Here is a 115,343-nt window from a genome sequence, read left to right as displayed (position 1 = left end):
GCCAGCGCTCCATCATTGACGCGATGGACATTACCGGCGGTAAAGGGATTATGCTCGGTACCGGCAACTTCCTGGCGCGAGCCTATCAAGGGGCGCCGATCGCCATCACCGTTGAAGGCGCGAATATCCTTACCCGCAGCATGATGATCTTCGGCCAGGGAGCGATTCGTTGCCATCCGTACGTGCTGGATGAAATGGCTGCAGCGCAGAATAACGACGTTGATGCTTTCGATAAACTGTTGTTTAAGCACATTGGCCACGTGGGAAGCAACAAAGTACGCAGTTTCTGGCTGGGCCTGACTCGCGGCCTCACCAGCAGCTCGCCGACCCGCGATGCCACTCGTCGCTACTATCAGCATATGAATCGCCTGAGCGCCAACCTGGCCCTGCTGTCAGACGTCTCGATGGCGGTACTGGGCGGAAGCCTGAAGCGTCGCGAGCGGATTTCAGCTCGACTTGGCGATGTGCTGAGCCAGCTCTATCTGGCTTCGGCAGTACTGAAACGCTATGACGATGAAGGACGTAACGAAGCAGATTTACCGCTGGTTCACTGGGGCGTGCAGGATGCTTTGTATCAGGCTGAACAGGCGATTGACGATCTGCTGGCCAACTTCCCGAATCGGCTGGTCGCAGGAGCGCTTCGCGTGGCTATCTTCCCGACCGGACGTCACTATCTGGCGCCTTCAGACAAACTGGATCATAAGGTAGCGAAAATCCTGCAGATCCCGAGCGCCACTCGTTCACGCATTGGCCGTGGTCAATATCTGACGCCAGGCGAACATAACCCGGTCGGCCTGCTGGAAGAGGCGCTGCTTGATGTCATGGCTGCAGACCCTATCCACCAGCGCATCTGTAAAGAACTGGGAAAAAACCTGTCGTTTACTCGTCTTGATGAACTGGCCAGTAACGCGCTGGCAAAAGGGTTAATTAATCAGGACGAGGCGGATATCCTGGTCCGAGCGGAAACCAGCCGCCTGCGCAGTATTAACGTCGACGATTTCGCTGCGGATGAACTGGCGACCCGCCCGGTAAAGCTGCCGGAGAAAGTCCGTAAAATTGAAGCGGCTTAAAAACAAACAATAACCATATCACGACCGAGGCGGGGAATTCCCCGCCTCTCTTTTTTCCGGCAATTTGTCGTAAGGCATTTCCAGGCCGGTCATTTCTTTTACAAAATATTCCGCGAACCATACGTCGGCTGATATGGTGTTAAAGTAACTATAATTACTTTTATCACGCAGGAGTTCACCACTGTGTCCGGATTAAAAATTACCCTTTTACAACAACCGCTGGTGTGGATGGACGGTCCCGCCAACCTGCGCCATTTCGATCGTCAACTGGAAGGGATTACCGGACGTGACCTCATTGTTTTGCCCGAAATGTTCACAACAGGTTTCGCTATGGAGGCCGCCAAAAAATCGCTATCCCAGCAGGAGGTTGTCGCCTGGATGGCAGCCAAAGCCGCGCAGACCAGCGCACTGATTGCCGGTAGCGCGGCGTTGCAAACGGAACGCGGGCCCGTAAACCGTTTTTTGCTGGTAGAGCCTGACGGCAAAACGCATTTTTATGATAAACGACATCTGTTTCGTATGGCGGATGAACACCATCATTACGAGGCGGGTAAAGAGCGGGTGATTTTTGAATGGCGCGGCTGGAAAATTCTGCCGCTGGTGTGCTATGACCTGCGCTTCCCGGTTTGGTCACGCAACCATAACGACTACGATTTAGCGCTCTATGTTGCCAACTGGCCCGCGCCACGCTCAACGCACTGGCAGTCGCTACTGGTGGCCAGGGCTATCGAAAATCAGGCCTATGTAGCCGGATGCAATCGCGTCGGTACCGACGGCAATGGCCATCACTACAGGGGCGACAGCCGGATAATAACGCCGCAGGGCGAGATCATCGCCACCGCTGAACCACATCAGGCCACTCGCCTTGACGCAGAGCTTTCATTGACGGCGCTGAACGAGTATCGCGAGAAGTTTCCAGCCTGGCAGGATGCCGACCCCTTCACGCTCAATTAAAGCCCGCATATCAGGGAGCCTACGCTCCCTTTCTTTATGCCTTAAATCACCGCGATAACGCGCCCCTGAGACCCCAGAGAAAACTCAAGCTGCTCAGAGCAAAAGCGTTAATGCGGCGACGAAAAGAGGGAAGAGTAATGATTCAGCAGGCTAAAACGACGAAAGCCTGAATCATTGCTGATTCAGGCTTTCTGAATAGTGGCGGAACGGACGGGACTCGAACCCGCGACCCCCTGCGTGACAGGCAGGTATTCTAACCGACTGAACTACCGCTCCACTTACTGTTCCGTTGGGAACGAGGCGAATATTACGGTTTCCCCTCTACTCCGTCAACGGTTTTTCTTCATTTTTGAATCGCTTGCTGCAAAAATCGCCCATCAGACTATTTTTAGTGCATCTCATGGCAACTCAGGCACGCCAGAGGCAGCTTCCACCTTTCTTTTGTACCAAATCAAGGCGTGACTCATGGTTCATCAGCTCTTCGTCAGAGGCATAAATCACGCGTAATTTGCTTGCGGCACGAACAACGCGCTGTATTCCCATTTCTCCGGCCTGCTGCTGCCCTTCACCTTCCATTGAGAAGGCCATCGTAGTCTGGCCACCGGTCATCATCAGATAAACGTCGGCCAGAATCTGGGCATCAAGCAACGCCCCGTGCAGCGTTCGCTTACTGTTGTCTATTTCATAACGCGAGCAAAGCGCATCAAGACTGTTACGTTTGCCCGGGAACATTTTACGCGCCAGGGCCAGGCTATCGGTCACCTTACAAAAGGTATCGGTCTTCGGAATTCCGCGATTCAGCTTGGCAAATTCGTAATCCATAAAGCCGATATCGAACGATGCGTTATGGATGACCAGCTCCGCACCGCGGATATAGTCGAGAAACTCATCGACAACATCGCCAAATACGGGCTTATCCATCAGGAATTCGTCCGCAATACCGTGGACGCCAAAAGCTTCAGGATCCACCAGCCGGTCCGGCTTTAAGTAGACGTGGAAGTTATTCCCGGTCAGGCGGCGGTTGATCACTTCTACCGCACCGATTTCGATTATCTTGTGCCCTTCGTAGTGCGCGCCAATCTGATTCATACCGGTGGTTTCGGTATCAAGAACGATCTGTCGCGTAATTGCAGTGCTCATAGCGGTCATTTATGTCAGACTTACCGTTTTACGTATCGATTTCAATTACAGGAAGTCTACCAGAGATGCTCAAACAGGTAGAAATTTTCACCGATGGTTCTTGCCTTGGTAATCCAGGCCCAGGCGGTTACGGTGCAATTTTACGCTATCGCGGGAAAGAAAAAACCTTTAGCGAAGGCTTTACCCTTACGACGAACAACCGTATGGAGATGATGGCGGCGATCGTCGCCCTTGAGGCGCTGAAAGAGCATTGTGAAGTGATCCTCAGCACCGACAGCCAGTATGTTCGTCAGGGAATTACGCAGTGGATCCACAACTGGAAAAAACGCGGCTGGAAAACGGCGGACAAAAAACCGGTGAAAAATGTCGATCTCTGGCAGCGGCTTGACGCCGCGCTGGGTCAACACAAAATCAAGTGGGAATGGGTCAAAGGCCATGCCGGACACCCGGAAAACGAACGCTGCGATGAACTGGCGCGCGCGGCAGCCTCAAACCCAACCCGGGACGATACCGGTTATCAGGCAGAAAGCTAATTCTGCTCTTTGCGCCACTGACGCGTGGCGCCAACCGCCTGCGGTATACGTTTTTTTGCTTTACCAGACTTCATTGGATTCAGCGTCAGGGGGATAGTGCGCTTACGAGCAATAATCAGCTGCAGGCATCCCAAAGCAGGTAGATGCGTACTGAGCATTTTACCTCCGTGACGAGACCAGGGCAGTACCTGATAACCCCCATAGTGCATAACCTCAAAATTAAGCAATGCCAGCCAGTCAAGCTGGCGCGTTAAGGTAAACATGCGGCTGTTATACGGGGGCTTATTGCGTAACACCGGTACCAGCTTACGTAACCCCATCAGACTCACGGGGTTAAAACTGGTTAAAATTATCCAGCCATCATCAATCAGCACACGATCGGCTTCCCGCAGTAGTCGATGCGGATCGCTACACCACGGTAAAGTATGTGCCAGCAGGCAGGCATCTACCGATTTTTCGGCAAAAGGTAAATGCAGCGGATCTGCCTTCACCTGTACTGGATTCCCCTGTAACGAGACGTTCACCTGATGGGAAATCGCACAGGACTCGGTATTGATTTCCGCGCTCAGATTGCCAATCTTAAGTAAATGAAAGCCATATAATTTAGCCAGCCACGGTTTCATCTGCCGTTCCAGCGTCTCACGGTAGTATTCGCCCCACGGCATGCTGGACCAGTGCTCTGGCGCTGTAACTGTATGAGGTATCCTTGCCGGCTTCATCGCAACCTTCCGCTACGCTTTAGAGGTAATTTATGAATCTTATCAGTATTCCCGCATTTCAGGACAACTACATCTGGGTTCTTAGTGAAGATAGCGGACGCTGTCTGATAGTCGACCCGGGGGAGGCTGCTCCGGTACTGGCCGCAATAGCAGAAAATCACTGGCAGCCAGAAGCTATCTTTTTGACGCATCATCACCATGACCACGTTGGCGGCGTAAAAGAACTCTGTGCAAAATTTCCAACTCTTGTGGTTTACGGACCGGCAGAAACCCAGGATAAGGGCGCAACCCATATCGTAAGGGACGGAGAAACCCTTTCCGTTTTGGGGCGCGAATTTTCTATTTTTGCCACTCCAGGTCACACTTTAGGACATATCTGTTTCTACAGCGAACCTTATCTATTTTGTGGCGATACAATGTTTTCCGGCGGCTGCGGCAGACTATTCGAAGGTACTGCAGACCAAATGTATCAATCATTTAAGAAAATTAACGCCCTTCCTGATGAAACATTAATATGTTGCGCACATGAGTACACTTTAGCAAACATGAAGTTTGCAATGAGCATCCTACCGCATGATAGGGATATAAATGATTACTATCGCAAAGTTAATGAGTTACGCGCAAAAAAACAAAAAACACTCCCCGTAATTCTGAAAAATGAACGGCGTATAAATTTATTTTTACGTACAGATGATGATGATTTAATTGAAGAAATAAACAAAGAAACAAATTTGCAACACTCTGCTCAGCGATTTGCCTGGTTAAGGTCAAAGAAAGACGACTTCTGATATTTAATTCTTGTCTTCAGACGACTTCACCGTTATCCTTGCTCGTCTTTTAAGCAACTATTGACACACACATGAAGGCACGAGCGATTTTACTCGCCTCTGTCCTGCTGGTGGGGTGCCAGGCGTCTAAGAACGATGGCACCGTACAGCAGCACGCACAGAGCCTTTCTGCAGCGAGTCAAGGGGAAGCAAGTAAGTTCGCAAGTCGAGCGCGCTGGTTAGATGATGGAACCTTCTACGCGCAAGACCAGGATCTGTGGACTTCGATAGGCGACGAGCTAAAGATGGGAATTCCGGAAAACGTCCGGATTCGCGAACAAAAACAGAAGTACTTAAGAAATAAGAGCTATCTCCACGATGTAACTTTACGGGCAGAGCCGTATATGTACTGGATAGCCGGGCAAGTTAAGAAACGTAACATGCCTATGGAGCTGGTATTACTACCCATAGTGGAGAGCGCTTTTGACCCGCACGCAACGTCTGGCGCCAATGCCGCAGGCATCTGGCAGATCATTCCGAGCACAGGGCGCAATTATGGTTTGAAGCAGACCCGCAGTTACGACGCGCGTCGTGATATCGTTGCCTCAACGACGGCAGCGTTAAACATGATGCAGCGTCTGAACAAAATGTTTGACGGCGACTGGTTGTTAACCGTCGCAGCGTACAACAGCGGTGAAGGCCGGGTAATGAAGGCTATTAAAGCGAACAAATCGAGTGGTAAACCCACAGATTTCTGGTCGCTGTCATTACCACAGGAAACCAAAGTATACGTTCCGAAAATGCTGGCTCTGAGCGATATTCTCAAGAACAGCAAGCGTTATGGCGTGAAGCTGCCAACAGCAGACGAAAGCCGTGCTCTGGCGCGTGTACGCCTAGACAGTCCAGTTGAGATTTCACAGCTAGCCGATATGGCAGGAATGCCTGTAAGCAAGCTGAAGACTTTCAATGCGGGCGTTAAGGGGTCGACTCTGGGTGCTAATGGGCCAAATTATGTCCTGGTACCGCAGAAACACGCGGCGCAGTTACGTGAGTCCCTGGCGTCCGGTGATATTGCAGCCGTACAGCCGACTCAGCTTGCGGATAACAGACCGTTGACCAGCCGCAGCTACCAGGTGCGTTCCGGTGATACTCTCTCCGGCATTGCATCGCGTCTCGGCGTATCGACGAAAGATCTGCAGCAATGGAACGGTATTCGCGGTTCTAACCTGAAAATAGGTCAGAATCTGGTGATTGGCGCAGGCTCCAGCGCTGAGCGTCTCGCAAACAATAGCGACAGCATTACCTATCGCGTGCGTAAAGGCGACTCGCTGTCGAGCATTGCGAAACGCCATGGCGTGAACATTCGTGATGTGATGCGCTGGAACAGCGATACTGGCAACCTGAAGCCTGGCGATCAGCTGACGCTTTTTGTAAAAAACAGCGACAGACCAGAATCCTGATAATTCAGCAGGCATTAAAAAGGCACCCATGTGGTGCCTTTTGTTTTATCTGTACGTTAAATTGCCTTGTGGGCCTCGAACATAATCGTATCGCTGGTGAATGAACCATCCTGTTGCAAGGCAAAATAGGACTTCACCTCCGCCGATGCGCTCTCCTGATATAAACGAATGGCTTCCGCCAGCGCTGCGGGCGTTCGCATACGTGCTATCCATGAGCCAAATTCCAGAGGCAAGCGATCGGTCAGCAGGTGGTTAACCACCAAACCGGCTTCGCTGGCCATTGCCAGCCATTCGCCGCTGGAATAATTGCGGACATGGGATGTATCGCGCAGCGCTTCAACGGTCTGCAGCCAGATATCGCGAATCGGATGACCAGGTGACATCACATCCATAATAATCATCACTCCGCCAGGCTTCAGTACCCGCTTAACTTCGCGTAATGCCTGACCGACGTCGTGCCAGTGGTGTGCGGAATAACGACTTATCACCACATCAAAGCTGGCATCAGCGAACGGCAAAGATTCGGCATAGCCCTGCTGTGTTGCAATATTAGCGAAACCTTTATCCACTGCGGCCTGCGCTACAACGTCCAGCATCTGGCTGGATAAATCATACGCCGTCACCTGTGCCACCTGCCCTGCCGCCGCGAAACTGGCGTGTCCTGCGCCGCATCCCATATCCAGCACCTGCGCCTGGGGGAAGTCAGCCAGCCTTTCGGCCAGACGCTGCAGATCGCGCCCGGAGGCATGTACGGCGCTGGTCAGGTAGGCGCTGGCCTGTGAGCCAAACTGTTTTTCGACGTTGTCATGATGAGAGCGTGTTGTCATTGCATTGTCCTTCGGTTGTTTGAGTAATAAAGGCAGCACCATGCATACGCAGGCCTGCCCCATGGCAGGCCTGACATACCTTAATTAATCAGGCTTGCCGGGACTGAATTCAACTAGTAGAGGGTTGTGGTCGGAGGCGCGCGTCACCAGCACGGAAGCGTCATGTACGCTTAACCCCCGATAGAACACAAAATCAAGCGGACGGCCAAAAGTGCGGCGACGCTTATCGTCAGAGAAGCGAACTTCGCGCAGCGACATTTCACGCGCAAAGCGATACAAAGCATTCATTCGCGGACGGCTCCAGGCGTTAAAGTCACCCGCCATAATCACCGGCCCGCTGTGATGGGCAATCTGGTCGCCAATGGGCAGCAGCTGCTTGCTGTAAACATCAACGCCAAGGCTGAAGTTAACCGCATGGATATTCACCACCATCAGCAGACGGGAATCCGGTAATGGGTAAACGGTGACTAACGCCGACTTTGCCAGCCGCAGGATAGGTTCACGTTCGCGCAGCGGGCAGCAGTAAACAGGATGCGCTGAGGCTAACGTCATCACACCGGAAGGATGCTGCGGAAGCACCAGAGCGGGAACCTGGTCAGCGGCCAGATAATTGGACGTGGCGAATTTAACTAATTCTGGCGTGGTTTGTGCTTCCTGCAGTAACACCAGATGAGCATCTTTACCGAAATTGTTAAGGACGGATTTCCATTCGGCGCGCTGCTGTTTAAAAATGTTCCACACCAGCACGCGGATTTTCTCATCCGAACTTAATGGAACCCCGGCCGGAAAAGCCGGAGTTATGCCAGCAAACGACCCCGGAGGTAAAATTCTCTCCGCTGGTTGTCCGGCGACATAGCGCATGGCATAGGTATTCTTTCGCAATTTAGGCATCAAACCTCGATAACATGAAACCAGCCCGACTACAGCTGGTTCTTCTGTTATAGGGATTTTCGTATACACTTTCAATGCAATTTGCCAGAAACCTTTATCCTTCTACGGAAAGAGTGGTAGCACAGCGCTGAGGCTTATCAAGCCGACCGCAGAGAACGACCAGTAATAGCGCGATAAGGACAATCAGCGCGCCAATCCAGGGCGTCTGGGCCAGCCCATAATGCGCTACCGTCTGTCCGCCGATGACCGAGCCTAATGCAATACCAACATTAAATGCCGCGATATTCAGCCCAGAAGCCACGTCTACCGCGTCCGGGGTATATTGTTCAGCTTTCTGAACAACGTACACCTGCAGACCCGGAACGTTACCAAAAGCAAAGACCCCCATCACCAGCACCGTCGCCAGCGCGGCATACTGGATACTGGCCGTAAACTGAAAAAGCAAAAGTAGCACAACTAGCGCGGCAAAAATCAGCTTCAGGGCGGGCACGGCTCCATGTTTATCCGCCAGCTTTCCGCCCCATACGTTACCCACCGCGACAGAAACACCGTAGCCAAGAAGAATCCAGCTGACGGCTGACGGGCTAAACCCGGCAAGATCCTGCATCATCGGCGTCAGGAAGGTAAAAGCGGTAAAAACGCCGCCATATCCCAATGCGGTGATAGCGTAGATAATCAGTAAACGCGGGTGATTTAGCACTTTAAGCTGAGCGCGCAGACCCGTACTAATGCGACCAGGAATATTATTCGGAACCAGGATAAGGCTGCTTATTAACGCCAGTACGCCAAGGATCGAGACGGCCAGGAACGTTTCACGCCAGCCAAAGTGCTGGCCGATAAAAGTACCCAATGGCACACCGGTCACCAGCGCAACGGTCAGGCCGCCAAACATAATCGCAATCGCCGAAGCCGCTTTCTCTTTAGGTACCAGGCTGGTCGCAATTGTCGAACCGATCGAAAAAAATACTCCGTGCGCCAGCCCCGTGAGTAAGCGGGCCAGGATCAGCGTTTCATAGCCCGGTGCCTGCCAGGCCAGCAGATTGCCAGCGGTAAACAGCGCCATTAACGCCAGCAACAGCTGCTTGCGCGGTATACGTCCGGTCAGAGCAGTTAACACCGGCGCGCCTATCGCTACGCCCAGGGCATATATCGAAACCAGCAGCCCGGCAGAAGGCAGAGAAATAGCAAGCTGTTCAGCAATAGTGGGTACCAGTCCCACAATGACAAATTCAGTGGTGCCAATAGCAAAGGCACCGATAGTTAAGGCAAGTAGCGCCAGCGGCATAATGTACTCCGTATCATCAGGATTAAGATGACACGTAGTATGAAGAGATGTTTTAATAACAAAAATAGCCAAAATATCAATATAATTTTGCCATAGGTGCAATAATGAGAGCCACCTCAGAAGAAATCGCCATTTTTGTCGCCGTGGTAGAGAGCGGCAGCTTTAGTCGTGCAGCTGAACAGCTTGGTCAGGCTAACTCCGCCGTTAGCCGGGCGGTGAAAAAACTGGAGTCCAAACTCGGCGTAAGCCTGCTTAACCGAACGACCCGTCAGTTAAGCCTGACCGAAGAAGGGGAGCGTTACTTCCGTCGAATGCAGGTTGTACTTCAGGAGATGGCCGCTGCTGAAAATGAGCTTCTGGAGAGCCGTACGACGCCAAGGGGATTATTACGCGTTGATGCGGCGACGCCGGTAATACTGCATTTCCTGTTGCCTTTGATAAAGCCTTTCCGGGAACGCTATCCGGAAATGAACCTTACCCTGGTCTCTTCAGAAACCTTTATCAACCTGATTGAACGTAAAGTTGACGTTGCTATCCGCGCCGGCACGCTGACCGATTCCAGCCTGCGTGCCAGACCATTGTTCAATAGCTACCGCAAAATAATCGCTTCACCAGAATATCTTGCTCGTCACGGGACGCCGCAAAGCATCGCTGAGCTAAAACACCATCAGTGCCTCGGTTTCAGCGAACCCGCGTCATTGAATACATGGCCTGTCTCCTGCTGCGATGGCCAGCTGCTGGAAATCGACAGCGAGATCTCATCAAATAGCGGAGAAACGCTCAAACAGCTATGCCTGGCCGGTAACGGTATCGCCTGTTTGTCAGACTATATGGTGGATAAGGAAATTGCTGAAGGGGAATTCGTCGAGCTGCTGGCTGACAAAAGGCTGCCGATTGAAATGCCGTTCAGCGCGGTTTACTACAGCGACAGAGCCGTAAGTACAAGGATCAGAGCCTTTATCGACTTTCTTAGCGAGCATGTAAAACAGCTCCCGAAGGAGCTGTAAGAGGGTTATAAAGTACAGAATGGATTAGATTAGTCCCAGTCTGGAGCTAACTCTTCCGGGCTAACTAACCGATCGTTGCGATCCAGAGCGGCAATCGCCTGGCGATCGTCTTTATCCAACCGTAGCGCCTGGGCTTTAAGGTTGCTTGCCAGGTTTTCACGCTTAGTCGAAGACGGTATTACTGCATAACCTTCGCCCATTGCCCACGCCAGGATAACCTGTGCCGAAGTTGCGTCGTGTTTAGCCGCAATGCGGGCAATAACCTCATCTTTTAACGCCTTACCATAAGCCAGTGTCATATAAGAGGTAATGTGGATACCGTGCTCAGATGCCCAGTCAACGACTTTACGATTCTGCAAATAAGGCGACAGCTCAATTTGGTTGGTGGCAATATTCTCTGTACCAACGGCGGAAATTGCTCTTTCCATTAGCGGAATAGTGAAATTAGAGATACCAATCTGGCGGGTCAGCCCCTGCTTTTTCGCTTCCAGCAGAGCTGTCATAAACTCTTCGACTGCAACGGCATTATTTGGTGATGGCCAGTGGATCAGCGTGAGATCGACATAATCAGTACGCAGCTTCTGCAGACTCTCTTTCAGGCTGGCAATAAGCTTATCTTTGCTTAAATTTTCAATCCAGATCTTGGTGGTGATGAACAGCTCTTCGCGCGCAACGCCGCTTTCTGCGATAGCCTGGCCGACGGCCGCTTCATTATCATAAATTTGCGCGGTATCGATAGCGCGGTAGCCCAGCTCAAGCGCCGTTTTTACCGATGCGATCACCACGTCATCTTTCAGACGGAAAGTCCCGAGACCAAATGCAGGGATTGTCATGATTTTCCTCTTTATTTATAAATATTGGTTAACGGGGATAATTATGACGGACCAAAGGAGCGAGAAAAAGATCGATAAATGCAGAGGATTTTTGCCAGAACAGCAATAATTAAATGACAGGCAAAGAAAAAGCCCTGAGCAAATGCTCAGGGCTTCTAATAAGTGGCGGAACGGACGGGACTCGAACCCGCGACCCCCTGCGTGACAGGCAGGTATTCTAACCGACTGAACTACCGCTCCACCGAATACTTCTGTAACCACCGGATTTACGCACCGGCTTACTACTTAATTTGATGCCTGGCAGTTCCCTACTCTCACATGGGGAGACCCCACACTACCATCGGCGCTACGGCGTTTCACTTCTGAGTTCGGCATGGGGTCAGGTGGGACCACCGCGCTGTTGCCGCCAGGCAAATTCTTTGTGCTCGTCCTGTGTCTTTTACGCTCATACTGCGTTGGCTGCTCTCGCGAATGTCAGTCACATACTTCAGTATGCTCCTTCCATCGCTTCGCTTGCCGCCTTGTCTCAGCGTAAAATCCTTCGGACTCTGAATCAGAGCTGAAAATCGTCTCAAATCCGCCAAAACATCTTCGGCGTTGTAAGGTTAAGCCTCACGGTTCATTAGTACCGGTTAGCTCAACGCATCGCTGCGCTTACACACCCGGCCTATCAACGTCGTCGTCTTCAACGTTCCTTCAGGACTCTCAAGGAGTCAGGGAGAACTCATCTCGGGGCAAGTTTCGTGCTTAGATGCTTTCAGCACTTATCTCTTCCGCATTTAGCTACCGGGCAATGCCATTGGCATGACAACCCGAACACCAGTGATGCGTCCACTCCGGTCCTCTCGTACTAGGAGCAGCCCCCCTCAATTCTCCAGCGCCCACGGCAGATAGGGACCGAACTGTCTCACGACGTTCTAAACCCAGCTCGCGTACCACTTTAAATGGCGAACAGCCATACCCTTGGGACCTACTTCAGCCCCAGGATGTGATGAGCCGACATCGAGGTGCCAAACACCGCCGTCGATATGAACTCTTGGGCGGTATCAGCCTGTTATCCCCGGAGTACCTTTTATCCGTTGAGCGATGGCCCTTCCATTCAGAACCACCGGATCACTATGACCTGCTTTCGCACCTGCTCGCGCCGTCACGCTCGCAGTCAAGCCAGCTTATGCCATTGCACTAACCTCCTGATGTCCGACCAGGATTAGCTGACCTTCGTGCTCCTCCGTTACGCTTTGGGAGGAGACCGCCCCAGTCAAACTACCCAACCAGACACTGTCCGCAACCCGGATTACGGGCCCACGTTAGAAACACCAGCCATTAAAGGGTGGTATTTCAAGGATGGCTCCATGCAGACTGGCGTCCACACTTCAAAGCCTCCCACCTATCCTACACATCAAGGACCAGTGTTCAGTGTCAAGCTATAGTAAAGGTTCACGGGTCTTCCGTCTTGCCGCGGGTACACTGCATCTTCACAGCGAGTTCAATTTCAACTGAGTCTCGGGTGGAGACAGCCTGGCCATCATTACGCCATTCGTGCAGGTCGGAACTTACCCGACAAGGAATTTCGCTACCTTAGGACCGTTATAGTTACGGCCGCCGTTTTACCGGGGCTTCGATCAAGAGCTTCTCCGCGCAGGATAACCCCATCAATTAACCTTCCGGCACCGGGCAGGCGTCACACCGTATACGTCCACTTTCGTGTTTGCACAGTGCTGTGTTTTTAATAAACAGTTGCAGCCAGCTGGTATCTTCGACTGAGTTCAGCTCCATGAGCAAGTCACTTCACCTACCATCAGCGTGCCTTCTCCCGAAGTTACGGCACCATTTTGCCTAGTTCCTTCACCCGAGTTCTCTCAAGCGCCTGGGTATTCTCTACCTGACCACCTGTGTCGGTTTGGGGTACGATTTGATGTTACCTGATGCTTAGAGGCTTTTCCTGGAAGCAGGGCATTTGTCACTTCAGCACCGTAGTGCCTCGTCATCACACCTCAGCGTTAATAAGGTTCCGGATTTACCTGGAGCCTCCGCCTACATGCTTAAACCGGGACAACCGTCGCCCGGCCAACATAGCCTTCTCCGTCCCCCCTTCGCAGTAACACCAAAGTACAGGAATATTAACCTGTTTCCCATCGACTACGCCTTTCGGCCTCGCCTTAGGGGTCGACTCACCCTGCCCCGATTAACGTTGGACAGGAACCCTTGGTCTTCCGGCGTGCGGGTTTTTCACCCGCATTATCGTTACTTATGTCAGCATTCGCACTTCTGATACCTCCAGCAGCCCTCACAGGCCACCTTCAACGGCTTACAGAACGCTCCCCTACCCAACAACACATCGTGTCGCTGCCGCAGCTTCGGTGCATGGTTTAGCCCCGTTACATCTTCCGCGCAGGCCGACTCGACCAGTGAGCTATTACGCTTTCTTTAAATGATGGCTGCTTCTAAGCCAACATCCTGGCTGTCTGGGCCTTCCCACATCGTTTCCCACTTAACCATGACTTTGGGACCTTAGCTGGCGGTCTGGGTTGTTTCCCTCTTCACGACGGACGTTAGCACCCGCCGTTGTGTCCCCGTGATAACATTCTTCGGTATTCGTAGTTTGCATCGGGTTGTAAGTCGGGATGACCCCCTAGCCGAAACAGTGCTCTACCCCGAAGATAGTTCACGAGGCGCTACCTAAATAGCTTCGGGGAGAACCAGCTATCTCCCGGTTTGATTGGCCTTTCACCCCCAGCCACAAGTCATCCGCTAATTTTTCAACATTAGTCGGTTCGGTCCTCCAGTTAGTGTTACCAACTTCAACCTGCCCATGGTAGATCACCGGGTTTCGGTCTCATACCCTGCAACTTAACGCCCAGTTAGACTCGGTTTCCCTGCGGCTCCCCCTATACGGTTAACCTTGCTACAGATATATAGTCGCTGACCATTATACAAAAGGACGCAGTCACCCCAACATGGAGGCTCCTACTGCTTGTACGTACACGGTTTCAGGTTCTTTTTCACTCCCCTCGCCGGGGTTCTTTTCGCTTCCCTCACGGTACTGGTTCACTATCGGTCAGTCAGGAGTATTTAGCCTTGGAGGATGGTCCCCCCATATTCAGACAGGATACCACGTGTCCCGCCCTACTCTTCGAGTTCACAGCATGTGCATTTTGGTGTACGGGACTATCACCCTGTACCGTCGGACTTTCCAGACCGTTCCACTAACACACACGCTGATTCAGACTCCGGGCTGCTCCCCGTTCGCTCGCCGCTACTGGGGGAATCTCGGTTGATTTCTTTTCCTCGGGGTACTTAGATGTTTCAGTTCCCCCGGTTCGCCTCGTTTGACTATGTATTCATCAAACGATAGTGCAACGAATTGCACTGGGTTTCCCCATTCGGACATCGCCGGCTATAACGGTTCATATCACCTTACCGACGCTTTTCGCAGATTAGCACGTCCTTCATCGCCTCTGACTGCCAGGGCATCCACCGTGTACGCTTAGTCGCTTAACCTCACAACCCGAAGATGTTTCGTGAAACACCCTCGTGTCGCGAAAATTTGAGAGACTCGAACACACATCAACAGTGTGTCGTTTCAATTTTCAGCTTGATCCAGATTTTTAAAGAGCAAAACTTCGCAGTGAACCTTTTCAGGTACACTCTGAAGTTTTCTTGTTTTTTGCAGTAAGGATGGTGGAGCTATGCGGGATCGAACCGCAGACCTCCTGCGTGCAAAGCAGGCGCTCTCCCAGCTGAGCTATAGCCCCATCGATTAAATCTCTTTTAACCTTAATTCGTTTTCGGGCGCGGCGTGGTGAAGCGAAGCATACTGAAGTATGCGAGCTTTGCCACAACAAAGCACGGAGACGAATTTGGTAGGCCTGAGTGGACTTGAACCACCGACCTCACCCTTATCAGGGGTGCGCTCTAACCACCTGAGCTACAAGCCTGCAGAGATTTTCTTACTGCTTATTTTTCATCAGACAATCTGTGTGGACACTACAAAGGCAGGTTCTTTCAGGTAAGGAGGTGATCCAACCGCAGGTTCCCCTACGGTTACCTTGTTACGACTTCACCCCAGTCATGAATCACAAAGTGGTAAGCGCCCTCCCGAAGGTTAAGCTACCTACTTCTTTTGCAACCCACTCCCATGGTGTGACGGGCGGTGTGTACAAGGCCCGGGAACGTATTCACCGTGGCATTCTGATCCACGATTACTAGCGATTCCGACTTCATGGAGTCGAGTTGCAGACTCCAATCCGGACTACGACATACTTTATGAGGTCCGCTTGCTCTCGCGAGGTCGCTTCTCTTTGTATATGCCATTGTAGCACGTGTGTAGCCCTGGTCGTAAGGGCCATGATGACTTGACGTCATCCCCACCTTCCTCCAGTTTATCACTGGCAGTCTCCTTTGAGTTCCCGGCCGGACCGCTGGCAACAAAGGATAAGGGTTGCGCTCGTTGCGGGACTTAACCCAACATTTCACAACACGAGCTGACGACAGCCATGCAGCACCTGTCTCACAGTTCCCGAAGGCACGTTCTCATCTCTGAAAACTTCTGTGGATGTCAAGACCAGGTAAGGTTCTTCGCGTTGCATCGAATTAAACCACATGCTCCACCGCTTGTGCGGGCCCCCGTCAATTCATTTGAGTTTTAACCTTGCGGCCGTACTCCCCAGGCGGTCGACTTAACGCGTTAGCTCCGGAAGCCACTCCTCAAGGGAACAACCTCCAAGTCGACATCGTTTACAGCGTGGACTACCAGGGTATCTAATCCTGTTTGCTCCCCACGCTTTCGCACCTGAGCGTCAGTCTTTGTCCAGGGGGCCGCCTTCGCCACCGGTATTCCTCCAGATCTCTACGCATTTCACCGCTACACCTGGAATTCTACCCCCCTCTACAAGACTCCAGCCTGCCAGTTTCGAATGCAGTTCCCAGGTTGAGCCCGGGGATTTCACATCCGACTTGACAGACCGCCTGCGTGCGCTTTACGCCCAGTAATTCCGATTAACGCTTGCACCCTCCGTATTACCGCGGCTGCTGGCACGGAGTTAGCCGGTGCTTCTTCTGCGGGTAACGTCAATTGCTGCGGTTATTAACCACAACACCTTCCTCCCCGCTGAAAGTACTTTACAACCCGAAGGCCTTCTTCATACACGCGGCATGGCTGCATCAGGCTTGCGCCCATTGTGCAATATTCCCCACTGCTGCCTCCCGTAGGAGTCTGGACCGTGTCTCAGTTCCAGTGTGGCTGGTCATCCTCTCAGACCAGCTAGGGATCGTCGCCTAGGTGAGCCGTTACCTCACCTACTAGCTAATCCCATCTGGGCACATCTGATGGCAAGAGGCCCGAAGGTCCCCCTCTTTGGTCTTGCGACGTTATGCGGTATTAGCTACCGTTTCCAGTAGTTATCCCCCTCCATCAGGCAGTTTCCCAGACATTACTCACCCGTCCGCCACTCGTCACCCGAGAGCAAGCTCTCTGTGCTACCGTTCGACTTGCATGTGTTAGGCCTGCCGCCAGCGTTCAATCTGAGCCATGATCAAACTCTTCAATTTAAGTTTGATGCTCACAGAATTAAACTTCGTAATGAATTACGTGTTCACTCTTTGAGACTTGGTATTCATTTTTCGTCCGAAGACGTTAAGAATCCATGTCACTTTGAGTGCCCACACAGATTGTCTGATAAATTGTTAAAGAGCAGTTGCGACGCGCTTCAGCGCTCTGTCGCGAGGTGGCGTATATTACGCTTTCCTCTTTCAGAGTCAACCCTGAATGTCAGGATTTTTTCTCTTCAACCGACCGGCTGTTTGTGTGAAGTGATTCACATCTGCCGGGTCAGTGGGAGCGCATTATAGGGAGTTATTCGGCGCTGACAAGCGGTAAAATACAATTTTATTTCAACCGCTCATCTTTTATACATAACGCTTATTTTTGCTGCTTTTTGATAGCATCCGGTAGGTCTGCCAGGCTATTAAGGACCCAATCAGCGGCATTTTCCGCTTCTGGAGTCACGGGCTTGCCGGTGCGTACTAATACTTTTGTGCCAACATCAGCAGCTAAAGCCGCCTGCATATCTTCTATTTTATCGCCCACCATATAGGAAGCAGCCATATCAATATGCAGATAGTCGCGAGCGGAGATCAGCATACCCGGATGCGGCTTACGGCAGTCACAGGTCTGGCGAAACTCTTCGACGGTTCCCTGCGGGTGGTGCGGACAATAATAGATGCCATCCAGGTCAACGCCGCGATCGGCCAGCGACCAGTCCATCCACTCGGTGAGCGTTTCAAACTGCTCTTCAGTAAACTTACCGCGAGCGATGCCTGACTGGTTGGTCACCAGCACCAGCGCATAGCCCATCTCCTTTAATTGACGCATCGCGTCAATGACGCCATCGATAAATTCAAAGTTGTCGATTTCATGGACGTAGCCGTGATCGACATTAATCGTGCCATCACGGTCAAGAAAAATTGCGGGTACTGACATTGCCACCGGTTTGCTCCTGATAAAGGCTAATGCGTGTAGTATCGCATGTTTCCGGGCGCAAGAAAGTGCTCATTATACAGAGTCAGATTGATTTAGACGTCTGGATGCCTTAACATCCATTTCATTGACAGGCTTCGCCTGGACACGGCAGAAGAAAATGCCACGGCAAACGGCTAAACGATAATAAATAACTGATGATTAAACTTTCGAATATCACCAAAGTGTTCCAGCAGGGGAACCGCAGCATACAGGCGCTAAACGATGTCAGCCTGCATGTCCCTGCCGGGCAAATTTATGGCGTCATCGGCGCTTCCGGCGCGGGTAAGAGTACGTTAATCCGCTGCGTTAACCTGCTTGAACGTCCAACCCAGGGCAGCGTACAGGTTGATGGCCAGGAACTGACAGCGCTTTCAGAGAAAGAGCTGACCCGCGCGCGCCGCCAGATCGGCATGATCTTCCAGCACTTTAACCTGCTTGCCTCGCGCACCGTGTTCGGTAATGTGGCTTTGCCTCTGGAACTCGATAATACGTCTAAAGATGAAATCAAGCGTCGGGTGACCGAACTGCTGGATCTCGTCGGCCTGGGAGATAAACACGATAGCTATCCGGCAAATCTCTCTGGCGGCCAAAAACAGCGCGTAGCCATCGCCCGTGCGCTGGCGAGCAACCCAAAGGTCCTGCTATGCGACGAAGCCACCAGCGCCCTGGACCCGGCTACCACGCGTTCGATTCTGGAATTGCTCAAGGACATCAACCGTCGTCTGGGCCTGACGATTCTGCTTATTACCCATGAAATGGATGTCGTCAAACGCATCTGTGACTGCGTTGCCGTTATCAGCAATGGTCAGTTGATTGAACAGGACACGGTGAGCGAAGTCTTCTCTCATCCCAAGACCCCGCTGGCACAGCAGTTTATTCAATCAACGCTGCACCTTGATATCCCGGATGATTATCAGGCACGTCTGAAACCTGAAGCTCTTCCCGATAGCGTACCCATGCTGCGCATGGAGTTCACCGGCCACTCGGTTGATGCGCCGCTGCTTTCTGAGACTGCCCGTCGTTTTAATGTGAATAACAACATTATTAGCGCGCAGATGGATTACGCGGGCGGCGTGAAGTTCGGCATTATGCTGACCGAGATGCACGGTTCGCAGGAAGATACCCAGGCCGCCATCGCCTGGCTACAGGAACACCATGTAAAAGTAGAGGTACTGGGATATGTCTGAACCAATGATCTGGCTGCTGGTTCGCGGCGTATGGGAAACGCTGGCCATGACGTTTGTCTCCGGCTTCTTCGGTTTTGTTCTCGGCCTGCCTGTGGGCGTACTGCTGTACGTTACCCGACCGGGGCAAATTGTCGCTAACGCCAAACTCTACCGCACGCTTTCGGCAGTGGTGAACATTTTCCGCTCGATTCCTTTTATCATCCTGCTGGTGTGGATGATCCCTTTCACTCGCGTGATTGTAGGAACCTCAATCGGCCTGCAGGCGGCCATTGTTCCGCTGACGGTCGGCGCTGCGCCATTTATCGCCCGTATGGTTGAAAACGCCCTGCTGGAGATCCCTACCGGGCTTATCGAAGCATCCCGCGCCATGGGAGCAACGCCGATGCAGATCGTCCGTAAGGTTCTGCTGCCGGAAGCGCTGCCGGGTCTGGTGAATGCGGCAACCATTACCCTTATCACGCTGGTTGGCTATTCCGCGATGGGCGGCGCCGTTGGTGCCGGCGGTCTGGGACAGATTGGCTATCAGTACGGCTATATCGGCTACAATGCAACGGTGATGAATACCGTACTGGTATTACTGGTTATTCTGGTTTATTTAATTCAATTCTCTGGCGATCGTATCGTCCGGGCTGTAACTCACAAATAACATCACACACAATACAGAATCTTACAGGAAGGAAATAACATGGCCTTTAATTTCAAAACCTTTGCGGCAGTCGGCGCGTTAATCGGTTCTCTGGCTCTGGTGGGTTGCGGTCAGGACGAGAAAGACCCTAACCATATTAAAGTCGGCGTTATCGTCGGTGCGGAACAGCAGGTAGCTGAAGTCGCGCAGAAAGTAGCAAAAGACAAATACGGCCTCGATGTTGAACTGGTCACCTTCAACGACTACGTTCTGCCGAACGAAGCGCTGAGCAAAGGCGATATCGACGTTAACGCCTTCCAGCATAAACCGTATCTCGATCAGCAGATCAAAGACCGCGGCTACAAGCTGGTTTCCGTAGGTAACTCTTTTGTTTACCCCATTGCCGGCTATTCGAAAAAAATCAAATCGCTGGACGAGCTGCAGCCGGGTTCTCAGGTCGCTATTCCTAACGATCCAACCAACCTTGGCCGCTCTCTGCTGCTGCTGCAGCAGGTTGGCCTGATCAAACTGAAAGAAGGCGTTGGTCTGCTGCCAACCTCTCTGGATATTATTGAAAACCCGAAAAACCTGAAAATTGTTGAGCTGGAAGCCCCGCAGCTGCCGCGTTCTCTGGATGATGCGCAGATCGCTCTGGCGGTTATTAATACCACCTATGCCAGCCAGATTGGCTTAACGCCTTCAAAAGATGGTATTTTTGTTGAAGGTAAAGAGTCTCCGTACGTCAACCTGATTGTCGCTCGTGAAGACAACAAAGATGCGGAAAATGTTAAGAAATTTGTTCAGGCTTACCAGAGTGACGAAGTTTACGAAGCGGCCAACAAAATCTTTAACGGCGGCGCGGTTAAAGGCTGGTAATCTTTTTTCAGCGTAATATCATTCAGGACGGGCTATATGCCCGTCTTGTCATTTATGCAAGCACCTGATTCAATAGCGCCCTGTTTTACTATTTATTGAGGAAATACTATGCGTGCTTTACCGATCTGTTTGTTAGCACTCATGTTAAGCGGTTGTTCTATGCTAAGCAGATCTCCCGTCGAACCAGTACAAAGCACCGTAACTCCGCCCGCCAAATCGGAACCGGCAAAGCCGAAAGCGACGCGCCCGGCTCCGGTAAGAATCTATACCGATGCGACTGAGTTGGTGGGTAAACCTTTCCGTGAACTGGGCGAAGTCACGGGTGAATCATGCCAGGCCTCTAATCAAGACTCTCCGCCAAATATCCCTACCGCTCGCAAGCGTATGCAGATTAACGCGGCAAAAATGAAAGCCAACGCCGTTTTGTTGCACCGCTGCGAAGTCACCAGCGGAACCCCGGGTTGCTACCGTCAGGCCGTCTGCCTTGGTTCAGCGCTTAACGTTACGGCGCAATGAGTGATTTTCAGTTTGCGCAGATAGGCGTTATTCGCTCGCCTTATAGAGAAAAATTTGCCGTTCCCCGCCAGCCAGGATTAGTAAAAAACGGCGGCGGTGAATTACATCTGCTGCCGCCTTATAACCAGGCCGATGCCGTACGCGGTCTGGAAAACTTCAGCCATCTTTGGGTGCTGTTTATTTTCCATCAAACGATGGAAGGCGGCTGGCGCCCCACCGTACGCCCTCCTCGCCTTGGCGGTAATGCGCGAATGGGCGTTTTCGCTACCCGTTCGACCTTTCGTCCCAACCCAATCGGTATGTCGCTGGTCGAGCTAAAAGGTATTCGCTGCCAGAAAGAGCATGTCGTTCTTGAACTAGGCAGTCTGGACCTTGTAGATGGCACGCCGGTGGTGGATATCAAACCCTATCTGCCATTTGCCGAAGCGCTGCCGGAAGCCAACGCAAGCTACGCTCAGCAGGCGCCACTGGCCGAAATCACGGTTAGCTTCACGCCAGAAACAGAATCCCAGCTTTTAACCCTGGAAAGGCGCTATCCACGACTTAAGCTGTTTATTCGCGAGGTTCTGGCACAGGATCCGCGGCCGGCATATCGTAAAGAAGAGGAGCCGGGGAAAACCTACGCCGTCTGGCTACTGGATTTTAACGTACGCTGGCGAGTGATTTCGTCCGGTTTTGAAGTCTTTTCTCTCGAACCACGCTAATTTTATTTTCCTCTCTTTTGGCATCTTTGCCACACTGGTAAACTAAACCACTTTTTTGTGTCAGGCTGGCTTCCAGCCTGTATCGATCGTCCAAATGGAACCGTAACAACATGCGTACTAGCCAATACCTGCTCTCCACTCTGAAGGAGACACCTGCCGACGCCGAAGTTATCAGCCATCAGCTGATGCTGCGCGCCGGGATGATCCGCAAGCTGGCCTCCGGGTTATATACCTGGCTGCCGACCGGCGTGCGCGTCCTGAAAAAAGTCGAAAACATCGTGCGTGAAGAGATGAACAACGCCGGTGCGATCGAGGTGTTAATGCCGGTAGTTCAGCCCTCTGAGCTGTGGCAAGAGAGCGGCCGTTGGGAACAGTACGGCCCGGAACTGCTGCGTATTGCTGACCGTGGCGATCGTCCGTTCGTACTTGGCCCGACCCATGAAGAAGTGATCACCGACCTGATCCGTAACGAGCTAAGCTCTTACAAACAGCTGCCGCTGAACTTCTATCAGATCCAGACCAAATTCCGTGATGAAGTACGTCCACGTTTCGGCGTGATGCGTTCCCGTGAGTTCCTGATGAAAGATGCTTACTCTTTCCATACCTCGCAGGAGTCTCTGCAGGAGACCTACGACGCAATGTACGCCGCGTACAGCAAAATCTTCAGCCGTATGGGGCTGGATTTCCGCGCGGTCCAGGCTGACACCGGTTCTATCGGCGGTAGCGCCTCCCACGAATTCCAGGTACTGGCGCAGAGCGGTGAAGACGATGTGATCTTCTCTGATTCTTCCGACTACGCGGCCAATATCGAGTTCGCCGAAGCCGTAGCACCGAAAGAGCCGCGCGCCGCAGCCACCCAGGAAATGACTCTGGTCGATACGCCGAACGCCAAAACCATCGCCGAGCTGGTTGAGCAGTTCAGTCTGCCCATTGAGAAAACCGTGAAAACCCTGCTGGTAAAAGCGGTAGAAGACAGCAAGTCTCCGCTGATTGCCCTGCTGGTTCGCGGCGATCACGAGCTGAACGAAGTCAAAGCGGAAAAACTGCCGCAGGTCGCCAGCCCGCTGACCTTCGCAACCGAAGAAGAGATTCGCGCGCTGGTGAAAGCAGGTCCCGGTTCTCTTGGCCCGGTTAATATGCCTGTTCCGGTGATTATTGACCGTACCGTTGCCGCCATGAGCGATTTCGCCGCCGGCGCAAACATCGATGGTAAACACTACTTCGGTATCAACTGGGATCGCGACGTCGCCACCCCGGAAGTCGCCGACATCCGCAACGTGGTAGCGGGCGACCCGAGCCCGGACGGTAAAGGCACGCTGCTGATTAAACGCGGTATTGAAGTAGGCCACATCTTCCAGCTGGGTACCAAATACTCAGAAGCGATGAAAGCCTCAGTCCAGGGCGAAGATGGCCGTAACCAGATCCTGACCATGGGTTGCTACGGTATCGGGGTGACTCGCGTGGTGGCGGCAGCCATTGAGCAGAACTTTGACGAGCGCGGGATCCTGTGGCCGGAAGCTATCGCGCCGTTCCAGGTTGCGATTCTGCCGATGAACATGCACAAATCCTACCGCGTGCAGGAGCTGGCCGAGAAGCTGTACGCTGAGCTGACAGCCAGGGGCATCGAAGTGCTGATGGACGATCGTAAAGAGCGTCCGGGCGTCATGTTCGCCGATATGGAGCTTATCGGTATTCCACACACTATCGTGTTAGGGGACCGTAACCTCGATAACGACGATATCGAATACAAGTATCGTCGTAGCGGTGAGAAGCAGTTGATTAAAACCGGCGATATCGTAGATTATCTGGTCACCCAAATTAAAGGTTAATACCAGCAAAGAGGCTCTGTTTTTCAGAGCCTCTTTTTTACAAGGATGGTAATCATGGCTAAAGGAATGGCGCATTACTGCCTGCTTCTTCCCGCATTAATATTGCTTTCTGCCTGCACGATGGACGTCGGCCAGACGGCATCTTCAGCCTCAGCGATTAATCAGCAGTCACAGCAATGGGCGATCAAATTTCAGCGCCAGAGCTCAGTAACCAATAAAACGCTAATTGAGATTAACGAACAAGACCTGCGTCCCGGCGATCTGCTTTTCTCTTCAAGCATTGGCATGACATCGCTGGGGATCCGTGCTTTTAGCAACTCTTCCGTTAGCCATGTCGCTATCTATATCGGTGATAACCAGGTTGCAGAAGCCACCGGTGCCGGAGTGCAGATTGTTCCTCTCCAGCAGGCCATGCAGCACAGCGATAAACTGTTTGCGCTAAGAGCGCCAGCCCTTACGCCGCAACAGGCCACAGAGATTAAAAACTTCGCTTATAAAAACAAAGACAGCCGTTACAACTATCGCGGGATCATTGAATTTATGCCTTTTATGGTGACAAAACAGCTGTGCTCACTGAATCCCTTCTCCAGAGATTTTCGCCAGCAGTGCGTTAATGGTCTGGCCAAAGCGCAGCTAAGCGATGCAGGGAGTGGGGAGAAAAAGGCGTGGTTTTGTTCTGAGTTTGTCAGCGATGCCTTTGCGAAGGCTGGACACCCGCTGACCATGGCCCAGCCGGGCTGGATTAGCCCATCTGACCTGCTGCATATGCGTGAGGGCGATATTGCAAACTTTAAGCCCGAAACACAATTGCAGTATATCGGGCATCTGAAGTTAGGAATTTATATTAAAGCAAGCCGCTTAGTAGGACTTAATTAACGGGAATTACAGTCTTCTTTTTGGTAAAACTTCCCGCTCGAATCCACCGCCAGTACTTTCACCGGCGCTCCCGAATCCGGATTCGCTTCAAGAGTGAAATGCCCTTCCACCACCAGCAGTACCGGTCGAGTATCCGTCCCGCGCGCAGCGGCATAATCACGTTCGAGCTGAGCGTTGTTAGCGACCGCTACGCGCTTGCCGGTGGCGCAGTCGGTAAAGGTCGCGGCATCTGCCATATAGAAATACATTCCGCGCATTGCCATCGGCGTAATCGGCAAACTGGCTTTGACTGACTCAAGGGTATAGTTCAGCGTTGACTCAATCGGATTCCCATTGCGATCGAGCATCTCCAGCTTGTCGCCTTTTGCCCGATAGTAAGACTTCTCGCCTTTGCTGTCGGTTAGCACCAGCTTATCGGCCGTACGCGCCCAGGTACCGTATGAAGCAAAAGAGGAAGGCTCACGGCTGACGCCCTGATAGCGTTGATTCATCACCCAGGTACCGTCTTTCTCAAGAAAGAGAGATGTTTCGATACCTTCACAGTCGGCACAAGGCAGCACGCCGCGCCAGCTCTGCTGCATCGGCTTTAGCTCTTCCATCGGCGCCGGTTGTAACGTTTCCACATCCGAGCGATGGTTACAGCCGAATAAGGCAAAAAGCGAACACGCCGCCACGACTGAAAATACGATTTTCTTCACTATAAATTCCTTATTAATCCATTCCACCGGTCCACCATGCTCTTAATGGCGAACTTTTCCCCGCAGCGCTTTAACCGAGGATTTCTGCGCCTTCGAGGCAAGCCGGCGCTCTTTGGAAGCCCGGGTTGGTCGCGTTTCCCGGCGACTCTTCTGCACTGTGGTTAATTCTTGTATTAAAGCAACCAGACGCGCAATCGCCGCTTCGCGATTCATTTCCTGGCTGCGATATTCCTGGGCCTTAATGATAACCACACCATCGGCAGAAATTAAGTGATGACTGGCCGTCAGCAAACGTTCCTTATAATGATCTGGCAGACTCGATGCTTTAATATCAAAGCGCAAATGAATAGCCGTCGATGCCTTATTGACGTGCTGACCGCCCGCGCCCTGCGCGCGTATCCCGGAAAGTGAAATCTCATCATCCGCAATCGCTACGCTGCGGCTAATCGTAATCATGCCGATGTTTGCCAGGCCGTTAAATAAATTTCCAGATTATTCTTAGCATCAGACAACCAGATACCGCCATCCTGGATGGTCGCCTGCAGCGACATAGTCCGATCGGCAAAGGCGCTGAGCTGCGCCAGCTGAGTATCATCTAAATACCATACCGTTAGCTTTGAAAACTGTGCCATTTTGCTCTGGTTCTGCTGCCACCAGATTTCAGCCGCCCGACTATTATAGGCAAACAGCGCTACCTCTTGTGCCCGCGAACAGGCTTTTTTAATTCGCCGCTCGTCCGGCAGCCCCAGCTCTATCCACAGATCAACGCCCAGATGATCGTTAAGCAGCCAGAGTTCGGCTTCATCATCGGAAGAGAGACCACGGGTAAACTGCAGACGCTCGTCGGCGTATTTAATCCACGCCAGCAGGCGCAGCATCATGCGTTCCTGGGTTTCTGACGGATGCTGAGCAAGCGTCAAACTGGCATCCAGAAACTGGTTGCGGTCCAGGTCGGCCACATTCACCGTCGCTTTATAAATCGTCGCTTTCAGCGCCATGAGTAAACTCCTGATAAAAATGGCGTTCATTGTAGCGAAACTGACGACAAAAGGCTGTCAGCAATCGAAGGATTGCCTTTCATCCTGCTGATATTGCTTAAATGACTATGGTATAGTCACCTTGCTAAACAGAGTTTATCTTCGTAGGCTTAAACTTACATCCCACGGTTAAGTCAGAACGCTGACAGGAGGGCATGTGGAAAAATATTGTGAGTTAATACGCAAGCGGTATGCGGAAATAGCCAGCGGGGACCTGGGGTATATCCCGGATGCGCTAGGTTGCGTGTTGAAAGTATTGAATGAGGTTGCGGCGGATCAAGCCCTTGCTGAGTCAGTCAGGGAAAAGGCCGCATATGCGGCGGCAAACTTACTGGTGAGCGATTATGTCAATGAATGATACTTATCAACCCATCAATTGCGATGATTATGACAACCTCGAGCTTGCCTGTCAGCACCATCTGGTCCTGGCGCTGGAGCTAAAAGATGGCGAACAGCTGCAAGCGAAGGCCAGCGATCTTATCTCGCGCAAAAATATCGAGTATCTGGTCGTGGAGCTCGCCGGTGACGTCCGCGAGCTGCGCCTCGATAAAATCGCCAGCTTCAGCCATCCGCAAATCGGTACGGTAGTCGTCAGCGAGTCCTGAAGCAAAACGGGTGGCCTAGCCACCCGTTTTCCTCCATACCATCTGCAAGCCTTCACCTTCCTGAACTTTCCCCTCCTCGGCGATCAGCAGGCCATCGGCAGCGGCGATAAGCGTTTCGCCATAAAACAGCAGCGGAGTGGTATCGCGCCGCCAGGGAGCCACGCCCAGCTCCTGCCAGATTTTCTTTAGCTTGCGGCCTCCGTGCCGACCCACGATATGCAGATTACCGCTGGCGCGAAAGCGAATCGTTACCGCTTCCTCTTCGCGCGGCCTGCGTAATGGCCCACCGGAGAGTAATTTCAGCTCACCGAGGCCGTCGGGTAAGGACAGCGGGTGAACAATGTCGTGCCACTCCAGCATCGTCTCACTCTGGCCAGGAATGAACTTCACCCAGTACAGCCGCTGCTGATAGCGACGGACGGTAAATTGACCAAGACGCAGGCAGGGAAACGCGTCCTCACGCGCTTGCGCCACTTCACGCCAGATACGCTCCGGAACCTCGCGCGAAGGCATCGGCGCGTTGAGCCCCGCCAGCCAGCGGCGCAGCAGCGCAGCCCGGCGCGGCGCGCTCATGGTCGTTAACGGTGCGATAGTTAACGAACCGTCTTCTGCCACCAGCGTTGCCAGCTCCGCGGCCAGCATTTCATCCAGCAGCTGTTCCTGCTCGCCGCACAGGCTGGCGCTGCGCGCGACGGCCTCGGCAAAGTGCGGCCAGCGAGCGCTGAGCTGCGGGACGATGCGTAGACGAAGAAAATTACGGTCGTAGGCGTCATCCTGGTTACTTTCGTCTTCAATCCAGGTGAGTTGATGGTCCATCGCCCACTGATGCAGAGAATCACGGCTTTCGTTCAGTAGCGGACGCAAGAGCTTCGTTCCGGCAAAATCAGACTCTCCGGCCATCGCCGAGAGCCCGGTTGGGCCGCTCCCCCGCTTAAGCGCCAGCAGAAAGGTTTCACACTGGTCGTCAAGATGCTGTGCGGTTACCAGTACTTCTCCGGGCGTCAGCGCAGCACGAAACGCCCGGTAGCGCGCCTGACGCGCGTGGGCCTCAATTCCCAGTCCCTCATCGGCGAGTACCACCCGTTCCACCAACAGCGGCACCTGCCACTGCTGACAGATTCGTCGGCAATGCGCGACCCAATCGTCGGCGTTAGCGCTAAGCCCATGGTGAATATGAATCGCCCGCAGCTGAATGGAAGTATCCTGTTCGCGCCAGCGGACCAGGCGATACAGGAGCACGCTCGAATCCAGCCCACCGCTGAAGGCCACCAAAAAATGGCGGTACGGTTGAAGCGTTTGCGCAATATCTGGGATCATCATCATGAGAGTACTAACTGAGGAAAGCGTGTCCGGCACGTTACCCGCCAGGACACGCTCTGACAAGCACTACTGCTGATAAATCTCCAGCGGTAGTCCGTCCGGATCGTTAAAAAAGGTAAAGCGCTTACCGGTGAACGGGTCGATACGAACGCCTTCACAGGCCACGCCGTGTGCTTCAAGATGGGCTACGGCGGCATCAACATCATCAACGCTGAACGCCAGATGGCGTAACCCGCAGGCTTCAGGACGGCTCGGACGCGCAGGAGGGAACGGGAAAGAAAACAGTTCAATGACATATTCGCCATTCAGCGCCAGATCGCCCTTCCATGAATCACGCTCTGCGCGGTAAAACTCTCCCTGCAGGGTAAACCCGAGAATGTCGCAGTAGAATGCTTTACTCTTCGCATAATCCGTCGCAATGATGGCGATATGGTGAACCCGTTTTAAACCCAGCATAGTAAAACTCCTCCAGTTGAAGCCAACAACGTTACCCGCTCAGTTCGTTATTGCACAAGCGCTTAGTCATTTTTTAAGACACGAACCCAGTAGACGCCATCTTCATCGCGCTTCGCACCGTGAATATCGGTTTCAAAACCCGGATAGTGTCGGCCAATTGAGCACAGCATCAGCAGGAAATTGAGCACCGCGCGGCTCTCCTCGGCGATCATCTCACCGGGCATCAGCAGCGGCACCCCCGGCGGGTACGGGAGGATCATATTCGCCGAAACACGCCCGACCAGATTCTCCAGCTCAATGGTTTCCACTTCGCCTTTTATCTGTCGTTGCCACGCCTGATGCGGCGTCATTTTCATCTCCGGCAGAACGTCAAAAGCGCTAAGCATCAACTGTGAAAGCTGGTGCTGGCGAATCAGGCGATGAATCCCCTGCGCCAGATCCTGAATGCGCATGTTGCGATAAAAATCCGGATCTTCAGCGTACAGATCCGGCAGCATATTTTTCACCCGCAGGTTGAGATCGTAGGAGCGTTTGAACTCGGTCAAGCCGCGCAGCAGCCCCATCGCCCGGGTTTTATCAATGCCGATACTGAAAAGAAACAGCAGGTTGTACGGCCCGGTTTTCTCTACAACAACCCCGCGTTCATCAAGGAATTTCGCCACCAGCGCAGCCGGAATGCCTTCGTTATCCATGTTGCCCTGTTCATCCATACCGGGCGTCAGAATAGTCACTTTCACCGGGTCGAGAAACATATGCTCATCATCGGCATCCTGAAAGCCGTGCCACTGTTCTCCGGGCGAAACCGGCCAGCACTGCGCTTCACCAATCTCTTCCGGCTGCCAGATATCAAAGAACCAACCGTCGGACTCTTCGCGTAAACGCTGCACCTCTTTACGAAAATCCAGCGCCCGCTCAATCGAATGCTCAATCAGGCGCCTGCCCGAATTGCCGCGCAGCATTGCGGCCGCCGTTTCAATGGAGGCGACGATCGGATAACTTGGCGAAGTCGAGGTATGCATCATAAAGGCTTCATTGAAGGTGTCTTCATCGTAGCTGCCTTTAATATGGATCAGCGAAGCCTGCGATAGTGCCGCCAGCATTTTATGCGTCGACTGCGTTTCAAAGATCACTTTTCCCGGAATGCGATCGCCGCTCATCCCACTTTTGCCCTGATAGATCGGATGAAAATGGGTATAAGGTACCCAGGCAGAATCAAAGTGGATTGACGGTACGTCTAGCGTCTCTTTGATCCAGGTGGTGTTATACAGCAGTCCATCATAGGTGGAGTTAGTGATCACCGCATGCACCGGCCACCCGGCCCCGCCCGTCGCATCAACCTTTTGCTGAATACTATCGCGGGTAAATTCGCGCCTGGGTATGCCGCCAAGGATCCCCAATGCATTGCGCGTTGGCTTTAACCACAGCGGTACTACGTCGCTCATCATCAACAAATGGGCCAGCGACTTATGGCAGTTACGATCGATAAGCAGGGTGCTGCCCGCCGGGGCGGAATACATGCCGACAATCTTATTCGACGTTGAGGTACCGTTGGTCACCATGTAGCTCTGCTCCGCGCCGAATGCGCGGGCAATATACTCTTCAGCTTCCAGATGCGGGCCGCTGTGATCGAGCAGGGATCCCAGCTCCGTCACGGAGATAGAAACGTCTGCTTTTAAGGTATTACCGCCAAAGAAATCATAAAACAGACAGCCCACCGGACTTTTTTGATAGGCCGAACCGCCCATATGCCCTGGGGTACAAAAGGTGTATTTTCCTTCCTGCACGTAGTTGAACAAGGCTTTGGTGAAAGGCGGAGTGATATTGTCGAGGTATTCGCGAGTATATTGATCAATCCGGGTGGCGATCTCTTCCGCCAGCCCTAGCGCGTATTCAAAGAACCAGAGCGTCATGCGCAGATCCTGACTGCTGACGTCCATCGTCGAATGCGCGTTGATAAACGCGTATAGCGGCAGGTATTCATTCAGGCGATTAATATCGCTGCACAGGTCAACGCTATATTCATCCCAGTCGAAAATAACTCCGCAGATCCGCGGATTATGTTCAATAAACTGTAAAAGGTCGGCGCTATTTTGCGGCCAGATGGTCTGAAAGCCTTGTCGCTGCAGGGCGGCTTCCAGTTCTTTGATCGGTTCGTCTTTATAATAGACGCCGTGGGGGCCCATGATCGCAATGATATTCACGCTTTCCTCCAGGAATTTACCTAAGGAAAGCATAATAACATCCGCCAGCGCTGAGCACTGGCGGATTTATCTATATTACAGCGCTTTCCACGCATCGCCCCAGGCAACACCCGCACCTGGCTCGTAGTAGGTCGGCGCGCTATTACACCACGCGCCTTCGGGTAACGGTTTGCACTGGTACAGCGCACCGTGGTTATTGACGATATCGCCCGCTTTCCAGGTCTGGGAGCTGCTCCAGGAAGGATAGCTAATGGTGCCGCCATCGGCTTCATCTGCTGAAGTTTTGGCTTTCACGTTCAGGGTATATGTCGCCATACTGAAGAGCGTACCATCACTCACTTTCAGGCTAATTACATACTGGGCATCCTGATCTTTTTCCGGCGCAGTAAAAGTGACTACGGCTTTATCCTGACCGCTGACAGTCTGGCCATCCTGCGATATCCAGGTATAGATCAGCTTATCGCCGTTGGCATCGGTAGAGCCCTCTGCGCTCAGAGAAACCTGAGCCCCGGCCTCAATAGCGCCAATCGGACCAGCGATACGCGCCACCGGCGCAACGTTAGTGTCCGACGCTGGCGTAGTATTGTCAGGCGTAGCCGGAGTGGTATCCTCGGGCTGACCGGTATCATCTACGATGTTGACGTTGAAGTGGCTCTGGACGCACTTCGCATAGTCGCCTTGTTTAAAGGCGGTATACGGCGTCTGGTAGCCCACCAGCTGGCAGGCGTTGGTTTTGCCGTCAGCAGTATCCGCGCTCCATCCCCAATCCTCTTCCCAGTAGATGGGTAACGCGCCCGCCCCACCTTCATCAAACTGCTTCATATTCTTACAGCCGAGAACTTCGTCGTCGGCAATCGGCACTTTCAGGTAGTTCGCAAACTCTTTGTAGTAGGCGATACGGTTCAGAGACTGCGCGTTCTCTTCCGCTCCGCCGCACTCGACGCCGCCGTTGATAATCTGAATGGTTACGCCAAAGCCTTCAACCAGACCGTTCGCTTTATCACGATCGTTTGGTACCCAGGTACCGTCGATCACGTGCAGCATGGAAGGTTTCGGCGGCTGCGGATAAACGAAGAAGAAGATGGCGCTCGCCAGGTTCATCCAGGTATCGGCAACCAGCTCAGGTTTATCCAGCAGCGGACGAACGTCGCCGTTGTACATTGCATCGGAGAACGGGCCGTAGTTGTAGTTATAGGAGAGCTGTTTCGCACCGCGACCAAAGTAGCTCAGGTAGTCGCCGTCTTTATCTTTGCCGCAGGGCCAGGTCTGCCCCTGCCAGATATCCGGGTTACATTCACCGTTGTAGCCGCCTTTCTGTCCCTCAACCCAGCCTACTTCACGCAAATATACCAGCGCCTGACGCCATTCAGGAATATCGCGCCAGCTTTCATGACCGCCGGTTTCCTGGGCAAAATGGGCAAACATGGTTGCTAAAGATTTTCGGCAGATGGCATTGCTGTCACGCCCATCGGTATAGGTACCGCAAACCGCAGGAAATTTACCTATAGCTTTCAGAAAGTTAGAGTAAGTATATTCTGGTGCGCGCAGCGGGAACAGATATTCCCAGTCCTGTTCAGACAGGATACCTTCCACTCGCTTCACGTTTGCCGGGTTGGAGGCCAGTCCCGGTTCGATTTTTTCAACTTCACTGTTAGGCAATGTTTGAATTGATGATTTCACCGATGCCATCAGCGGAAAGTCGGTTAACGCTTTTTCTTTAGCGGCCAGGTCGCTCGCCTTGATGGTGGTCGCCTCCGTAGCGGCCAGCAGCGGTGCGGCCTGTGCGGCCCCCAGGCTTAACATGATCCCTGCGGCCACGGCGCTTAACGCGATGGTTTTATGCAATGCCATAGTATTTCTCCTTTATCCTTGTTAACTGCCTGCCGGATCGCAATACCCGGCAGTTGCTGCAGTTTTAGGGGAGACCGGCATCATCGGCTAATCACTTCACCTCTTATTCGCCTCATCTAATATCAATAAACAACATATAAAAAAAGGGCCGGAAAATCCGACCCTTAGAGATGAAAAATGAGATCAATTATCAGGCGTAGCCGTAGCTCATCAGACGTTGATAGCGACGGTTCAGCAGCTCTTCCTCACCCAGAACATCGAGGTCGGCCAGATCGGCCAGCAGCTGTTCTTTCAAAGAGGCAGCCATCGCTTCCGGATTACGATGCGCGCCGCCCAGCGGCTCTGGAATAATGGAATCAATCAGCTTCAGCTCTTTCAGACGCGGGGCAACAATCCCCATCGCTTCAGCGGCCAGCGGCGCTTTGTCGGCGCTTTTCCACAGAATGGACGCACAGCCTTCCGGGGAGATTACGGAATAGGTGCTGTACTGCAGCATATTCACTTTATCCCCCACGCCGATTGCCAGCGCGCCGCCGGATCCACCTTCACCGATCACGGTGCAGATAACCGGTACGCTCAGACGCGACATTTCACGCAGGTTGCGGGCGATCGCTTCAGACTGGCCGCGCTCTTCCGCCCCGACGCCCGGATAAGCCCCCGGAGTGTCGATGAAGGTGATAATCGGCATTTTGAAGCGCTCGGCCATCTCCATCAGGCGCAGCGCCTTTCGATAGCCTTCCGGCGCCGGCATACCGAAGTTGCGGCGAATTTTCTCTTTAGTTTCACGACCTTTCTGGTGGCCGATAATCATCACCGGACGCCCGTCCAGACGCGCAATCCCGCCAACGATCGCTTTATCGTCGGCGTAGGCGCGGTCACCAGCCAGTTCGTCGAATTCGTCGAAAGCCAGGCGGACATAATCCAGGGTGTATGGGCGACGTGGATGGCGAGCCAGCTGCGCAACCTGCCATGCACCAAGATCGGCGAAGATCTTGCGCGTCAGCTCTACGCTTTTTTCACGCAGGCGATGCACTTCTTCATCGATGTTAATATCCAGTTTCTCATCCTGGCGGCTTACCGCAGTCAGAGAATCGATTTTCGCTTCCAGCTCTGCAATCGGCTGTTCAAAATCAAGGAAATTCAGACTCATAGTATTCCTGTATTAGTCAAACTCCAGTTCCACCTGCTCCGAGCCGATAAGGCCACGCAGATCGTTAAGTAAACGATCGCTCGGAGAGACGCGCCATGTTGCGCCAAAACGCAACCGCGCGCGTGCATCCGCCCTCTGATAATAGAGGTGTACTGGAATAGTTCCCGAACGGTGGGGTTCCAGAGACTGACGGAGTCGGTTTAAAAGCTGGTCATCAATTTGCCTGTCCGTCAGCGAGATAGCAAGCCCGCGAGCATATTTTTCCCGGGCTTCGTCAATGTCCATGACTTCACGAGCGGTCATTTTAAGCCCCCCGCTAAAGTCATCAAAGCTGACCTGTCCGCTGACGATAAGTATGCGGTCTTTTTCCAGCAATTGCTGGTATTTATCCAGGGCATCGGTGAATAGCATCACCTCCAGACGCCCGGAACGGTCATCCAGCGTACAGATGCCGATACGATTACCGCGCTTGGTGACCATGACCCGCGCGGCAATAACGAGCCCCGCCGCCGTGGTCACTTTACCACGATCGGTCGGATGCATGTCTTTGAGCCGTACGCCGCCAACGTAGCGTTCGATCTCTTTTAAATACTGGTTAATCGGGTGCCCGGTCAGGTACAGCCCCAGGGTCTCCCTTTCACCATCCAGCACCACCTGCTCAGGCCACGGCTGGCAGCTGGCGTAGGACTGCTCGATTTGCTCCGGCTCTTCCGCCAGCACGCCGAACATATCGGCCTGGCCGATCGCTTCGGCTTTAGCATGCTGATCGGCAGCTTTCAGCGCATCGCTAAGCGAGTTCATTAACGCCGCGCGATGCGGTCCAAGGCGGTCAAATGCCCCGGACATAATCAGTTTTTCCAGCACCCGGCGGTTGAGCTTTTTGATATCGGTACGGGCGCAGAGGTCAAATAGTTCGCGGAAATAGCCGCCCTGATTACGGGCTTCAATGATCGCTTCAATCGGACCTTCACCAACGCCTTTAATCGCGCCGATACCATAAACGATTTCGCCATCGTCGTTAACGTGGAAATGGTACAGGCCGGAGTTAATATCCGGCGGCAGGATTTTCAGCCCCATCCGCCAGCACTCATCCACCAGACCGACGACTTTCTCAGTGTTATCCATATCGGCGGTCATCACCGCCGCCATAAACTCGGCCGGATAGTGCGCCTTCAGCCACAGCGTCTGATAGGACACTAAAGCATAAGCGGCAGAGTGCGATTTGTTAAATCCATAACCAGCGAATTTCTCCACCAGGTCAAAGATTTTGATCGCCAGTTCACCGTCTACACCGCGCTTCCTCGCCCCTTCTTCAAAGGTGCCGCGCTGCTTAGCCATCTCCTCCGGCTTTTTCTTACCCATCGCACGACGCAGCATATCCGCGCCGCCGAGGGTGTAGCCGGAAAGCTCCTGGGCAATCTGCATGACCTGTTCCTGGTACAGGATGATGCCGTAAGTCGGCTCCAGTACCGGTTTCAGACATTCGTGCTGCCACTGCACGTCCGGGTAGGATATCTCTTCGCGGCCGTGCTTACGGTCAATAAAGTTATCCACCATCCCGGACTGCAGCGGGCCCGGACGGAACAGGGCCACCAGGGCTATCATATCTTCGAAGCAGTCGGGCTGCAGACGCTTGATCAGATCCTTCATACCGCGCGATTCAAGCTGGAAAACGGCAGTGGTTTCCGAACGCTGCAGCATATCGAAGCTTTTTTTATCGTCGAGCGGAATAGCGGCGATATCCAGCGGCCCTTCGCCGTTTTTCTCACGGCGGGCGTTGATCATCTCCAGCGCCCAGTTAATGATGGTGAGCGTACGCAGGCCGAGGAAGTCGAACTTCACCAGCCCGGCGTATTCAACGTCGTTTTTATCAAACTGGGTAACCGGATGCTGGCCCGCTTCATCGCAGTACAGCGGGGCAAAATCGGTAATTTTGGTTGGTGCAATCACCACCCCGCCCGCATGTTTACCGGCGTTACGGGTGACCCCTTCAAGCTTCCGCGCCATGTCGATCAGCGCTTTAACCTCTTCGTCTGCCTCATAAATTTCCGGCAGCTGCGGCTCAGCTTCAAACGCTTTCGCCAGCGTCATTCCCGGATCGGGCGGCACCAGCTTAGAAATGCGATCCACAAAACCGTACGGGTGTCCCAGTACGCGGCCCACGTCGCGAATAACCGCTTTCGCCGCCATGGTACCGAAGGTGATGATCTGCGATACCGCATCACGGCCGTACATGTCCGCCACGTGTTCTATCACCTGGTCGCGTTTCTCCATACAGAAGTCAACGTCGAAGTCGGGCATCGAGACACGTTCCGGGTTAAGGAATCGTTCAAAAAGCAGATCGAACTCAAGCGGGTCGAGGTCGGTAATTTTCAGCGCATAGGCCACCAGCGATCCGGCTCCGGAGCCGCGCCCCGGCCCTACCGGCACGCCGTTGTCCTTCGACCACTGGATAAACTCCATGACGATCAGGAAGTAGCCCGGAAAGCCCATCTGGTTAATTACCTGCAGCTCAATGTCCAGGCGTTCATCATATTCAGGGCGACGTTTAGCCCGCTCTTGCGGATCCGGGAACAGGAATTCCAGACGCTCTTCCAGACCCTCTTTAGATTTCTTAATCAGAAAATCTTCGGTGGTCATATCCCCGGTCGGGAACTGCGGCAGGAAGTACTCACCGAGGCGCACGGTTACGTTACAGCGTTTGGCAATCTCAACGCTGTTTTCCAGCGCTTCGGGAATATCAGAAAAGAGCTCGCACATCTCCTCTTCGCTGCGCATATACTGCTGCGGCGAATAGTTTCGCGGACGCTTAGGATCGTCGAGAGTAAAGCCGTCGTGGATAGCCACGCGAATTTCATGGGCATCAAAGTCGCCCGGCTCCAGGAAGCGAACGTCGTTAGTGGCCACCACCGGTAAACCGCGGCTTTCCGCCAGCTCCACCGCCGCATGCAGATAGGATTCTTCATCCTGACGGCCGGTACGAATCAGCTCGAGGAAATAGCAGTCTGGGAAATGCTGCTGGTAAAAATCAACGCACTGATCCACCAAAGCCATATTGCCGCGCAGCAGACTGCGGCCCACATCGCCCATACGCGCGCCGGAGAGCAAAATCAGCCCTTCTTTTAGCTCCACCAGCCAGTCGCGGTCAATAATCGGGCCCGCGGCGCCGTAGCCGCGCTGATAAGCTTTAGAGATCAGCAGCGTCAGATTCTGATAACCAACGTTGTTCGCAGCGAGCACCGTCAGCTGGCTCAGTTCATCGCCGAGCAGCTCGCTCTGGACGAGGAAATCAGCCCCCACGATGGGTTTAATACCGGCGCCGTGCCCCGCTCCGTAGAACTTCACCAGCCCGCAAAGGTTGGTAAAATCAGTGATCGCCAGCGCAGGCATGCCGAGCGCGGCCGCCTTTTTTACTAACGGCCCGGTTTTCGCCAGACCATCGATCATGGAATAGTCGCTGTGCACCCGCAGGTGTACGAAACGTGGTTCAGCCATTTTCAGATTCCGCGTTACTTTATTGCTTGCGTGTCACTTCAGGACGCCAGGCCCAGCGCGCGTTTCACCGGGCCAAAGCTGCGCCGGTATTGCTCGATTACGCCATGTTCCAGCAGCTTTTGCAGATGAAAAGCGGTGGGATAACCTTTATGTTGCGCAAAACCGTACTGCGGGAATTCCAGGTCCAGTGCGGCCATTTCCGCATCGCGCGTCACTTTAGCCAGAATAGACGCGGCGCTGATTTCCGCCACCCGGCTGTCGCCTTTGACGACCGCCAGCGAAGGTACGGGCAGCGACGGACAGCGGTTACCATCAATAAGAACAAACTCAGGGGAAATGCTCAACCCCGCAACGGCGCGCTGCATGGCCAGCATGGTCGCGTGCAGAATATTCAGCTCATCGATTTCGTTGGGTTCCGCGCGGCCAAGACTCCAGCACAACGCTTTTTCTTTGATCTCGTCAAATAGCGCAAGACGCCGCTTTTCGCTTAGCTTTTTCGAGTCGGCAAGGCCCAAAATCGGCTTTGCCGGGTCAAGAATGACCGCAGCGGTCACCACCGCGCCGACCAGCGGACCGCGCCCGACTTCATCGACTCCCGCCACCAGATGGGTGTGCGGATAAACAAACTCCATCATTTTGCTAACTCCAGTACTGCATCCGCCGCCTGTTCATCAGCGTTACAGCGGATCTGCTGATGCAGCGCACGGAAGGTTTCATGCATATCGTGGCTGGTTTTACCATCAGCCAGCAGCGGCTTCAGCGCCTCGGCCAGCGCCTGCGGCTGGCATTCATCCTGCAGCAGCTCTTTAACCAGCTCGCGTCCGGCCAGCAGATTCGGCAGCGACACATAGTCGGTCTTGACCAGCCTTTTCGCCAGCCAGAAGGTAAATGGCTTCATGCGATAGCCCACAACCATCGGACACTTAGCCAGCATACATTCCAGCGCGGCCGTGCCGGAAGCCAGCAGCGCAGCATCGCTGGCGATCATCGCATCGCGCGCCTGGCCGTCCAGCAGATGCACGGCAAGGTCCGGTGCCGCTTCCGCTTTGATACGTTCAAACTGCTCCCGCCGCTTCGCATTGACTAGCGGGACAACCACTTCCAGATCGGGATAATACTCCCGCAGGATTTGCGCCGTTTTCAGGAAGTCGGCGCTGAGCATCTCGACTTCTGCCCCACGGCTACCCGGCAGCAGCGCCAGGCAGTGTACGTCACGCGCTATTCCCAGACGATCGCGCGCCGCGCCTTTATCCGGATCAAGCGGCATCGCATCCGCCATCGTGTGGCCGATAAACCGGCAAGGAACGTTGAATTTGTCGTAAAACGCTTTTTCGAAAGGCAGAAATGCCAGTACCAGGTCGGTGGATCTGCCAATTTTGAAAACGCGTTTTTGCCGCCAGGCCCAAACGGACGGGCTGACGTAGTGAATGGTTTTGATGCCCTGCTTCTTAAGATTGCCTTCAAGGGTAATATTGAAATCAGGCGCATCAATACCAACGAAGACGTCTGGTTTAAGCTCGGTAAATCGCCGGGTGAGATCGGCGCGAATATGCAACAGTCGACGCAGGCGACCAAGCACTTCGACAATGCCCATCACCGCCAGCTCTTCCATCTCATACCAGGCTTCACAGCCTTCAGCCTGCATCAACGGCCCGGCGACGCCGACAAAACGAGCGTCTGGTATGCGGGCTTTGAGCGCGCGGATAAGACCAGCGCCAAGAATATCGCCGGAGGTTTCTCCGGCGACCAGGGCAATCGTCAGGGGACGCGATGCAGCCATTAACGAATCAGGCCGCGCGTGGAGCGGGCAAAGAAGTCGGTAAATGCCTGCACTTCAGGATACTGCGCCACCAGTTCAGCGATCTCAGCTTTCGCTTCGTCCAGCGTTTTACCGCTACGATACAGCAGCTTATAGGCGTTACGAATCGCCGTAATCGCCTCACGGCTGAAGCCGCGGCGTTTCAGCCCTTCGATGTTGACGCCAAACGGCGTCGCATGGTTGCCCTGAGCAATAACAAACGGCGGAACGTCCTGCGCTACGCCGGAGCAGCCGCCAACCATCACGTGGGCACCAATAATGCAGAACTGATGCACAGCGGTCATCCCGCCGATGATCACAAAATCGTCCAGCGAAACATGGCCAGCGAGCGTTGCGTTATTAGCCAGAATACAGCGGTCGCCTAACGTACAATCGTGCGCCACGTGGGCGTTGATCATCAGCAGGTTATCGCTGCCCACCTTCGTTAATCCACCGCCCTGTACTGTCCCACGATGAATGGTGACGCTTTCGCGGATGCGGTTGCGATCGCCAATTTCCACGCGAGTCGGTTCGCCAGCATATTTCAGATCCTGGTTAACTTCACCGATGGAAGCGAACTGATAGATCTCGTTGTCGCGGCCAATTTTGGTATGGCCGTTGATGACAACGTGAGATTTCAGTACGGTGCCTTCGCCGATTTCGACGTTAGCGCCAACAATACAAAACGGACCAACGTGGACGTTAGCGCCAATAACGGCGCCTTCTTCTACAATGGCGGTAGGATGAATAAAGGCGGTTTTATCAATCACGTATCAGGCCTCCCGGCTACGGGCACACATCATCGTTGCTTCGCAAACCACTTTTCCGTCTACCGTCGCTACGCCTTTGAAACGAGTCAGGCCGCGACGAGTTTTCTCAAAAGTGACTTCCATAATCATCTGATCGCCAGGCACAACCGGACGCTTGAAACGCGCTTCGTCAATGCCGGCAAAATAATACAGTTCGCCCGGCTCAAGTTTGCCAACGCTTTTGAATGCCAGAATACCGGTAGCCTGTGCCATCGCTTCCAGAATCAGTACGCCCGGGAAAATCGGCTTACCAGGGAAGTGCCCCTGGAAAAACGGCTCATTTACGGAAACATTTTTTACTGCGCGCAGAAAACGACCTTCTTCAAAATCCAGCACGCGGTCTACCAGCAGGAACGGGTAACGGTGAGGCAGAAGTTCCAGAATCTCTTCAATGTGCAGAGTATGAGTGTCAGTAGTCAAAATACTCTTCCTGTCTAAATATACTAAAAGGCAATAATAACACGGCCTGCGGCAATCCTATGAATGCAACAGGCCGAAAATTTAATGTAGCTGAATGAAGTACTAATCTTGCTGATTAACCTTGCGTTCAATAGCTTTAAGACGCTTGCTCATATCATCAATATTCAGAACCAGCGCAGCAGTCTTACGCCAGACCTTATTCGGCTGCAGCGGGATACCTGAAGAGTAAACCCCGGGCTCGGTGATAGGACGCATAACCATCCCCATCCCCGTGACGGTGACTTTATCGCAGATTTCCATATGGCCGTTGATCACGCTGGCTCCGCCAATCATGCAGTAGCGGCCGATCTTCAGGCTGCCCGCCATGATCACGCCGCCAGCAACCGCAGTGTTGTCGCCAATCACCACGTTGTGCGCAATTTGACACTGATTATCAATGATCACACCGTTACCGATAACGGTGTCGTCCAGCGCGCCGCGATCGATGGTCGTACAGGCGCCGATTTCCACGCGATCGCCGATAATCACCCGACCCAGCTGCGGGATCTTAACCCAGTTGCCGCGATCGTTCGCGTAGCCGAAGCCATCCGCGCCAATCACCGTGCTGGATTGGATCAGACAATTCTCGCCGATCTCGATGTCGTGGTAAACGGTGACGTTGGCCCACAGGCGGGAACCCGTACCTATTTTCGTATTTTTCCCAACGAAACAACCGGCGCCGATAACCACGTTATCACCGAGAATTACGCCCGATTCGATAACGGCGTTCGGGCCAATAGCTACGTGATTACCCAGCTTTGCCGTAGCGTCGATGACTGCGCTGGGCGCAACATCCTGCGCCGGCTGTGGCGTGGTATCAAGAATTTGTGCCATGCGCGCGTAGGTCAGGTAGGGATTACGCACTACCAGCGCGGCGCTATGGGCAAAAGGTAAATCATCCTGCGTCATAACAACCGCAGATGCCTGGCAAGCGGCCAGGTGTTCACGGTATTTAGGATTTACCATGAAAGTAATATCGCCCGCTTTTGCGGACTGCATGGACGCAACGCCGGTGATGACGATATCGCCATCACCGTGTAATTCTGCATCCAACTGCTGGGCTAAATCAGCCAGTCGAATTGAAGGCATTACTTATTTGACCTGTTTCAGCACATCTGCGGTGATGTCTTTTACATCGCTGCTGTTGTAGGCAACGGCGTTAGAGTCAACAACCAGATCGATGCTCTGATCTTTAGCGACGCTCTGCACGGCGCTCTGAATACGAGTCACCAGCTTACCGCGCTCTTCGTTAGAACGACGTGCACGATCCTGTTCGAAAGACTGTGCTTTCTGAGAGAAAGTCTGGCGCTGAGCCATCACGTCTTTTTCCAGTTTGGTACGGTCAGAGCCCGCTTTCATGGACTGCAGACGCTGCATTTTAGACTGCAGATCGCCTTCCATACGCTGTAGCTCGCTCGCGCGGCCTTTAAACTCGTTTTCCAGCGTGTTAGAAACGCCTGTTTTCTGGGCAACCTGTTGGAACAGGCTGTTCATGTTAACCATTGCAATTTTATCTGCCGCCTGAGCGGAAGTTACCATTGCTAAACCCAGACCTGCAGCTAATAACCACTTTTTCACAATTAACTCCTTACCATCCCATGAGTACCCAGGGGTACCGTTATTTGCGTGGCCAGGCGACAACCTCAGTTATCGCCAATAGTCAGCGCTATACTGCAACTGCACTTACATTCCATTGTAACCAACACAATTACCAGGTTTTACCGATGTTAAACTGGAACTGTTCGGCTTTGTCTCCATCGTACTTTTTAAACGGCTGAGCGTAGGAGAATACCAACGGCCCTAACGGCGACATCCACTGCACTGCGATACCCGCAGACATACGAATGTTGTTCGGATCGCTGTAGTCCGGAACACCAGCGGCTCTCGTAGACGCTGTATTCTGCCAGTTTGTATCCCACACGGTGCCCATGTCCCAGAAGAAGGACGTACGGACCGAGTTCGCATACTTATCGCTAATAAACGGCGTAGGAGTAATCAGCTCAAGGCTAGCTACCGCCATGGCATTACCGCCTACCGCATCATTAGACTTACATAGACCTGCAGAATTAGAATCGCATTCGTTATCGTAGCCATCATCACCATCATGGCGGTTGCTGGCTGGCTTATAAACAGCCTTCGGACCGATAGTATTAGACTGGAAGCCACGCACAGTGCTTGAACCACCGGCATAAAAGTTCTCATAGAACGGCATTTCTTTACTACCAATACCGTCACCATAACCCCATCTGGTTCGACCTAATACCACCCACTTATGATCGTCGTCGATAGGTACATAGGTCGCCGTATCCAGCGTCGCTTTGTAGTATTCGTTATCCGAGCCCGGAATCGTCACTTTACCGTTCAGGTTGACGCGTGAACCTTCAGTCGGGAAGAAGCCACGGTCGAGCTTGTTATACGTCCAGCCGTAGTTGAAGGTGAAGTCGTCAGCTTTGAACGAGTTTCTGTCGTTGGTATCGTCCGGATTTTGCCCCATCGAATTCAGATAACGCCACATCGCGACCTGCGGCTGCATATTGGACAAGGAGTTATGTACATAGCCCAGTCCCGTACGCAGCGAGTTGTACTCGTTAATCGGGAAGCCCAGCGTAATGTCTGTACCATAACTTTTGTTGGTATAGTCAGACAGGTCCGCATCGTTAGCATCGAAGTCGTTGTAGAACACACGACCACCGAGGCTGACGCCATCCACGGTAAAGTACGGGTTGGTCACCGACAGTTCAGTATAGGTCTGGTAATCGTTTTTGGTGCCGTTAATTCCAACAGAATAGCCGGTACCGAGCCAGTTATCCTGCTGAACGCCGGCCTGGAAACTCACGCCGCTTTCCGTACCGTAACCGACGCCGAAGTTAAAGCTACCGGTATTACGCTCTTTAACTTTATAGACCACATCAACCTGGTCCGGGCTGCCCGGAACGCGCTGGGTATCGGTATCGACCGTTTCAAAGTAGCCTAAACGGTTCAGACGATCTTTGCCCTGGTCGACCAGGTCGCTACCCAGCCAGGCGCCTTCCATCTGACGCATTTCGCGACGCAGGACGGCATCCTTCGAGGTATCGTTGCCTTCGAAGCGAATTTTACGCACGTAGTAACGGTTGCCCGCATCGACGTTGACGTGCAGCTTCACGGTTTTATCGGTATCGCTGATTTCCGGCTGCGACTGAACGCGCGGATAGGCATAGCCGTAGCGACCAAGGAGTTTCTTAATGTCATTCTCCATTTTGGTCACTTTGGTGCCGTTATACAGCTCGCCCGGCTCCACTTTGGTCAGCGATTCAATTTCCGCCGAATGCCCCGCCAGGTCGCCCGTCACCTGCACCCCAGAAAGCTTGTACTGATCGCCCTCGGTGATGTTGATGGTGATGTAGATACCTTTTTTGTCCGGCGTCAGGCTAACCTGCGTGGAGTCAATGTTGAAACGGGCATAGCCGCGATCCAGATAGTAGCTGCGCAGCGTTTCGAGATCCCCTGCCAGCTTCTGTTTCTGATATTTACGATCGCCAACCACGTTCCACCACGGCACTTCATCGCGCAGCTGGAAGGTGGAAATCAATTCATCGGTGCTGAATGCATGGTTGCCGACGATATTAATCTGCTGGATTTTCGCCGAAACGCCTTCCTGGAATACCAGTTTCAGGTCGACACGGTTACGCGGCAGCGGCGTTACGACAGCTTTGACGCTGGCGCTGTACTTACCGACGCTGTAGTAGAAATCCTCCAGCCCTTTTTCGATATCAGCAAGCGTGGTGCGATCGAGAGATTCCCCTACGCGTACGCCGGATGCCTCAAGGTTTTGCTTGAGCATGTCATCCTTCACCGACTTGTTGCCGGAGAAAGTGATGCTGGCAATCGTTGGACGCTCTTTCACCTGCACCAGCAGGGTATCACCATCGCGCAGGACGCGGACGTCCTCAAAGTTGCCGGTGGCAAACAGAGCACGGATGGTGTTACTGATATCATCATCGGTTACGGTATCGCCAGGACGCACTGGCATACTGAGGAGGGCCGCACCAACAGCGACACGCTGAAGGCCTTCGAAATGAATGTCCTTCACCACGAACCCGTCAGCACCGTATACGGTTGCGCTGCTAAACAGCAGCGACGCTATGAGCAACTTTTTCATCGCCATCGTTATTATGCGTTCTTCCTAACAAACTCTCTTACAACCGAGAGAAATCATTGAAAAGTGCAAGCCCCATTAACAGCACCAGCAGTATTGAGCCAATGCGATAACTAAAGTCTTGAACTCGCTCGGATACCGGTCCGCCTTTCAGCTTTTCAATCGCCAAAAACAGCAGATGTCCCCCGTCCAGAACGGGAAGCGGGAACAGGTTGATTATTCCGAGGTTCACGCTGATAAGCGCAAGGAACATCAGATAATAAATCAGCCCGAACTCCGCTGACATCCCAGCCCCCTGGGCGATAGAAATCGGCCCGCTGAGGTTGTTCAGTTTGACATCACCGGTTATCAATTTGCCCAGCATCCTGACCGTTAACGACATCAGCTGCCAGGTTTTATCCGTGGCTTCAGCGATGGCGGCAAACGGCCCGTACTGACGCACTGTCTTATATTCATCAGGCAGCGGGATGACCTTAGGCACGACCCCTGCAAACCCCTCAACTTTACCCCTGGTCGACTTCGTATCCGGTATCAAAGTCACCGACAAAGGACTCCCCTGCCGTTCGATGTCCAGAACTAATGACCTACCCGGATTATCGCGCACCAGATTAACAAACGTCATCCACTGCGTTAACGGTTGACCATCGACTTTAACGATCCTGTCGCCCGCTTGCAAACCCGCCTTTTGTGCCGCCGAGTCAGATTGAACTTCAGCCAGGACGGTATCAATCTGCGCAGTGCGAGGCTGAATGCCCAGCGAAGTAACCGGATCTTGTTTATCCGGCTCAAACGCCCATTGCTGCAGATCGAGGATTTTATCCTGGCGTTGATTGGTCCCGAAAGGGGCAACGGTAACTATTGTTTGCCGATCGCCGATTCTGGCCACCAGCGCCATACGCACAGCATCCCAATCAGGCGTTTCGATGCCATCTATCGCTTTAAGTTCCATTCCTTTTGCAATTTGTGCCTGGGCAGCGATGGAGTCGGGCGATATATCAGCAACGACCGGACGAACGCCGGGAACACCGATAATAAAGACCAGCCAGTAGGCAAAAATGGCGAAAAGGAAGTTGGCAATTGGCCCTGCGGCAATAACGGCAGCGCGCTGACCAACGGTTTTGTTGTTAAAAGCAAAGTGACGCATCTCCGGCGCCACGGGCTCAACGCGCTCGTCAAGCATCTTGACATACCCGCCGAGAGGGATAAGAGCGATAATAAACTCGGTTCCCTGCTTATCAAAACGGCGCCAAAGCGCTTTGCCGAAACCGATAGAAAAACGCTCAACGCGGATACCGCAGCGACGAGCAACCCAGAAATGGCCAAACTCGTGGACGGTGATCAGCACGCCCAGCGCAATAATAAATGCAGCCAAATTCCAGAGAACGCTCAGCATAAAACCTTCCGTCAAATCGTCCTGAAAACCAACAAGAGTAAACAAGCAAACACGGGTACCGCAGCCGTCAGGCTATCGATACGATCGAGGATACCGCCGTGTCCGGGAATCAGATGTCCACTATCTTTGATGCCCGCTTCTCGTTTAAACATGCTTTCGGTCAGATCGCCAAGTACAGAAGCCAGCGCAGCGATAACTGAACATACCAGCAGTACCGTCGGCGTCACATCCAGATGAGCCCACCAGCCATAGGCCCAGGAGATAACCGCAGCCGTCAACAGACCACCGAAAAAACCCTGCCAGGTTTTACCCGGCGAGACCTTCGGCGCCAGCTTATGCTTGCCGAACATTTTACCGAACATATAAGCGCCGGAGTCAGCCCCCCAGACCAAAATCATCACGTAGAGTAACCACAGCGCACCGCTATAATGGTCATCGGCGTAATGCCAGGCCCGCAGCGCCAGCATGCCCCAAAAAAATGGGACGATGGTCAGGATGCCGAATATCAGACGTAGCGTTTTTGAATTCCGCCAGAAGGCAGCAGAGGTGGGATAGGTCAGAACCAGACCAAGCGCGACTATCCACCAGCCGAATGATGCCCACAGAGACCCCTCAACCAGCGGTTGATGAACATCATAGTGGTATTCAGGCATCAGGAAGAGCATCAGCGCCAGCAGCAGACCACAAAGCACCGATAGCCAGACTCTCTGCGTGGTTGAAGTGAAACCGCTAAGTTGCCCCCACTCCCACGCGGCGAGCATACAGACAACCAGCGTAACGATGGCAAAACCCGCGGGCGGCAATAAAAAAAGAGCCGCGATAACAACGGGAATTAAAACCAATGCGGAAATCAGGCGATACTTCAGCAAAAGTGACCTCCATCAGGCATTGTTGCCGCCCGGCTCAGTGCCGCCGAAGCGACGCTCTCGATTAACAAAGGCATGGAGTGCACCTTCAAAGTCCTGTTCAGAGAAATCGGGCCAAAGAATATCTGTAAAGTAAAGTTCGGCGTAGGCAATTTGCCAAATCAAAAAGTTACTAATACGGTGCTCTCCCCCGGTCCTGATAACTAAATCAACGGGAGCCAGCTCATGCATACACACCTGCTGGCTCAGCATCTCTTCCGTGATTTCCTCGGGCTGGAGCACACCATCCTGAACCTGTTTGGCCAGATGACGAACGCCCTGAACGATATCCCAGCGGCCGCCGTAGTTTGCCGCAATATTCAGGGTCAAACCGGTGTTATTCTCAGTCAGCGCTTCCGCCTTACGAATACGCTCCTGGAGACGCGCATTAAAGCGCGTAGTTTCACCGATAATACGCAAACGCACATTATGTCTGTGCAAACTTTTTACTTCGCTATCCAGCGCCCAGACAAACAGCTCCATCAGCGCGCTGACTTCCTGCGCCGGACGATTCCAGTTTTCACTGCTGAACGCGTATAACGTTAACGCTTCAATGCCATTATTGGCCGCGAAAGAGACGGCGCGACGAACAGACTTCGCGCCGGCTTTATGGCCGAAGGCGCGAATTTTTCCTTGCCGTTTTGCCCAGCGACCGTTGCCGTCCATAATAATGGCGACATGGCGACAGCCATGTGCAGGCATTTCGCTGACAGTTTGATTAGCAGACAACATAACGCGTTTTAAGTCCATAATAAGGATTAGCTAAGCTTCTAAACACAGGCAACCAGTCAGCGCTGGATACGCATTTTTATCCGGTCCCGGAGCTACGGCCAATCGCAGAGAACAACCAAAAGCTTTACGCAAAAAAGCCGTGTCTTGCCACGGCCACCGTAATCTTTCACAACAAAATGCAACGATCGGATGGCGCAGACTATATCACTGAAGCCCAGCGCCCACAAATATCACAACGAGTATCAGAATTTGCGCCGCGCTGCCAGCAGCTGGCCTGCGTTCGCCCGAGCCATAGCGTCAATAGACAGCACTTCATCAATGCTTTGCGGCTCATTTAACGCCAGCTGATCCAGTACCGCCTGATTGATAGCCGCAATATCGGTAAAGCGAATATCACCGTTCAGAAACGCGGCTACAGAGACTTCATTTGCCGCGTTCAGCGCCGTGGTCGCCGCCTGGCCGACGTCGAAAGCCTCTATTGCCAGCTTCAGACAGGGGTAACGTCCATAATCCGGCGCGGAGAAGCTCAGGTTACTTAACTGACAAAAATCCAGCGGCTTCACCCCGGAGTTAAGACGCTTTGGCCAGCCCATGGTATGGGCTATCGGCGTACGCATATCCGGCTCACCAAGCTGCGCCAGAACGCTGCCATCCTGATAACGCACCATTGAATGAATCACCGATTGCGGATGGATCAGGACTTCCATTTGCTGCGCTGAAGCATTAAATAGCCAGCGGGCTTCGATATACTCAAGCCCCTTGTTCATCATGGTGGCTGAGTCGACAGAAATCTTGCGTCCCATTGACCAGTTTGGATGCTTACATGCCCGATCCGGAGTCATCGCCGACAATTCAGCAATCGCCGTTTCGCGGAACGGGCCACCGGAGCCGGTGAGCAGAATTGACGACACGCCGTTTTGGGTTAAATCAGCGTACCCCAGATTATGTTGAATTGTTTCCGGCATACTCTGAAAAATCGCATTATGTTCGCTATCGACCGGTAACAGGCGCGCGCCATATTTTTGCACAGCGTCCATAAACAGCCGGCCGCAGGTCACCAGCGACTCTTTATTCGCCAGCAGCACCGTTTTACCCGCGCGAATAGCTGAAAGCGTGGGAACCAGACCCGCGGCACCGACGATTGCCGCCATCACCTGATCGACGTCGTCAAGCGCGGAAACCTCAGCGGCGGCCTGCTGGCCGCTCATGACTTCAGTGCGGCTGCCCTGCTCGCGCAGTTTTATCCGCAGCAGCTCAGCGCTGTGCGCATCGTCCATTACCGCATAGCGAGGGGAGAATTCCAGACATTGTTCAACCATACGGTCGACATTTTTCCCGGCAACCAGCGCGGTGACAGAAAAGCTATCAGGATTATGGCGCACCACATCCAGCGTGCTGCAGCCGATAGAACCGGTCGAACCGAGAACGGTTAATTGCTTCATGAGGCGTCCAGAAAAATGAAGACAGGATAAAAAGCAAAACGCCGCCAGCAAACCCTTGAGCATCAATTATCGGATGACAGAGCGGAGGCGCAGAACCTTTGACATGGTGCTAAAGGCTACAAGGCCAGCCGTCTGAACGCAATCCCGAAAATTGAGCGTACGGTCTCCTGTACGGCGTTTCAGATTTTACGCAGGCCGATAGTCAGACCCGCGTGTCGGCAGAGAATCAGAACTGCATCAGTTCCGCTTCTTTATCCGCCAGCGCCGCATCAACTTTCTTGATGGCGGCATCGGTCATCTTCTGCACATCTTCCTGAGAACGGCGATCGTCGTCTTCGCTGATCTCTTTCTCTTTAAGAAGCGCTTTCACTTTGTCGTTAGCATCGCGACGAACGTTACGTACGGCAACGCGCGCCTGTTCTGCTTCACCACGGACGATTTTGGTCAGATCCTTACGACGTTCTTCGGTCAGCGGAGGCAGTGGAACGCGGATGTCGCTGCCCGCAGAACTTGGGTTCAGACCCAGGTCGGAAGCCATAATCGCTTTTTCAACGGCCGGGCTCATGGAGCGATCGAAGACGTTGATCTTCAGAGTACGGGAGTCTTCTACCGTTACGCTGGCCAGCTGACGCAGCGGAGTCGGCGTGCCGTAGTATTCCACGATAATGCCATCCAGCAGGCTGGGAGAAGCACGACCCGTGCGTATTTTGCTGATTTGGGTTTTGAACGCTTCTACGCATTTGTCCATGCGTACTTCAGCATCTTTTCTGATATCGCTAATCACGTTACGAATCCTTGAAAACTTGTCTCAGACAGACCAGACGGTCGCCCACTGCAAAAGTGAGCTAAGTATAGTCATGTTTATGCTCAGCGTCTTTCAGGCTGCGAACCAGCCGCAGCGCTCCGTCCACAGAGCATGTTGAAAACCATCGGGCCAAAAACCCGTAAAAGTAAGGCCGAATATTACCCGTATTTGACGCCGACGGGAATTACTCAGTAATTAATGTGCCTTCTTTTTCACCCATCACCACGCGACGCAGTGCGCCAGGCTTGTTCATATTGAAGACGCGAATCGGCAGTTTGTGATCGCGCGCCAGGGTAAACGCCGCCAGATCCATCACTTTCAGCTCTTTCTCCAGCACTTCGCCGTAGGTCAGCTGATCGTACATAGTGGCAGAAGGATCTTTGGCCGGATCGGCGGTGAACACACCGTCGACTTTGGTTGCTTTCAGAACCACATCGGCTTCAATTTCAATACCACGCAGGCAAGCAGCAGAATCGGTGGTAAAGAATGGGTTACCGGTACCCGCGGAAAGAATCACCACGCGGTTGTTACGCAGCAGGCTGATAGCCTCTGCCCAGCTGTAGTTATCACACACGCCGTTCAGCGGAATCGCTGACATCAGGCGGGCGTTCACATAGGCGCGATGGAGCGCATCACGCATTGCAAGGCCGTTCATGACCGTTGCCAGCATGCCCATGTGGTCGCCCACAACGCGGTTCATACCCGCTTTCGCCAGACCAGCACCACGGAACAGGTTACCACCACCAATCACTACGCCGACCTGAATACCCAGCTCAACCAGTTCCTTGATTTCCTGAGCCATGCGGTCAAGTATGCTCGCATCAATACCGAAGCCTTCTGAACCTTGCAGAGCTTCGCCACTTAACTTAAGCAGAATACGTTTGTAGACGGGTTTTGCATTGGTAGCCATGTTTCTTTCCTGAGACTGTCAACGAATGAGATGAGTTAATTCCGGCGACATTGTACGTCGCTTTTCAGCGTAGCCACTATAGCGACCAGCTGAATTTACACATTAGGCACAAAAAGAAGCCGCCCTCAGGCGGCTCCTTTTGAAAATTAAGACTGCTTGGACATCGCAGCAACTTCTGCTGCAAAGTCAGTCTCAACTTTCTCAATGCCTTCACCCACTTCAAAGCGGATGAAGCCAGTCACGTCAGCGTTGTGCTCTTTCAGCAGCTGAGCAACAGATTTGCTCGGGTCCATAACGAACGGCTGACCGGTCAGAGAAACTTCGCCGGTGAATTTCTTCATGCGGCCTTCAACCATTTTCTCTGCGATTTCTTTCGGCTTGCCAGACTGCATGGCGATGTCCAGCTGAACCTGGTACTCTTTTTCTACCACTTCAGCGGAAACGTCTTCCGGCTTAACGAATTCCGGCTTGCTTGCAGCGATGTGCATAGCCAGCTGTTTAACCAGCTCTTCGCTCGCGCCTTTAGCAGCAACCAGAACACCGATACGCGCGCCGTGCTGGTAAGAACCCAGAACTTCGCCTTCCAGGGAAGATACGCGACGGATGTTGATGTTCTCACCGATTTTAGCAACCAGCGCAACGCGCTCTTCTTCGAACTGCGCTTTCAGTACTTCAACGTCAGTGATTTTGCCAGCAACAGCGGCGTCCAGAACCTTGTTAGCAAATGCCTGGAAACCACCATCTTTAGCAACGAAGTCAGTCTGGCAGTTAACTTCCAGAATGATACCGTAGGTGCCATCGATTTTAGTGATGATCACGCCGTCAGCAGCAACGTTACCTGCTTTTTTCGCTGCTTTAATAGCACCGGATTTACGCATGTTTTCGATTGCCAGCTCAATGTCGCCGTTCGCTTCAGTCAGCGCTTTTTTGCAATCCATCATGCCTGCGCCAGTACGCTCGCGCAGCTCTTTTACCAGGGATGCGGTAATTTCAGCCATTCTTTAATCCTCGGGAGATATGATCTGCCCGGTTCCAGGAACCAGACAAATTTGAAAGTGAAAAAGGGGCCACTAAGAGGCCCCTATTTATACACGGTACTAAATAAGGGTGTGCCTTATTATTCAGCTTCTACGAAGCTTTCTTCCGCCTGAGAAGCCAGATCCTGAGAACGGCCTTCACGAACGGTAGCAGCAACAGCGCTCAGGTACAGGCTAACTGCACGGATTGCGTCGTCGTTACCCGGGATAACGAAATCAACGCCGTCCGGATCGGAGTTAGTATCAACGATAGCAAATACCGGGATACCCAGGTTGTTTGCTTCTTTGATAGCGATGTGCTCGTGGTCAGCGTCGATAACGAACAGTGCGTCCGGCAGGCCGCCCATGTCTTTGATACCGCCCAGGCTGTTTTCCAGCTTGTCCAGCTCACGAGTGCGCATCAGCGCTTCTTTCTTGGTCAGCTTCTCGAAAGTACCATCCTGGGACTGAGTTTCCAGGTCTTTCAGACGTTTGATGGACTGACGAACGGTTTTCCAGTTAGTCAGCATACCGCCCAGCCAGCGATGGTTCACGAAGAACTGGTCGCAGCTGTTAGCAGCTTCTTTTACCGCTTCGCTTGCAGCGCGCTTAGTACCAACGAAAAGGATTTTACCTTTGCGAGAAGAGATCTTGTTCAGTTCAGCCAGAGCTTCGTTGAACATCGGTACAGTTTTCTCAAGGTTGATGATGTGAACTTTGTTACGCGCGCCGAAGATGAAAGGCTTCATTTTCGGGTTCCAGTAACGGGTCTGGTGACCAAAGTGAACACCAGCCTTGAGCATGTCGCGCATGGAAACAGTTGCCATGTTTAAAACCTCTATAGATAAAAGTTGGGGTTATGCCTCCACGTATCCCATATTACCGACCCCAAAGGGCACCCCGGAATATGTGCCGATACGTGTGTGTTGTTACACAAAGTGAGATTTGTCGCTTCAGTCCATCTTGTGTATCTGAGAATGGAACAGAAGTCCGGCGCGCTTTATACCACAAAACAGGAGCGGAAACCAACTGTTGTTGACGTCGCGTGCTGTTAATGATTCTCAATTTGGCAGCAGGACGCCCGGACTGTTAACATTGTTCAGACATAATCTATTATTGTCGAAAAAATCGACACTGCTGGACACAATCCATGGCTATCTCTATCAAGACATCTGAAGACATCGAAAAAATGCGCGTAGCCGGCCGTCTGGCCGCTGAAGTGCTGGAAATGATCGCACCTTACGTTAAACCTGGCGTCAGTACCGGCGAACTGGACCGCATCTGCAACGATTATATCGTTAATGAGCAAAAAGCCGTTTCCGCCTGCCTCGGCTATCACGGTTTTCCCAAATCCGTCTGTATCTCTATTAATGAAGTGGTGTGCCACGGCATTCCGGACGATGAGAAATTGTTGAAAGATGGTGATATCGTCAACATCGACGTCACCGTCATTAAGGATGATTTCCACGGCGATACCTCAAAGATGTTTATCGTCGGCAAACCGACGATTCTCGGCGAGCGCCTGTGCCGTATCACCCAGGAAAGCCTGTATCTGGCCCTTAAAATGGTCAAGCCGGGCGTTAACCTGCGCACCATCGGCGCGGCAATCCAGAAGTTCGTTGAAGCAGAAGGTTTTTCCGTGGTGCGCGAGTACTGCGGTCACGGCATCGGCCGTGGTTTTCACGAAGAACCACAGGTTCTGCATTACGACTCTCCGGAAACCAACGTGGTGCTCAAACCGGGCATGACCTTTACCATTGAGCCGATGGTCAACGCGGGTAAGAAAGAGATCCGCACCATGAAAGACGGCTGGACGGTAAAAACTAAAGACCGGAGCTTGTCTGCGCAGTATGAGCATACTATTGTGGTGACAGACAACGGCTGCGAAATACTGACGTTACGCAAGGATGACGCTATCCCGGCGATGATCTCGCACAACGACTGATGAGAAGCCGGCGCCAGCCGGCTTTTTTATGACGGGCGTCCTTGCCCGTCACCCTTTGGGCCGCCGCAAGCGACGTTAAAAATCGCTCCCGGCGATTTTTTATGACGGGCATCCATGCACGTTACTCTTCGGGCCGCCGCAAGCGACGTTAAAAACCGCTCCCGGCGATTTTTTATGACGGGCATCCATGCCCGTTACCCTTCGGGCCGCCGCAAGCGACGTTAAAAACCGCTCCCGGCGATTTTTATGGGCGATAGTTTTTTCTTACGGTGGCGCAATGAGCAACTCTTTATCCAGTACTGTTCCCCCTGACCTGTCTGCTCAACCAGAAAATCCGGGCGATTGGCCAAAAAGCGATCTTAATTGCGCAACAATTAAAGCGCTTATCGACGTTTTTCAGCGCTGGCTGGGCGAAGCTTTTGATAACGGCATCGCTGCGGAAAAATTAATCGAAGCGCGCACCGAATTTATCGACCAGCTGCTGCAGCGGCTGTGGGTAGAGTACGGCTTCGGTTCGCTAAACGACGTCGCGTTGGTCGCCGTCGGCGGCTATGGTCGTGGCGAACTCCACCCTCTTTCTGATATCGACCTGCTGATTTTAAGCCGTAAAAAGCTGTCCGATGAACAAGCGCAAAAGGTTGGCGAACTGCTGACGCTACTGTGGGATATCAAGCTGGAGGTCGGCCACAGCGTTCGCACTCTCGAAGAGTGTCTGCTGGAGGGGCTATCGGATCTTAGCGTCGCCACCAACCTGATCGAGTCGCGCCTGCTTATTGGCGATGTCGCCCTATTCCTTGAGCTGCAAAAACATATTTTCAGCGACGGCTTCTGGCCATCGGAGAAATTTTTTGCGGCTAAAGTTGAAGAGCAAAATATACGCCATCAGCGCTATCACGGTACCAGCTATAACCTGGAACCGGACGTTAAAAGCAGCCCAGGCGGGCTGCGGGATATTCATACCCTGCAGTGGATCGCCCGCCGTCATTTTGGCGCCACCTCGCTGGATGAAATGGTTGGTTTCGGCTTCCTGACCGAAGCCGAGCGCAACGAGCTGAACGAATGCCTGCATCAACTCTGGCGCATTCGCTTTGCGCTGCATCTTGAGCTAAACCGCTACGATAATCGCCTGTTATTCGACAGGCAGTTCAGCGTCGCCCGCCGTTTGCGCTACGAAGGCGAAGGCAACCAGCCAATCGAACATATGATGAAGGATTTCTTCCGCGTCACGCGTCGGGTGAGCGAGCTGAACCAAATGCTGATTCAGCTGTTTGAAGAAGCGATCCTCGCGCTTACCGAGGATGAGAAACCGCGACCGATTGACGATGATTTTCAGCTACGCGGCACGCTTATCGATCTGCGCGATGACACGCTGTTTATCCGCGAACCACAGGCCATTCTGCGTATGTTTTATATGATGGTGCGCAACAGCAGCATCACCGGTATCTACTCCACCACGCTTCGCCACCTGCGCCATGCCCGTCGCCATCTGACGCAGCCGCTTTGCTATATTCCGGAAGCGCGGACTCTGTTCCTCAGTATGCTGCGCCACCAGGGGGCGGTAAGCCGCGGACTCCTGCCAATGCATCGCCATAGCGTTCTGTGGGCCTATATGCCGCAGTGGTCGCATATTGTCGGCCAGATGCAGTTTGACCTGTTCCACGCCTATACCGTTGATGAACACACTATCCGCGTTCTGCTTAAGCTTGAGAGTTTCGCCAAAGAAGAAACGCGCAGCCGTCATCCGCTGTGCGTTGAACTATGGCCGCGCCTGACGCATCCGGAGCTGATCCTGATCGCTGCCCTCTTCCACGACATTGCCAAAGGGCGCGGCGGCGACCATTCGATTCTCGGCGCGCAGGACATTCTCAAGTTTGCCGAACTTCATGGCCTGAATTCCCGCGAAACCCAGCTAGTCGCCTGGCTGGTACGCCATCATCTCCTGATGTCGGTCACCGCCCAGCGTCGCGATATTCAGGATCCGGAAGTGATTAAGCAGTTTGCCGAAGAAGTTCAAACGGAGAACCGTCTGCACTATCTGGTCTGTCTGACCGTCGCCGATATCTGCGCCACCAACGAAAACCTGTGGAACAGCTGGAAGCAAAGCCTGCTGCGCGAACTCTATTTCGCGACCGAAAAACAGCTGCGCCGGGGGATGCAAAATACGCCGGATATGCGCGAACGAGTGCGTCACCACCAATTGCAGGCGCTGGCGCTGCTGCGTATGGAAAACATAAATGAACAGGCGCTGCACCAAATCTGGAACCGCTGTCGCGCCAACTACTTCGTGCGCCATACGCCAAATCAGCTCGCCTGGCATGCGCGTAACCTGCTGCAGCACGATCTCAGCAAGCCAATGATTCTGCTCAGTTCCCACGCCACGCGCGGCGGCACCGAAATTTTTATCTGGAGTCCGGATCGCCCTTATCTCTTCGCTGCGGTTTGCGGCGAGCTGGATCGACGAAATCTTAGCGTTCACGATGCGCAGATCTTTACCACCCGCGACGGTATGGCGATGGATACCTTCATTGTTCTTGAGCCGGACGGCAGCCCGCTTTCCGCCGACAGGCACGAGATGATCCGCATGGGGCTGGAGCAGACCATTACCCAACGCAGCTGGCAGCCGCCGGCGCCCCGTCGTCAGGCGGCAAAGCTAAGGCACTTTTCCGTCCCGACTGAAGTTAATTTCCTGCCGACGCATACCGACCGGAAATCGTTTCTGGAGCTGATTGCTCTCGATCAGCCCGGTCTGTTAGCTCGCGTCGGACAGGTGTTTGCCGACCTCGGTATTTCGCTCCACGGAGCGCGAATTACGACAATTGGTGAGCGAGTAGAAGATTTATTTATAATCGCCACGGCAGACCGGCGTGCCCTTAATAATGAGCTACAGCAAGAAGTGCAACAACGGTTGACAGAGGCCCTCAATCCAAACGATAAAGGGTAGCGAATTTAAATGTACATACACAAAGTCATTCAAACTGCATCAAGACGGCCAGGGAGAGAGCCCCGGGAGCTTACGCTAGCAAGTGACCAGGACGAACAAGCGCAGCCAACGCAGAGGCAGCTTGAAGGATGAAGTGTATAAATGGAAAGAGAAACAATGCAGCAATTACAGAATATTATTGAGTCCGCCTTTGAGCGTCGCGCCGACATCACCCCGGCAAACGTCGATACCGTAACCCGCGAAGCGGTCAACCAGGTGATTTCTCTGCTTGATTCCGGCGCGCTGCGCGTCGCTGAAAAAGTTGATGGCCAGTGGATCACCCATCAGTGGCTGAAGAAAGCGGTTCTGCTCTCTTTCCGTATTAACGATAACCAGGTTATCGATGGTGCGGAAAGCCGCTACTTCGATAAAGTCCCAATGAAGTTCGCAGATTACGATGAAGCGCGTTTCCAGAAAGAAGGTTTCCGCGTGGTTCCGCCAGCGGCCGTTCGACAGGGTGCATTTATCGCGCGCAATACGGTTCTGATGCCGTCCTACGTAAACATCGGTGCCTACGTTGATGAAGGCACCATGGTTGATACCTGGGCCACCGTCGGTTCCTGCGCGCAGATCGGCAAAAACGTCCACCTGTCCGGCGGCGTCGGTATCGGTGGCGTTCTGGAGCCGCTGCAGGCTAACCCGACCATTATCGAAGATAACTGCTTTATCGGCGCGCGTTCGGAAGTGGTCGAAGGCGTCATCGTCGAAGAGGGTTCCGTTATCTCTATGGGCGTATACCTTGGCCAGAGCACCAAAATCTACGATCGCGAAACCGGTGAAGTGTTCTACGGCCGCGTTCCTGCCGGCTCAGTCGTGGTATCCGGCAACCTGCCGTCGAAAGATGGTAAATACAGCCTGTACTGCGCGGTCATCGTGAAGAAAGTCGACGCTAAAACCCGCGGTAAGGTCGGTATTAACGAACTTCTGCGTACCATCGACTAAGCAGTGTAGAAAGCGGGAGGAATCCCGCTTTTTTTATATATTAAGCTGGCGAAGATAGATTTTTTCGTTAATTATTCAAAGATTACGATGATATCAAAGGTACCGTTATGTACGATAATCTGAAAAGTCTTGGTATTACCAATCCTGATGAAATCGATCGCTACAGCCTGCGGCAGGAAGCCAACAACGATATTCTGAAAATCTATTTTCAGAAGGATAAAGGCGAGTTCTTCGCTAAAAGCGTTAAGTTTAAGTATCCGCGCCAGCGCAAAACCGTTGTCGCTGACGGCGTGGGCCAGGGGTATAAAGAAGTCCAGGAAATTAGCCCTAACCTACGCTATATCATCGACGAGCTGGATCAAATCTGTCAGCGCGATCGTACCGAAATCGATCTGAAACGTAAGATCCTCGACGATCTGCGTCATCTGGAAAGCGTCGTCACCAATAAGATCAGCGAGATTGAATCCGATCTGGAAAAACTGACGCGCAATAAATAAAATTTCCCACCGCTCCCGGCGGCGCTTCGCTCAGCCGGGAACGGTATCCTATCTCTGTTCATCCAGCTGTAGCGCGATATACAACAGCAGACGATCGTCAAAACTCCCCAAATCCAGCCCCGTCAGCTCAGAAATACGATTCAAGCGATATTCCAGAGTATTACGATGAATAAACAGCGCCTTAGAAGTCGCCAGCGGCTGAACGTTATGACGAAACCATGCCTGGAGGGTACGACGCAGCAGCCCGTTATTATCCATCGCTTTCAGGCGAACCAGCGGGCGCGCCAGCTCGTTGGCCTGCCAGCCGCCGCGCAGGCTATCAAGCAGCACCGGTAGCATCAAATCCTGGTAGAAATAGCTCCGGCTCTCCGGCATTCGCTGCTTGCCGACCATCATCGTCGTTCTGGCGGTACGGTAAGAACGGGCAATACTGCCAGGCCCGGTGAAGAAATTACCCAGCGCCACGCGAAAGCGCAGCTGACCGTTCTCTTTCATCCGGCTTATTAGCTGCTCAACGCGTTTGCAGTGATCTTCTGCATCCCAGCGGCCAAAGGCATTCAGCGCGGGTTTCAACACCACCATCTCGGTCAGCGAGACAATGGCCACCAGATTATTGCGGTCCGGCGTGGTCAGCGCGGTTTGCAGCTGCTGCAGCTCCGCCATCGCGCTATCGACGCCCAGCTGGCCGCTATCCACTTCAATCATCGCCACGACGCGCGGCTGGTTAAGATCGATCCCCAGACGCTGCGCCCACTCGGTCAGCGCCGGGGTATTCTCTTCCGCCTGAATCAGGTTCATGACCAGCTCTTCGCGCAGGCGGCTATCCTGGGCCAGAAGATGCATCAGCCGCGACTGTTCCAGCATCATCTCGGCAGTCATACAAACCAGTTCACCGTATTTACGTAGCGACTCCGGTTCACCGGTCAGCCCGATGACGCCAACAATCTCCCCTTCCAGACGCAGCGGCAGGTTTATCCCCTGACGCACGCCGTGCAGGTGCCTGGCCACGGCATCATCAATATCGACAACGCGCCCCTGCGAGAGCACCAGCAGCGCCCCTTCGTGCAATTCACCAATTCGCTCGCGGTCTCCGCTGCCGATAATGCGTCCGCGGGCATCCATCACGTTGATATTGGTATCAATGATGCGCATCGTACGCGCTACGATATCCTGCGCCATTTTGGTATCGAGATGCCAGCCAGCCATGTAATCCTCCCGTGAGCAGACGACCAGAATAAAAGAGTTAACAGCACGCTGCATTGTGCGTTTGCACAAAGGAGAAGGCAGAAGTATGGAGTTGTGGAAGGGGTCACAGTTCGAAAAACAGAATGCTCAGCAGAAACTAAAAGCCCCTTCCCTCCGTAAGGAGAAAAGGGGCTTAACGAACAGATAAAAATTACTGCATCAGCAGGTAGATAGAAGCATCGCCGCGCTGAATATTCAGAGCCAGAACCGAAGGCTTGGCATCAAAGATCTTGCGCAGGTCGGCAATATTTTTCACCGGCTGCTGGTTAGCGCCAACGATAATATCGCCTTTCTTCAGGCCAATCTGCGCCGCCGGAGTGCCCGCCTTCACGTTGCTCACCACGACGCCTTTATCCTGACCTTTGTTGCTCATTTCCGCACCTTCAATACCGTTGAAGATGGTGCTGGAATCGACCTGATTCTGGTTGCTCTGCTGCAGCTCGACGGTCACCGTCACCGGCTTACCGTCACGCAGCAGGCCAAGCTCGACTTTACTACCGATCGGCATAGTACCGACCTGAGCACGCAGTGCGGCAAAGCTGCTGATCGACTTGCCGTTCAGAGTCGTGATCACGTCACCGGCCTTGATGCCCGCCTTAGCGGCCGCCGAGTTCGGCATAACCTGGCTGACGAACGCGCCGCGCTGAGCATCAACTTTCATCGCTTTCGCCAGTTCGGAGTTCAGCTCGGTACCCATGATGCCCAGTTCACCGCGTTTAACCTGGCCAAACTTAACCATCTGATCGGTAAGGTTTTTCACCATGTTGCTCGGAATAGCGAAGCCGATACCAATGTTACCGCCGTCCGGCGCCAGAATCGCAGTGTTGATACCGATCAGCTCACCGTTGAGGTTAACCAGCGCACCGCCGGAGTTACCGCGGTTAATCGCCGCATCGGTCTGGATAAAGTTTTCATAATTTTCAACGTTAAGGCCGCTACGGCCCAACGCGGAAACAATCCCTGAGGTTACAGTTTCACCCAGGCCAAACGGGTTACCGATCGCTACGGTGTAATCGCCGACGCGCAAAGAGTCAGAGTCTGCCAGCTTAATCGCGCTCAGGTTTTTCGGATCCTGGATTTGAATCAGCGCAATATCGGAACGCGGGTCTTTACCGACCACTTTCGCCTCGAACTTACGCCCATCGCTCAGCTGAACTTTGATGGTTGTGGCATTGTCCACAACGTGGTTGTTGGTAACAACATAGCCTTTTGCAGCATCAATGATAACTCCGGAACCGAGGGCCATAAATTTCTGCTGCTGGCCGCCGCTACCCGGCGCGCCGCCCTGTCCACCGCCCTGACAGAACGGAGAGCTCTGGAACGGTGAACCATCCTGGCAGAACGGTGAGTTGTCGCCAAAGAACTGCTGGAAGTTACGCGGCATCCGCGGCGTATTAACGGTGGTGCTCCCCTCAACGTTAATACTTACGACCGACGGCATCACTTTTTCCAGCATCGGGGCCAGGCTCGGCATCTGCTGCGCATTTGTAGCCGAAGAAGCTGTTTCTGCCGCGCTCGCAGAGAGAGGGGACAACGCCAGACCTAAACTCAGAGCCAGGGCACTCATTGCTAACGTGGTTTTTTTCATATGTTTCAATCTCGATTTCAGATAACGAATAGTTGCTGTGTACGTCACTATCAGAGTCATTTTATAGCGCGAAGTTCCGGAATGAAGTTTTGGCAAAAGTAAAAATTTATTGTTCGTCTTTACAAAACTCCGGCTTATTCCACGGCCATTAGTCGCCGATATTCATCCCATGCATACAAGTCGGTCATACCGCTGATATAGTCCTGAATGAGACGACAGCGATAATAATATTCCATCACCGGGAATTCCGGATTATTGCGTGAAATCTTATTTACCGCCTCTACGTAGGCCAACCGATGACGAGTCGAAAGCTTCTGGAACAGACGCGAGGCAATCGGTAAACTTCTCACCCGCTCTTTTTCCACCAGCAGATTAAACTCATCCAGCGATAATTTTAGCAACGGCTGATAAATATCGAGTAAACCGCTAATAACACGATAGCCCTGTAGTTCCAGCTGTTCGACATCAGGATGGCTAAACACATGTTTTACCGCAACATTTTTATAAAGCTCAAGCAATTGACTGCAATCACTATCATCTTCAAGCAGCGCGTGATTAAAATCGCCGCTAAAAATCTTCGGCAGATTATCGATAAATCGCCGCGCCGCATACGGCACCAGTCTGTTAAGCGTATTAACCCGTAAATACATAAAAAACTGATCTTCAGTGCTGCGGCTAAGAGAATTCGCACGTGATTTCTCCCAGGCATTTTCGACAACTTGATTAAACAAGGAACCTTTTTCGTGGACGCCCCAGGCCTCATAAAGATGCTGATAAAGCTGCTCTACGCTGAAGATGCGTTTTTCCACCGCATCTTCAAGATCGGCGACACAATATGAGATGTCGTCCGCGGCTTCCATAATCCACGTTAATGGGAAACGATTGTAAGGCGCCAGATCCAGTTCTTTACGCAGCCTCGCGACATAGCCTTCTTCGGCTAAATAATAACCAGGTTTCTTCATTAAATAATTGTGGCTGGCGGGTGTCTCTCCTCGCCACCAGGCCGGACGGGTATATTTTAGAATACAGCCCACCTGCGCCCAGGTGAGGTTCATTCGCATCAGCGTATGCACTAAACGAATGCCCTGTGCGTTGCCTTCAAACCAGCATAAATCCTGGCGAACCTTACGCCGAAGCTCATTTAACTGGCTATCGCCCTCCTGCAGGCGCAGCGCCGCAACCACGCAGCGATCGTCGGTTAACGGCTGACTGGCCGCATCGCCGGGAAATAGCCGCTGGCTGAACCAATCGTTAATTGCCGCCTCGCCAAAATGGCCGAAAGGAGGATTGCCGATATCGTGCATCAGGCAGGCCATTTCAACGATGCTTTCAAACGGCCCGGTGAGCTCATCCAGCCCGTAGCTCTCCAGCAGCTTCTGCTCTTTCAGGCGACTTAACACCTCTTTAGCGATATAGCGGCCAACCTGCTGAACTTCCAGGGAGTGGGTGAGACGGGTACGCACCGCAGCGTTGCGCTCCAGCGGGAAAACCTGGGTTTTCTGCTGCAACCGGCGGATCGCCGGAGAGTTAATGATGCGCCCGCGATCGCTTTCGAAAATTCGCAGAATTTCATGCTCCGTCTCAACGCCCTGCGGCGAACGGTAGCGACGACGCCAGTTAATCTTGTTGCGAAAATCGATCTTAGCCATGATCTCCCCCGAGCGAGCAATAACGTTTCCTTCTAAGCGCATGATAGACTATGCCGCTAAAACCCACACATCGCGAGTAAATCTATGAAAATCGGCATTATTGGCGCTATGGAAGAAGAAGTTACCCTTCTGCGCGACAAAATCGACAACCGCCAGACCATTACTATCGGCGGTAGCGAAATCTACACCGGCCAGCTGCAGGGCGTTGACGTCGCTCTGTTGAAATCGGGTATTGGTAAAGTTGCCGCCGCTATGGGTGCTACCCTGCTGATGGAACACTGTAAGCCGGATGTGATTATTAACACCGGTTCTGCGGGCGGTCTTGCATCAACCCTGAAGGTCGGCGATATCGTCGTCTCCGATGAAACTCGCTACCACGATGCTGACGTTACCGCGTTTGGTTATGAATATGGTCAACTGCCGGGCTGCCCTGCCGGTTTTAAAGCTGACGAAAAGCTGATTGCCGCCGCAGAGACCTGCATCAAGGCGCTGAACCTTAATGCGGTACGCGGGCTGATCGTCAGCGGCGATGCCTTTATTAACGGGTCCATTGGCCTGGCAAAAATTCGCCACAACTTTCCCCAGGCCGTAGCCGTAGAAATGGAAGCCACGGCTATCGCGCACGTCTGCCACAACTATGGCGTGCCGTTTGTTGTCGTTCGCGCCATCTCCGATGTAGCCGATCAGCAGTCGCATCTGAGCTTCGACGAGTTTCTCGCCGTCGCCGCGAAACAATCCACCCTGATGGTGGAAAACCTGGTGCAGCACCTGGCCCGTGGCTAAGTCGATCAAAACGGCGCTTACCGCCCTGCTGCTGGTCCCGGCGTGGCTTTTCGCCGCGCCGCGGGTGATTACGCTCTCTCCCGCCAACACCGAGCTGGCGTTTGCCGCCGGTATTACGCCGGTTGGTGTCAGCAGCTATTCCGATTATCCCCCTGAAGCCGCGAAGATAGAGCAGGTCTCCAGCTGGCAGGGGATGAATCTGGAACGTATCGTCGCCCTCAAACCGGATCTGGTGCTGGCATGGCGCGGCGGTAATGCGGAACGTCAGGTGAATCAGCTAAGTTCGCTCGGCATTAAAGTTATCTGGGTCGAAACCTCGACTATTGAAGATATTATCGCGACGCTTCGCCAGCTGGCGCAGTGGAGTCCGCAGCCGGAAAAGGCGAAACTGGCGGCGCAGGATATGCACGATGAGTACCAGTCGCTAAAAGCCCGCTACGCTGCCGCGCCGAAAAAACGGGTTTTTCTTCAGTTCGGCGCTAACCCACTCTTTACTACCAGCAAAGGGTCGATTCAGGATCAGGTTCTGACCCTGTGCGGAGGAGAGAACATTTTTGCCGCCAGCCGGGTTCCCTGGCCGCAGGTCAGCCGCGAACAGGTGCTGGCAAGGCAGCCGCAGGCCATTGTTATTGCCGGCGACGCCAGTGAACTTCCCGCCGTTGAGCGCTACTGGCAGAATCAGTTAAAAATTTCGTTTATTGCGCTACATGGCGACTGGTTTGAACGCGCGAGCCCACGTATTATCCTCGCCGCAAAACAGCTCTGTACTGCGCTCGAGCAGATAAAATAATCACCCGATAATCCGGGTGCGAAGAACCTATCCTACCGGGCGCAATTATTGCAGCCACTCTGGACACGGACAGCGCGGAACAGCCGGAGCGTACGCGCAGTACGTGAGGGTTGTGAGCACTGCCCAGGGCCAGAATGGCAAATAAAATGGCCTGATGGGATAGGCTATAAGTGGGAACTGACGATGCTTGTCTATTGGCTGGATATTATTGGCACCGCCGTGTTTGCCATCTCTGGCGTCCTGCTGGCTGGAAAGCTGCGTATGGACCCTTTCGGCGTGCTGGTACTGGGCGTGGTGACCGCAGTGGGCGGCGGAACCATTCGCGATATGGCCCTTGCTAACGGCCCGGTATTTTGGGTTAAAGATCCTACCGATCTGGTGGTAGCGATGGTCACCAGCATGCTCACTATTCTGCTGGTACGCCAGCCGCGTCGGTTACCCAAATGGGTGCTGCCGGTGCTGGACGCCGTCGGTCTGGCGGTGTTTGTCGGTATCGGTGTCAACAAAGCCTTTATCGCCCATAGCGGGCCGCTGGTGGCCGTCTGTATGGGCGTCGTCACCGGCGTCGGCGGGGGGATTATCCGCGACGTGCTGGCGCGCGAAATCCCGATGATTCTGCGCACGGAAATCTACGCCACGGCCTGTATCGCTGGCGGCATCGTGCATGCGACGGCGTACTACACTTTTCAGGTTCCGTTAGAAAACGCGGCGATGATAGGTATGGTGGTCACGCTGGTCATCAGGCTGGCTGCAATCCGCTGGCACCTGAAGCTGCCAACTTTTGCGCTTGATGAGAACGGGAGTTAAAAAATCTTCCCGGCAGAGCGATATCTGCCGGGGCAGGCGTCAGACGCTGAACGAGGAGCCGCAGCCGCAGGTGCTTTTCGCATTCGGGTTAGTCACGATAAAACGCGAGCCTTCCAGACCTTCGGTATAATCGACGGAACCGCCGACCAGATACTGCAGACTCATGGGGTCAACCACCAGACCAACGCCCTGCTTCTCAATGGTCATATCGCCATCGTTAACCTGATCGTCGAAGGTGAAACCATACTGGAAACCGCTGCAGCCACCGCCGGTGATATACACGCGCAGTTTCAGGTTCGGATTGTCTTCATCTGCAATCAGGTCTTTTACTTTACTCGCTGCGGCTTCGGTAAACTCCAGCGGCAACGCTACGTCATCACTCATTTTATGCTCCCATTGATACTTCTGACCGGTTAAAGAATAACCCGACCTTTTGAGCCATTATCTAATACCCGAGTAAATCGTTCAAGTATTCTCCCCGCCGGCCGGCTGCGCCTTTGCTTCCTGTTCCGCTTTTTGTTTTGCCAGGGTACGCTGCAGAATGGTCGAGTATAAAGGCTTACCGCCGAGGAATTGTGCCAATAGTGTTGCGCCGAGACAGGTAATAATCATTGGCAAAATGAGCTGATAGTTATCGGTCATCTCCAGCACCAGCACGATACCGGTCAACGGCGCGCGCACCGAGGCGGCGAGTAGCGCCCCCATGCCGGCAATGGCAAAAGTTCCCGCATCCAGATGATACGCCGGAAACAGCGGCGTCGCCGCCATACCAAACGCCGTACCCAGTAGCGTACCCAGCGCCAGCATCGGCGCAAAAATACCGCCGGGCGCGCCGGAAGAGAAGCAGAGCAGCGTGGTGATCACCCTGGCGATAAAAATAAATAGCAGCAGGCCGACGGAAAAATTGCCCTCCGCAGCGATGGGGATCAGGTTAAACCCGCCGCCGGACGCCGCTGGCTGAATCAGCCCAAGCACACCGCAGCTGCCGCCGATTAATCCGCCAATCAACACCCACTTTTTGATATTTCCGCCGTGAATGCGCTGGAACATATCCTGGGTACGCAGCACTAAGGTATTAAACAAAGGGCCGATGCAGCCAAAAATCATCCCGAGGATCAAATACAGCCACAGCGTGTTGACCGGCGCATTGCTGAGCTTGCCGACCTCAATAACCGCTTTATCGCCGTTAAAAATGCGAAAAACGATGGTTGCCATAATCACGCCGGTAAACACGGCTTTAATGGAGATCAGGTTGTAGCGAAACTGCGGGCGCATCTCTTCAATAATAAACAGAATCCCGGCCAGCGGCGCGTTAAACGCAGCGGAGAGTCCTGCTGCGGCACCGGTCGCCAGCAGCGTATGGCGAGCTTCCGGACTGCGCATGCGGAACACATCGACCACCATACGTCCAAGGTTGCCCCCAAGCTGCACCATCGGCCCTTCGCGTCCAAGCACCATTCCCGCGCCCAGCGTCCCCATCCCACCGATAAACTTAACCGGCAGCACGCGCCACCAGCGAACGGGGCGCAGCTCTTCCAGCGCGCCTTCAATTTCCGGGATCCCGGAGCCGCCCGCTTCCGGGGCAAAACGACGTACGAGAAAATATCCCACCATTGCCAGCAAAGCGGAGAGGATAAAGGCCAGCGGCCAGACCAGAAACCAGTGGTCCGCCACCTCTACCAGCGCGCTAATACGCACGTTTTGTACCCAATTAACGCTTTTCTCAAACGCGACGCCAACCAGCCCCGCCAGCGTTCCGACGACGGCAGCCATCAATAACACCGCCAGCGGCGTTTTATCACGCTGAATCAACCGACGCACGGCATCGCTACGGCGAACGCGGACGAACTGATGTGCTGAAGAAGAGGGATTTTCTGCTTTCATGCCATTATCAATGATTAGTAATACAAATAGAAAGAAGGGCATTCTAGCCAACCGGGATGGCTCCGTCGTCAAAAAAATGCGCCGCGACCCCATTGTTTCAATTGGGCAAAACTTTCATAACCTTCCTGGAATAACTTAGAATAGTCGACAAAACATTTTTCACGAACCAGGACCCTGGCAATGAGCAAATCTGAAAATCTGTATAACGCTGCGCGTGAACTTATTCCCGGCGGCGTGAACTCCCCGGTACGCGCCTTTACCGGCGTTGGCGGTACGCCGCTGTTTATCGAGCGCGCAGACGGCGCCTACCTCTACGATGTCGATGGCAAAGCGTATATCGATTATGTTGGTTCCTGGGGCCCCATGGTGCTCGGTCACAATCATCCGGCAATCCGCAACGCGGTTATTCAAGCCGCCGAGCGCGGGCTGAGCTTTGGCGCGCCGACGGAGATGGAAGTTAAAATGGCGGCGCTGGTCACCGAACTGGTCCCGACCATGGATATGGTGCGCATGGTGAACTCCGGCACCGAAGCCACCATGAGCGCCATCCGCCTGGCGCGCGGCTTTACCGGTCGCGACAAAATTATCAAGTTTGAAGGCTGCTACCACGGCCACGCCGACTGCCTGCTGGTGAAAGCCGGTTCGGGCGCGCTGACGCTCGGCCAACCGAACTCACCGGGCGTGCCGGCGGATTTCGCCAAACACACCCTGACCTGCACCTATAACGATCTGGCATCGGTTCGCGCCGCGTTCGAACAGTACCCGCAGGATATCGCCTGCATCATCGTCGAGCCGGTGGCCGGTAATATGAACTGCATTCCGCCGCAGCCGGAGTTTCTGCCGGGCCTGCGCGCGCTGTGCGACGAATTCGGCGCGCTGCTGATTATTGATGAAGTGATGACCGGCTTCCGCGTAGCGCTGGCAGGCGCGCAGGATTACTACGGCGTAGTGCCGGATTTGACCTGCCTTGGCAAAATCATCGGCGGCGGTATGCCGGTTGGCGCCTTCGGCGGTCGCCGTGAGGTGATGGATGCCCTGGCTCCGACTGGCCCGGTTTACCAGGCAGGCACCCTCTCCGGCAACCCAATTGCGATGGCGGCAGGTTTCGCCTGCTTAACCGAAGTGGCGCAGCCGGGCGTGCATGAAACCTTAACCGACCTGACCAACCAGCTGGCACAGGGTCTGCTGGACGCCGCTCGCGATGCCGGTATTCCGCTGGTGGTCAATAATGTTGGCGGCATGTTCGGCATTTTCTTTACCGATGCGCCAACCGTAACCTGCTATCAGGATGTGGTGAAGTGCGATGTAGAGCGCTTCAAGCGCTTCTTCCATCTGATGCTGGAAGAAGGTATCTATCTGGCGCCATCGGCGTTTGAAGCGGGCTTTATGTCCATCGCCCATAGCGAAGAAGATATCGATAATACCGTCGCCGCCGCGCGTAACGCCTTCGCGAAGCTGTAACCTGATTGCCGGGGCAACCCTGCCCCGGCAATACGTATATTGTTCAAAAGCATCATTTTGCGTTGGCCCACGCATAGCAGGATGCAAACGCGATCGCTTCGAAAGATTGTCATCATCCCGCCTCGTAGAACCCAAAATCGTCGGCAGACAATGGGCAGGCAAAAGCAGATTCTCAGCGGAAACTCAGCCGCAAGGATCGCTCAGGATGACAACGCCATCTTCTCCCACCCCGCATGATGCTATCTTCAAACAGCTACTGGCGCATACCGATACCGCCAGAGACTTTATCGATATCCATCTTCCGGCAGACCTGCGCTCGCTATGCGATCTCAACACGCTACAGCTGGAATCAGGTAATTTTATTGAGGAAGACCTGCGCGCCTATTATTCCGACGTGCTGTACTCTTTGAAAATCAATAATAAGACGGGCTATATCCACGTGCTTATTGAGCATCAAAGCTCGCCGGACAAACAGATGGCGTTTCGCCTGATGCGCTATGCCGTCGCCGCCATGCAGCGCCACCTGGAAGCGGGAAATACGCATCTCCCGCTGGTCGTTCCCATTCTATTTTATCAGGGCAAAACCTCGCCCTACCCCTTCCCGATGAACTGGTACAACATGTTCGACTCGCCGGAGTGGGCAAAAATAATCTACAACCGCCCTTTTCCGCTGGTCGATATCACGGTGATCCCTGACGACGCGATTATGCAGCACCGGCGTATTGCGATCCTGGAGCTCCTGCAAAAGCATATTCGCCAGCGGGATCTCATGCTGCTGCTGGAGCAATTGGGGATTCTGCTGAACGCGGGATACACTACCGCCGAGCAGCTAAAAGTGTTATTTAGCTATATGGGGCAGCGCGGTCACACCGAAAACCCTAAGGCTTTTTTCAATGGACTGGTAAGTCATATACCGCAGGAGGAGTCAATGGAAACGCTGAACGAATGGCTGGAAAAAAACGGCAAAGAGCTTTTTATTGAATGGGGCCAGGAAAAGGCCCGACTAAAAATTGCCAACCGGATGCTGGAAAACGGCATGGAGCGATCGCTGATTATCCAGCTTACGGAAGTGACAGAAAACGAGTTAGAGCAGTTGCAGAATTCCGCAGTTAGTCCGATCTGAATCCGGGCAAAACAGCTATGACATCGCGACGCCCGCCGGGCATCGCGATGCTGAAAAGCTACCGGCTCTGCTTTCTTAACAGATAGATAAAGTACGGCGCGCCGATAAAGGTCGACAGCAATCCGGCCGGGACCTGGTACGGAAACATCATCATTCTGCCGCACCAGTCGGCGAATACCAGCAGCACCCCACCAATCAGCCCGGAGATCACCATATGCGGCATGGTCCGCCGGAACCCCATCATACGGGCAATATGCGGCGCCATCAGGCCTACAAAGCTCAGCGGTCCAATCGTTAGCGTCGCGGCCGCGGTCAGACATGCCGCCAGCAGCAGTAGCCCAATGCGTGACGGCGTCAGCGCCATCCCGACCGCCCTCGCCGCCTCGCCGCCCAGCGGTAGAATCGTCAGCCAGCGGCGACAAAGCGGGGCCAACGCCAGCAGGATCAGCATTACCACGCCGCTGCGCACCACCAGCTCCGGCGTCGCGCTATAGGTGGAGCCGGAGATCCACGTCAGGATCTGCGCCATTCGCGGATCGCCGCTGGCCTGCAGCATCATCAGCAGCATGGTAAACGCCGTGCTCAGCGCCATTCCCGCCAGCAGCATGCGATGCGGTGAGAACCCGCCGCGTCCGGCGGCAATCAGGATGATCAGCAGCGTCGCCGCGGCCCCAAGGCTGCCGGCTGGCAGCAGCCAGCCAAAGGCATTTCCCGGCACAAAGAACAGCATCACCACCACACCAAACGCCGCACCTGAGCTGATGCCGAGCACTTCCGGGCTGGCCATCGGGTTGCCGGTTAACCGTTGAATAATGCAGCCTGCCACCGCCAGCATCATACCGGCGAACAGCGCCGCCAGAATGCGCGGCCAGCGCCAGGGCATCAGTTGCTCAAGTAGCGTACCGCTGGCCCAGTGCCAACCCTGCGCATCGCGGCCGAAAGCCAGCGCAGCGACAATAGCCAGCAGCAGCATCGCCAGCCCGCCCAGCGCGAACCACAGCACATGTTGCCGTTCCGCCAGAATCTTATCGCCGCCGTGCATCACCGGCGCGCTAATACTGCGCAGACGCGGCAGCAGCCAGAGCAGCAGCGGCGCGCCAATCAGCGCGGTCACCGAACCGGTGGAGATTTCCATCCACACCCGGGCCAGCCAGAGGATAACCTGATCGGAGAGCCACAGCAGCAGCGCGCCAATCAGCGACGCCAGCAGCAGGCGCGATAACAAGCGGCGAGCGCCCAGCATCTTCGCCAGCAGCGGCGCGAACAGGCCGATAAAACCAATAATCCCCACCGCATTCACCAGCAAGGCGCTAATGACAATCGCCAGGGTCAACGCGCCCAGCCGCGCCAGCGAGAGCGCCAGCCCGAGGTTGCGCGCCACGCCGTCGTCCAGCCCCATCAGGGTCAGCGGACGCAGCAGCAGCAGCGTTAAAATGGCTCCGCCCAGCAGCTGCGGCCACAGTCGCTGCGCCACGCTCCAGTCGGTCTGGGTCAGGGTTCCGGTACTCCACAGGAACATACTTTGCAGCTGATCGTGATGGAAGATCGCCATCAGTTGATTAAGCGCCCCGCAGTACAGGCTTACCACCAGCCCAGCCAGAATCAACGTCACCGGCGAGAGGCGTTTACCCCAGGAGACGCCAAATACCAGCGCGCCGACAAGACAGGCCCCGGCCAGCGCGGCGAACTGCGACGCCAGCACGCCAGGGATCGCCCACAGCGTGGTGACCGTCATGCCTAACTGCGCTCCAGTCGCCACGCCTAGCGTCGTCGGCTCCGCCAGCGGGTTACGCAGCACCTGCTGGAACAGCACGCCCACCAGCCCCAATCCGGCGCCGACCAGCAGCGATATCGCCAGCCGCGGTAACAGACTGTAGTGGAACAGCATCTGGGCGATATTATCGATATTCGGCTGCCACAGCGCCTGCCCCCACTCGCTGCGCGGCAGCGCCACGTTGAGGTTGATAAGCGTCAGCGCAAAAGCGGCGAAAAAGAGAATCAGCAGCAATGAGGCCGCCAAAGGAGATATTCGCGATCTCACGCCGTACCTCCCTGAGCGTCGGCCAGCACGCGGGCAAAATGCATCGCCGATAGCGTCGCGCCATAGAACCACACCGCCGGCACGCGCTGAAAACGCCCCTCGCGAACAAACGGCATCGCTTGCCACAGCGGCGTCGCCATGAGCTGAGCCATCTCCCGCGCATTGCCGTGGTCGAAGCAGATCACGTCGGCGTCTTTATATGCCGCCAGTCGGTCGATGCCAACGGTGACGCTGCCCCAGAAGGTAGTTTCCCCCTGCCAGGCATTGTTGATGGTAAAGCGGTCGAGTACTTCCTGGAACAGGCTGTTTTGCGCAAAAACCAGCACGTGGCGGGTATCAAGCAGAGTAATCATCAGCAGCGGTCGATCGCCGCGGTGGGCAAAACGCGGGCGCAGGATCTCCATCAGCGCGTCAAACTCCGTCAGATGGCGCTTCGCTTCCTGCTGCCTGCCGATCAGCTCAGCCATTTCGTTAAGCGACTGCTGGGCCATCATCAGCGGACGCTTACCGTCGCTAAAAGTGAATCCTCGCCCGGGCGCAATGCGCGCCAGCTTTTCAGCCGACGGGCCGTATCCCGCCGACCAGACAAGAAATGACGGCTTCATCTGCGTCAGCAGCTCCAGATTGGGCTCGGTGCGCAGACCGACATCAATCACCGAATCAGGTAGCGCCGGTTCATTAACCCACAGCCTGTAGTTAGGAATATCGGCCACGCCGTAGGGCGTGACGCCCAGCGCCAGCAGCAGCTCTACCGGCAGCCATTCGAGAGCGACAATACGCTGCGGATCAACTTCCGCCGCCCGCACGCCGCGCGTATGCCACAGCAGCGGCGACAGCGCCATCGCGGCCAGCAGGCGCCGCCGCGTGATTAACGTGAGGTTTTCCATCAATAGACAAAACTTACCGGCGCTGCGCCAGCCGGATGCGGCAGGATCCCCATCGGGATGCCGTAAATTTGTTCCAGGGTTTCGCTGCGCATCAGCTCCGCGGGCGTTCCCTGAGCGATCATTTCACCGCCGCGCAACGCAACCAGATAGTCGCAGTAGCGGGCAGCCATATTAATATCGTGCAGGACGGCAATTACCGTCAGCCCACGCTGCTGGCTGAGGCGATGCACCAGCGCCAGCACATCCACCTGGTGGGCGATATCCAGCGCCGAGGTCGGTTCATCAAGCAGCAGGCAGCGGCTATCCTGGGCTACCAGCATGGCAATCCACGCGCGCTGGCGTTCACCGCCGGAGAGGCTGTCCACCAGCCGGTGGGCCAGCGGTTTTAGCCCGACCAGCGCAATTGCCTCTTCCACTTTCTCCCGATCCGCCGCGCCAAAACGCCCCAGCGCCCCGTGCCACGGGTAGCGGCCGATAGCCACCAGTTCGCGCACCGTCATGCCCTCTGCCGGCGGCAGCTGCTGCGGCAGGTAGGCGACTTTGCGGGCAAACGCTTTGCTGCCCCAGCTGTCGAGCGGCTGACCGTCGAGTAACACATCCCCTTCCGAGGGCGGCTGATGGCGGCCCAGCATTTTCAGCAGCGTTGATTTACCAGAGCCGTTATGGCCAATCAGGCCAGTCACTTTTCCCGCCGGGAAGGTTAATGAGAGAGGATGCAGCAGCGTACGGCCGGGCACGCGAAAGGTCACGCGGTCCAGCGAAAACGTCGTGTCGGAGTGCGGAGTGTTTTCCTGCATAACGGAACCCGGTCAGAGGCGCGGCGAACCGCGCCCGTTAAGTGGTTAGAAACGGAAAGTCGCGGTCGCCACAACCTGGCGCTCAGCGCCCCAGTAGCATGCGTATTCGCTGTAGCAGCTGGAAACGTATTCGCGATCGAACAGATTGTTGACGTTGACCCCGATCGACGATCCAGGCAGCCCAAAGCGCGCTAAATCATATTTCACGGTAGCATCCATTAACGCATAGCCTGCGACGTTGAAGGAGTCGTCTTTTTTCCCCGTCGAAGTATCGTTTTTGTAATAGCTGACCGTTGAACCAACATAGCGCGCACCGGCCCCCACCGTCAGGCCGCTAAGCGCGGTTTCGTGGAAGGTGTAATCTGCCCACAGCGAGGCCATATTGCGCGGGACTTCCGCCGGACGCTTACCGTTAAAGGTGGTGTCGTGCTGGTACTCAGCATCGGTGTAGGTATAAGAAGCCGTCACGTTGATATTGGCGTTAACCGCCGCTTTCGCCTCCAGCTCAATACCGCGAGAGCGGATCTCGCCGGTCTGGATACTGAATGAGGAATTATTAGGATCCGCCGTCAGATTTTTATCTTTAGTCAGCTGGTATACCGCAGCAGTCAGCACCACCGGCATATCCTTCGGTACGTACTTCACGCCGGCTTCATACTGCTCGCCGTGGGAAGCATCGAAGGGTTTTCCGTCCAGCGACGATCCGGAAACCGGCTCAAAAGACTGGCTATAGCTGAAGTATGGCGAGATACCGTTATCAAACAGATAGTTAATGCCGCCGCGCCAGGTGAACTGCTGATCGTGATTTTTGGCGAGAGTATTCGCAGGGCGCGTCAGGGTTGAAGCCATCGCATAATCATAGCGGCCTCCCAGCGTCATCACCCACTTATCCCACTCCATCTGATCCTGCGCATACAGGCCGGTCTGCTCCATACGGTTCAGCACTGAATAGGGGAAGTAAACGCTCACGTTTGGATTGCCATACTGCGGGTTCTGCATGTCAATCGCGGAAGCCGTCCCATAATCCGCGTTAACATCGTTGCGCATGCGCGAATAATCGACGCCGGTTAACAGGGTATGCCCTACCGCGCCGGTAGCGAAATCAGACTGCAGCTGGGTATCAACGGTAAACGTATTGAGGTTCTCATCAGAGCGAACATAGGCACGGTTGATTTTTCCCGGGGCAGAATAACCGTTGCCGTAGACCGAGCGATACAGGGTATGAACGTCGGCGTAACGCAGGTTCTGACGCACGGTAAAAGTGTCATCAAACTGATGCGAGAAGCTGTAGCCAACCATCTGCTGACGGCGGGCCATCTTGTTATTCGATTCACCCTCGTTGAAGTCAGTCGGCAGCTTATGCGCCTTGCCGTTGGCGTCGTAATACGGCACCACCGTCCCTTCACGCGGCAGCCAGCCGTAATATCCGGCATTCGGATCGCTCTGGAAATTGCTCAGGAAAGTGAAGTCCGTTTTGTCATCCGGACGCCAGCTGAAGGATGGTGCGACCGCGTAACGGGTAGACTTCGCCATTTGCTGCTGGGAGTCCTGGCTGCGGCCTAAACCGGTGAGGCGATAGGACCACACGCCGTCATCATCAATGGCATCGCTGAAATCAAATCCCGTCTGCCACAGGTTATCTGTACCCATTTTAAACTGAATTTCTTTCAGCGGTTCAGCGGTCGGACGCTTGCTGACCATACTGACGATACCGCCAGGGTTGCTGTTGCCGTACAGCACCGACGTTGGCCCGCGCATCACTTCCACACGTTCGAGGAAATAAGGGTCCATCGATACTTCGGAATAGTTGTTGCCCTGCAGCTTCATCCCATCCAGATACTGGTTGGTATTCACCGTCGTTGACGTGGTGAAACCACGAATAGTCACTACATCATAGGTGGTTGAGCTGCCGCGGGTAGAGAAGACGCCTGGCGTATAGGACAACGCTTCTTTGACCGTCGTCGGCTGCTTCATCTCCATTTCCTGGCGGGTTACCACGGAAATAGACTGCGGCGTTTTTTCGATGGGTGTATCAGTTTTTGTGGCAGTAGCCGAATGCTTCGCCGCAACGGTCGCCGCCGGTCCCCACGCGCTTTCCTGCGGTGCCGGAGCGGCGGTTACGGTGATGGTTTCTTCTTTCGGTTCAACTGCCGCCTGTGCATAAACAGACATGCCGCTAACCGCCGTGGCTACTACCGCTGCGATTTTACGCAGCGAGTGATTTGGCTGAGCAGTTTTTGGACGCGCCATGGGTATATCTCTGATAGAAGTGAATGATAACGTAAACGAGAATTATTATTATAACGGTCGACATAATAGGCGAAACGCGGAATATATGGCAAGAAATATGCCCCTGATTACGTGTCAAAGGCTGAATAAATAACCAGACGGTAATTGTGGAGTTAAACTGCTGTTAAGTTTTTTACAGATATAAATAAGCCCTCTAATACTGAGGTATTAGAGGGCTTATTTATAATCCGCAAAATCATTCAAGCCGCATCGAGGCGGCAAGAGAAGAAATCCCCAGGAACATAGATAACTATGTGACTGGGGTTTCTGAACGCAGCCAACAAAGAGGCGGCTTAAAGGATGAAGCGGAGAATTAGTTACCGCCGAACATATCCTTAATCCAGCCCGCTACGCCATCGCTCTTCTCCTGCTTCGGCGGTTGCTGCTGCTGATTCTGCTGCGGCTGCTGCTGCCCGGATTGATTGAACGGATTATTCGCCTGCTGCTGCTGAAGCTGCTGCTGTTGAATTTGCTCGCCCTGACGACACAGCGCGTCCGGCGAGGTCGTCCATACCGGAAGCGAGCGCATTCCGCCGCTGCAGACAAAGTTACCGCTGCCATCGACGCCCATATCCACCACATCTTCCGGTGCGGTCAGCACCAACGGCGTTGGCGTCTGGTTAGCCAGGTAGCGCTGATAGATCGACATCGCTCCGCTGGCGCCGTACAGCTTAGTCGGCTGGTTATTATCACGGCCCACCCAGGTAATAGTCACCTGACCGCCGTCAATGCCGGCAAACCAGGTATCAACGTTGTTGTTGGTAGTCCCGGTTTTACCCGCCAGATGCAGACCCGGATACTTCGCGCCCAGCTGACGGCCGGTACCGCGCTGTACCACCTGCTGCATGGTCCATAGCGTCATATAAGCCGCCTGGGCCGGAACCGCGCGTTCCGCCTGCGGATAGCTCTGATACAGCACCGTACCATCTTCAGCAATAACGGAACGCAGCGCTGACAGCGGCGCGCGGTTCCCTCCGCTGGCAATGGTCTGGAACGCCTGCGCCACTTCAATCGGCGTCAGGTTCAGCGCACCCAGCAGCATAGACGGAACCGCATTTAGCTGATTCTTCGGCGCGCCCAGCTTCGTCCAGGTATCGACTACCGCCGGCAGGCCCAGCGCCATTCCGAGGTTCACCGTCGGCACGTTCATTGAACGCGTCAGCGCGTCAACCAGCATCACCTTTCCGCTCTCGCTATAGCGACGATCGTCGTTCTGCGGCGACCAGGTCTGGCCGTTGGACAGGCGAATCGAAATTGGCGCATCGGCAATCCAGGTATTGAGTCGATACAGATTCGGCTGACTGAGCGCGGTCAGATAGGTCGCCGGTTTTGCCAGTGAACCAATCGAGCGGCGCGCCTGCATCGCACGGTTATAGCCGGCAAACTGCGGCTCCGCCCCGCCGACCATCGCCCGCACCTCGCCGGTAAAGCGGTCGACCACCACCATTGCGGTTTCCAGATCCGGCAGCTTACGCTGTTTCTTCAGCGCCGGAATACCCTCTATCGCCGCTTTTTCCGCCGCGTCCTGCGCGACAGAGTCGAAGGTGGTAAAGATCTTCACGCCGGAGAGATCTTTCACTTTGTCGCCCATCTTCGCCTGCAGCTCCTGGCGCACCATCTGCATAAACGCAGGCTGCGGAGAGATGACCCCGCCGCGCGGCTGTACGCCCAGCGGACGGGCGCTCAGCATGTCATACAGCTCCTGATCGATAACCTGCTGCTGCTGCAGAAGACGCAGCACGAGGTTGCGTCGCTCCAGCGCCAGCTTCGGGTTACGCCACGGGTTGTAAACCGACGCGCCTTTTACCATCCCCACCAGCAGCGCCTGTTGATCGAGGCTCAGCTCTTCTACCGGGCGACCAAAGTAATAGAGGCTCGCCAGCGGGAAGCCGCGGATCTCGTTATCGCCGCTCTGACCGAGGTACACTTCGTTCATATACAGCTCAAGGATACGATCCTTGCTGTAGCGGGCATCAACGATTAGCGCCATATAGGCTTCATTAATCTTACGCCAGTACGAACGTTCGCTGGAGAGGAACAGGTTCTTCACCAGCTGCTGGGTCAACGTACTCGCCCCCTGCACCGTCCGACCGGCGGTCAGGTTAGCCAGCACCGCGCGACCAATCGAGTAAAGGCTGATCCCGTCATGCTCGTAGAAATGACGGTCTTCGGTCGCCAGCAGCGTATCGACCAGCAGATCCGGGAAGCCGTTGCGCTTAACAAACAGACGCTGTTCGCCGTTGGCCGATTGCAGCATGGTGATCAGGCGCGGATCGAGGCGGAAGAAACCGAACTGGCGGTTGTTATCCATATTCTCGATAGTGTCCAGACGGTCGCCATCAAAGCTCAGGCGCGCGCGCACCTGCCCTTCTTTACTGTCCGGGAAATCGAACGGTCGGCGGATCATCTCGATACTGTTAGCCTGTACCGTGTATTCACCCGGGCGCGTCATCGCGCTCACCTGGCGATACTGGGTTGCATTAAGCAGGCGCACCATTTCGTTTTTGCTGATCTGCATATCCGGCTCAAGGTTGACCATCCGGCCATATACCGCGGCGGGCAGATCCCAGACTTTACCGTCAATGCGGCTGCGGATTTTCTGATCGAGGTAGACGCCGTAGGCGGCAATCAGTACCGCGCAGACGATGCCAATTTTAATCAGCAGCCACAGCCAGGTGCGTTTACGACGAGGGGGCTTACCGCCTTTGCCTTTTCCTTTCCTCGGCATCGGTCTTTCATCCTCATAGTCATCATCATCGTAATCGTCGTCGTAGTCCTCTTCCCGAACCCGACGGCGAGTTACCTTTTGTTTTGCCGGGCGTGAGGGTCTCCCCTTACGTCCGATCGGCTCGCGGTCATCTCCCGCCATGCTTTTTCTCCGCAACTTACAGGCGTAATAGCCTGATTCTCAATGTTTCCCCGCGCTGGGGAAAGAAGAAATCTCTCAAACTGGCGCTGGAAGGAGTGGATTTCCAGACGACCAGCGATAAATCGTGCGACGCGCTACTATGTCGCTCGCAAGATTGTCACTTTAAAAATTCGCTTTTAAAATCATATCATTACGCATTTCATTAACCGAACTGTTCGGAACATAGCACTTTATGTTCAGGCGATACAGGATAGCACTAAACCGCGACATTCTTAACCAGCATTTTACATGCGCCGGAGGTAACAAATGGGAATTTATTATGTTTTTTAATAACATAAAAATGTACATCTCAATCAGCCGTCACGGCTACGCGCCGCCGTCAGAAACCAAAATATTAACAACAGGGAATATTATTTTGTCCATGAGACAGAAATTTCTCAAATGAAAGAAAAAGGAATTTAAAAGACTGTAATGATAAAAACGCGAGCCGCTTAACATTTATAATCTGACAGATTTTATGATGACTGCAGAAAAATATTTGTTAAACTATCGGCCAATTAATTTTTCAGATTAATATATTATGCGCAACTTTATTATATTTCCGCTTATAGCCGTCGCCCTGCTCTCCGGCTGCCAGCAAAATCGTTCCACAACGCTAAGTCCCGCCGTTAGCGGTCAGGCCCAGCTTGAGCAGCTCGCCTCCGTTGCCGCCGGAGCGCGCTATCTGAAGAATAAATGCAACCGCAGCGATCTTCCCGCCGATGATGTCATTAACCGCGCGGTAATAAATGTAGGTAAAAAACGTGGATGGGAAAATATTGATGGAAATATGCTAAGCCAGCGCAGCACCCAGCTATATCAACAGCTCCAGCAGGATAGTACGCCGGAAGCGACAAAATGCAGTCAGTTTAATCGCCAGCTGGCGCCATTTATTGATAGTCTGCGCGGCAATAAATAGCGATTATTTTAATCGCGGTTGCGCTATTTTTATTCTCCCTGTGGACTCTCCTCAATGGTCCCGCCCGGCCAGTCATCCAGCGCCGCGAGGGTAAACGTTTTACCGTTAAAACTAAATACGGTGAGGTCCTGTTGAATCTGCTCGATAACCAGGTTCGGCAACGGCGAATCGCCCTCCTTCCATGATTGTCCGTTCAATACAATGCTGCGCTTCTCCGCCAGCGAAGCGTAGACATGCGCGCTGTAGCGCAGAGGCGGCAGCTTATCCTCATCGACCTCAATTGCCGCTTCAGCCAGAGTTTCTGGCTCGGCTTTAACCGGCTTGACGGCAGTTTTGACCGCCGGTTGATTTAGCGGTACTAGCACCGCCTGGGCTACCGGCGGCAAATTCGGCTGAGGTTTATTCCGCCACTGCTCGCCACTAAACCAGCCGAGCGCAATCAGCAGCGCGGCGTACAGCGGTACGGCCACATAGGGGATCTGTACCACTTTCCCGGAAATAGCCGGTACTTCAGGTTGAGGAAACGGCTCCTGCTGGCGAACAAGCACTGGCTTTCTCCTTAATAAAGAAAGGTAATCCCGGCCTGCGGTTTACACACCGCCGGCCGGGAGGTACAGGTCTTACTTACTGCTTACCGGCAGGCCAGCGCCCTGGGCTTCGCCCTGCGGCACTTCCAGCACCGCAACGGACCAGGCCGGCAGCGTGACGGTACCGTCGGCGGCAATCTGTACGCCGTTTGCCAGCGAGTTTTCGCCCGCCGCCTGCTGGATAGCGCTCAGCTGCAGCGTTTCACCGGCAAAGTCACTCAGCGTACGGCTTTCCGGCGCGGCGTTGATCGCCACCACCAGGCCGTCAAGGCGGCTATCCAGGCTAGCGCCCGCTTTCACCCCGTCATCGACGGTCATAATCAGCAGACCTGCCTGCTGATCTGCGCCAGTATTGCGGAAATCCACGCGCTTCATTACCGCGCTACCGTCGCCTAAGGTGAACAGCGGAGAAGATTTCCGCAGTTCGGTCAGCTCCTGATAGAACGCGGTCATCTGCTTCAGTTCAGCTTCACCCGGCGTGGCAACCATATCTTTAACGCGGGAAATCACCTCATAGTTGCTGCCGTCATCGCTGATGCGCGGCATCCCGACGTTGTAGTTGTTATCCTGCAGGGAGTAATCAACGCGGTTGAACCAGTCGCCGGAGTCGTAGGAGTCGCGGGTAAAGGATTTCGAACGCAGCAGCTCAGAGCCCTGCTGGTCAAAAGCGATACCTTGTCCCAGCATCACCGTCGCCAGCGACACCGCCTGCATGCGGACGCGGGTCGCCAGGTCGGCCTCCTGGGACGCTTTATAGCTGATCATGTCCCACAGGGTCTGGTTGTCGTGCTTCGAAACATAGTTGACGACTTCCGTCGGGTCTGCGGCATAGCCGCCAGGCGCGCCGTTATAGTCAATCTCGCTGCCTTTCTTCACCGCGCCGTCCTTGTCGATCATCACAAAGTCGGCAAGGTTACCGGCCATCCCCAGGCGGGTCAGGTCGGCCAGGTGGCGGACCTGGTCATCACTCAGGCTGGTAATTTCGTTTGCTAATACGCCTGCGCCGCTGCCGACGCCCTGGTTCTGCCGCAGCGCATCGCCGGAGTCGAACGGCCCGCCGCCGCGCACCGAATCGCGCAGACGATCGGAAAACGTCCCGATACCGGTGCCTTTCAGGTTGAGCTGCGAAGCGATTTCAAAGCGATCGCTCTGATTAGAATCCCAGCCTTCACCGAAGAAGTAGATATCCGGATTCAGGGCCTTAATGCGATCCCACGCAGAGAGAATTTGCGCCTTCGGATGGTAGCCCATCAGATCGAAGCGGAAGCCATCGATCTTATAATCGGTGGTCCACACCGCCAGCGAGTCGGCGATAAGCCTGGCGAACATCCGATGCTCCGGCGCGGAGTCGGAACAGCAGGTAGCGGATTCAACGCTGCCGGTGGTTTCATTCAAGCGCTGATAGTACCAGGGCACTATCTTATCCAGCACCGAGGTGCGGTCGGTTGGCCCGGCGGCGTTGGTGTGGTTGTACACCACGTCCATAATAACGTTCATCCCCAGATCCTGCTTGATCGTCTGAATCATGGTGCGGAACTCTTTGATACGTGTCGTTCCTTCCGGATCGGTCGCGTAGGAACCTTCCGGAACCGTATAGTGGAACGGATCGTAACCCCAGTTGTAGGAGTCGGTCTGCGCCACCAGCGTATTCAGCGCCTGAACCTGCGGGTTATCCTGGCTATCGCTCTGCTTAAGCTGATTTAACACCTCTTCCACCGTGGAACCGCTGTCGCAGTATCCGGCGAACTCGCTGCTTTTCACCGCGCTGTTTACTTCACATAAGCGGCTGAACGGTTGCTGAATATCGGCGACTTTATCGGTGAACTCGTTCACCGTCGCCAGATCGAACACCGGCAGCAGTTCAATATGCGTCACGCCTGAAGCCGAGAGCTTCTTCAGATGCTGCACCATATTGCTGTCACCGGCGGTCAGCGCAAGGTATTTACCGCGCAGTTCGGCCGGAACGGTCTGGTCCCAGGCGGAGAGATCGCGAATATGCGATTCATGAATCGTCATCTTCGCTAAATCCGCTTTCGTCTTCTGGGCATGCGGCATCGTCAGGCTATCCCAGCCGTCAGGCTTGAGCGCGCTGTCGTTGAGATCGACGACCTGGCTGTATTCCGAGTTGGTCGACAGGCTATGCGCATACGGGTCGGTGACTTCATACTGTTCCACCTTGCGCGACTGCGGATGATAAACCGTCATCGCATAGCGGTAGAATGCGCCTTTCAGATCGCTGCCGCCCTGCCAGGACCACGCGCCGGATGCGCTATCGCGGGTCATCGGATGGCTGCCTATCACTTTCTTGTCCGCGCTGTACAGCACCACATCCACCTGCTGAGCGGTCGGTGCCCAGACGCGGAAGGTGACGCCGCCGTCGATCGGCTGCGCGCCGTAATTCAGGGCTTCCGCCGCTTCGGCATAGGTGTCGTCGAGTACGCCAGCCGTCTGCACCTGAGTGGCGGAGATCAGGATCCCGTCCTCTTCGGCGGCAATGGTGACCGTTTCGCCCTGCAGCAGTTCATCAACGTTAGCGTTGTCCGGCAGCTTAAAGGCAGCATAGCTGGAAAGGTGCGGAAAGCGCATGCTGACCTGCTGGCTAACGGTGGTCGGCGTGAGCTTCAGATAGCGGTCGGTGAATTTACCTTCGCTGTCGGCCGCCACTTTACTGCTGTGGCTATAGTAGAGGCGGACGATGGGTTTATCCTGCCCGCCCGGCCACAGCAGCGTGTTTTTATCGACCCAGTGGGCTTCGGCCAGCGCCACGCCGAAAGCGGCGCGGAAAGCATCGGCGCGGGAGTCATAGACCGCGCTGTTACCGGCGATAACCGATACTGTCCTGTCGCTAAAATCGCTAAACGATACCTTCAGGTCGCTGTCGATCAGCTTATCAGTGCCGTCGCGGACAATGACGTTGATACAACCGTTTTCTTTGTTGAGTGGAACCACCCAGTACGGGCCATATTTATCGCTGCCCGTCGGCGTAGTGCTGACATCGCTCCAGTCAGCTACCGGCGAGCTCAGCGCGTCGCAGGTTTCGTTATTCCACAGATAGAGGTTTTTGCTGCTGTAGTCCGCCGCATCGCTACTGGTGATTCCGGCAATATCCACCAGATGGATAACCGCCTGGTTTGCTACCGCCGTGACCGCTTCGCCGGGCACCGCAACGTCAGGTAAACGTACAACGACATCCTGGTTATCAGGCGTGTCGGGATTTCCAGAGGAAGAAGAAGAGGATCCGTTATCGCAGCCGCTAAGCAAAACCAGCGATCCCAGAACCAGGGCATTACGGGTATATCTGAGCATTCGATAGTCCCTTTAATACCCGTCATACTTCAAGTTGCTACCTTCCTGCAACTCGAATTATTTAGGGTATATGCTGATTAATTATATGAAGTGATCTATGCACGAAATTATTCAGAGCGCCTTACAGCACCATGAAAAAAATAACAGGCATATCTTTAAAGCGTCGATAATTAGATATTCTTGCTCTCTTCGGTTCAATCATCCATTCACTCATCCTCTGGGGGCGTAGGCGGCCGGGGGAGAAAAAAGAAAAAGGGAATGACGACCGCAATAGCGAAACTCATTATGATTCGCAGCGACCTACACAGATCCCCACAATAAGCACGCTCAAAATAAAAAAAGCCCTACCAATATCGGCAGGGCAGTACCTTTTGCTGAGGGAAAATAGAATGAGCAAAGGAATGAAAATGCATAATTCCGTGATGAGATTAACAATATCAAATAAAAAAATAATTAATTACGCGCCGCATATTGTGACCTCCATCATATTATTTTTTATCTGCCAGCAGCTTGCGCAATTAACGTGGAAAATAATTCTCCCGGTAAACTTTACGGACACCGCATCGACCAATATCACTCTGACAACATCTCCAGACATTCCATCTAAAGCGGAGCTTCCGCGCTTTACCTTGTTTGGCATCGCAGAGAAAACCGCCGCGCCCGTCAGCGCCAATAACCTTCAGCAGGCCCCCATTTCAGCCCTGAAGCTACGCATTACCGGCCTGCTTGCCAGCACCGACCCATCCCGCGCTATTGCCATCATGGTAAAAGGTAATCAACAAGTTAGCCTGGGAATTGGCGATAGCACGCCGGGGGGAGAAGCTAAAATCGTCGCTATTTTCCCCGACCGTCTGATAGTCAATTATCGCGGCAGAAATGAGGCTATCCCGCTGTTTAACGATGAGCCCGGCGCCGTAAAAAATAGCGCAACGCCGCCAACCCGCCAGCTGGCGCATGAGTTACGCCGGCAACCGCAAAATATTCTTCACTACCTCAATATTTCGCCGGTCATGGACAATAACAAACTCAGCGGATATCGCCTGAATCCCGGCAAAGATCCGGCGTTATTTCGCCAGGCGGGGCTTCAGGAAAACGATCTGGCGACTGCCCTCAACGGTCTGGATTTACGCGATCAGGAACAAGCCCGGCAGGCATTAGAACAGCTTCAGGAATTAACTGAAATAACCCTTACCGTTGAACGCGACGGCCAGAAACACGATATTTATCTAGCCCTGAGGGATGAATAATTGATCATCACCACCGTTATCCGCTCATTTTCCCTGACGCTGCTGATATTCGCCACGCTGTTATTCCAACCAGCCTCGGCGGAAGAGTTCTCCGCCAGCTTCAAGGGAACCGATATTCAGGAATTTATCAATACGGTCAGTAAAAACCTGAATAAAACGGTCATTATCGATCCCAGCGTGCGCGGTACAATTACCGTGCGCAGCTACGATATGCTCAATGAAGAGCAATATTATCAATTCTTCCTCAGCGTCCTCGATGTCTACGGTTTCGCCGTAATTAATATGAATAACGGCGTGCTGAAAGTGGTGCGTTCAAAGGATGCAAAAACCGCCGCGGTGCCGGTAGCGAGCGATGCCGCGCCGGGTATCGGCGATGAAGTGGTCACCCGGGTAGTGCCGCTGACCAACGTCGCCGCCCGCGATCTGGCGCCGCTGCTGCGCCAGCTCAACGATAACGCCGGCGCGGGCAGCGTGGTGCACTATGAGCCTTCCAACGTTCTGCTGATGACCGGTCGCGCGGCGGTGATTAAACGCCTGCTGACCATTGTTGAGCGCGTCGATAACGCCGGAGACCGCAGCGTGGTGACCGTTCCGCTGTCCTGGGCCTCCGCCGCCGATGTCGTCAAGCTGGTGACCGAACTCAACAAAGACACCAGTAAATCGGCGCTGCCCGGCTCAATGGTGGCCAACGTAGTGGCCGATGAGCGCACCAACGCGGTGCTGGTCAGCGGCGAGCCCAACTCTCGCCAGCGGATCATCGCCATGATCAAGCAGCTCGACCGCCAGCAGGCAACGCAGGGCAATACCAAGGTTATCTACCTGAAATACGCCAAAGCTTCCGATCTGGTGGAGGTACTGACCGGAATCAGCAGCACGATTCAGAGCGAAAAGCAGGCCGCGAAGCCGGTGGCGGCGCTGGATAAAAATATCATTATCAAAGCCCACGGCCAGACCAACGCCCTGATTGTCACCGCTGCCCCGGACGTGATGAACGATCTTGAACGGGTAATCGAGCAGCTGGATATCCGCCGCCCGCAGGTGCTGGTGGAGGCGATCATCGCCGAAGTACAGGACGCTGACGGCCTTAACCTCGGCATCCAGTGGGCCAATAAAAACGCCGGCATGACCCAGTTCACCAATAGCGGCCTGCCGATCTCCACGGCCATCGCCGGAGCCAACCAGTACAACAAAGACGGTACCGTCAGCAGCTCGCTGGCCAGCGCCTTAAGCTCCTTTAACGGCATTGCCGCCGGGTTCTATCAGGGTAACTGGGCGATGCTTTTAACCGCTCTCTCCAGCAGCACCAAGAACGACATTTTGGCCACCCCGAGCATCGTTACTCTCGACAACATGGAAGCCACCTTTAACGTCGGCCAGGAAGTCCCGGTACTCACCGGTTCGCAAACCACCTCCGGCGATAACATCTTCAATACCGTCGAACGCAAAACCGTCGGCATCAAGCTGAAAGTAAAGCCGCAAATCAACGAAGGCGATTCGGTGCTGCTGGAGATAGAGCAAGAAGTATCGAGCGTAGCGGACGCCGCCTCCAGCACCAGTTCGGATCTCGGCGCGACCTTCAACACCCGCACGGTCAATAACGCGGTGCTGGTCGGCAGCGGCGAAACGGTGGTCGTCGGCGGCCTGCTGGATAAAAGCGTTTCCGACACCGCCGATAAAGTGCCGCTGCTCGGCGATATTCCGGTAATCGGCGCGCTATTCCGCTCCACCAGCAAAAAGGTTTCCAAACGTAATCTGATGCTGTTTATCCGCCCGACGGTGATCCGCGACCGCGACGAATACCGTCAGGCCTCATCCGGTCAGTACACCGCCTTTAACGACGCCCAGAGCAAACAGCGCGGTAAAGAGAGCAACGACGCGATGCTGAGCAACGATCTGCTGGAGATCTATCCGCGCCAGGATACCGCCGCGTTCCGCCAGGTGAGCGCCGCTATCGACGCGTTCAACCTGGGAGGGAATCTATGACGCCCGCCGCTGAACGACGCCCGCTGCTCCCCTTTAGCTACGCCCGCGCGCACAACGTGATGTTGCTGAGCAACGGCGCAAGCTGCGAGGTTTTCTGCCTCGCCGCCACCGCGCCGCAGGTGCTGCTGGAAGCCCGCCGGGTAGCCGCGATGCCGTTCAGCCTCGAAAGGCTGGAAGAAGAGGCGTTCGAAAAGCTGCTGGTGCTGAGCTATCAGCGCGACTCCGTCGAAGCCCGGCGCATGATGGCCGATATCGGCAACGAGCTGGACTTATATACCCTTGCCGAAGAGCTGCCGGACACCGACGACCTGCTGGATAGCGAAGACGACGCGCCGATTATTCGCCTGATAAACGCCATGCTCACCGAAGCGATCAAAGAAAAAGCGTCGGATATTCATATCGAAACCTATGAACGCCACCTGCAAATTCGCTTTCGCGTCGACGGCGTACTGCGCGAAATCCTGCGTCCCCAGCGTCGCCTCGCCGCGCTGCTGATCTCGCGCATTAAGGTAATGGCAAGCCTCGACATCGCCGAAAAGCGCATTCCTCAGGACGGGCGTATGGCGCTGCGCATTGGCGGACGCGCCGTCGATGTACGCGTCTCCACCCTGCCGTCGAGCTACGGCGAACGCGTGGTGCTGCGTCTGCTCGATAAAAACAGCGTTAATCTCGACCTGCTGACCCTCGGGATGTCGCCCGCCCTGCTTCAGCAGGTGGATGGGCTAATCGCCCGCCCGCACGGCATTGTGCTGGTCACCGGGCCGACCGGCTCGGGAAAAAGCACTACCCTCTACGCCGCGCTGAGCCGCCTCGACGCCCGCGAACGCAACATTATGACCATTGAGGACCCAATCGAATACGAGCTGGAGGGCATCGGTCAAACCCAGGTGAACGCCAAAGTCGATATGACCTTTGCCCGCGGGCTGCGCGCCATTTTGCGCCAGGACCCTGACGTGGTGCTGGTGGGAGAAATCCGCGACGGTGAGACGGCGCAGATCGCCGTTCAGGCCTCGCTAACCGGCCACCTGGTGCTCTCAACGCTGCATACCAACAGCGCGCTGGGCGCTATCTCGCGCCTGCAGGATATGGGCGTCGAGCCTTTTCTGCTCTCCACCTCGCTACTGGCGGTGATGTCGCAGCGGCTGGTACGCCAGCTCTGCCCGCACTGCCGCCAGCAGGAACCGGCCAATGCTGACACCGCCCGTCAAATGAATATCGCCCCCGGCACGGCGCTCTGGCAGCCCCGGGGCTGCGCCGAATGCGGCTTTACCGGCTATCGCGGACGCACCGGCATTCACGAACTGCTGCTGGTGGACGACCGCGTGCGCATGGCTATCCACCGCGGCGAAAACGAGGTGACGCTGATCCAACAGCTGGGAGCGGACTATATGACCCTGCGCCACGCCGGACGCGAGAAGGTACTGGCGGGGATCACCAGCTGGCAAGAGGTGCTGCGGGTCACCGAACAGCAGATCGCGGAGGCCTCCTGAGATGGCGCAGTTTCGCTTTCAGGCCCTCGACGAAAACGGTAAACCCCGGCGCGGCGTCCAGCAGGCGGACTCCGCCCGTCACGCGCGCCAGCTGCTGCGAGAAAAGGGCTGGCTGGCGCTGGAAATCGATCCGGCGGACAACGGCGGCGGCGGACGACGGCGCTTTACCCGCCGCACTAACGCCCGCGATCTCGCCCTCATTACCCGCCAGCTGGCGACGCTGGTCGCCGCCGCCATCCCGCTGGAAAAAGCGCTCGACGCGGTGGCCCAGCAGTGTGAGAAACCACAGCTGAAAACCCTGATTGCCGGCGTGCGCGGCAAAGTGCTGGAAGGCCATTCGCTGGCGGAAGCGATGCGCGGCTACCCGGGCTGCTTCGACGAGCTCTACTGCGCGATGGTCGCCGCCGGAGAAGCTTCCGGCCACCTCGATGGCGTACTGAACCGGCTGGCGGACTACACCGAGCAGCGCCAGCAGCTTCGCGCCCGGCTGCTGCAGGCGATGATTTACCCCATCGTGCTGACTTTTGTTGCCGTCAGCGTGATTGTGATTCTGCTCTCAACGGTAGTGCCGAAGGTCGTCGATCAGTTTATTCACCTCAAGCAGGCGCTGCCGTTTTCCACCCGTCTGCTGATGGCGATGAGCGATCTGCTGCGCGCCGCCGGCCCGTTGCTGCTGCTGACAACCCTGCTCGTCGTCCTGCTACTGCGCTACCTCCTGCGACAACCGGCAAAGCGGCTGGCCTGGCACAGGCTGCTGCTGCGCCTGCCGCTGATTGGCCGGGTCGCGCGCAGCGTTAACAGCGCCCGCTACGCCCGCACCCTGAGCATTCTCAACGCCAGCGCCGTTCCGCTGCTGCTGGCGATGCGCATCAGCGCGGAAGTATTAAGCAACGCCTGGGCGAAGCGCCAGCTGGAAGCCGCCAGCGACGCGGTACGCGAAGGCGTCAGCCTGCATCGCGCCCTTGAAATGACCCAGCTTTTCCCGCCGATGATGCGCTACATGGTCGCCAGCGGCGAGCAGAGCGGCGAGCTCAACGGCATGCTGGAGCGCGCGGCGGATAACCAGGACCGGGATCTCAGCGCGCAAATTCAGCTGGCCCTCAGCCTGTTTGAACCCCTGCTGGTGGTGGCGATGGCCGGCATGGTGCTGTTTATCGTCCTCGCCATCCTGCAACCGATACTGCAGCTCAATACCCTGATGAGTATGTAATTGTTCTAATGGAGAAAAATATGCAACGACAGCGCGGATTCACCTTACTGGAAATCATGGTGGTGATTGTTATCCTCGGCGTGCTCGCCAGCCTGGTGGTGCCCAACCTGATGGGCAACAAAGAAAAGGCCGACCGGCAAAAAGTGGTCAGCGACCTTGTGGCGCTTGAAGGGGCGCTGGACATGTACAAACTGGACAACAGCCGCTATCCCACCACCGAACAAGGGCTGCAGGCGCTGGTCAGCGCGCCATCGGCCGAGCCGCACCCGCGCAACTATCCTGAAGGCGGCTATATTCGCCGTCTGCCGCAGGATCCCTGGGGCAACGATTATCAGTTACTGAGCCCCGGCCAGCACGGACAGGTGGATATTTTCAGCCTCGGGCCGGACGGCGTGCCGGAGAGCAATGACGATATCGGCAACTGGACTCTCGGGAAGAAATAGTGCGCCAGCGCGGCTTTACGCTACTGGAGATGATGCTCATTTTGCTGCTGATGGGCGTCAGCGCGGGCATGGTGATGCTGGCTTTCCCGGCTTCGCGTGACGATAGCGCGGCGCAAACGCTGGCGCGCTTTGAGGCACAGCTGCGCTTTATCCAGCAGCGAGGGCTGCAAACCGGCCAGTTTTTTGGCGTCTCGGTACATCCCGACGGCTGGCAGTTTATGGTATTACAGGCCCGAGAAAGCAGCGATCCGCCCCCCGCCAGCAACGACTGGAACGGCTATCGCTGGCTGCCGCTGCGCGCCGGACGCGTCGCCTCCTCTGGCCAGGTTGTCGGTGACCAGCTGCGTCTTACTTTTCCGCAGGGCGAGGTCTGGACGCCTGGCAACAATCCCGATGTGCTGATTTTCCCCGGCGGCGAAATGACGCCGTTCCAGCTCAGTATCGGCGATAAGCCGGGTATCGCTTTTGATGCGCGCGGCGAAAGCCTGGCTGCAACGCAGGAGGCGCCATGAAAAAGCAGTCCGGTATGACGCTGATTGAAGTGATGGTGGCGCTGGTGGTATTCGCCCTCGCCGGGCTGGCGATAATGCAGGCCACGCTCCAGCAAACCCGCCAGCTGGGACGAATGGAGGAAAAAACCCTGGCCAGTTGGCTGGCGGATAATCAGCTGGTACAGCTTAAGCTGGAAAACCGCTGGCCCGCGCTGGGCTGGTCGGAAACCACGGTGCAGGCGGCGGGCGTCAGCTGGCATATTCGCTGGCATGGCGTGGAGACCGACCTGCCGCAGCTGCGGGCGCTGGACGTCGAAGTCCGCCATGCCAAAAGCGACAAGATGCCGGTCTCTTCGCTACGCACCTACGTGACGCAGCCATGAATCAGCGCTCGCGTGGCTTCACCCTTATCGAAATGCTGCTGGCGCTGGCGATCCTCGCGGCGCTTAGCGTCGCTGCCATAACGGTACTGCAAAACGTCATGCGCACCGATACGCTCACCCGTGATAAAAGCGAGCGCATGCAGGCGCTACAGCAAACGTTCAGCCAAATGGCGGCGGACTTTAGCCAAATCATTCCCCGCCGCAGCCGCGACAGCACGAGCCTGTTTTTTGCCGGGCGCTTCCAGCTCGGCAGCGACGACGGGGCGATCGCCTTTAGCCGTAACGGCTGGCCCAATCCTTTGGGGCTCCTGCCGCGTTCGGAAATTCAGAACGTTAGCTACCGTCTACGCGGCAACCAGCTGGAACGCCTGAGCTACGACCAGCAGGACCCACTGCCCGGCAGCCAGCCCACGGTAAACGTGGTGCTGCGCGGCGTTCATGCGTTCCGCCTGCGCTTTTACGCCAGCGGCCGCTGGCAGGACGAATGGCAGCAGCCGCAGACGCTGCCGCAGGGGCTGGAAGTGACCCTGACGCTGGAACAGATCGGCGAGATCCGTCGGCTGTTTCTGCTGACGCCGGGAGGCAGCCAATGAACACCCGCCAGCGCGGCGTCGCCCTGCTGATGGTGCTGCTGATCCTCGCTCTGATGATGGTGCTGGCGAGCGCCATGACCGAGCGCAGCGCGCGGATGTACCAGCAAACCGCCACCACCCTCGATAATCTGCAGGCCAAATGGTACGCGCTGGGGGCGGAAACTATGGCAGCGGCGCTGCTGCAACGCGATGCGCTCGACTCGCCGAACAAGACCCATCTGGCGCAGAACTGGGCCCAGCAGGGACGCCGCTTTACGGTTAATGACGGCGAGATTTACGCCACCATTAGCGATGCCCAGGCCTGCTTCAACCTCAACGCGATTAACCAGCGCAACGGCGATGAAAGCGCCGAAATGCCTTATCCCGCGCAGGTGTTTACCCGGCTGCTGGAAAATCTCGGCAGCGAGCCGCTGCGTGCTTTACAGCTGACCGCCGCCCTGCGCGACTGGGTCGACAGCGATCGCCAGCCGCTGCTGAACGGCGCGGAGGACGAAGTCTATATGGCGCAATCACCCGGCTATCTGACCGGTAATCAGCCGCTGCAGGACGTCAGCGAACTGCGCCTGCTGGCCGGGATGGACGCTGCGCTCTATCAGCGCCTGCTGCCGTTTGTCTGCGCGCTTCCGGACGATGCGCTGCAGGTGAACGTCAATACCCTACAGCCCGCTCAGGCCGCGCTGCTGGCGGCGCTGTTCCCGACAGAACTCACCGTCTCTGAAGCCCGGCAGCTAGTACAAACCCGCGCGGCTACCGGCTGGAGCAGCGTCGCCGCCTTCCTGTCGCAGCCGATATTACAAAAAACCGATACCGCCGCCGCACGCCCGGGGCTGGCGGTTCACAGCGAGCGTTTTATCGCCACGTTCAGCGTGGTGATGGGCAACGCCCGCTATCAGCAACGTAGCCTCCTGCAAAAGCAGGGGCGAACCTTCAGCGTCGTCCAGCGGCGCTACGGAATCTACTGGGTAGCCGATGAATAACCACCATACCTCTTCCGCCGCCGTGCTGATTATTCGCCTCAACTCCGACGCCGACACGGCGGTATGGCGGCTGGTCGCGCCGGGCGAGGCGGCGCAGGCCGGAGAATGGCATCCTGATGATGGCGAGCAGACGCTCAGCCTGCTGGCGCAGCGCTATCCGGCATGGGTGCTGGTGCCCGCCAGCGACTGCGCATTTCATCACGCCACTCTGCCCGCCGGAGCGCGCAGAAAACCGCAGCAGGCGCTGGCATTTTTACTCGAAGAACAGCTGGCGACGGAGGTGGAAGAGTGCCACTTTGCCCTGCTCCATCAGGAAAAAACCAACTGCGCCGTGGCGGTGGTCGGGCGGCAAAAAATGCGTGCCTGGCAGGCCTGGTGCGAGAGGCTTGGGCTCAACGTGCTGGCTCTGACGCCGGATGTTCTTGCGCTGCCGCCGAATCCCACCGGCTGGAGCGCCGTACGCTGCGGCGAGCAGTGGCTGTTTCGCTGCGCTACCTGGAACGGAATGGCGGTGGAAAGCGCATGGCTCGACGAACTGCTGGCCCACTGGCCCAACGTTGCGCCCATCGCCTGCTACTCGCCGCCGCCGGATATTGCCGCGCCGTGGCAGCCTCTCCCGGAGCAGGATCTGCTGGCGCTGGCGGCGGCCAATCCCGATGCGCGCAGAATCTGCTTACGCCAGGGCGATTTTGCCGCTAAACGCCGCCGGCAGCCGACGCCACGACGCTGGCGCCCGGCAATCGCCGGGGCGCTGGCGCTGATGCTGCTGTGGAGCGGTAATCGCCTCCACGATCATCTCATGCTGGAACAGCAGGCCGACGCCGCCGTGCAGGCCAGCCGTGACTTTTATCGCCAGTGGTTCAAAAGCGAAAAAAACATCGTCAACCCGCGCCTGCAGATGCAGCAGCATCTGCGCAAGCTGGAAAGCTCGGGGAGGCAACCGGCGCTAATCTCTCGGCTCGGCGCCGTGCAGCAAATCATCACCGAAACGCCGGGAATCCGCCTGCGCTCCCTGAGTTTTGACGGCGCACGCAACACGCTGCAGCTGGAGATATCCGCCGTTTCAACACAGGCTCTGGAGCAGTTCAGCAATCGCGCACGAGCGGGGTTTCGCGTGCAGACCGGCGAGATGAAGCCGCGCGCCGACGGTATTGAGGGTCGTCTGACGCTGGAGGGCAACGATGCATAATCTGCTCGCCTTATGGCAACAGCGTACGCGCCGCGAACGGCGTCTGCTGCTGGTAATGGGTGCGATGTTGCTTATCGGCCTGTCCTGGTACGCGCTCTGGCAGCCCTGGCAAAATCGCGAAGCGCAGTGGCGGCAAACGCTGGCCAGAGAGCAGGCCAGCCTGCAGTGGATGCGCCAGCAGACTCCCCTTCTGCGGCAGCTTCATAATCAGCGGCCACCTGCCGCGCCGGGGGAACCATCCACACTCATTATGCGCGAGGCCGCACGCCACGGTATCACTATCGTTCGCCTGCAGGCGCAGGGTTCCCGCCTGAGCCTCAGCGTGCAGCCCGCCGATTTCCAGGCGCTGATGGCATGGCTGGACGCGCTGGGCCAGGCGAGGATGACTACCGCTACGCTGGCGGTGGCCGCCGTTACGCAGCAGCCCGGCTGGGTCACCATCAATACGCTGGTGCTGGAGCGTAGCGATGAAAAATAAGCTCACTATTGGCCTGCTGCTTGTGACGGTCTATCTCTTCTGGCTACTGCTTAGCGCTCCGGCGCGACTGCTAACCCTGGCGCTGCCGGAAGGCGTACGGCTGGCGCAAACGTCGGGTACGCTGTGGCAAGGGGGAGCCCGGCATGCCAGCTGGCGTGGCGTTGAGATAGACCATTTACGCTGGGAGTTTGGTTTCTCGTCCTGGCTTCCCGGCTGGCATATCCGTTTTAACGACCCGTCCGGGCTGCGCGGCCAGGCCTGGCTGCACGGTCTGAACGAATTTGTGGTACGCGAGGGGCGCCTGACGGTTCCGGCCCGTTTTATCAGCCAGCGGTTAGCGCTCGGAGTACCCCTGGAAGCCAGCGGTCAGGTGGTGCTGACGCTACCGGAGGCCAGCTTTAACGCCAACGGCTGCCAGCAGTTAGCCGGGAGCAATGTGCTATGGCAGGATGCGGCGCTCAGCTCCCCGGCAGGTACGCTTGAACTGGCGCAGGTAAAAGGCAAATTAAGCTGTACCCCGCCGGGCGCGCTGGCTATCGCCCTGACCCAGGACTCTCATCAGCTTAGCCTCGTCGGACAGGGGTCTATCGCACCCGATGGCCGCTACAGGTTCAACGGCACGCTGCAAGCCCGTCAGGCGACTCCAGCGCTGCTCACGCTGCTGGTCGCGCAAAACGCCCGTCAAGATGAGCAGGGGCGTACGCCGTGGCAGTGGCAAGGACAGTGGCTATCCGGGGGGAGAGAATAATGATAGAAAACATCGCGCTGTTGCCGGAGTTCGCCGCGCAATATCCGCTTATCTGGAGCGGATTTTTACTCCTTTTTGGCCTGGCGTTCGGCAGCTTTTTTAACGTCGTTATCCACCGTTTACCGCTGATGATGGAACAAACGGAGGCAATGAATCTCTGTTTTCCCGCTTCGTTCTGTCCGCAGTGCCACCAGCCTATCGCCTGGCGGGACAATATTCCGCTGCTGAGCTTCCTGTGGCTGAAGGGGCGTTCACGCTGTTGTGGGCTACCGATTCCCCATCGTTATCCGCTTATCGAGCTGGCGAGCGGCGCGCTGTTTATGCTGATCGGATACCTGTTCCCACCGGGCATACCGCTGCTGGGCGGCTTACTTCTGCTGTCGGTTCTACTGATTCTTGCAGCCATCGACGCGCAAACGCAGCTGCTGCCCGATCGGCTGACACTCCCGCTGCTGTGGGCCGGGCTGCTGTTCAACCTTAGCGATACCTTTGTACCGCTGGCAGAATCGGTCATCGGCGCAATGGCCGGGTATTTGTCGCTGTGGTCGGTGTACTGGATATTTCGTCTGCTGACAGCTACAGAGGCGCTGGGGTACGGCGATTTTAAACTGCTGGCGGCGCTCGGCGCGTGGCTCGGCTGGCAGGCGCTGCCGCAGACGCTGCTGCTGGCTTCCGCCAGCGGCCTGATGTGGACGCTGCTGCAGCGGCTGGTAACCCGTCGTTCGCTCGAACAACCTCTGGCCTTCGGCCCCTGGCTGGCGCTGGCGGGCGGCGGGATATTTTTGTGGGGCCAGGTTTAAAACATCCCCTGCTCGCGCTGCGCTTAGCAGGGCTACGGACCGTGCTGGTCTGGTAGACCGGATAAGGCGGTAAGCCGCAACCCGGGAACTCTCCGGTTACGAATATTTTTTGGTGCGTCGGGTTGGGGCTGTGTTTGCCGGATCGTCCGGCCAAACGTGCTTGGGATAGCGCCCTTTCATCTCTTTTTGTACCTCGCGATAGCTCCCCTGCCAGAACGCGCCTAAATCGCGGGTGATCTGCAGCGGGCGCTGCGCCGGCGACAGCAGCTCCAGCACCAGCGGCACCCGCCCCTGGGCAATAGTCGGGGTCGTCGCCTCGCCAAACATCTCCTGCATCCGTACCGCCAGCGCCGGAGGGTTATCAGCGTGATAACGAATCGCGATGCGGCTACCGGTCGGTACCGTATAGTGGGTGGGCAGTTCGCTATCCAGCTTCTGGCGAAGCTGCCACGGCAGCCAGTTTTGCAGCGCCTGACGCACATCCAGCGCCTTCAGCGCGCGCAGCGAATGCACGCCCGTCATCTGCGGTAACAGCCACTGCTCAAGCGAAGCCAGCAGCGATGCCTCATCAACGGCTGGCCACGCCTCCTCCGGCAGCCACTGGGCCGCACAGTGCAGGCGCAGGCGCAGCTGCTCCGCCTCCGGCGTCCAGTTAAGCACGCCCAGCCCCTTCTCGCGGATGCCGTTGAGCATCGCCTGATGCAGCTCCTCTTCCGACGGCTTCGCCAGCGGTTGAGTTTTAATCACCAGCCGTCCGATACAGGTGCGCCGCCAGGCCTTCAGCGTCCCTAATGCCTCATCCCACTCGACGATATCGGAACGCTGCGCCAGCATCGGACAGCGCTCAATCAGCGCATTAATATCCACCGGTAAAGCCAGCAGGATCCGCGCATCCGGCGACGCACTCCCCTGCAACAGTAGCGGCGCGATCAGCCACTCGTGGCGGCCCAGCGCATCGTCGGCGTCGAGCATCGCCCCCATTCCATTAGCCAGCTGATAGCGCCCCTCCTGGCCGCGACGATGGGCGATACGGTCGGCAAAAGCGGAAGCCAGCAGCGCCGCGATTCTGTTGGCGTCAGGCTGACCGCCGCGGACCGCCAGCCTTTTCATGAGCTGCTGCGCCCGCTGCTGCCAGTTAGTCTGCTGTCGGGCAAACGCCGCGCCGAGATCGCTATTGCCGCCGCGCGGCGGCTCTTCCAGGATCGCCGCCAGCTTAGCCGCCGTTGCGGCGTCATCGGCATCATCCGTCGCGGTCAGCATCGCCGCCAGCCGCGGATCGTTGCCCAGAGCCGCCATTTTGCGCCCGTGCGCCGAAAGCCGCTCTCCCTCCAGTGCAGAGAGTTCGCTGAGCAGACGACGAGCCGCCGCCAGGTTGGCCGCAGGCGGCAGATCCAGCCAGCTAAGCTGAGCCGGGTCCTGGCATCCCCACTGCAAAAGCTCCAGCAGCAGCGCCGACAGATCGCTTTGCAGGATTTCCGGATCGCCCTGCGCCGCCGCGCGTTCGGCCTGCTCTTTCGCCAGCAGATGCAGGCAGATACCCGGCTCCAGACGCCCGGCGCGTCCGGCACGCTGGGTCATTGAGGCCTGGCTGATACGTTGCGTCACCAGACGGGTTAGCCCGGTGCGCGCATCAAAACGCGCGACCCGCTCCTGAGCGCTATCCACCACCAGACGGATCCCCTCTATGGTCAAACTGGTTTCGGCGATATTGGTTGCCAGCACCACTTTGCGCATCCCGTCAGGCGCCGGCAATATCGCCTTACGCTGCTCGCTTAGCGGCAGAGCGCCGTACAGCGGGCAAAGAACTACATCGTTCGCTACCCGCTCTGCCAGCCGCTCCTGCACCCGCTGAATCTCGCCAACGCCGGGCAGAAACAGCAGCATTGAGCCGGTTTCGCTGCGCAGCAGTTCCGCGGCGGCAATGGCTACCGCCTCGTCGAAGCGCTGATGGGTCGGCAACGGCAGAAAACGCCGCTCAACCGGAAACGCTCGCCCTTCGGAAACCACCACCGGCGCTTCCGGCAGCAGCCGCTGCAGGCGTTCATTGTCCAGGGTTGCCGACATAATCAGCAGCTTGAGATCGTCGCGCAGCCCCTGCTGTACGTCGAGCAGCAGCGCCAGCGCCAGATCCGCCTGCAGGCTGCGCTCGTGGAATTCATCGAGGATCACCAGGCCTACTCCTCCCAGCTCCGGATCGCGCTGGATCATCCGCGTCAAAATGCCTTCCGTCACCACTTCGAGACGCGTATTCGGCCCGACGCAGGTATCGGCGCGCATACGGTAGCCTATGGTCTCGCCGGGCTTCTCTCCCAGCTGTTCCGCCAGCCGTTGCGCGACGTTGCGCGCCGCCAGCCGCCGCGGCTCCAGCAGAATAATGCGCCCATTATTTTCACCGTGAGCAAGAATTTGCAGCGGCAGCCAGGTAGATTTCCCGGCGCCGGTTGGCGCGTTAAGCAGAACCTGCGGCGCATGCTGCAGGGCAGAGAGAAGTTCAGGGAGGACGGCGGCAACCGGCAATAAGGACACAAAACGCTCCGGAGGTTAACATTTGCGGGCAAGCATTGTAGCATCCCGATAATTCATTACCGAGTCTCTATCATGTCCGAGCCGAAAAGGCTGTTTTTCGCCATTGCACTTCCAGGAGAGGTTCAGCGGCAGATCGTTCACTGGCGCGCCGCCAGCTTCCCCGACGATGCGGGTCGGCCGGTGGCGGCAGATAATCTCCATCTGACGCTGGCGTTTCTTGGCGACGTGAGCGCGGACAAACAGCAGGCGCTGTCGACAATGGCGGGACGTATTCGCCAGCCGGGCTTTACCCTGACCCTTGATGATGCCGGACAGTGGCTGCGTTCGCGAGTGGTGTGGCTGGGCACCCGTCAGCCGCCGCGCGGGGTTCTGCAACTGGCAAATATGCTGCGCGCTCAGGCTGCCCGCAGCGGCTGCTACCAGAACCCGCAGCCTTTTCATCCGCATATCACTCTGCTGCGCGATGCCCGCCACGCGGTGCCAATTCCAGCGCCCGGATTCAGCTGGGCGTTCGCGGTCAATGAGTTTGTACTCTACGAGTCCAGTTTTAGCCGCGGACGTACCCGCTATAAGGCGCTGGAACGTTACCCCTTTGACAAGGAAAGCTGATGCTGTTTACTCCTCCGCTACAGTCCGCCACCCTAATTAAACGTTACAAACGGTTTCTCGCCGATGTGATCACCCCCGATGGTCGTGAGCTGACCCTGCACTGCCCCAACACCGGCGCGATGACCGGCTGCGCCGCGCCGGGCGATACCGTCTGGTACTCCACCTCAGATAATCCCAAGCGCAAATATGCCCATACCTGGGAATTAACTGAAACCGTACAGGGCGCGATAATTTGTGTTAATACTTTACGGGCCAATACGTTGGCGAAAGAAGCGATTCTGCAAGGAAATATTCCCGAACTTTTAGGCTATAACACGCTGAAAAGCGAAGTGAAATACGGAGATGAAAGCAGCCGTATTGATATTCTGTTACAGGCGGATGACCGACAGAACTGCTATATTGAAGTGAAATCGGTTACGTTGGCGGAAAAAGAGTACGGTTACTTCCCCGATGCGGTTACCGAACGCGGTCAGAAGCACCTGCGGGAGCTGATGAGCGTGGCGGCAGCGGGCGACCGGGCGGTAATCATGTTCGCCGTACTACACTCGGCGATCGACCGTTTCTCACCCGCGCATCATATTGATGCCAGATACGCACAGTTATTGATTGAGGCACAAAACAAGGGGGTGGAAATTCTCGCGTACAAGGCGGAACTTTCTACCGAGAAAATAACTCTGAATAAGCCAATTACCGTGGTGTTAACCCCCGGTAAATGAACGGCTAAATAGTATTCGGGTCGCGAGCGCAAATACGCTTTTCCTCACAGGGTTGTCAAGTGTAACGTTTAGATAATTGCTATCCGGAAAAGCATCTGCTATTTATAGCGGCCTGATTTTTCCCCCAACACGGGGATCGATAGTGCGTGTTAAGGAGAAGCAACATGCAAGAAGGGCAAAACCGTAAAACATCGTCCCTGAGTATTCTCTCCATCGCTGGGGTGGAGCCGTACCAAGTGAAGCCGGGCGAAGAGTATATGAACGAAGCCCAGCTGGCGCACTTCAAGCGCATTCTTGAAGCATGGCGTAATCAACTTAGGGATGAAGTGGATCGCACCGTAACGCATATGCAGGATGAAGCAGCTAACTTCCCGGATCCGGTAGACCGTGCCGCTCAGGAAGAAGAGTTCAGCCTGGAACTGCGTAACCGCGACCGCGAACGTAAACTGATCAAAAAGATCGAGAAAACCCTGAAAAAAGTCGAAGACGAAGATTTCGGCTTCTGTGAATCCTGTGGCGTCGAGATTGGTATCCGTCGTCTGGAAGCGCGTCCGACCGCTGACCTGTGCATTGATTGCAAAACGCTGGCGGAAATTCGCGAAAAACAGATGGCAGGCTAATTCACTTCGCTGGCACATCTCTGGCGGGAGCTTTCTCCCGCCCTGATGCTTTATATCATGAAAGATTCACGCTACATCGGGCGCTTTGCCCCCTCTCCTTCCGGTGAACTCCACTTCGGCTCATTGATTGCCGCGCTTGGCAGCTATCTGCAGGCTCGGGCGCAGAAGGGTATCTGGCGCGTGCGCATTGAAGATATCGATCCGCCGCGCGAAGTTCCCGGCGCCGCTGAGACCATTCTTCGTCAGTTAGAACACTACGGCCTGCACTGGGACGGAGAGGTGCTGTGGCAGTCTCAGCGCCACGAAGCCTATCGCGAGCGCCTGGCCTGGCTGCACGAACAGGGTCTCTGCTACTACTGCACCTGCCCCCGCGCGCGTATTCACAGCATTGGCGGAATTTATGATGGCCACTGCCGGGATTTACATCTCGGTGCGGAAAACGCCGCTCTGCGCCTGCGGCAAACGCGTCCAGTCCTCGAATTTTACGACCAGCTGCGCGGCACTATCGTTGCCGACGAGCCGCTGGCGCGTGAAGACTTTATTATCCACCGCCGCGATGGGCTGTTCGCCTATAATCTGGCGGTAGTCGTGGACGATCACTTTCAGGGGGTCAGCGAAATCGTCCGCGGCGCCGATCTGATCGAACCGACGGTACGGCAGATTTCGCTGTATCAACATTTTGGCTGGCAGGCGCCGGACTATATCCATTTGCCGCTGGCCCTCAACGCGCAGGGCAATAAACTGTCGAAACAAAACCACGCTCCGGCCCTATCGGAAGGCGATCCGCGCCCGGAAATTGTGCGGGCGCTAACGTTTCTTAATCAGGATGTCATTCAGGAATGGCGGACGCTGAGCATTGAGGATTTACTCAAGTACGCGATAGCGAACTGGCGGCCGGAGCAAATCCAGCATTCTCAAATGCGTTCTGCTGAGCTATGATTAGCCGCTATTTTTCGCAGTATATTTTGATCTGAAGTCCGTCTGACACTAAGAGGTGTACCATTTTTACCCGAGTCGCTAATTTTTGCCGTAAGGTGCTAAGCCGTGAAGAGCGCGAGGCAGAAGCCGCCGTCGAACAACTACATATGACGGTTATCCCGCGCGAGCAGCATGCAATTTCCCGCAAAGATATCAGTGAAAATGCCCTCAAGGTCATGTACAGACTCAACAAAGCGGGCTACGAATCGTGGCTGGTCGGCGGTGGCGTGCGCGATCTGCTGCTGGGCAAAAAACCCAAAGATTTTGACGTCACCACCAATGCGACCCCAGAGCAGGTGCGCAAGCTGTTCCGTAACTGCCGCCTGGTCGGCCGTCGCTTCCGCCTGGCGCACGTAATGTTCGGGCCGGAAATTATTGAAGTCGCTACCTTCCGCGGCCATCACGAAGGCCATACCACCGATCGTATCACCTCCCAGCGCGGCCAGAACGGCATGCTGCTGCGCGATAACATCTTTGGTTCGATTGAAGAAGACGCCCAGCGTCGCGACTTCACCATCAACAGCCTTTATTACAGCGTGGCGGATTTCACCGTCCGCGATTATGTCGGCGGCATGAAAGATTTGCAGGACGGCGTCATCCGCCTGATCGGCGATCCGGAAACCCGCTATCGTGAAGATCCGGTGCGCATGCTGCGCGCGGTGCGTTTTGCGGCCAAGCTCAGCATGAGCATCAGCGAAGAGACCGCCGAGCCGATTCCGCGCCTGGCGGCGCTGCTGCACGATGTGCCTCCGGCGCGTCTGTTTGAAGAAGTATTGAAACTGCTGCAGGCCGGTGACGGTTATCAAACCTATATACTGCTGCGCGAATATAACCTGTTCCAGCCGCTGTTCCCGACCATCACCCGCTACTTTACCGAGCGCGGCGATAGCCCGATGGAGCGCATCATCAGCCAGGTGCTGAAGAATACCGACAACCGCATTCGCAACGACATGCGCGTTAACCCGGCGTTCCTGTTCGCGGTAATGTTCTGGTACCCGCTGCTGGAGACCGCGCAAAAAATCGCTCAGGAGAGCGGGCTGGCCTACTACGATGCCTTCGCGCTGGCGATGAACGACGTGCTGGATGAAGCCTGCCGTACGCTGGCAATACCGAAGCGTATTACCACCCTGGTACGCGATATCTGGCAGCTTCAGCTGCGGATGTCCCGCCGTCAGGGTAAACGCGCGTGGAAGCTGATGGAGCATCCCAAATTCCGCGCCGCCTACGATTTGCTGGAGCTGCGCGCCGGTGCCGAGAATAACGGTGAGCTGCAGCGTCTGACTAAATGGTGGGGAGAATTCCAGGTCGCCACCCCGCCAGATCAGAAAGATATGCTTGATGATTTGGGTGACGATCCGGCTCCGCGACGTCGCCATCGCCGTCCGCGCAAACGTGCGCCGCGCCGTGAAGGTAGCGCATGACCCTCGTCTACATTGCCATCGGCAGCAATCTGGCCTCTCCGCTTGAACAGGTCAACGCTGCCGTAAACGCGCTGGCGGAAATTCCTGACAGCCGGCTGATTCGCGTTTCTTCTTTTTACCGCACGCCGCCGCTGGGGCCGCAGGATCAGCCTGACTACCTCAACGCCGCCGTGGCGCTGGAAACCACCCTGACTGCGGAAAACCTGCTCGACCACACTCAGCGTATCGAACTGCAGCAGGGCCGCACGCGTAAAGCCGAGCGCTGGGGGCCGCGCACGCTGGATCTCGACATCATGCTGTTCGGCGATGAAGAGATAGCGACTCCGCGCCTGACCGTGCCGCACTACGATATGAAAAACCGCGGTTTTATGCTGTGGCCGCTGTTTGAGATTGCTCCGGAGCTGCATTTTCCTGACGGTCTGTCATTACGCGCCGCTCTGGCAAATATCGAAGCAGATAAACCCGCCTTCTGGTAATCCCCCCTTCATTTTGCGCAATAACGGCGATCGCGGTAATCGGTTGCCTAAAACCATTGCCCCCCTGAATGCTGCTGTTAGAATGCCGGTTAAAATGACTTTCATCATCAGGAAACGTTATGAAACCGACCACGATCGCCCTGCTGCAGAAATGTAAACAGGAGAAGAAACGCTTTGCCACTATCACCGCCTATGACTACAGCTTTGCTAAGCTGTTTGCCGATGAAGGAATCAATGTGATGCTGGTTGGCGACTCGCTGGGCATGACGGTACAGGGACACGACTCTACCCTGCCGGTGACCGTAGAAGACATCGCCTATCACACTCGCGCCGTGCGCCGTGGCGCACCCAACTGCCTGCTGCTCGCCGATTTACCGTTTATGGCTTACGCCACCCCGGAACAAACCTTCGAGAACGCCGCCATCGTCATGCGCGCGGGAGCCAATATGGTGAAAATCGAAGGCGGCGCCTGGCTGGCGGATACCGTGAAAATGCTTGCCGAGCGCGCGGTTCCGGTATGTGGACATCTGGGGCTGACCCCTCAGTCAGTGAACGTCTTCGGCGGGTACAAAATTCAGGGCCGCGGCGACGCCGGGCAGGTTTTGCTTGATGATGCGCTGGCGTTAGAAGCGGCTGGCGCACAGCTGCTGGTACTGGAGTGCGTGCCGGTTGAGCTGGCGAAACGCGTCACCGAAGCATTAACTATCCCGGTGATCGGCATCGGCGCGGGCAACGTCACCGATGGACAAATCCTTGTCATGCACGACGCCTTCGGGATTACCGGCGGCCATATTCCAAAATTTGCCAAAAATTTCCTTAGCGCAGCGGGCGACATGCGCGCCGCGGTACGGCAATATGTTGCCGAAGTGGAGTCCGGCGTTTATCCGGGCGAAGAACACAGTTTCCATTAAGGAGTGTTGTTGTGCTGATTATCGAAACCATGCCGCTGCTGCGCCAGCATATCCGCCGTTTACGCCAGGAAGGCAAGCGTATTGCGCTGGTTCCCACCATGGGCAACCTGCACGATGGTCATATGAAGCTGGTTGATGCCGCGAAAGCCAGCGCGGATGTTGTGGTAGCAAGTATCTTCGTCAATCCGATGCAGTTTGACCGCGCAGACGATCTGGCGCGCTATCCGCGCACCCTGCAGGACGATTGTGAAAAGCTGAACAAGAGAAAAGTCGATTTGGTCTTTGCTCCTGCCGCGGAGGAAATTTATCCGCAGGGCACCGAAAGCCAGACCTACGTTGATGTTCCGGGACTCTCGACGATGCTCGAAGGCGCCAGCCGCCCGGGCCACTTCCGCGGCGTCTCCACTATTGTCAGCAAGCTGTTTAATCTGGTCCAGCCGGACGTCGCCTGCTTCGGCGAAAAAGACTTCCAGCAGCTGGCGCTGATTCGCAAAATGGTAGCCGATATGGGCTACGACATTGAGATTATCGGCGTACCGATTATGCGCGCTAAAGACGGGCTGGCGCTGAGCTCGCGCAACGGCTATCTCACCGCAGACCAGCGCAAAATTGCGCCGGGACTGTATAAAGTGATGAATAGCGTGGCGGAGAAACTGGCGGCCGGCGAGCGTAACCTCGATGAGATCATCGCGCTTGCCGCCCAGGATCTGAACGAAAAAGGTTTCCGCGCCGATGATATACAGATCCGCGATGCCGACACGCTGCTCGATTTAACACAAAACAGTCAGCGTGCGGTGATCCTGATGGCGGCGTGGCTCGGCCAGGCGCGTTTGATCGACAACCAGATAGTCGCGCTCGCTCAGTAGACACGGGTTAAAAATCAGGCAATACTGCCAGGAATTTCCTCAAGGCGGACGTCATGTCCGCTTTGTTATCGTTAAGCTTTAAAGGTAGACGTTATGATTCGTAATATGCTGCAGGGCAAACTCCACCGCGTAAAAGTCACGCAGGCCGACCTGCACTATGAAGGCTCCTGCGCTATTGATCAGGATTTCCTGGATGCGTCCGGCATCCTCGAAAACGAGGCTATTCATATCTGGAACGTGACCAACGGTAATCGTTTCTCCACCTACGCCATCGCCGCAGAACGCGGTTCGCGAATTATCTCCGTTAACGGCGCGGCGGCACACTGCGCGAACGTCGGCGATATTCTGATCATCGCCAGCTTCGTTACCATGCCTGACGAAGAAGCTCGTACCTGGCAGCCGAAAGTGGCCTATTTTGAAGGCGACAACGAAATGAAGCGCCAGGCAAAAGCAATTCCGGTTCAGGTTGCCTGATCTATCCCTGCGGCTGATTGCTTATCAGCCGCGACATCGTCTCCAGCGAATCAGTTCTCAGAATATACAGCCTTTTTAATAAGAACGGATTATCCCCCGGTTTGACCTTCCCTCGAACCGTCGTTACCGCCAGATGAAAACCAGCGTCATTCGCCGCCTTAACCGCCGTAGCGTTATAGCCGCCGAACGGATAAGAGAGATACAGTACGTGCGGGTTAAACTGCGCCAGCGCCCGCCGCGAATGCTCAAAATCAAACAGAATGTTGTGATAGCTGCGGCTGAGCAGAATCGGATGGCGGTTAGCGTCAACCCGATGCAGGAAGTGGGTATGCGACTGTAGGTCAAAAACGTCCTGAATCTGCTTTAACTCGGAAATACTCATAAACTGCAGCGATTGCGGCGCCCATTTCTGCGGATGGCGCTTAATGCGCGACGAGATGATAAAAGCCGTGGCGTGAAAGCCATACTGCTTGAGAATCGGGTAGGCATAGCGGTTGACCGACTTCAGCCCGTCGTCAAAAGTGATCGCTACCGAACGTGCCGGAAGGTTAATTTTATTACGCAGATAACCTTCCAGCTGATACAGACTCAGGGTGGTATAGCCCTGATCGCGTAGCCAGGTCATCTGATTGTTGAAGGCGCGAACGGAAGTCGTCGTTGAAGTATGGCGAAAGCGGGTATTCTCTTCGTCACGCAGAATATGGTGATAAGTAAGTATGGGTATGCCGTTATCTTCCTGCGCATCAAGGCTACTTACCCACGCCAGCCGGTTACCGATGCGAATCTGAAACCAGGTTTGATTAAGCCGGTCTTTAAGTTTACTGATGATAGGGTAACGCAAATTATTCGCCAGCGTGCCAAACGGCGCGCTACCAACGGAAGGGGCATCATAGACTGGGGTATCTTTCCAGGTAATAAGATTCTGGTTGCTCAGAGGTTTATGCAGATCGCCCAGATTATCTTCTACCCGCTGCTTCCCCTGCACCGGCTCAAGATGGCCTTTATCAATAAAACCGGTCGCAAACCCAAAATTGAACTCGTAGTAATCCGCCGCCGTCGGCACTACCGCCAGAATTTGCCCAGCCCGTACGTTACCGACGCTCACAACCTGATTGCCCACCTGCGCCCAGATATCCGCATCTTCCGTGGTTTGCATATAGCGCGCGGGAATGCCCTGCTGGCTTAACAGACTGGCGGAAGCGCCGATCGATGTCAGAAGGAGGAGGAGTAAAACAAGAATTCGGGCAAACATGCGCATCGAACCGGTAGACAAAAACTGCGGTCATTGTAACAAAAGCATCATCAATACCAATGCTTAATTCCCGTACGGCTCATGCAGCAAGCGGAATGGCGGATTTTTTTGCTGCTGATGCCAAAGGCTGCTTACTGTCGGGCCTCCGGCGTTAACGATAGCGTGACGAAAGGCTTCACTACTCAGACTCTGGCGTAGCTGATACATACTTTCCAGCAATGGATAGCCGATCCCGGAAATCACTTCGCAGTGGGTATGTTTATGACTCATCAGCGCGGCCACGCGATAAGGCGCGGCGCCGCTTCTGTCGGTCAGAAAAATGACCCCTTCTCCGCTGTCCGTCTCATGCAGCGCATCGCACATCATGCGGCTCAGCATATTGCTGCTGAGATTACGCCAATAGTTTACCGCCCGGCACTGGGTCAACGGCCCAAACTTTTTCTCCAGACGATCCAGCATATCCTGCGCCAGTTCATCATGACAGGTAATCACCCAACCTAACATCGCCTACCTCCTTAGCAGGCAAACAATTTAGCAGGGGAAATGATGAATATCGGTGATGGCAATCAAACTTGTTGGCTGGCGCTTCGCTTAACTGAACAGCAAAGCGCCATAAGTGGTTAAATTAGCTACGAAGTCCACGTCCGCGCTGGATCAGATACCAACACAGGATATAAAACGCGACGATAAACACGACCAGTACGCCGAAGGTCGTGACCAGCGGAACATCATTAATACCGAGGAAACCGTAGCGAAAACCGCTGATCATGTAGACAATCGGATTCAGATGCGACAAACCTTGCCAGAATGGCGGCAGCAGGGTCAGAGAATAAAATACCCCGCCGAGGTAGGTCAGCGGTGTCAGCACGAAGGTCGGAATGAGGCTGATATCGTCAAAGGTTTTAGCAAATACCGCATTGAGCAGGCCCGCCAGCGAAAACAGCACTGCGGTCAACAGCAGAGTAAGAGCGACATAGACCCACGAGTGAACCTGGAACGGTACGAAAAACAGCGAAATCGCCGTCACCAGAATTCCGACGCACAGACCTCGGGCAACGCCACCGCCCACATAACCGGCGATCACCACATGTGTGGGAACCGGCGCGACCAGCAGCTCTTCGATATTGCGTTGAAATTTGGCGCTGAAGAAAGAGGAAGCCACGTTAGCATAGGCGTTTGTGATCACCGCCATCATAATCAGGCCCGGCACGATAAACTGCATATAGGTAAAACCGTGCATTTCCCCAATGCGCGAGCCAATCAGATTGCCGAAAATAACAAAATAGAGGGTCATCGTAATGACCGGCGGCACCAGCGTCTGGATCCAGATACGCATAAAGCGATGGATCTCTTTAGTCCAGATGCTTTTCAGCGCGACCCAATATAGCTGCATCATGCTGACTCTCCTTTCCTGTCGTGTACCAGCGTGACAAACAGCTCTTCAAGACGGTTGGCCTTGTTACGCATACTTAATACCTGTATTCCCTGCGCGCTCAACTGAGTAAATACGCTATTTATTCCCTGCTCACGCAGCACCTCTACCTCCAGGGTCGACGTATCGACCAAACGATACTGATAGCCCTCCAGTACCGGTAATGGGCTTTTAGGCGCCAGATCGAGAATAAAGGTTTCTGATTTCAGCTTGGAAAGCAGCTCTTTCATTGAGGTGTTTTCCACCAGCTCACCGCGCTGGATAATGCCGATATTACGACACAGCATTTCGGCCTCTTCCAGATAGTGGGTGGTGAGGATAATCGTCGTGCCCTTATCGTTTAAATCTTTCAGGAATCCCCACATCGAACGGCGAAGCTCAATATCCACGCCCGCCGTCGGTTCATCGAGGATCAGCAGCTTCGGCTCGTGCATCAGCGCGCGAGCAATCATCAGGCGGCGCTTCATGCCGCCGGAGAGCATCCGCGCGCGTTCGTTGCGTTTTTCCCACAGATCGAGCTGTTTCAGGTACTTTTCGCTGCGGACGATCGCTTCTTTGCGCTCAACGCCGTAGTAGCCCGCCTGGTTAACCACGATCTGCTGCACGGTTTCAAACGGGTTAAAGTTAAACTCCTGCGGCACCAGTCCGAGCTGGCGCTTAGCGTTTACCACGTCCTTTTGCAGATCGTAGCCAAACACGTTGACCTCGCCGGAGGTTTTATTCACCAGCGAACTGATGATGCCGATAGTCGTGGATTTTCCCGCGCCGTTTGGCCCCAGGAGCGCGTAAAAATCACCCGCCTCAACCTGCAGATCGATTCCGCGCAGCGCCTGAACCCCGCCGGGATAGGTTTTTTTGAGCTGTTTTAGTTCCAGAGCAATGGTCATTAAATGTCTCTTCTCGTGTCGTGACACGCGATGGGTTGTTTTAAAAAATGTGAGGTTAACCTATATTAGCGCAATGCACTTACTTGGTTACAGGCCCGTAAACATCCATGAACGATATAGATACACTCATCAGCAACAATGCACTATGGTCAAAAATGCTGGTGGAGGAAGACCCCGGTTTCTTTGAGAAACTGGCACAGGCGCAGAAGCCGCGCTTCCTGTGGATTGGATGTTCCGATAGTCGCGTCCCCGCTGAACGTTTAACCGGGCTGGAACCAGGCGAGCTGTTTGTTCACCGTAACGTCGCTAACCTGGTGATTCATACCGACCTCAACTGCCTTTCCGTCGTCCAGTATGCCGTCGACGTGCTGGAAGTCGAACACATCATCATCTGCGGCCACTACGGCTGCGGCGGCGTACAGTCGGCGATTGATAATACCGAGCTTGGCCTTATCGACAACTGGCTGCTGCATATCCGCGATATCTGGTTTAAACACAGCTCGCTGCTGGGAGAGATGCCCGAGGCGCGTCGCCTTGATACGCTATGTGAATTGAATGTGATGGAGCAGGTATACAACCTTGGCCATTCAACGATTATGCAGTCAGCGTGGAAACGCGGACAGAAAGTGACAATCCACGGCTGGGCCTACGGCATTCATGACGGTATGCTACGCGATCTTGAGGTGACCGCCGTTAGCCGCGAAACGCTGGAACAGCGCTATCGCCAGGGAATTTCCAATCTTAAAAGCAAGCACGTCAATCACAAGTAATTCACGCGCTCCTCTTATATATCCCGGATAGCCGGGATATAAGCCGCATTACTCGTCCAGCAGAGTCACTTTGCCGATATACGGCAGGTGGCGGTAGCGCTGAGCATAGTCAATACCGTACCCCACTACGAACTCATCGGGGATAGCGAAACCCACAAACTCAACCGGCACGTTAACTTCCCGGCGGCTTGGCTTATCGAGCAGCGTACAAATCGCCAGGGATTTTGGTTCACGCAGGCTAAGAATTTCGCGCACTTTTGACAGCGTATTGCCGGAGTCAATGATGTCTTCCACGATCAGCACGTCTTTACCGCGGATATCTTCATCCAGGTCTTTGAGAATTTTGACGTCACGGGTGGTAGACATGCCGCTACCGTAGCTAGACGCAGTCATAAAATCGACTTCATGGGGAACCTGAACTTCACGGCACAGGTCGGCCATAAACATAAATGAGCCACGCAGCAGCCCCACCAGCACCATTTCGCTGCCGCTATCTTTGTAGTGCTCGTTGATTTGGCGACCGAGTTCAGCAATACGGGCTTTGATCTCGGTTTCCGGGATCATCACTTCTACAGTATGTTTCATAAAACTAACCATTTGATTCTTAATGTAAAACATCAAAGCCGCTGCGATTGCACCGACGTTGACCGGCAAGCCACGCAGTATACCAGCAAAAAGAAATCCGCGATGCAGTGATTAATAAAGCCCATTTTGTGATACCGATCACACTTGTTAAATCCTATAATTAATTGCATTTAAAAAATTAACAAACAAACGAGTGTCCTTCTATGGCAGAAACAAAATCTCAACAATCACGGCTACTCGTGACGCTGACTGCTCTTTTTGCAGCGTTCTGTGGTCTGTATCTTTTAGTGGGTGGGGCCTGGCTGGTCACCATTGGCGGCTCGTGGTATTACCCTATCGCAGGCCTGGCGATGCTGGGCGTCACCATCATGCTGTTCCGCGGCAAACGCTCCGCGCTTTGGCTTTACGCCGCGCTGCTGCTCGCCACTATGATTTGGGGTGTATGGGAAGTTGGCTTCGATTTCTGGGCGCTGACCCCGCGCAGCGATATTCTCGTCTTCTTCGGTATCTGGCTTATCCTGCCGTTTGTCTGGCGTCGTCTGCCAAACCCATCGACAGGTGCCGTTGGCGGACTGGTTGTCGCCCTGCTTATTAGCGGCGGCATCCTCACCTGGGCCGGCTTCAACGATCCGCAGGAAATCAACGGCACGCTGAGCGCTGATGCTACGCCAGCGGCGCCAATTTCTGAAGTCGCCGATGGTGACTGGTCGGCGTATGGCCGTAATCAGGAAGGCCAGCGTTATTCGCCGCTTAAGCAGATCAACGCCGATAACGTGAAGAACCTGAAAGAAGCCTGGGTGTTCCGTACCGGGGATCTCAAGCAACCTAACGATCCGGGTGAAATCACCAATGAAGTGACGCCAATTAAAGTTGGCGATACGCTCTACCTGTGTACCGCCCACCAGCGTCTGTTCGCGCTTGACGCGGCCACCGGTAAAGAAAAATGGCATTTCGATCCTCAGCTCAACGCTGACCCTTCTTTCCAGCACGTGACCTGCCGCGGCGTTTCATATCATGAAGCCAAAGCAGATAACGCGCCGGCTGATGCGGTTGCGGACTGTCCGCGCCGGATCATTCTGCCGGTCAACGATGGTCGCCTGTTCGCCATCAACGCTGAGACCGGAAAGCTGTGCGAATCCTTTGCTAATAAAGGCATTCTCAACCTGCAAACCAATATGCCGGTCACCACGCCGGGCATGTATGAACCCACTTCACCGCCGATTATTACCGACAAGACTATTGTCATCGCCGGTGCCGTGACCGATAACTTCTCTACCCGCGAACCGTCAGGCGTTATTCGCGGCTTTGATGTGAATACCGGTAAACTGCTGTGGGCATTTGACCCAGGCGCGAAAGATCCGAATGCAATTCCGCAAGATGAACATCATTTCACACTGAATTCACCTAACTCCTGGGCGCCTGCGGCCTACGACGCGAAGCTGGATCTGGTCTACCTGCCTATGGGCGTAACCACCCCGGATATCTGGGGCGGCAACCGTACGCCTGAGCAGGAACGCTATGCCAGCTCAATCGTGGCGCTGAACGCCACTACCGGCAAGCTGGCGTGGAGCTACCAGACCGTTCACCACGATCTGTGGGATATGGATATGCCGTCGCAGCCGACGCTGGCGGATATCGATGTGAACGGCAAAACCGTTCCGGTGATTTACGCTCCGGCAAAAACCGGCAACATTTTTGTCCTCGATCGCCGCAACGGCGAACTGGTTGTTCCGGCGCCGGAAAAACCGGTTCCGCAGGGAGCGGCTAAGGGTGACTATGTGTCGAAAACTCAGCCGTTCTCTGACCTGAGTTTCCGCCCGAAAAAAGACCTGACCGGCGCAGATATGTGGGGCGCCACGATGTTTGACCAGCTGGTATGCCGGGTTATTTTCCATCAGCTGCGCTATGAAGGCATCTTTACCCCGCCGTCAGAGCAGGGAACGCTGGTATTCCCGGGTAACCTGGGGATGTTCGAATGGGGCGGCATCTCCGTCGATCCGAATCGCCAGGTAGCGATTGCTAACCCGATGGCCCTGCCGTTTGTATCAAAACTGATCCCTCGCGGCCCTGGCAACCCGATGGAACAGCCGAAGGATGCTAAAGGCTCCGGTACTGAAGCCGGGATTCAGCCACAGTACGGCGTTCCATACGGCGTAACGCTGAACCCGTTCCTGTCACCGTTTGGTCTGCCTTGCAAACAGCCTGCCTGGGGATACATCTCTGCGCTGGATCTGAAAACCAACGAAGTGGTATGGAAAAAACGTATCGGTACGCCACAGGATAGCCTGCCGTTCCCGATGCCGATTAAACTCCCGTTCACTATGGGAATGCCGATGCTGGGCGGTCCTATTTCAACAGCCGGTAATGTGTTGTTTATCGGCGCAACCGCAGATAACTATCTGCGCGCGTATAATATGAGCAACGGTGAGAAATTATGGCAGGCGCGTCTACCGGCGGGTGGACAGGCAACGCCAATGACCTATGAAGTCAATGGCAAGCAGTACGTTGTCATCTCTGCCGGCGGTCACGGTTCGTTTGGCACCAGGATGGGCGACTATATCGTCGCGTATGCTTTGCCAGACGACGCGAAGTAAACCGCAAGTAAAAACAGAAGGCCCGGTTTCCGGGCCTTTCTTTATGCTCAATATCTTTTAAAGCATTTTCCTGTCAGGAAATGCCGCCCTCGACCGTAAACCCGAGCATCATTCCCGTATCCTCATGCTCCAGCAGATGGCAGTGCGCCATATAGGCAAATTCTTTCGGCGCATCGTGGTCAAATTTCACCAGCACCTCACTAACATCACCATCTACCCGCACTGTGTCTTTCCAGCCGCTACGATGCGCGGCGGGCGCCTTGCCGTTTTCCGACAAAATACGGAACTGAGTACCGTGGATATGGAACGGATGTAGCATCATGTCGCCTTTACCGGAAATCACCCACCGCTCATACTGCCCTTTCGCCGCGCTAAACATGGGAACATTCATATCAAACGCTTTGCCGTTGATGCGATTAGCGTTGTGGAAATCAAAACCTTTATTACTCTGCTTCATCTGCCCCATGTCGCCATGATTCATATGCGCCATGTCGCCGTGGTTCATATTGTTCATATTCCCCATGTCCGCATGGTTCATCATCGCGCCATGGTCCATTCCGGACATCGCCTGGTCGCCGTATTTTTGCATTAGCGCCTGCATGCCCATCATATCAAGCATCGGATCCATAGAGAGCTGTAGCGTACGTTGAGTGAGACCTTGCAGAAAAGGCAGAGCCGGCATAGCGACAAGAACATCTGGCAGTTTACCGGAAGCCTGGATCGTCAGAGGCTGAATGCGCAATACCGGCTGCGGCTTATCGAATGGCGTGATAGCCATCCCCATCTGGCTTACCGGCAGCGTGATCAGGTCGAAAGGTTTACCGTCACTCGTATCCACCAGTACTTCAAACCGTTCTCCCATTAATACCGGCAGCTCGTTAACTTTCACTGGTTCAGCCAGGAAACCGCCGTCGCTTGCCACGACGTACATTGGCCGCCGATCGCTGGTTGAGAAATTCAAAGAACGAGCATTACAGCCGTTCAGCAGACGCAAACGCAGCCAGCCCCGGGGTGCAGCATGCTCCGGGTAAAGCGTCCCGTTAGTCAGCAGCGTATCGCCAAACCAGCCAACGGCTGCGCTCATGATATCGAGCTGATAATCAATCTCTCCTTGAGCGGTGAATTTCTTATCCTGCACGATTACCGGAATATCATCGATTCCCCACTGCTTTGGCAAGAGCAGCCTCTCACTTTCCGCATCGGCAATCAGCACCAGCCCGGCCAGGCCCATCGCCACCTGTCTGCCTGTTTTTCCATGTTGATGGGGATGGAACCAGCAGGTCGCCGCTCGCTGCGTTGGGGTAAACGTCACCGTACGGGAACCACCGGCGGCAATTACGCCTTGCGGACCGCCATCCACCTCACCGGCCACCTCCAGACCGTGCCAGTGTACGGTGGTCTCCTCCGCGAGGCGGTTATGAATATCAATGGTTGCTGCCTCACCTTGCTTAAGCTGCAGGGCTGGGCCAAGAAGGCTACCGTTATATCCCCATGTAGTCGCCAGATGAGAGCCAAACTGGGTTTTCCCAGCCTGGATAGTCAGCGAGATGCGATTGCGCGCGTCAGCGGTCAGTAGCTCCGGAACCGGCAAAGAGGGGCGACTGGCGGCAAAAACCGTGCGGCTCCATAGCGGTAATGCGCTGGTCACGCCTAGCGCAGCGGTTAATTTGAGAAATTCACGACGTTGCATTTTCCACATCCTTTTATTCCGCAGGTGAATAAATGAGCTTAAACCCTCCAGCAACGGGAAGGTCAAGCAGAAGAGTAAGAATAAAGCTCAGCGTGGTGTAAAGAAGTATGCTAACTTTGTTTGTCCGTGATTCAATGGTAGAAAAAATGAAGACGCTTTTCAGAACAATAGTACTTGGCAGCCTGCTCACTCTCTCCGCCAATAGCTATGCATTAAGCGAGTCCGAAGCGGAAGATATGGCTGATTTGACGGCTGTATTTGTCTTTCTGAAGAACGATTGCGGTTATCAAAACCTGCCTAACACGCAGATTCGCCGCGCCCTGGTCTTCTTTGCTCAGCAGAATCAGTGGGATTTAAGCAATTACGATAGCTTCAATATGAAAGCCCTGGGTGAAGATAGCTATCGGGATCTGAGCGGCATCAAGATCTCCACCACCAAAAAATGCAAGGCGCTGGCTCGCGACTCACTTAGCCTGCTCGCTTACGTGAAATAAGCACCATGGTATTTATACAACATTAATAGCCGTTCAAATACGGCTATTACGTTTATCAATGTTAGAATTTCATTTAACAGCTTTCTCTAATTCACATCTCAATTCAAAATAAATTCATTAAGTGTTTAGCTAATTAATAAAACCAGCCCTCTCAATACCTTTAAAAAAACAAAAACTCTATTATTGCATTCTCATTTTCTGCACATTATTATCGCTCGATAACGACTCTTTTTATCAATGGAATGAAACCTTGAACATATCATTATTTGCACGTATAGCGCCTCTGGCCGTCATTTTATTGGTTGGCTGTAACTCAACGCAATCCAGACAATCCGCCAGATTAATAAAACCATTACCTGACGCAACATTAAGCCAACAAACCGAACAGCAGAGAATTGCTGAAGAGCAAGCGCGAATAGACGCTTGCCGTAAAGCTCTGGAGTCGCTGAAAGAAGTGAATCCTAAGCAGGCTGCTAAACTCGGTAATGATTTCACCTCGCTCCTCAGCGCCGCGTCCCAGTATAACTCAGTGCGCAGTAAAGTTGCTGAACCAACGAAACAAGGCATAGATTCAATGTATCAGTTCAAGTCAATTAAGCTATGTGCTGACATTGAAAAAGAGCTGATAGATAGCCTTGTTAAACGCGGTGAAAATGTTCAGCCATGAACAGAAAAATAGTCTTAAACATCAAATTGATATCGCTGGCGGCGCTGTTTTCGCTAGCGTTATCGCTATCACCTCA

At 54.9% G+C, this 115,343-nt stretch carries 102 protein-coding genes, 4 tRNA genes and 3 rRNA genes (2 of these 109 only partly in view); 52 read left to right on the top strand and 57 right to left on the bottom strand.

Features of this window, described 5'->3' with window-relative positions; genetic code table 11:
- Together fadE and GJ746_RS05100 are read left to right on the top strand one after the other, a co-directional pair.
- Positions 1-1,070, top strand: partial view of an acyl-CoA dehydrogenase FadE gene (gene fadE, locus GJ746_RS05105; RefSeq protein ID WP_154679208.1) — the 3' end only. Its footprint begins 1,375 nt before the window's first position; the window shows 1,070 of its 2,445 coding nt (coding positions 1,376-2,445); its start codon lies off the left edge, out of view; the stop codon is at positions 1,068-1,070.
- Positions 1,071-1,253: 183 nt separating this feature from the next.
- On the top strand, positions 1,254-2,024 hold the full coding sequence (locus GJ746_RS05100; RefSeq protein ID WP_154679207.1) for an amidohydrolase: 771 nt from the start codon (positions 1,254-1,256) through the stop codon (positions 2,022-2,024).
- Positions 2,025-2,223: 199 nt separating this feature from the next.
- On the opposite strand, the gene GJ746_RS05095 is transcribed toward GJ746_RS05100, so the two are convergent.
- Positions 2,224-2,300, bottom strand: a tRNA-Asp gene (locus tag GJ746_RS05095).
- 132 nt (positions 2,301-2,432) lie between these two features.
- Positions 2,433-3,164 (bottom strand): DNA polymerase III subunit epsilon, encoded by a 732-nt coding sequence (dnaQ, locus tag GJ746_RS05090; protein ID WP_154679206.1) that lies wholly within the window; start codon positions 3,162-3,164, stop codon positions 2,433-2,435.
- 65 nt (positions 3,165-3,229) lie between these two features.
- Here dnaQ and rnhA point away from each other — a divergent pair, with 65 nt between their 5' ends.
- Positions 3,230-3,697 carry a ribonuclease HI gene (gene rnhA, locus GJ746_RS05085; RefSeq protein WP_154679205.1) on the top strand — a complete coding sequence of 156 codons (468 nt, stop codon included), beginning with the start codon at positions 3,230-3,232 and terminating at the stop codon, positions 3,695-3,697.
- Here rnhA and GJ746_RS05080 read toward each other — a convergent pair.
- Positions 3,694-4,416, bottom strand: coding sequence for a class I SAM-dependent methyltransferase (locus tag GJ746_RS05080; protein WP_154679204.1), 723 nt, complete (start codon positions 4,414-4,416; stop codon positions 3,694-3,696). The genes rnhA and GJ746_RS05080 overlap by 4 nt on opposite strands.
- Positions 4,417-4,448: 32 nt before the next feature.
- Between GJ746_RS05080 and gloB the strand changes: the two genes are divergently transcribed.
- The gene (gene gloB, locus GJ746_RS05075) at positions 4,449-5,204 is read left to right on the top strand and encodes a hydroxyacylglutathione hydrolase (protein ID WP_154679203.1); all 756 of its coding nucleotides are present in this window, start codon (positions 4,449-4,451) and stop codon (positions 5,202-5,204) included.
- A gap of 71 nt (positions 5,205-5,275) precedes the next feature.
- Positions 5,276-6,643, top strand: coding sequence for a murein transglycosylase D (gene mltD, locus GJ746_RS05070; RefSeq protein WP_154679202.1), 1,368 nt, complete (start codon positions 5,276-5,278; stop codon positions 6,641-6,643).
- A 56-nt stretch (positions 6,644-6,699) separates the two neighbouring features.
- Here mltD and GJ746_RS05065 read toward each other — a convergent pair whose 3' ends face one another.
- The 3 genes from GJ746_RS05065 to GJ746_RS05055 form a co-directional block, all read right to left on the bottom strand.
- Entirely contained in the window at positions 6,700-7,470 is a 771-nt protein-coding gene (locus GJ746_RS05065) for a class I SAM-dependent methyltransferase (RefSeq protein ID WP_154679201.1), read from the bottom strand.
- 84 nt (positions 7,471-7,554) lie between these two features.
- On the bottom strand, positions 7,555-8,352 hold the full coding sequence (locus GJ746_RS05060; protein WP_154682647.1) for an endonuclease/exonuclease/phosphatase family protein: 798 nt from the start codon (positions 8,350-8,352) through the stop codon (positions 7,555-7,557).
- Between the two features lie 103 nt (positions 8,353-8,455).
- Complete coding sequence (locus tag GJ746_RS05055; RefSeq protein WP_154679200.1) at positions 8,456-9,646, bottom strand: MFS transporter; 1,191 nt, start codon at positions 9,644-9,646, stop codon at positions 8,456-8,458.
- Positions 9,647-9,750: 104 nt separating this feature from the next.
- Between GJ746_RS05055 and yafC the strand changes: the two genes are divergently transcribed.
- Positions 9,751-10,653 (top strand): DNA-binding transcriptional regulator YafC, encoded by a 903-nt coding sequence (gene yafC, locus GJ746_RS05050; protein WP_154679199.1) that lies wholly within the window; start codon positions 9,751-9,753, stop codon positions 10,651-10,653.
- A gap of 29 nt (positions 10,654-10,682) precedes the next feature.
- Here yafC and dkgB read toward each other — a convergent pair whose 3' ends face one another.
- The 8 genes from dkgB to gmhB all read right to left on the bottom strand — a co-directional run bounded on the left by dkgB (position 10,683) and on the right by gmhB (position 17,973).
- Positions 10,683-11,486: a 2,5-didehydrogluconate reductase DkgB gene (dkgB, locus tag GJ746_RS05045; RefSeq protein ID WP_154679198.1), complete on the bottom strand. Its 804-nt coding sequence runs from the start codon at positions 11,484-11,486 to the stop codon at positions 10,683-10,685.
- Positions 11,487-11,649: 163 nt separating this feature from the next.
- Positions 11,650-11,726 (bottom strand) — tRNA-Asp (locus GJ746_RS05040).
- 55 nt (positions 11,727-11,781) lie between these two features.
- Positions 11,782-11,897 (bottom strand): 5S ribosomal RNA (rrf, locus tag GJ746_RS05035).
- 190 nt (positions 11,898-12,087) lie between these two features.
- Positions 12,088-14,987: ribosomal RNA gene (locus tag GJ746_RS05030) — 23S ribosomal RNA — on the bottom strand.
- Between the two features lie 178 nt (positions 14,988-15,165).
- A tRNA-Ala gene (locus GJ746_RS05025) sits at positions 15,166-15,241 on the bottom strand.
- 106 nt (positions 15,242-15,347) lie between these two features.
- Positions 15,348-15,424: transfer RNA gene (locus GJ746_RS05020), tRNA-Ile, on the bottom strand.
- A 72-nt stretch (positions 15,425-15,496) separates the two neighbouring features.
- A 16S ribosomal RNA gene (locus GJ746_RS05015) occupies positions 15,497-17,036 on the bottom strand.
- The 16S, 23S and 5S rRNA genes sit together here with 3 tRNA genes alongside, the layout of an rRNA operon.
- A 370-nt stretch (positions 17,037-17,406) precedes the next feature.
- Positions 17,407-17,973, bottom strand: a complete 567-nt coding sequence (gene gmhB / locus GJ746_RS05010; protein WP_154679197.1) for a D-glycero-beta-D-manno-heptose 1,7-bisphosphate 7-phosphatase — start codon at positions 17,971-17,973, stop codon at positions 17,407-17,409.
- 188 nt (positions 17,974-18,161) lie between these two features.
- Between gmhB and metN the strand changes: the two genes are divergently transcribed.
- From metN to GJ746_RS04975, 7 genes are all read left to right on the top strand, one after another.
- Entirely contained in the window at positions 18,162-19,193 is a 1,032-nt protein-coding gene (metN, locus tag GJ746_RS05005; RefSeq protein WP_154679196.1) for a methionine ABC transporter ATP-binding protein MetN, read from the top strand.
- Positions 19,186-19,839, top strand: a complete 654-nt coding sequence (locus GJ746_RS05000; RefSeq protein ID WP_004098792.1) for a methionine ABC transporter permease MetI — start codon at positions 19,186-19,188, stop codon at positions 19,837-19,839. Before metN ends, GJ746_RS05000 begins: the two co-directional genes overlap by 8 nt.
- A gap of 39 nt (positions 19,840-19,878) precedes the next feature.
- Entirely contained in the window at positions 19,879-20,694 is an 816-nt protein-coding gene (gene metQ, locus GJ746_RS04995) for a methionine ABC transporter substrate-binding lipoprotein MetQ (protein WP_154679195.1), read from the top strand.
- 108 nt (positions 20,695-20,802) lie between these two features.
- Positions 20,803-21,210 (top strand): Rcs stress response system protein RcsF, encoded by a 408-nt coding sequence (gene rcsF, locus GJ746_RS04990; protein ID WP_154679194.1) that lies wholly within the window; start codon positions 20,803-20,805, stop codon positions 21,208-21,210.
- Positions 21,207-21,914, top strand: a complete 708-nt coding sequence (gene tsaA, locus GJ746_RS04985; RefSeq protein ID WP_154679193.1) for a tRNA (N6-threonylcarbamoyladenosine(37)-N6)-methyltransferase TrmO — start codon at positions 21,207-21,209, stop codon at positions 21,912-21,914. Before rcsF ends, tsaA begins: the two co-directional genes overlap by 4 nt.
- Positions 21,915-22,024: 110 nt before the next feature.
- Positions 22,025-23,743, top strand: a complete 1,719-nt coding sequence (proS, locus tag GJ746_RS04980) for a proline--tRNA ligase (protein ID WP_154679192.1) — start codon at positions 22,025-22,027, stop codon at positions 23,741-23,743.
- A 54-nt stretch (positions 23,744-23,797) separates the two neighbouring features.
- Complete coding sequence (locus GJ746_RS04975) at positions 23,798-24,619, top strand: YaeF family permuted papain-like enzyme (RefSeq protein WP_154679191.1); 822 nt, start codon at positions 23,798-23,800, stop codon at positions 24,617-24,619.
- Here GJ746_RS04975 and nlpE read toward each other — a convergent pair.
- Genes nlpE through GJ746_RS04960 form a run of 3 tightly spaced genes read right to left on the bottom strand, consistent with a single transcriptional unit; the run spans position 24,616 to position 26,315 of the window.
- The gene (nlpE, locus tag GJ746_RS04970) at positions 24,616-25,317 is read right to left on the bottom strand and encodes an envelope stress response activation lipoprotein NlpE (RefSeq protein ID WP_154679190.1); all 702 of its coding nucleotides are present in this window, start codon (positions 25,315-25,317) and stop codon (positions 24,616-24,618) included. The two genes, GJ746_RS04975 and nlpE, sit on opposite strands and share 4 nt — an antisense overlap.
- 42 nt (positions 25,318-25,359) lie before the next feature.
- Positions 25,360-25,773 carry an alternative ribosome rescue aminoacyl-tRNA hydrolase ArfB gene (gene arfB, locus GJ746_RS04965; protein ID WP_154679189.1) on the bottom strand — a complete coding sequence of 138 codons (414 nt, stop codon included), beginning with the start codon at positions 25,771-25,773 and terminating at the stop codon, positions 25,360-25,362.
- Positions 25,770-26,315 (bottom strand): YaeQ family protein, encoded by a 546-nt coding sequence (locus GJ746_RS04960; RefSeq protein ID WP_154679188.1) that lies wholly within the window; start codon positions 26,313-26,315, stop codon positions 25,770-25,772. The genes arfB and GJ746_RS04960 overlap by 4 nt, the downstream gene beginning before the upstream one ends.
- 196 nt (positions 26,316-26,511) lie before the next feature.
- On the opposite strand from GJ746_RS04960, the gene GJ746_RS04955 reads away from it, so the two are divergent.
- Together GJ746_RS04955 and rof are read left to right on the top strand one after the other, a co-directional pair.
- A complete protein-coding gene (locus GJ746_RS04955; RefSeq protein ID WP_004107902.1) occupies positions 26,512-26,712 on the top strand; it encodes a YaeP family protein in 201 nt (66 codons plus the stop codon).
- Entirely contained in the window at positions 26,699-26,959 is a 261-nt protein-coding gene (gene rof, locus GJ746_RS04950) for a Rho-binding antiterminator (protein ID WP_154679187.1), read from the top strand. Before GJ746_RS04955 ends, rof begins: the two co-directional genes overlap by 14 nt.
- Before the next feature lie 15 nt (positions 26,960-26,974).
- Here the strand turns inward: rof and tilS are convergent, their stop codons facing one another.
- From tilS to rpsB, 21 genes are all read right to left on the bottom strand, one after another.
- Positions 26,975-28,276: a tRNA lysidine(34) synthetase TilS gene (tilS, locus tag GJ746_RS04945; protein ID WP_154682646.1), complete on the bottom strand. Its 1,302-nt coding sequence runs from the start codon at positions 28,274-28,276 to the stop codon at positions 26,975-26,977.
- Positions 28,277-28,345: 69 nt separating this feature from the next.
- The gene (locus tag GJ746_RS04940; RefSeq protein ID WP_004137980.1) at positions 28,346-28,735 is read right to left on the bottom strand and encodes a VOC family protein; all 390 of its coding nucleotides are present in this window, start codon (positions 28,733-28,735) and stop codon (positions 28,346-28,348) included.
- A gap of 62 nt (positions 28,736-28,797) precedes the next feature.
- Positions 28,798-30,936, bottom strand: a complete 2,139-nt coding sequence (locus GJ746_RS04935) for a lysine decarboxylase LdcC (RefSeq protein ID WP_154679186.1) — start codon at positions 30,934-30,936, stop codon at positions 28,798-28,800.
- Positions 30,937-31,011: 75 nt separating this feature from the next.
- Complete coding sequence (locus tag GJ746_RS04930) at positions 31,012-32,787, bottom strand: chitinase (protein ID WP_154679185.1); 1,776 nt, start codon at positions 32,785-32,787, stop codon at positions 31,012-31,014.
- Between the two features lie 190 nt (positions 32,788-32,977).
- A complete protein-coding gene (accA, locus tag GJ746_RS04925; protein ID WP_004107912.1) occupies positions 32,978-33,937 on the bottom strand; it encodes an acetyl-CoA carboxylase carboxyl transferase subunit alpha in 960 nt (319 codons plus the stop codon).
- Positions 33,938-33,949: 12 nt separating this feature from the next.
- Positions 33,950-37,432, bottom strand: a complete 3,483-nt coding sequence (gene dnaE, locus GJ746_RS04920; RefSeq protein ID WP_154679184.1) for a DNA polymerase III subunit alpha — start codon at positions 37,430-37,432, stop codon at positions 33,950-33,952.
- A gap of 38 nt (positions 37,433-37,470) precedes the next feature.
- Positions 37,471-38,067, bottom strand: coding sequence for a ribonuclease HII (gene rnhB, locus GJ746_RS04915; protein ID WP_154679183.1), 597 nt, complete (start codon positions 38,065-38,067; stop codon positions 37,471-37,473).
- A complete protein-coding gene (gene lpxB, locus GJ746_RS04910; RefSeq protein WP_154679182.1) occupies positions 38,064-39,212 on the bottom strand; it encodes a lipid-A-disaccharide synthase in 1,149 nt (382 codons plus the stop codon). Before lpxB ends, rnhB begins: the two co-directional genes overlap by 4 nt.
- Entirely contained in the window at positions 39,212-40,000 is a 789-nt protein-coding gene (lpxA, locus tag GJ746_RS04905) for an acyl-ACP--UDP-N-acetylglucosamine O-acyltransferase (RefSeq protein WP_154679181.1), read from the bottom strand. The genes lpxB and lpxA overlap by 1 nt, the downstream gene beginning before the upstream one ends.
- Positions 40,001-40,003: 3 nt before the next feature.
- Positions 40,004-40,459, bottom strand: a complete 456-nt coding sequence (gene fabZ / locus GJ746_RS04900; protein ID WP_006173598.1) for a 3-hydroxyacyl-ACP dehydratase FabZ — start codon at positions 40,457-40,459, stop codon at positions 40,004-40,006.
- A 102-nt stretch (positions 40,460-40,561) separates the two neighbouring features.
- A complete protein-coding gene (gene lpxD, locus GJ746_RS04895) occupies positions 40,562-41,587 on the bottom strand; it encodes a UDP-3-O-(3-hydroxymyristoyl)glucosamine N-acyltransferase (protein ID WP_154679180.1) in 1,026 nt (341 codons plus the stop codon).
- Between the two features lie 3 nt (positions 41,588-41,590).
- Entirely contained in the window at positions 41,591-42,076 is a 486-nt protein-coding gene (gene skp / locus GJ746_RS04890; protein WP_004098757.1) for a molecular chaperone Skp, read from the bottom strand.
- 130 nt (positions 42,077-42,206) lie between these two features.
- Positions 42,207-44,645: an outer membrane protein assembly factor BamA gene (gene bamA / locus GJ746_RS04885; protein ID WP_154679179.1), complete on the bottom strand. Its 2,439-nt coding sequence runs from the start codon at positions 44,643-44,645 to the stop codon at positions 42,207-42,209.
- 31 nt (positions 44,646-44,676) lie between these two features.
- On the bottom strand, positions 44,677-46,029 hold the full coding sequence (gene rseP / locus GJ746_RS04880; protein WP_154679178.1) for a sigma E protease regulator RseP: 1,353 nt from the start codon (positions 46,027-46,029) through the stop codon (positions 44,677-44,679).
- A gap of 11 nt (positions 46,030-46,040) precedes the next feature.
- Positions 46,041-46,898, bottom strand: coding sequence for a phosphatidate cytidylyltransferase (gene cdsA, locus GJ746_RS04875; protein ID WP_154679177.1), 858 nt, complete (start codon positions 46,896-46,898; stop codon positions 46,041-46,043).
- A gap of 12 nt (positions 46,899-46,910) precedes the next feature.
- Positions 46,911-47,666, bottom strand: coding sequence for a (2E,6E)-farnesyl-diphosphate-specific ditrans,polycis-undecaprenyl-diphosphate synthase (gene ispU, locus GJ746_RS04870; protein WP_154679176.1), 756 nt, complete (start codon positions 47,664-47,666; stop codon positions 46,911-46,913).
- Between the two features lie 242 nt (positions 47,667-47,908).
- Complete coding sequence (ispC, locus tag GJ746_RS04865) at positions 47,909-49,108, bottom strand: 1-deoxy-D-xylulose-5-phosphate reductoisomerase (RefSeq protein ID WP_154679175.1); 1,200 nt, start codon at positions 49,106-49,108, stop codon at positions 47,909-47,911.
- A gap of 226 nt (positions 49,109-49,334) precedes the next feature.
- Positions 49,335-49,892: a ribosome recycling factor gene (frr, locus tag GJ746_RS04860; RefSeq protein WP_004098748.1), complete on the bottom strand. Its 558-nt coding sequence runs from the start codon at positions 49,890-49,892 to the stop codon at positions 49,335-49,337.
- A 205-nt stretch (positions 49,893-50,097) separates the two neighbouring features.
- Complete coding sequence (gene pyrH, locus GJ746_RS04855; protein ID WP_154679174.1) at positions 50,098-50,823, bottom strand: UMP kinase; 726 nt, start codon at positions 50,821-50,823, stop codon at positions 50,098-50,100.
- A gap of 146 nt (positions 50,824-50,969) precedes the next feature.
- Complete coding sequence (gene tsf, locus GJ746_RS04850; RefSeq protein WP_004098746.1) at positions 50,970-51,821, bottom strand: translation elongation factor Ts; 852 nt, start codon at positions 51,819-51,821, stop codon at positions 50,970-50,972.
- Between the two features lie 119 nt (positions 51,822-51,940).
- The gene (rpsB, locus tag GJ746_RS04845; RefSeq protein WP_032616611.1) at positions 51,941-52,666 is read right to left on the bottom strand and encodes a 30S ribosomal protein S2; all 726 of its coding nucleotides are present in this window, start codon (positions 52,664-52,666) and stop codon (positions 51,941-51,943) included.
- Positions 52,667-52,989: 323 nt separating this feature from the next.
- Here rpsB and map point away from each other — a divergent pair, with 323 nt between their 5' ends.
- From map to GJ746_RS04825, 4 genes are all read left to right on the top strand, one after another.
- Positions 52,990-53,784: a type I methionyl aminopeptidase gene (map, locus tag GJ746_RS04840; protein WP_154679173.1), complete on the top strand. Its 795-nt coding sequence runs from the start codon at positions 52,990-52,992 to the stop codon at positions 53,782-53,784.
- A 277-nt stretch (positions 53,785-54,061) separates the two neighbouring features.
- Positions 54,062-56,725 carry a bifunctional uridylyltransferase/uridylyl-removing protein GlnD gene (gene glnD, locus GJ746_RS04835; protein WP_154679172.1) on the top strand — a complete coding sequence of 888 codons (2,664 nt, stop codon included), beginning with the start codon at positions 54,062-54,064 and terminating at the stop codon, positions 56,723-56,725.
- A 156-nt stretch (positions 56,726-56,881) separates the two neighbouring features.
- Complete coding sequence (dapD, locus tag GJ746_RS04830) at positions 56,882-57,706, top strand: 2,3,4,5-tetrahydropyridine-2,6-dicarboxylate N-succinyltransferase (RefSeq protein WP_154682645.1); 825 nt, start codon at positions 56,882-56,884, stop codon at positions 57,704-57,706.
- A gap of 107 nt (positions 57,707-57,813) precedes the next feature.
- Positions 57,814-58,203 (top strand): DUF3461 family protein, encoded by a 390-nt coding sequence (locus tag GJ746_RS04825; RefSeq protein ID WP_004098742.1) that lies wholly within the window; start codon positions 57,814-57,816, stop codon positions 58,201-58,203.
- A gap of 48 nt (positions 58,204-58,251) precedes the next feature.
- Here the strand turns inward: GJ746_RS04825 and cdaR are convergent, their stop codons facing one another.
- The 3 genes from cdaR to dgt form a co-directional block, all read right to left on the bottom strand.
- Positions 58,252-59,409: a DNA-binding transcriptional regulator CdaR gene (cdaR, locus tag GJ746_RS04820; protein WP_110272476.1), complete on the bottom strand. Its 1,158-nt coding sequence runs from the start codon at positions 59,407-59,409 to the stop codon at positions 58,252-58,254.
- 190 nt (positions 59,410-59,599) lie between these two features.
- Positions 59,600-61,036: a serine endoprotease DegP gene (degP, locus tag GJ746_RS04815; RefSeq protein ID WP_154679171.1), complete on the bottom strand. Its 1,437-nt coding sequence runs from the start codon at positions 61,034-61,036 to the stop codon at positions 59,600-59,602.
- Between the two features lie 134 nt (positions 61,037-61,170).
- Positions 61,171-62,685 carry a dGTPase gene (dgt, locus tag GJ746_RS04810; RefSeq protein ID WP_154679170.1) on the bottom strand — a complete coding sequence of 505 codons (1,515 nt, stop codon included), beginning with the start codon at positions 62,683-62,685 and terminating at the stop codon, positions 61,171-61,173.
- An 84-nt stretch (positions 62,686-62,769) separates the two neighbouring features.
- On the opposite strand from dgt, the gene mtnN reads away from it, so the two are divergent.
- The 3 genes from mtnN to GJ746_RS04795 all read left to right on the top strand — a co-directional run bounded on the left by mtnN (position 62,770) and on the right by GJ746_RS04795 (position 65,065).
- Positions 62,770-63,468 (top strand): 5'-methylthioadenosine/S-adenosylhomocysteine nucleosidase, encoded by a 699-nt coding sequence (gene mtnN / locus GJ746_RS04805; RefSeq protein ID WP_154679169.1) that lies wholly within the window; start codon positions 62,770-62,772, stop codon positions 63,466-63,468.
- On the top strand, positions 63,461-64,258 hold the full coding sequence (btuF, locus tag GJ746_RS04800; RefSeq protein ID WP_154679168.1) for a vitamin B12 ABC transporter substrate-binding protein BtuF: 798 nt from the start codon (positions 63,461-63,463) through the stop codon (positions 64,256-64,258). The genes mtnN and btuF overlap by 8 nt, the downstream gene beginning before the upstream one ends.
- Before the next feature lie 183 nt (positions 64,259-64,441).
- Positions 64,442-65,065 (top strand): TRIC cation channel family protein, encoded by a 624-nt coding sequence (locus tag GJ746_RS04795; protein ID WP_154679167.1) that lies wholly within the window; start codon positions 64,442-64,444, stop codon positions 65,063-65,065.
- Positions 65,066-65,104: 39 nt separating this feature from the next.
- Here GJ746_RS04795 and erpA read toward each other — a convergent pair whose 3' ends face one another.
- Both erpA and clcA read right to left on the bottom strand, forming a co-directional pair.
- Positions 65,105-65,449 carry an iron-sulfur cluster insertion protein ErpA gene (gene erpA, locus GJ746_RS04790; RefSeq protein WP_154679166.1) on the bottom strand — a complete coding sequence of 115 codons (345 nt, stop codon included), beginning with the start codon at positions 65,447-65,449 and terminating at the stop codon, positions 65,105-65,107.
- A gap of 81 nt (positions 65,450-65,530) precedes the next feature.
- Positions 65,531-66,949, bottom strand: coding sequence for a H(+)/Cl(-) exchange transporter ClcA (clcA, locus tag GJ746_RS04785; protein ID WP_154679165.1), 1,419 nt, complete (start codon positions 66,947-66,949; stop codon positions 65,531-65,533).
- Positions 66,950-67,129: 180 nt separating this feature from the next.
- Here clcA and hemL point away from each other — a divergent pair, with 180 nt between their 5' ends.
- Both hemL and GJ746_RS04775 read left to right on the top strand, forming a co-directional pair.
- Positions 67,130-68,410, top strand: a complete 1,281-nt coding sequence (gene hemL, locus GJ746_RS04780; RefSeq protein ID WP_154679164.1) for a glutamate-1-semialdehyde 2,1-aminomutase — start codon at positions 67,130-67,132, stop codon at positions 68,408-68,410.
- Between the two features lie 205 nt (positions 68,411-68,615).
- The gene (locus tag GJ746_RS04775; protein WP_154679163.1) at positions 68,616-69,533 is read left to right on the top strand and encodes an Rpn family recombination-promoting nuclease/putative transposase; all 918 of its coding nucleotides are present in this window, start codon (positions 68,616-68,618) and stop codon (positions 69,531-69,533) included.
- Between the two features lie 58 nt (positions 69,534-69,591).
- On the opposite strand, the gene fhuB is transcribed toward GJ746_RS04775, so the two are convergent.
- The 5 genes from fhuB to mrcB all read right to left on the bottom strand — a co-directional run bounded on the left by fhuB (position 69,592) and on the right by mrcB (position 78,416).
- Entirely contained in the window at positions 69,592-71,574 is a 1,983-nt protein-coding gene (fhuB, locus tag GJ746_RS04770; RefSeq protein ID WP_154679162.1) for a Fe(3+)-hydroxamate ABC transporter permease FhuB, read from the bottom strand.
- Complete coding sequence (fhuD, locus tag GJ746_RS04765; RefSeq protein WP_154682644.1) at positions 71,571-72,461, bottom strand: Fe(3+)-hydroxamate ABC transporter substrate-binding protein FhuD; 891 nt, start codon at positions 72,459-72,461, stop codon at positions 71,571-71,573. Before fhuD ends, fhuB begins: the two co-directional genes overlap by 4 nt.
- Complete coding sequence (gene fhuC, locus GJ746_RS04760) at positions 72,461-73,258, bottom strand: Fe3+-hydroxamate ABC transporter ATP-binding protein FhuC (RefSeq protein WP_154679161.1); 798 nt, start codon at positions 73,256-73,258, stop codon at positions 72,461-72,463. The genes fhuD and fhuC overlap by 1 nt, the downstream gene beginning before the upstream one ends.
- 45 nt (positions 73,259-73,303) lie before the next feature.
- Positions 73,304-75,508, bottom strand: coding sequence for a ferrichrome porin FhuA (fhuA, locus tag GJ746_RS04755; protein ID WP_154679160.1), 2,205 nt, complete (start codon positions 75,506-75,508; stop codon positions 73,304-73,306).
- A 352-nt stretch (positions 75,509-75,860) separates the two neighbouring features.
- On the bottom strand, positions 75,861-78,416 hold the full coding sequence (mrcB, locus tag GJ746_RS04750; protein ID WP_154679159.1) for a bifunctional glycosyl transferase/transpeptidase: 2,556 nt from the start codon (positions 78,414-78,416) through the stop codon (positions 75,861-75,863).
- A gap of 580 nt (positions 78,417-78,996) precedes the next feature.
- On the opposite strand from mrcB, the gene pulS reads away from it, so the two are divergent.
- Positions 78,997-79,374 carry a GspS family T2SS pilot lipoprotein variant PulS gene (pulS, locus tag GJ746_RS04745; RefSeq protein WP_154679158.1) on the top strand — a complete coding sequence of 126 codons (378 nt, stop codon included), beginning with the start codon at positions 78,997-78,999 and terminating at the stop codon, positions 79,372-79,374.
- A 29-nt stretch (positions 79,375-79,403) separates the two neighbouring features.
- Here pulS and gspB read toward each other — a convergent pair whose 3' ends face one another.
- Both gspB and pulA read right to left on the bottom strand, forming a co-directional pair.
- On the bottom strand, positions 79,404-79,922 hold the full coding sequence (gene gspB / locus GJ746_RS04740) for a type II secretion system assembly factor GspB (RefSeq protein ID WP_154679157.1): 519 nt from the start codon (positions 79,920-79,922) through the stop codon (positions 79,404-79,406).
- Between the two features lie 72 nt (positions 79,923-79,994).
- Positions 79,995-83,267: a pullulanase-type alpha-1,6-glucosidase gene (pulA, locus tag GJ746_RS04735; RefSeq protein ID WP_154679156.1), complete on the bottom strand. Its 3,273-nt coding sequence runs from the start codon at positions 83,265-83,267 to the stop codon at positions 79,995-79,997.
- 407 nt (positions 83,268-83,674) lie between these two features.
- Here pulA and gspC point away from each other — a divergent pair, with 407 nt between their 5' ends.
- Genes gspC through GJ746_RS04670 form a run of 13 tightly spaced genes read left to right on the top strand, consistent with a single transcriptional unit; the run spans position 83,675 to position 95,299 of the window.
- Positions 83,675-84,514, top strand: coding sequence for a type II secretion system protein GspC (gene gspC / locus GJ746_RS04730; RefSeq protein WP_154682643.1), 840 nt, complete (start codon positions 83,675-83,677; stop codon positions 84,512-84,514).
- A complete protein-coding gene (pulD, locus tag GJ746_RS04725; RefSeq protein ID WP_154679155.1) occupies positions 84,515-86,497 on the top strand; it encodes a GspD family T2SS secretin variant PulD in 1,983 nt (660 codons plus the stop codon). It abuts the gene before it with no gap.
- Positions 86,494-87,987, top strand: coding sequence for a type II secretion system ATPase GspE (gene gspE, locus GJ746_RS04720; protein ID WP_154679154.1), 1,494 nt, complete (start codon positions 86,494-86,496; stop codon positions 87,985-87,987). The genes pulD and gspE overlap by 4 nt, the downstream gene beginning before the upstream one ends.
- A 1-nt stretch (position 87,988) precedes the next feature.
- Positions 87,989-89,197 (top strand): type II secretion system inner membrane protein GspF, encoded by a 1,209-nt coding sequence (gene gspF / locus GJ746_RS04715; RefSeq protein ID WP_154679153.1) that lies wholly within the window; start codon positions 87,989-87,991, stop codon positions 89,195-89,197.
- Between the two features lie 20 nt (positions 89,198-89,217).
- The gene (gene gspG / locus GJ746_RS04710) at positions 89,218-89,640 is read left to right on the top strand and encodes a type II secretion system major pseudopilin GspG (RefSeq protein WP_154679152.1); all 423 of its coding nucleotides are present in this window, start codon (positions 89,218-89,220) and stop codon (positions 89,638-89,640) included.
- Positions 89,640-90,152, top strand: a complete 513-nt coding sequence (gene gspH / locus GJ746_RS04705) for a type II secretion system minor pseudopilin GspH (protein ID WP_154679151.1) — start codon at positions 89,640-89,642, stop codon at positions 90,150-90,152. The genes gspG and gspH overlap by 1 nt, the downstream gene beginning before the upstream one ends.
- Complete coding sequence (gene gspI / locus GJ746_RS04700; RefSeq protein WP_154679150.1) at positions 90,149-90,514, top strand: type II secretion system minor pseudopilin GspI; 366 nt, start codon at positions 90,149-90,151, stop codon at positions 90,512-90,514. Before gspH ends, gspI begins: the two co-directional genes overlap by 4 nt.
- Positions 90,511-91,107, top strand: coding sequence for a type II secretion system minor pseudopilin GspJ (gene gspJ / locus GJ746_RS04695; protein WP_154679149.1), 597 nt, complete (start codon positions 90,511-90,513; stop codon positions 91,105-91,107). The genes gspI and gspJ overlap by 4 nt, the downstream gene beginning before the upstream one ends.
- Complete coding sequence (gspK, locus tag GJ746_RS04690; protein ID WP_154679148.1) at positions 91,104-92,084, top strand: type II secretion system minor pseudopilin GspK; 981 nt, start codon at positions 91,104-91,106, stop codon at positions 92,082-92,084. Before gspJ ends, gspK begins: the two co-directional genes overlap by 4 nt.
- A complete protein-coding gene (gene gspL / locus GJ746_RS04685) occupies positions 92,077-93,273 on the top strand; it encodes a type II secretion system protein GspL (protein ID WP_154679147.1) in 1,197 nt (398 codons plus the stop codon). Before gspK ends, gspL begins: the two co-directional genes overlap by 8 nt.
- Positions 93,266-93,751, top strand: coding sequence for a type II secretion system protein M (locus GJ746_RS04680; protein ID WP_154679146.1), 486 nt, complete (start codon positions 93,266-93,268; stop codon positions 93,749-93,751). Before gspL ends, GJ746_RS04680 begins: the two co-directional genes overlap by 8 nt.
- Entirely contained in the window at positions 93,741-94,499 is a 759-nt protein-coding gene (locus GJ746_RS04675; RefSeq protein WP_154679145.1) for a type II secretion system protein N, read from the top strand. The genes GJ746_RS04680 and GJ746_RS04675 overlap by 11 nt, the downstream gene beginning before the upstream one ends.
- A complete protein-coding gene (locus tag GJ746_RS04670; RefSeq protein ID WP_154679144.1) occupies positions 94,499-95,299 on the top strand; it encodes a prepilin peptidase in 801 nt (266 codons plus the stop codon). The genes GJ746_RS04675 and GJ746_RS04670 overlap by 1 nt, the downstream gene beginning before the upstream one ends.
- A 96-nt stretch (positions 95,300-95,395) precedes the next feature.
- On the opposite strand, the gene hrpB is transcribed toward GJ746_RS04670, so the two are convergent.
- The gene (hrpB, locus tag GJ746_RS04665) at positions 95,396-97,825 is read right to left on the bottom strand and encodes an ATP-dependent helicase HrpB (RefSeq protein WP_154679143.1); all 2,430 of its coding nucleotides are present in this window, start codon (positions 97,823-97,825) and stop codon (positions 95,396-95,398) included.
- Positions 97,826-97,897: 72 nt separating this feature from the next.
- Between hrpB and thpR the strand changes: the two genes are divergently transcribed.
- The 9 genes from thpR (at position 97,898) to panD (ending at position 104,896) form a co-directional block, all read left to right on the top strand.
- Positions 97,898-98,434, top strand: coding sequence for an RNA 2',3'-cyclic phosphodiesterase (gene thpR, locus GJ746_RS04660; RefSeq protein ID WP_154679142.1), 537 nt, complete (start codon positions 97,898-97,900; stop codon positions 98,432-98,434).
- On the top strand, positions 98,434-99,150 hold the full coding sequence (gene sfsA / locus GJ746_RS04655) for a DNA/RNA nuclease SfsA (RefSeq protein ID WP_154679141.1): 717 nt from the start codon (positions 98,434-98,436) through the stop codon (positions 99,148-99,150). Before thpR ends, sfsA begins: the two co-directional genes overlap by 1 nt.
- Positions 99,151-99,314: 164 nt before the next feature.
- Positions 99,315-99,770 carry an RNA polymerase-binding protein DksA gene (gene dksA, locus GJ746_RS04650; protein ID WP_004098689.1) on the top strand — a complete coding sequence of 152 codons (456 nt, stop codon included), beginning with the start codon at positions 99,315-99,317 and terminating at the stop codon, positions 99,768-99,770.
- A 57-nt stretch (positions 99,771-99,827) separates the two neighbouring features.
- Positions 99,828-100,709: a tRNA glutamyl-Q(34) synthetase GluQRS gene (gluQRS, locus tag GJ746_RS04645; RefSeq protein ID WP_154679140.1), complete on the top strand. Its 882-nt coding sequence runs from the start codon at positions 99,828-99,830 to the stop codon at positions 100,707-100,709.
- A gap of 62 nt (positions 100,710-100,771) precedes the next feature.
- Positions 100,772-102,169, top strand: a complete 1,398-nt coding sequence (gene pcnB / locus GJ746_RS04640) for a polynucleotide adenylyltransferase PcnB (RefSeq protein ID WP_154679139.1) — start codon at positions 100,772-100,774, stop codon at positions 102,167-102,169.
- Positions 102,166-102,645, top strand: a complete 480-nt coding sequence (gene folK, locus GJ746_RS04635) for a 2-amino-4-hydroxy-6-hydroxymethyldihydropteridine diphosphokinase (protein ID WP_154679138.1) — start codon at positions 102,166-102,168, stop codon at positions 102,643-102,645. The genes pcnB and folK overlap by 4 nt, the downstream gene beginning before the upstream one ends.
- A gap of 119 nt (positions 102,646-102,764) precedes the next feature.
- Entirely contained in the window at positions 102,765-103,556 is a 792-nt protein-coding gene (gene panB / locus GJ746_RS04630) for a 3-methyl-2-oxobutanoate hydroxymethyltransferase (protein WP_154679137.1), read from the top strand.
- Positions 103,557-103,567: 11 nt separating this feature from the next.
- Positions 103,568-104,422: a pantoate--beta-alanine ligase gene (panC, locus tag GJ746_RS04625; protein ID WP_154679136.1), complete on the top strand. Its 855-nt coding sequence runs from the start codon at positions 103,568-103,570 to the stop codon at positions 104,420-104,422.
- A 93-nt stretch (positions 104,423-104,515) separates the two neighbouring features.
- A complete protein-coding gene (gene panD, locus GJ746_RS04620; RefSeq protein WP_154679135.1) occupies positions 104,516-104,896 on the top strand; it encodes an aspartate 1-decarboxylase in 381 nt (126 codons plus the stop codon).
- A gap of 1 nt (position 104,897) precedes the next feature.
- Here the strand turns inward: panD and GJ746_RS04615 are convergent, their stop codons facing one another.
- The 4 genes from GJ746_RS04615 to GJ746_RS04600 all read right to left on the bottom strand — a co-directional run bounded on the left by GJ746_RS04615 (position 104,898) and on the right by GJ746_RS04600 (position 108,467).
- Positions 104,898-106,154, bottom strand: coding sequence for a polysaccharide deacetylase family protein (locus GJ746_RS04615; RefSeq protein WP_154682642.1), 1,257 nt, complete (start codon positions 106,152-106,154; stop codon positions 104,898-104,900).
- 57 nt (positions 106,155-106,211) lie between these two features.
- Positions 106,212-106,652, bottom strand: a complete 441-nt coding sequence (locus GJ746_RS04610) for a PTS sugar transporter subunit IIA (protein WP_154679134.1) — start codon at positions 106,650-106,652, stop codon at positions 106,212-106,214.
- 121 nt (positions 106,653-106,773) lie between these two features.
- Positions 106,774-107,544, bottom strand: coding sequence for an ABC transporter permease (locus GJ746_RS04605; RefSeq protein WP_154679133.1), 771 nt, complete (start codon positions 107,542-107,544; stop codon positions 106,774-106,776).
- Positions 107,541-108,467, bottom strand: coding sequence for an ABC transporter ATP-binding protein (locus GJ746_RS04600; RefSeq protein WP_154679132.1), 927 nt, complete (start codon positions 108,465-108,467; stop codon positions 107,541-107,543). The genes GJ746_RS04605 and GJ746_RS04600 overlap by 4 nt, the downstream gene beginning before the upstream one ends.
- Positions 108,468-108,574: 107 nt before the next feature.
- Here GJ746_RS04600 and can point away from each other — a divergent pair, with 107 nt between their 5' ends.
- Positions 108,575-109,237, top strand: coding sequence for a carbonate dehydratase (gene can / locus GJ746_RS04595; protein ID WP_154679131.1), 663 nt, complete (start codon positions 108,575-108,577; stop codon positions 109,235-109,237).
- A gap of 48 nt (positions 109,238-109,285) precedes the next feature.
- On the opposite strand, the gene hpt is transcribed toward can, so the two are convergent.
- Entirely contained in the window at positions 109,286-109,822 is a 537-nt protein-coding gene (gene hpt / locus GJ746_RS04590; protein ID WP_139536998.1) for a hypoxanthine phosphoribosyltransferase, read from the bottom strand.
- 203 nt (positions 109,823-110,025) lie between these two features.
- Here hpt and GJ746_RS04585 point away from each other — a divergent pair, with 203 nt between their 5' ends.
- Positions 110,026-112,416, top strand: a complete 2,391-nt coding sequence (locus GJ746_RS04585) for a glucose/quinate/shikimate family membrane-bound PQQ-dependent dehydrogenase (protein WP_154679130.1) — start codon at positions 110,026-110,028, stop codon at positions 112,414-112,416.
- Between the two features lie 73 nt (positions 112,417-112,489).
- Here GJ746_RS04585 and cueO read toward each other — a convergent pair whose 3' ends face one another.
- Entirely contained in the window at positions 112,490-114,106 is a 1,617-nt protein-coding gene (gene cueO / locus GJ746_RS04580; RefSeq protein ID WP_154679129.1) for a multicopper oxidase CueO, read from the bottom strand.
- A 146-nt stretch (positions 114,107-114,252) separates the two neighbouring features.
- On the opposite strand from cueO, the gene GJ746_RS04575 reads away from it, so the two are divergent.
- From GJ746_RS04575 to GJ746_RS04565, 3 genes are all read left to right on the top strand, one after another.
- Positions 114,253-114,600, top strand: coding sequence for a YacC family pilotin-like protein (locus GJ746_RS04575; protein ID WP_154679128.1), 348 nt, complete (start codon positions 114,253-114,255; stop codon positions 114,598-114,600).
- A gap of 250 nt (positions 114,601-114,850) precedes the next feature.
- Positions 114,851-115,267, top strand: a complete 417-nt coding sequence (locus GJ746_RS04570) for a permease (RefSeq protein WP_227852751.1) — start codon at positions 114,851-114,853, stop codon at positions 115,265-115,267.
- Positions 115,264-115,343: the 5' end (the start) of an FKBP-type peptidyl-prolyl cis-trans isomerase N-terminal domain-containing protein gene (locus GJ746_RS04565; protein ID WP_154679127.1), read on the top strand. The gene runs 1,735 nt beyond the window's last position; only the first 80 of its 1,815 coding nucleotides appear in the window; the start codon lies at positions 115,264-115,266; the stop codon falls past the right edge of the window. Before GJ746_RS04570 ends, GJ746_RS04565 begins: the two co-directional genes overlap by 4 nt.

The sequence above is a fragment of the Klebsiella oxytoca genome, assembly GCF_009707385.1.
In the GTDB taxonomy this organism is placed as follows: Bacteria; Pseudomonadota; Gammaproteobacteria; order Enterobacterales; family Enterobacteriaceae; genus Klebsiella; species Klebsiella oxytoca_C.
The sequence above is the reverse complement of the archived record's forward strand: the minus strand, read 5'-3'. Positions and strand labels throughout refer to the sequence as shown.

Coding starts and splice junctions, on each gene's coding strand:
- dnaQ (WP_154679206.1), bottom strand. CDS start 3,164: ATGAGCACTGCAATTACGCGACAGATCGTTCTTGATACCGAAACCACC.
- rnhA (WP_154679205.1), top strand. CDS start 3,230: ATGCTCAAACAGGTAGAAATTTTCACCGATGGTTCTTGCCTTGGTAAT.
- GJ746_RS05080 (WP_154679204.1), bottom strand. CDS start 4,416: ATGAAGCCGGCAAGGATACCTCATACAGTTACAGCGCCAGAGCACTGG.
- gloB (WP_154679203.1), top strand. CDS start 4,449: ATGAATCTTATCAGTATTCCCGCATTTCAGGACAACTACATCTGGGTT.
- mltD (WP_154679202.1), top strand. CDS start 5,276: ATGAAGGCACGAGCGATTTTACTCGCCTCTGTCCTGCTGGTGGGGTGC.
- GJ746_RS05065 (WP_154679201.1), bottom strand. CDS start 7,470: ATGACAACACGCTCTCATCATGACAACGTCGAAAAACAGTTTGGCTCA.
- GJ746_RS05055 (WP_154679200.1), bottom strand. CDS start 9,646: ATGCCGCTGGCGCTACTTGCCTTAACTATCGGTGCCTTTGCTATTGGC.
- yafC (WP_154679199.1), top strand. CDS start 9,751: ATGAGAGCCACCTCAGAAGAAATCGCCATTTTTGTCGCCGTGGTAGAG.
- dkgB (WP_154679198.1), bottom strand. CDS start 11,486: ATGACAATCCCTGCATTTGGTCTCGGGACTTTCCGTCTGAAAGATGAC.
- metN (WP_154679196.1), top strand. CDS start 18,162: ATGATTAAACTTTCGAATATCACCAAAGTGTTCCAGCAGGGGAACCGC.
- GJ746_RS05000 (WP_004098792.1), top strand. CDS start 19,186: ATGTCTGAACCAATGATCTGGCTGCTGGTTCGCGGCGTATGGGAAACG.
- metQ (WP_154679195.1), top strand. CDS start 19,879: ATGGCCTTTAATTTCAAAACCTTTGCGGCAGTCGGCGCGTTAATCGGT.
- rcsF (WP_154679194.1), top strand. CDS start 20,803: ATGCGTGCTTTACCGATCTGTTTGTTAGCACTCATGTTAAGCGGTTGT.
- tsaA (WP_154679193.1), top strand. CDS start 21,207: ATGAGTGATTTTCAGTTTGCGCAGATAGGCGTTATTCGCTCGCCTTAT.
- proS (WP_154679192.1), top strand. CDS start 22,025: ATGCGTACTAGCCAATACCTGCTCTCCACTCTGAAGGAGACACCTGCC.
- GJ746_RS04975 (WP_154679191.1), top strand. CDS start 23,798: ATGGCTAAAGGAATGGCGCATTACTGCCTGCTTCTTCCCGCATTAATA.
- arfB (WP_154679189.1), bottom strand. CDS start 25,773: ATGATTACGATTAGCCGCAGCGTAGCGATTGCGGATGATGAGATTTCA.
- GJ746_RS04960 (WP_154679188.1), bottom strand. CDS start 26,315: ATGGCGCTGAAAGCGACGATTTATAAAGCGACGGTGAATGTGGCCGAC.
- rof (WP_154679187.1), top strand. CDS start 26,699: ATGTCAATGAATGATACTTATCAACCCATCAATTGCGATGATTATGAC.
- tilS (WP_154682646.1), bottom strand. CDS start 28,276: ATGATCCCAGATATTGCGCAAACGCTTCAACCGTACCGCCATTTTTTG.
- GJ746_RS04940 (WP_004137980.1), bottom strand. CDS start 28,735: ATGCTGGGTTTAAAACGGGTTCACCATATCGCCATCATTGCGACGGAT.
- GJ746_RS04930 (WP_154679185.1), bottom strand. CDS start 32,787: ATGGCATTGCATAAAACCATCGCGTTAAGCGCCGTGGCCGCAGGGATC.
- accA (WP_004107912.1), bottom strand. CDS start 33,937: ATGAGTCTGAATTTCCTTGATTTTGAACAGCCGATTGCAGAGCTGGAA.
- dnaE (WP_154679184.1), bottom strand. CDS start 37,432: ATGGCTGAACCACGTTTCGTACACCTGCGGGTGCACAGCGACTATTCC.
- rnhB (WP_154679183.1), bottom strand. CDS start 38,067: ATGATGGAGTTTGTTTATCCGCACACCCATCTGGTGGCGGGAGTCGAT.
- lpxB (WP_154679182.1), bottom strand. CDS start 39,212: ATGGCTGCATCGCGTCCCCTGACGATTGCCCTGGTCGCCGGAGAAACC.
- lpxD (WP_154679180.1), bottom strand. CDS start 41,587: ATGCCTTCAATTCGACTGGCTGATTTAGCCCAGCAGTTGGATGCAGAA.
- bamA (WP_154679179.1), bottom strand. CDS start 44,645: ATGGCGATGAAAAAGTTGCTCATAGCGTCGCTGCTGTTTAGCAGCGCA.
- rseP (WP_154679178.1), bottom strand. CDS start 46,029: ATGCTGAGCGTTCTCTGGAATTTGGCTGCATTTATTATTGCGCTGGGC.
- ispU (WP_154679176.1), bottom strand. CDS start 47,666: ATGTTGTCTGCTAATCAAACTGTCAGCGAAATGCCTGCACATGGCTGT.
- ispC (WP_154679175.1), bottom strand. CDS start 49,108: ATGAAGCAATTAACCGTTCTCGGTTCGACCGGTTCTATCGGCTGCAGC.
- pyrH (WP_154679174.1), bottom strand. CDS start 50,823: ATGGCTACCAATGCAAAACCCGTCTACAAACGTATTCTGCTTAAGTTA.
- tsf (WP_004098746.1), bottom strand. CDS start 51,821: ATGGCTGAAATTACCGCATCCCTGGTAAAAGAGCTGCGCGAGCGTACT.
- rpsB (WP_032616611.1), bottom strand. CDS start 52,666: ATGGCAACTGTTTCCATGCGCGACATGCTCAAGGCTGGTGTTCACTTT.
- map (WP_154679173.1), top strand. CDS start 52,990: ATGGCTATCTCTATCAAGACATCTGAAGACATCGAAAAAATGCGCGTA.
- glnD (WP_154679172.1), top strand. CDS start 54,062: ATGAGCAACTCTTTATCCAGTACTGTTCCCCCTGACCTGTCTGCTCAA.
- dapD (WP_154682645.1), top strand. CDS start 56,882: ATGCAGCAATTACAGAATATTATTGAGTCCGCCTTTGAGCGTCGCGCC.
- GJ746_RS04825 (WP_004098742.1), top strand. CDS start 57,814: ATGTACGATAATCTGAAAAGTCTTGGTATTACCAATCCTGATGAAATC.
- cdaR (WP_110272476.1), bottom strand. CDS start 59,409: ATGGCTGGCTGGCATCTCGATACCAAAATGGCGCAGGATATCGTAGCG.
- degP (WP_154679171.1), bottom strand. CDS start 61,036: ATGAAAAAAACCACGTTAGCAATGAGTGCCCTGGCTCTGAGTTTAGGT.
- dgt (WP_154679170.1), bottom strand. CDS start 62,685: ATGGCTAAGATCGATTTTCGCAACAAGATTAACTGGCGTCGTCGCTAC.
- mtnN (WP_154679169.1), top strand. CDS start 62,770: ATGAAAATCGGCATTATTGGCGCTATGGAAGAAGAAGTTACCCTTCTG.
- GJ746_RS04795 (WP_154679167.1), top strand. CDS start 64,442: ATGCTTGTCTATTGGCTGGATATTATTGGCACCGCCGTGTTTGCCATC.
- erpA (WP_154679166.1), bottom strand. CDS start 65,449: ATGAGTGATGACGTAGCGTTGCCGCTGGAGTTTACCGAAGCCGCAGCG.
- clcA (WP_154679165.1), bottom strand. CDS start 66,949: ATGAAAGCAGAAAATCCCTCTTCTTCAGCACATCAGTTCGTCCGCGTT.
- hemL (WP_154679164.1), top strand. CDS start 67,130: ATGAGCAAATCTGAAAATCTGTATAACGCTGCGCGTGAACTTATTCCC.
- GJ746_RS04775 (WP_154679163.1), top strand. CDS start 68,616: ATGACAACGCCATCTTCTCCCACCCCGCATGATGCTATCTTCAAACAG.
- fhuD (WP_154682644.1), bottom strand. CDS start 72,461: ATGGAAAACCTCACGTTAATCACGCGGCGGCGCCTGCTGGCCGCGATG.
- fhuC (WP_154679161.1), bottom strand. CDS start 73,258: ATGCAGGAAAACACTCCGCACTCCGACACGACGTTTTCGCTGGACCGC.
- fhuA (WP_154679160.1), bottom strand. CDS start 75,508: ATGGCGCGTCCAAAAACTGCTCAGCCAAATCACTCGCTGCGTAAAATC.
- mrcB (WP_154679159.1), bottom strand. CDS start 78,416: ATGGCGGGAGATGACCGCGAGCCGATCGGACGTAAGGGGAGACCCTCA.
- pulS (WP_154679158.1), top strand. CDS start 78,997: ATGCGCAACTTTATTATATTTCCGCTTATAGCCGTCGCCCTGCTCTCC.
- pulA (WP_154679156.1), bottom strand. CDS start 83,267: ATGCTCAGATATACCCGTAATGCCCTGGTTCTGGGATCGCTGGTTTTG.
- gspC (WP_154682643.1), top strand. CDS start 83,675: ATGCATAATTCCGTGATGAGATTAACAATATCAAATAAAAAAATAATT.
- gspE (WP_154679154.1), top strand. CDS start 86,494: ATGACGCCCGCCGCTGAACGACGCCCGCTGCTCCCCTTTAGCTACGCC.
- gspF (WP_154679153.1), top strand. CDS start 87,989: ATGGCGCAGTTTCGCTTTCAGGCCCTCGACGAAAACGGTAAACCCCGG.
- gspG (WP_154679152.1), top strand. CDS start 89,218: ATGCAACGACAGCGCGGATTCACCTTACTGGAAATCATGGTGGTGATT.
- gspI (WP_154679150.1), top strand. CDS start 90,149: ATGAAAAAGCAGTCCGGTATGACGCTGATTGAAGTGATGGTGGCGCTG.
- gspJ (WP_154679149.1), top strand. CDS start 90,511: ATGAATCAGCGCTCGCGTGGCTTCACCCTTATCGAAATGCTGCTGGCG.
- gspK (WP_154679148.1), top strand. CDS start 91,104: ATGAACACCCGCCAGCGCGGCGTCGCCCTGCTGATGGTGCTGCTGATC.
- gspL (WP_154679147.1), top strand. CDS start 92,077: ATGAATAACCACCATACCTCTTCCGCCGCCGTGCTGATTATTCGCCTC.
- GJ746_RS04680 (WP_154679146.1), top strand. CDS start 93,266: ATGCATAATCTGCTCGCCTTATGGCAACAGCGTACGCGCCGCGAACGG.
- GJ746_RS04675 (WP_154679145.1), top strand. CDS start 93,741: ATGAAAAATAAGCTCACTATTGGCCTGCTGCTTGTGACGGTCTATCTC.
- GJ746_RS04670 (WP_154679144.1), top strand. CDS start 94,499: ATGATAGAAAACATCGCGCTGTTGCCGGAGTTCGCCGCGCAATATCCG.
- thpR (WP_154679142.1), top strand. CDS start 97,898: ATGTCCGAGCCGAAAAGGCTGTTTTTCGCCATTGCACTTCCAGGAGAG.
- sfsA (WP_154679141.1), top strand. CDS start 98,434: ATGCTGTTTACTCCTCCGCTACAGTCCGCCACCCTAATTAAACGTTAC.
- dksA (WP_004098689.1), top strand. CDS start 99,315: ATGCAAGAAGGGCAAAACCGTAAAACATCGTCCCTGAGTATTCTCTCC.
- gluQRS (WP_154679140.1), top strand. CDS start 99,828: ATGAAAGATTCACGCTACATCGGGCGCTTTGCCCCCTCTCCTTCCGGT.
- folK (WP_154679138.1), top strand. CDS start 102,166: ATGACCCTCGTCTACATTGCCATCGGCAGCAATCTGGCCTCTCCGCTT.
- panB (WP_154679137.1), top strand. CDS start 102,765: ATGAAACCGACCACGATCGCCCTGCTGCAGAAATGTAAACAGGAGAAG.
- panD (WP_154679135.1), top strand. CDS start 104,516: ATGATTCGTAATATGCTGCAGGGCAAACTCCACCGCGTAAAAGTCACG.
- GJ746_RS04615 (WP_154682642.1), bottom strand. CDS start 106,154: ATGCGCATGTTTGCCCGAATTCTTGTTTTACTCCTCCTCCTTCTGACA.
- GJ746_RS04610 (WP_154679134.1), bottom strand. CDS start 106,652: ATGTTAGGTTGGGTGATTACCTGTCATGATGAACTGGCGCAGGATATG.
- GJ746_RS04605 (WP_154679133.1), bottom strand. CDS start 107,544: ATGATGCAGCTATATTGGGTCGCGCTGAAAAGCATCTGGACTAAAGAG.
- GJ746_RS04600 (WP_154679132.1), bottom strand. CDS start 108,467: ATGACCATTGCTCTGGAACTAAAACAGCTCAAAAAAACCTATCCCGGC.
- can (WP_154679131.1), top strand. CDS start 108,575: ATGAACGATATAGATACACTCATCAGCAACAATGCACTATGGTCAAAA.
- hpt (WP_139536998.1), bottom strand. CDS start 109,822: ATGAAACATACTGTAGAAGTGATGATCCCGGAAACCGAGATCAAAGCC.
- GJ746_RS04585 (WP_154679130.1), top strand. CDS start 110,026: ATGGCAGAAACAAAATCTCAACAATCACGGCTACTCGTGACGCTGACT.
- cueO (WP_154679129.1), bottom strand. CDS start 114,106: ATGCAACGTCGTGAATTTCTCAAATTAACCGCTGCGCTAGGCGTGACC.
- GJ746_RS04575 (WP_154679128.1), top strand. CDS start 114,253: ATGAAGACGCTTTTCAGAACAATAGTACTTGGCAGCCTGCTCACTCTC.